The organism is Marinobacterium iners DSM 11526 (genome assembly GCF_900107855.1).
GTDB classification, from domain to species: Bacteria; Pseudomonadota; Gammaproteobacteria; order Pseudomonadales; family Balneatricaceae; genus Marinobacterium; species Marinobacterium iners.
On the sequence record NZ_FNRJ01000003.1, the window covers coordinates 1 to 113,689 of the forward strand.

A 113,689-nucleotide genomic window follows, 5' to 3' on the forward strand; every position below is an offset into this window, starting at 1 on the left:
TGACACCCTTCTGGATGGCGGATATCGTGCGCCTGATGCTGATTATCTTCATCCCGTCCATTGCGCTTATCCTGCCAGAGGTGCTGTACCGCTAAGGCGGTGCAGGACCTCTTCTGTTGAAGGTTGAGGTCCTGAATGGACGTCAGAACCGTTTCAGCCCCTGGGTCCAAGCAAGAACCACAGAATCAGGCCAAGCACAGGCAGCAGCAGAATCACGACAATCCAGACCACCTTTGCCATGGTGGTGGCAGGGCTCTGGATGGTTTTCACGATGGCCATGACGTTGAGTACTAGAACGATAAGGCCGAACAGGCCGCTCACTTCAACACTCATCATTGTTTCCCTCCTTGTCGGAACAGGTTCAGTATAACAGCTGATATCGACTCTGCATTTACAGCAGCGGGGGCATCAGCGGTGGTTCGTCATGTAGCAGTTGTGCAAGCCGCTCCAGTCCCTCCTGCAGCCGCTCACGGCTGGCAGGGGGCGTTACGCAGATGCGCACAGCCTGAGGTGCGGGCTGAGTGCCGACACAGAAAGGTTCTGCGGCAATCAGCGTAACACCTCTGCTATCGGCAAGTTTGACAAAATCGGCCGCACGCCAGGGTTCCGGCAGCTGGAGCCAACCATGAAAACCACAGGGGTGGGAGCTCAGGTTGTACTGCCCCAATACCTCATGCAGCAGTTTCTGGCGTGTCCGTACTTCATCCCAGTGCCAGTGCAGCAGCGGGTCGGCATGTCCCTTTGCCAGCCACTGACAGGTGACGGCTCCCATCAACCCCGGTGATGACCAGCATTGTGCACGCAATGCTACCCGTAGCTGGGGCATCAAATTGGAAGGAGCACGCAATGCACCGAATCGCAGACCTCCTGACAGCAACTTGGATGCACTGAAGATGTAAAGCGCTCGCTCAGGTGCCAGTTCAAACAACGGCGTTCCTCTCAGGTCAGGGGTAACAAATTGCACACCATCTTCCAGTAGCAGCATGTCATGGCGCCGTGCGACCTCGACGATGGCCTCACGTCGCTGCTGGCTCATGCTCAGGCCAGTGGGATTGTTGTACTCGGGCATCAGGTAGAGCAGGCGGATGCGCTGCTGCTGGCACAGCCGCTCCAGGGCGTCGGGCCGTATGCCCTCCCTATCCATGGGTACAGGGATGTGTTTCAGCCCAAGCTGACGTGCCGCCGCGATCATGCCTGGGTAGGTGAGGGCAGCAGAGGCCACCGCTTCACCCGGTTTTATCAATGCCTGTAAAGCCAGAAAGTCAGCATGTTGCCCGCCCTCGGTGAGGATGACCTCTTCAGGCAGCAGCATAAGCCCCTGAGCGTTGAGCCATTGGCAGAGTTGCTCACGCTGCAACGGACTGCCTTGTTCAGGCTGATAGGTAAGGGCGGATTCGATAGCTGTGGGCAGGCTGGCAATCTGTTGCAAAATGGCGGCCAGCTGTTGCTGCCGCAGCGGATTGGGAATCGGGATGCTCAGTGACAGGTCAATGCTGTCATGGCCGGCGCGCGAAAGATGGTGAAAGTCAGGCGGTTGTTCGGTCGTTCCCTTCACTCGCGTGCCACTGCCCACGCGTGCTTCAACCAAGCCACGGCGCTCGGCTTCACGATAGGCACGCGTGATGGTACCGATGGTGACCTCAAGAGCATCAGCCAGCAGGCGTTGCGGTGGAAGGCGGTCGCCGGGCTTGAGTTGGCCGCTGGCGATATCGGCCGCCAGCTGATCGACCAGTACCTGGTAACGTGCGCCGGTCCGGCCTGTCAGGTCGGGCAGCCAGTGGCAGCGGGCGCGGGCGCGCTCATGCAGGTCCATACGGGCTCCATTTGTCAGGGGTACAATTGATTGTATAGGTGACAAAGTAAACATTGCTCGCATAAATGCAAGGGTCTAACGTGCATTGTATGGATTCAATGAGAAAAATTGAATCAAAAATATTTAATTGTACCCATACAATAGAGGCGTTAGTGATGACTCAGGAAACCGTGGAACTGACCGGGCTGCTGGGGCCTGCCATACTGTTTGCGTTCAGCATGTCAGTGACACCAGGACCCAACAACATGATGCTGACGGCATCGGGAGCGAACTTTGGGTTTCGCCGCACGGTGCCGCACATAATGGGTATCACACTGGGGTGTATGGGGCTGATGGCAGCAGTGGCCATGGGGCTGGGAGCAATGTTTGAGCGTTGGCCGGCGATGCAGCTGGCGTTGAAGGTAGTAGGCAGCGTTTATCTGCTTTGGCTGGCCTGGCGTATCGCGACGGCTCCCGTACCTGAGGTGGACTGCGCTGCGGAGCGCAGGCCGCTGCGACTGTGGCAGGCAGCAGCCTTTCAGTTCGCCAATCCCAAAGTATGGATCATGTCGATCTCGGGGGTGGCTTCGTTCACGCTAGCAGGGGATGCCTTCGTGGCGTCAGCTCTGGTACTGATTGCGGTTATGGGGCTGGTGAGTATCCCGGCCATTTCCCTCTGGGCCGGGTTTGGTGTTGCACTTGGGCGGCTGTTTAGCACGCCTCGCCATTGGCAGCGGTTCAACGCAGTGATGGGGCTGTTGACCGCTGCCTGTGTGGTGATGATTCTGGTTTAGCGCTTGAAGCCGCTGACCAGCTCATGCATGTCAGCGGATACCGACTGCAGTTCACGAGTGGTGCCCGCGGCCTCTTCGGCCTTGAACAGACTTTCGCTTGAAAGTGCCGAAATGCTGGCAACCTGAGCGTTGACCCCTTCAGAGACCTGGGCCTGCTCTTCAACGGCAGCGGCCATCTGCATCGACATGTTGGCGATGGTGCTCATCATTCCGGAGATCTCGTTCAGCATCTGCTCGGCTTCCTGCACCTGCGCAAGGCCGGCATCGGCTTCGTCCTGCCCTTCATGCGCAGCCTTGATGGCATGATCGGCACGAGAGCCCAGCCCATCAACAATCTGATGAATATCGCGGGTAGAGGCCTGGGTTCGCATGGCCAACTGGCGGACCTCATCGGCGACCACGGCAAAGCCACGACCGTGCTCGCCGGCGCGAGCCGCTTCGATGGCGGCATTGAGTGCCAGCAGGTTGGTCTGGTCTGCGATCTCTTCGATGATGCGGGCGGCATCGGCAATCTTGCCGGTCTGTTCAACCAGATCCTGAACCGAGGAAGCGATATGGTTAACCGTCTGGCTCAGGTGGGCGATCGACTGACTCGTGGTGCTGGCTAGTTCACGCCCTTTCACTGCTGTGGTATTGGAACGCTCAGCCTGTGATGCGGTTTCCTGCACATGGCCGGAGACCTCGGCAATGGTGGAAGCCATCTGGTGCATGGCGGCGGCCACCTTTTCGGTCTCTTCCTGCTGGCGGCGCATGGCAGCACAGGATTCCTGCGACATCTCCAGCCCGCTGCGGGCCTTGTCGGCTACGCTGAGGGCTGCGTCATCAATGCGGGTGAGTACGGTGTCCAGGTGCGACTGTTCGCTCTTGATAGTCACTTCAAGATCACCGAGGCTGCCAGTGCTGTCGGTGTAGGTTGCTGTCGCGACCGGGTGTTTGAAGGCAGATGGCATCATGTTGAGCAATCGATTCAGACGACGCTGGCGCTGTATCTGTTGATTGGCCAGCAGAGCTGCGGCGACCACAGCAAAAAGCGCTCCACCCAGCAGAGGGGAAACCTGATTGCCCAGTACGCCGGCTAAAACCAGAGCCACAACAAAAATGACCCAGTCCCAGGGAATGCTGAATTTGCTGATCGACTTGCCGCGATTGATCAGGCCGTAGATCTTTTCAGCACGGGCAACATCCGCTTGCTCCGGGCAGACGCGTACCGACTCGAAGCCGATAACCTTTCCATGCTCGGTAATGGGCGTGACGTAGGCGTTCACCCAGTAATGATCGCCGTTCTTGCAGCGGTTCTTGACCAATCCCATCCAGGGCTTGCCTGCTTTGATGGTGTCCCAGAGGACCTTGAAGGCCGCTTCGGGCATATCGGGGTGGCGCACCATATTGTGTGGCTGGCCGATCAGCTCTTCACGTGAGTAGCCGCTGATATTCACGAACACATCGTTGCAGTGGGTAATGTTGCCATCGAGGTCGGTGGTGGAAATCAGTTTTTCATCGCTGCCGAAACGCTGTTCTTTTTGCGTGACAGGAAGATTGTTTCTCATGGCGGTGCAGCTCCCGGTGTTTTACAGGGTCGACCAATCACTCCGGATGGTATCTGTACCTGCCTGCCCGAGTTGCCAGTTGCAACTTTGGCGAATAGCCGGTCTGCCTCAGATCAATAGGTCGCTTACTTAAAAGTAGTCAACCTGTGACAAAAATCATGGGAATGGTTTGGTGCAGATAAAACAAAGGCATGGATCATAAACACCTGGGGGTAGGGTTTCAACTGATCAACTGCAATACTGTTGTAATTTGTTGACATTATTCTGAAATTTTCGAATTTTCAGAATAATCAGATGGCCGTCTCTGGCCAGCAGCGGGGTAACCAGTGTTGCGGCAGTTCAGGTGATTCTGCCTGTGCTGTCATGATGGCGGCTGTAATCATCGCGCGGGCACTGGAGTCACCTCCGGCCAGGGCATTTTGCTGCAGCATCTCAGGCACAGAACGGTAACGGCACAACAGGTGAGCAACACCGGGCAACCCGTGCTGCAAATCACAGGCGATACCAAATCGGCGCAGCGCCTGACGTGTGTCGTCGGCCGCTGAATCACGTCCCATTGCCACCAGGTGTTGCAGCGCAGGGGGCAGGCTGTGAAGCTCTCGCTCCAGTGCTTCCTCAGCGGGAATGCCGCCCAGGCAGTCCAGCAGAACACGTGCCAGATACTCGGTTGTCGCCAGTGTTGAGGGTGAGTTGTGTGTTATGGCAGCCAGGGCATGGGCCTGCTCCAGAAAGGCGTGCTTGTTACTGACAAAGGGCAGTAGGCACACGACCCGGCCAGTGACCGACAGCTCTGTGGATTCAGAGCCGGCGGGCTCAATTCCCTGACTGATATTCTGCAGCGTCATGGCACTGGCCTTGTCTATATAGCCGGTGTAATGCCGCATGAAGCGAGCCCAGCTATTGCGGTAGGCCACAGCGTTGAACTGGTTGTGCTGCTGCAAAAACTGATAAAGGTGCCAGGCCTGATCACCATAATGGGTCAGGTCTCCTGCCTGCTTGTTGCCGTGCCAGTGGCTCAGGGGTGCGTGTAGCTGATCTGGATCGATCGGCTCACGGTCTAGCAGGTCGTGGTCGTATATCCAATGCAGTGCCAACGAGTAGGCATCTGCAATGAAAACAGCCATCACCAACGGGCGGGTCAAGGAGGGTGTCAGCATGAGCGTTGCGATCCGAATCCGTTAACAACCGTTGTTAAGCGTAGCAGAAATTTCGGTTTGCCCGAGATAAAAAAAGCCGACCAATGGTCGGCAAGGCTCAGTGCTGATGGCTCCCTCTCGCTCAGTGCAGCTTGAGTCTGGGACGGATCACCCAGTTGATGCGATCAACCAGCGTGATCAGAAACGTTTTGATGTAACCGTGTATTGCCAGCTGGTGCAGCCGGTAGAGCGAGACATAGACCAGCCGCGCAAGGCGTCCTTCAACCATAAGGCTGCCCTTGGACAGGTTGCCCATCAGGCTGCCGACGGTGCTGAATCGGCTGAGCGATACCAGCGAGCCATAGTCCTTGTACTCATAGGCCGGCAGGGCCTCTTCACGCAGAATTTTGCGGAAGTGGCGATACAGAAAGCTGGCCATCTGGTGCGCTGCCTGGGCACGGGGCGGTACATTGCCGTTGCCGTCCGTACGTGCACAGGCAGCGCAGTCACCGAGGGCAAAAATGCGCTTGTCCTCGGTGGTACGAAGATCCGGCTGCACCACCAGCTGATTGAGGCGATTGCACTCCAGCCCGTCCAGCGACTGCATGAAGTCCGGTGCGCGGATACCGGCGGCCCAGACTTTCAGCTCCGCTTCGATCACTTCACCGGTATCGGTGACCAGCCCCTTCTCGTTTACAGAAGCAACCTTGGTGTTTTCGCGGACACTGACTCCCAGTTTTTCCAGTTCATGACGGGCTGCCGAAGAGATTCGGGGCGGCAAGGCCGGGAGTATGCTCGGGCCTGCTTCAACCAGAATCACTTCCAGCCGCTGCCGGTCCAGTTTTGACAGACCATAGGCGCTGAGTTCGCGTGCGGTATTGAACAGTTCGGCCGACAGCTCAACACCGGTGGCACCGGCGCCGACAATCGCGATGCGCAGGCGTGCATCCGGCGTGTTGCTGGTCTTGAGCCATGACTCAAGCAGTGTATGGCGAAACTGCTCGGCCTGTTCACGGCTGTCGAGAAAGGTACAGTGGTCGGCCACGCCCTCGACGCCAAAATCGTTGGTTACGCTGCCTACGGCCATCACCAGGTAGTCGTAATACAGCTCGCGGCCGGGCAGAATCATCTGGCCATCCTGCCCGCACACAGGGGCAAGGTGAATGCACCGCTGCTCTCGATCCAGTGACTGCATCTGGCCAATCTGAAATTTGAAACCGGCGCTGCGGCCCTGAGCGTTGTAGCTCAACTCATCGAGGCCGGCATCCAGTGACCCAGTTGCTACTTCATGCAGCAGAGGCTTCCAGATATGCGTTGGCTCACGGTCCACGAGCGTGACCTTGAGGCCTTTGCGGCTGTACTTGCGGGCCAGGCGGGTTGCAAGCTCAAGCCCGCCGGCGCCGCCGCCGACAATCACGACATGTTGATAAAGGGGAGATGACTGTTCCATGGCAACAATTATCCTGCAATTGTGGCAGCATTGATCTGCTGCCTTGGCGAGAATTATTGGCCACTATGGTACTTAATGCGAAAGTTGTAGGGACATGACAGTTTGTGCAATTTTGTGGTTTTTTTGTAGCCGTTTGTACACTACCTGTACCTGCCCAGGTGGGTATAATGGCGCGATTACATAATAATTATCAGACACCGGTTTGACCGGTGCGGCAACAGGTCACGCCCATGAGTGAAATTTCCCGCCTTCGCAAGTTTGTTTCGCCCGAGATTATTTTTGGCAGTGGTGCTCGCAAGACCGTTGCCAACTACGCGGTTACCTTTGGCGCACGCAAGGTACTGCTGGTGTCTGACCCCGGCGTTGAACAGGCGGGCTGGGTGGCTGAAATCGAATCTCTGTTGCTTGAACAGGGTATCGGCTGTGTTCGTTTCACCGAGGTATCCCCCAACCCACGGGTTGAGCAGGTGATGCGCGGTGCCGAAATCTATGCCGAGCAGGGCTGTAATGTGATTGTCGCTGTTGGCGGCGGCAGTCCGATGGACTGCGCCAAAGGGATTGGCATTGTCAGTGCCCATGGCCGCAGCATTCTTGAGTTTGAGGGGATCGACCGCATTCAGAGCCCGATTCCGCCGCTGATCTTCATCCCCACCACCGCTGGTACTTCAGCGGATGTGTCACAGTTCGCGATCATTTCCAATCAACAGGAATGCTTCAAATTCTCCATCGTCAGCAAATCCGTGGTGCCGGATGTGGCGCTGATTGACCCTGATACCACCCGCACCATGGATGCCTTCCTGACCGCCTGTACCGGCGTGGATGCACTGGTACATGCCATTGAAGCGTTTGTGTCCACTGGCAGCGGTGCACTGACTGACATGCATGCACTGGATGCCATCCGGCTGATCAACGGTCATCTGGCGCTATTGGTAGAACAGCCTGATGACGGCCACCTGCGTGAACAGGTAATGCTGGGATCAATGAAGGCAGGTCTGGCGTTCTCCAATGCGATACTGGGCGCCGTGCACGCGATGTCGCACAGCCTGGGCGGCTATCTGGACCTGCCTCATGGCCTCTGCAACGCCATGTTGCTGGAGCACGTAATCGACTTTAACTATGATGCCGCCACGGACCGCTTCCGTATTGTCGCAGAAACCATGGGGATCGATACGCGTGGTTTGAGCCAGTCTCAGGTCAAGCGTCGCTTGATGCAGCACGTGATCTCACTCAAGCGTGAAGTTGGCCTGTATCAAAAGCTGGCCGAGCAGGGAGTGCATCTGACCGATATTCCCTGGTTAAGCGAGAACGCACTGAAAGACCCCTGTATTCTGACCAACCCGCGCAAGTCCAACCGGCGTGATGTTGAGGCCGTGTATGAAGAAGCCCTCTGACGAGAGTGGTCTTACGTTTGAAGACCTGATTGGTCTTGGTGGCCATTCAGCGCGCAAGAGTTACTACCCCGAACTACTGAATAAGGTCGAAGAGCTGGAAGCGGAGCGCAACCGCTACAAGTGGCTGTTCGAGAATGCCCTGCATGGCATCTTTCAGGCCGAGCTTGATGGCAGTCTGACCCGTTCCAACCGTGCGCTGGCGCGTATCTGTGGCTACTCGGACCCGGTGCAGATGGAACATAAGGTCAATCTGGCAGATGATCTGCTGTTCGACCCGCAAGAGCTTGACCGCATCTGCCAACAGCTGACGCAGACCGGCCAGTTGTTTCTGTATGAAACCCGCCTGCGTCGAACTGATGGCAGCCCAGTAGAGGTTTCGATGAATATCCTGCTGCGACAGGAGTCGGATGGCGCCATTATTGAAGCTTTTGTGGCCGACATTACCGAACGCAAGCGCGTGCAGCAGCGGATGAGAACACTCAACGAAGAGCTGGAACAACGCGTCGGTGAGCGCACCCGTGAGCTGGTCAGTCTCAATGACCGGCTCTGGCATGAGGTCAGTATTCGCCAGCAGGCCGAGCACGAAATGCAGCTGGCGAAAGAGGCTGCAGAGGCGGCCAACCTCAGCAAGGATAAGTACCTGGCCGCTGCCAGCCACGACCTGCTGCAGCCGCTGAATGCCGCACGTTTACTGGTAGCGGCCTTGCAGGAGCGCAGCCTGCCGACGAGCGAATCGGAGCTGGTCGACCGGGTGCATCTGGCGCTTGATGGTGCCGAACATCTGCTGACCGATCTGCTGGACATCTCACGACTGGATCAGAATGCGGTACAGCCGGAGTTGCAGAGCTTTCCCGTCGAGCGACTGTTGCAGGGGCTGCAGGCCGAGTTTGAGCCCGTTGCGCAACAAGCCGGGTTAAGCTTCCGCGCACGCCCTTCACGCCACTGGATCAGCAGCGACCTGAGACTGCTGACCCGTATACTGCGCAACCTGCTCAGCAATGCCTTTCGTTACACTGATGAAGGTGGCGTGCTGCTGGGGTTCAGGCGACGGGGGGATCGACTGCTGATTCAGGTATGGGATACCGGTGGCGGGATACCGCAGGACCAGCAACAGGCGATCTTCGATGAATTCTGCCGTTTGAGTCAGCATCGCAGTCGCAAGGCCGGCGTCGGCCTGGGGCTGGCGATTGTGGATCGTATCGCGCGGATGCTGGCGCACCCTGTCAATCTCAACTCAAGACTGGGGGCAGGCTCGTGTTTCGAGCTGTCGGTGCCGCTGGTCTGTGGCAGCAGCGGAATGCTGGGCGTGACTGCCAGTGGGCCTGCAGCGATCCCCTCGGATGTGCTCAATGGTCGCCAGATTCTGGTACTGGATAATGACCATTCCATTCTCGCCAGCATGGAGGCGCTGTTGGGTGGATGGGGCTGTGATGTTGTACTGGCGCCCGACCTTGAAGCCGCAATGGAACGGTTGCAGACCTGCCATGTGGAGCTGATTCTGGCGGATTATCATCTTGAAGAAGGGACTACCGGGCTCGAGCTGCTGTCACTGATGCAGGCGCAGGGGATGCCCTGTGTGCCGGTTGTCATGCTGACGGCCGACCGCAGTGACCTGACCCGCAAGGCGTTTCGTGATGCTGGTGTGCGGGTGCTGAACAAACCGATCAAACCGGGCAAACTGCGGGCACTGATGAGTCACCTGCTAGACACCGACAGTTAAGGATCAGCCCTTACCCTTGGTGTTCGAGGCCATGCGTTCAGGATTGAAGCCCCGCAGTGCCAGAAGCGTGAATACGGCAGTCGTTGCCAGTGTTATCAGCAGGGCTGTCTGATTCAGTTCCAGATAGAGTGCAAACCGAACCAGCTCGACGGCGTGGGTAAAGGGATTGAAGCTGCAGACCCAGTACAGCCACTCACTGGACTCCCGCATCTTCCACAGCGGATACAGTGCCGATGACATGAAGAACATTGGGAAAATCACGAAATTCATCACCCCGGCAAAGTTTTCCAGCTGACGAATTCGCGAGGACAGAAACAGGCCGATGGCCCCCAGCAGAAAGGCGGTCAGCAGCAGCGCCGGCAGTACGGCGACCAGCCCCCAAAGCGGTGGCTCCACCCCCACCAGCCAGCCAAGTGCGATGAAGGCATAAACCTGTGCCAGCGACAGCAGAGCAATGGACACCAGTTTACAAAACAGGAGCCAGGCGCGTGGCAATGGGCTCATCAGCAGCACCTTCATGCTGCCCATCTCACGGTCATAGACCATCGACAGTGACCCCTGCATGCCGTTGAACAGCAGAATCATGCAACACAGCCCTGGCAGGATGTAAGTTTCGTAGGTGATATAGGTCTGGTAGGGGGGGATGATCGATACCCCGAGCGCTGCCCTGAAACCGGCAGCAAAGACCACCAGCCACAGCAGAGGGCGGATCAAGGCACTGAGAAAACGGGTACGTTGATGAACAAAGCGCAAAAATTCCCGCTTCAGCACGCCCTTAAAACAGATCAGGTAGGCTTTCAATGGCATGCCGTTGGCTCCTCAAGCCCGGTAATCCGCTCGAACGCCTTTGCCAGTGAGGGGCAATGATGTTCGGAGCAGATTGCAGAGGCAATGTTGTCGGCGAGTATCTGTCCCTTATGCAGGATCAGTACCGGATCGTCCTGCTCGATCTCTTCAATCAGATGAGTGGCCCAGAGTACGGTCAGGTTCTTGCCAGCGCACAGCTCGCGCACGTGGCGATTGATCGCCTGCCGAGAAGCGGTGTCGAGACCGACTGACGCTTCATCCAGCAGCAGTACCGAGGGCTCATGCAACAGGGCTCGGACGATCTCAACCCGGCGCCGATGACCGCCATTGAGGCTGCGAATACTGTCATGCAGGCGATCACCCAGTTGCAGTCGCTCCAGCAGCGGGGCTGCAGCGGTACGCACCTGGCGTGTCGACAGTCCGTGCAGGGCACCATGGTACTCCAGGTTCTGCAATACACTCAGGTCCTGATCCAGGGTACTGTGCTGAAACACAACCCCGATTCGCTGCATGAGAGCCCGAGGCTGTTGCCTCAGCGCCAGCCCATCGATGCGAATCTCACCCTGCTGCAGGGCAAACAATCGAGTCAGCAGGGCATAGAGCGTACTCTTGCCTGCGCCGTTGGGGCCAAGCAGGGCGTTGAAACATCCCGGCTCAAGCCTGAAGCTGATATTGTCCAGTGCCAGGCGGTGGCCGTAGCGAAAGCTGATATTCTGTGCCTCGATACTCATCGGCTCATCACTCCAGTGTGACCACACCCCAGGGGTAGCGTCCCACTTTGATTGACTTGATCACTTTCATCTTATCGATATCAATCACCGAGACATCACCACTGACACCATTGGTGGTCAGCAGGTATTTCTGATCAGGTGTGAACTCCATGTGCCAGACCCGGCGCCCGACCAGCAGATAGTCCAGCACCTCGTAGCTGGACGTATCCACGACCGCAACATGGTTGGCAGGGCCCAGAGCGACAAAGGCAAAACGGCCATCCGCTGACAGCTTGACGCCGACAGGCTGAATCTTGTCGGGATGGATACCCCGAATCTGGAAGTTCAGCTTCTTGATGATTTCACGGCTTGCCACATCAATGATCGAAACGGTTCCACCGATCTCGGCGGACGCCCACAGCATGTTGCCATCGCGGGTAAATTCAACATGGCGAGGGCGCTGATCCACCAGCGTATTGTCGACCAGTTCATGGGTTTCGGTATCAATCCAGTGCAACATGCTGGTGGTTTCACTGGTATTGACCGCCCAACGCCCATCAGGACTGACGGCCATGCCTTCGGGCTCGACCCCAACCTCAATCTGTGCCAGCACCTCATGCGACTCGGTGTTAACCACGGTTACCAGCGCATCGTCTTCATTGGCGATATACAGGCGACGATCATCCGGGTGCAAGGAGAACTGCTCCGGGTCTTCGCCCGAAGGCAAGTTGGCGATAATTTTGCGACTGGCCAGATCCATCACCTGCACGGTATCGGAGTCGCTGGCGCAGATGTAAAGGCGGGACTTGTCCTTTGACAGAATAATACCTCGTGGACGTTGCCCCACCGATACCGTGTCGGTCACTTCCAGGGTTTCCAGGTCAATGAATGACAATGTGTCATCCTTTTCATTGGAAACAATCGCTGTTGCTGCATGCGCCAACGGGGTGGCCAGCATGGCTGAAACCAGTGCTGCCTTGATGAACGGAATACGCATGGCCGTTAAACTCCTTCGTTATTATTGAACCTGACACTCACTTTCGCTGGCGTCATAGCCAAGGGTGTCCAGGTCTGTGACCGGGTGCAGAAACCCTTCCTGCGGTGATTGTGAAACCAGCGCGCGTGGGTGGACCAGCGGAATGGGCTGGCGCAGCTGGCCGCTCCAGGGGCGGTAGGACAGCTTGCGCCCCTTGAATGCACCGAGCTGAAATTCGGGTGACAGAATAAAGGCCTTTAGTGTGGCGGGATCGGTACTGCTGGTCTGGGTAACCGCTTCGGCAAAGGTGCGTACGCCGGCCCAGCTGGCATAGTCATGGCTGTTCATCCAGCGACCGGCCTGTTTTTCAAAGCGGCTGTGCAACTGGGCGGCACCCCAGGCCTCAACCACCTTGTGCCAAGCGACCGGGCTCATGCCCTGAGTGCCTGCCACCGGCCTCGGGTACCAGGTGTTGTAGGGGACATATTCACCGAAATCCCCGCGTTCATCGGCGACCAGAACAACGTCATATTCACGGGTCTGAGTGAAAGGCGGAAGTTCCTTCTGGGCGGTCCGGCGCAGATCAGTGTCGTAGTCCCAGCTCTTGCGCTCAATGACTTTTGCACCGAAGCGATCGGCGCTGCGCTGCAATGAGTCGGCATAGGCCTTGTCTTCAGGCTGGTTGCCTTCCAGTAGCAGCCATCGACTCCAGCGCCTTGATGCCAGCCACTGTCCCAGTGCGTCGGTCAGCATGGCGCGTGATGGAAGGGTGTGCAGCATGCCGGGTATGCAGGCGTTGCTGCGCAGCTCATTGTCTGAGCTGCCGGCATTGATCAGGACAGCATCATCGGGCAACTGTGTTGCAATCTGGCGCAGCTGATCCGCATTAAGGTTGAGTACAAACAGCCTCAGGCCCTGATCGTACAGCGTCTGGGCATGGGCTATCAGGCTGGCTGAGTCCGGACTGCTGAGAGTATGCAGACTGTACTTATGTTTCAGGAAGCGGCCAGTTGAGTTGCTGTCGCTGATGCCCAGTTCGGCTCCACGCAGGCCGGCATCAGCAGGCTCTGGCAGAATATTCGACAGCACCGGGCCATGGTCGGCCTCAAAGCCCAGGTAGGCGATCTGAATCTCCAATGCGCTCGCACCGGCTGTCTGGCTGAAGGGCAGCAGGGCCATGCAGGCGGTTAACGTCAGACGGTTCAGTGATTTCATGATGTACGCTCAGGTCTTTATCATTGTTATGGACCCAGCTTAGGGGGCAGGCGAGACAGGTGAAATATTCAGAAAGTACGAAACATTCAGTACCGAAGTAGTATGTTGCGCCTGAGTGTGGGGCCTAACATGGTGTGAACCATTACGCCAAACACAGGAAACACCCATGTCCAGACTGAAAACCTGCCTCGTTGGCTCGCTGCTGTCGTTGTCCGCTATGACAACCCATGCCGCCGGTGATCTCACAACTCGCCCTGAAGCCTTGCCCGATCTGGTACTGGGGAGTGAGGTGACCGACTATGCCATGTCCCAGACACGCTATGAGCTGGAAACGGGTCAGGCCTATCGCCTGAAAGTGGTGTCCAGCGGACTCAAGGAATACGCCATGCAGGCACCTGAATTTTTCACTTCGATCTTTTTGCGTAAGGTGGAAGCGGGTGATATCGAGATCAAGGCCACAACACTGACTGAACTTGAGTTCGAACAGGCAGGCGAAGCCGAAATCTACTTCGTACCGATCAAGCCTGGTGATTACCGCTTCTTCATGAAAGGGCTTGAAGGCAAGGGCATGGAAGGAGTCTTCAGCGTTCGCTGAAGTTGAATGCCATGCGAGCCGTCGTCAGACTGAACTTGCTGGTGGCAGCGGCTTTTTTACTGGCCCTGCTGCTGAGTCTCTATGCCCTGATGCATCAGGCACGCTCTGATATTCGCCGCGAGCTTTCGTCCGGCATGCGGATGGCAGAGCAACTGTTGATGCAGGCAGTTCGCTATCCGGAGCATCTGGATTCTTTGCTGCAGGTGGAGCTGAGGCACCTGAGTTTGCAGGTACTGCCTGCCGGTGTGTCACCGACCCCCGAAAGCTGGGGGGGAGGTGACACACCGGACTGGTTTGCAGCACTGGTCTGGCCTGCGCATCAACCACTGTTTGAGCGACGCATTCCACTCAATGAGCAGGAGGTGCTGGTTCTGATCGCAGACCCTGCCGATGAGTTGGAAGAGGTCTGGGAATCGGCGTTGCAGATTTTCTGGCTGTTTGTCGGTGCGGCGCTGCTGTCGTCTGCCGCGATCAGCTGGGGCGTGAGCCGTGGCATGCGCCCGGTTGCTCAGATACTGCAGGCTCTGGATCGTATTCAGCACGGGCAATTCAATGCCCGCCTTGGCAACTACTCTGTGCCGGAGGTGCGACGTCTTGCCGATCACTTCAACCGTATGGCCGAGGTGTTGGAGCGTGAGCAATCGGATAACCGACGTCTGACCCGTGAGTTGATGGCGCTGCAGGAAAAGGAACGCAGCTACCTCGCTCGTGAGCTGCATGACGATCTGGGCCAATACCTGACTGGCATCCATGCCCAGGCCTACCTGCTGAGTAAAGCGTCGGACCGGGCTGATATCGTAGCGAAAACGGCACCCTTGATCGTGCGCGATTGCGAGCAGATTCAGCAGGGTTTTCGGCGCCTGATTCGCAGCCTGCATCCGGTGATACTGGAGCCGTTGGGGCTGGAGGAGTCTCTGCGCAGCCTGGCGGAGCAGTGGCAGCGCAGCAGTGGAATTGAGTGCCAGTTGCTGCTCAGAACCCTGCCGGAATTGCCGGATGAGGAGTCAGCGACTCATCTTTACCGTTTACTGCAGGAAGCGTTGAATAATGTGGCGCGGCATGCTCAGGCAACACGAGTCTGTATCAGTTTGATCCGTTGTGGTGATCATCTGAGCTTACGCGTGCAGGACAATGGTCAGGGGCTGCCTGCCGAGCTGCGTCCTGGTGTGGGTCTGCGTTCAATGCAAGAGCGAGCTCGTTACATGAATGCCAGTCTGGAATTAACCTCGGCGGTGGGGCAGGGCCTGCTGCTCAAACTTGATCTTCCGTTGCCTGGGGGTGCACAGTGATGAAAATTCTGCTGACCGATGATCATGCGGTTGTACGTCAGGGCTATGCCAGTTTGCTGGAAGCTATGCTGGAACGGTGCGAGATCATCGAGGCTGGCTGTGGCCACGATGGTTTTGCGCTTTGGCTGCAACAGCGGCCCGACCTGGTGATATTGGATATCAACCTGCCCGATATCAGTGGGATCGAAACGGCCAAACGTATTCTGGAGCGGGATGCATCGGCAAAAGTACTGTTCTTCAGCATGTATGATGAGCTACCGATGGTTAAGCAGGCCCTGGATGCTGGCGCGCTGGGGTATATCACCAAGAGCAGTTCGCCCGAAATTCTGCTGGACGCGGTTAAGCGTGTGGTGCAAGGGCAGCCCTATGTGGAGCATGAGCTGGCAACGCGACTGGCGATGCAGGGCAAGGGCGGCGGCGATCCTCGGCTGGCCAACATGACACAACGTGAGTTTGAGATTTTTGTCATGCTGGCGCGAGGCCTTACCCCGAAACACATTGCGGACCAGCTCTGTATCAGTGCCAAAACGGTGTCCAATCACAGTGCGCTTTTGAAGAGCAAACTGGAGGTCGGATCGACTGCGGAGCTGGTGCATCTGGCTATCCGCTGTGGCTTGATCAAGCCGGGCTGCTCTGAGCTGCCTTGAGCTTTACACTTGCCCTGGCAGGCTGCTCTCTGAAGTGATAATGGCCGCTGCACCTGATGAAGGTTGCAGCGGCCTTTCAGTTATGTGGCTGGTTACTCAATGGGGTGTTTAGGCGTCATCCAGTCGTGGGGGCAGCCGGTGCAGCCTTCCATCCAGGTGTTCTGAAAGGTTGCAAAGCGGAGTTTTGCTCCACGCAGGTCAGCGTTTTCAAGGTTGGCGTTATTGAGCTTGGCTTCCTGCAGGTCAGCATCACGCAGATTGCTGCCTGTAAAACGGGTTTTGGTCATCCATGCCATTTCAAGATTGGCGGCATAGAGGGTAGCCTGTTCGAATCGGGCATTGCTAAGACGGGCAAATGACAGATCCGCCCCATCCAACCGTGCCTGTTTGAATTGAGCCCCCTGTGCAAACAGGGCCCAGCCACTAATGGCCACCATATTGGCTTCATTCAGTTTGGCACCGCGCAGGTTGGCCTTCTCCAGATTGGCCCGTGTGAGCAGCGCGTGGCTAAGATCGGCGCCTTCAAGATTCGCACCACGCAGATCTGCATGGCGCAAATCGGCATAACGCAGATTGGCTTTGCTCAGGTTGATACCATCAAGCTGCATGCCGGCAAGGTTGTGTCCCTGCAGGTTGGCGCCCGGGCATTCGGCTTTTTGCGCGGGTTCACACGCGAGGGCTGTCAGTGGCAATGACAGGGCCAACGTGGGAATAATCAATTTAAGCATGGAAGATCTCCTGCCATGAAAAATGGGGCCGCTTGGGCCCCATGGGTTTACTTGTTAGCCCACTTCGGCAGCTTGAAGGCCCAGAAGGACCCGCCCTGTGGTACGGGCTTGGTCAGGTCGGCCATATCGCCGCCCCAGAGTGGCACGGCTCCACCGTAGCCGGAGGCGACACCAATGTACTGCTCACCGTCCATCTCCCAAGTGATGGGGCTGGAGATGATTCCGGAACCGGTCTGGAACTTCCACAGCTCCTTGCCGTTTTTGGCATCAAAAGCTTTCAAGTAGCCATCGCCGGTACCGGTAAAGACCAGTCCGCCCTTGGTGGTGAGAACGCCTGCCCACAATGGCAGCTTCTCTTTGTGCTCCCAGGCGGTTTCACCGGTGACCGGGTCCATGGCGCGCAGGATGCCGACATGGTCGTCATACATTTTGCGAATGCGGAAGCCCTGGCCAAGATAGGCCGCGCCTTTCTGGTAGGTTACCTCTTCAGTCCAGTAATCCTCTTTCCAGTGGTTGGCCGGAATATAGAACAGGCCGGTATCCTGGCTGTAGGCCATAGGGTTCCAGTTTTTGCCACCGAGGAATGGAGGAGATACCTCGATGGATTCGCCTTTTTTCTCACCGGGTTTGGGCGGTGGCGGACGCTGCCCTTCAACTTCTGCCGGACGCCCGGTGTCAGGATCGATATGGGTGGCCCAAGTGATGTTGTCAACGAACGGGAAGGCGTGCATGAACTTGCCGTTCTCACGGTTGACTACATAGAAGAAGCCGTTACGGTCGGCATGAGCCGTGGCCTTGACGGTCTTGCCATCGTCATCATATTCAAACAGCACCAGTTCGTTGTTGCCGGAGAAGTCCCAGGCATCATTAGGGGTATGCTGATAGAACCATTTCACCTCGCCGGTGCTGGGATCGACGCCAACCTGTCCCGATGTGTAGAGGTTGTCATAGTCCAGCGGATTGCCGCCAGGTGAAGTGCGCTCCCAGGTGTTCCAGGGGGCGGGGTTGCCGGCACCGATGATGATGGTGTTGGTTTCGACATCAAAGCTGGCGCTCTGCCAGGGGGCGCCGCCGCCATGGCTCCAGGCTTCGACCTTACCGGTCTCGGTGTTGGGATCATCTGGCCAGGTGGGGGCACGAGGGTCACCGGTCGGCGTACTTTCCTTGCCATTCAGGCGACCCATGTGACCTTCAACGAATGGACGCATCCAGATCTCTTCACCGGTGTCCGGGTCACGCGCGAACAGTTTGCCGACCACACCAAACTCGTCACCCGATGAGCCATGAATCAGCAGTACCTTGCCGGTTTTCTGATCCTTTACCAGTGTGGGAGCACCGGTCATGGTATATCCGGCACTGTGATCACCAAATTTCTGCTTCCAGACAACCTTACCGGTGTTCTTGTCCAGCGCCACGATGGCAGCATCCAGAGTGCCGAAGAATACCTTGTCACCAAAGATGGCAGCACCGCGGTTTACCACATCGCAGCAGGGGCGAATATCGTCCGGCAGACGTGCACTGTAGGACCAGATCTGTTTACCGGTGCGGGCGTCGATGGCGAAGATGCGTGAGTAGGAACCGGTCACATAGATAACACCGTCATGCACCAGCGCCTGTGACTCTTGCCCACGCTGCTTCTCATCCCCGAATGAAAATGACCAGGCCGGGGTCAGCATCTCGATGTTGTCAACATTGATAGCGCTCATCGGGCTGTAACGCTGAGCCTTGGGCCCGATGCCATAGCCAAGTACATCATGCGGGGTGCTCTGGTCGTTGAGTATGTCGTCCCAGCTAACATTGGAAGAGGCAGCCTGTACCCCGGCACTGCCAAGGCTGATGGCGATGCCCAGTACAGCGGTCTGGACAGATCCCGCCAGCAGGGCGCGGCGTGGCGCTTTTATATTTGTTTTCATTAGTTCAATACCCTGTTGAGTGGTGTTCAGCCAGCCTCGTTCGAGAGTGGCCATTGCCAGAGCATTGTGTTCAGCAAGAGGGGGTTCAGGCGACGGAAGCCGACCCTGAAAAGCTGGGAATGGAGGTGGATGTGAGCGGGAGATTCCACATGGTTGCCGGGAAGAAATCCCTTACAATCAAATGGTTATGCTTTAGTTTTACTACCTTGGTGTGACTGAATCAACCCCTGGTACTGGTTATCTGTGAAATTTACTACCAAAGGCCAATGTTTTGGGTGCCAAGGTTGAATTCTGGCGCTGTGACGGCTGGTTCATCATGAGCTCATCAAGGTCGGGGCCTGTTCCCCGGCTGCGTTCTGTCAGATAAAACAAGAAACGGGTGAACAACCATGTCCAAGCATAACAAACTCACCGGCCTGTTGGCTGCCACTTTGATGGCTTCTGCACTTTCCGGCCAGGTACTGGCGCACGGCGATGTCACGCCTCAGGCAGTGGATACCGAAGGGCTGTCCAGTCTGGGTGAAGACTGGGCAGATACCAACCCCTATCGTGCGCCTTCTGATGACCACGACCTGGCGGTGAAGATTGGTGCTTCAGCCTATAACCAGAATTGTGCTCGCTGTCATGGACTGGACGGTATTTCAGGCGGTATCGCACCGGATCTGCGTTACCTGAGCCCGGATTTTGAAGGTGATGACTGGTTCAAGTACCGCGTGATAAACGGGGCGGTACGTGATGGCGCCGTCTACATGCCCAAAATGGCGGATACGTTGAGTCAGGAGGCGCTCTGGGCGATCAGAACCTGGCTGGAGACCAAGTATGTTGAGGAATAAGCTGCTGACACTGCTTATATCCCTGATGGCAGGCCTGCTCGGAAACGAGCAGGCTTTTGCGCGTTTGTATGATGACGTGATCGACTCGGGATATATTCGTATCGGTGTCTACAAGGACTTTCCACCGTATTCATGGGAGGAACAGGGCAAGCCTACCGGGCTGGATGTGGATATCGCTCGCCACATTGCGGATAAGCTGGAGCTTGATCTGCAGCTGCACTGGATCACGCCCGACGAAGGTCTCGAAGATGACCTGCGCAACAATGTCTGGCGGGGGCACTATCTGGACAAGGATGAAGACAATCCTCTTGCGCGGAAAAACGTGGCAGACGTGATGCTGCGAGTGCCCTATGACAAAGCCTATGCCTACAAACGGGATTCACTGGGGTATTTGATCAACGAATTTGTGGTCATGATGGCGCCCTATCATGAAGAACGCTGGCAGGTCGCCTATGACTCGCAGCGATTGGACTCAGTCAAAACTGTTGCGGTGTTTCAGTATGAGCCTGTAGGGGTCGAGGTTGATACCGTGCCTGCTTTTTATTTTACATCCGCTCTGAATGGCCGGTTGCGTGACAAGACTCGCCATTACGTGAACCCGCGTGCTGCGTTCGAGGCCATGGAGCAGGGTGAGGTTGCAGCCGTGATGGCAATGCGATCAGAGATCGACTGGTTGCTGGAGCAGGGCGGCAATCCACGCTTCAGGCTGGCGGAAAACAGCTTCCCGACCATGGGCAGGCAGATGTGGGATGTAGGTATTGCGGTGCGTGAGACTGATCGTCAACTGGGGTATGCCGTTGAGGCGGTACTTGACGACATGATCAGGGGCGGTCAGATGAAGCAGATCTTCGAGCGTTATGGGGTGCGTTTCAGTGCGCCGTCTTTCTATCAGGTGGAACAGGCAGCCCAGACTCAAGCGCAATAACCCAGTCAGGATTCACACAATAAAAACAAGAGGAATGACACATGCAGATGTTTCGCTCAGGCCTTGTTGGTCTGCTGGCTCTGTTGTTTACGGGGGTGTTGCAGGCGGGTACTCCCGATGATCCCCTCAATTCAGTGATGTGGGACTACACGCGGAAAATTTTTCTGGGGGATGCAGACTACCGCTTTGAGCCTCGTATCAAAGTTGAAGTCCCGGCATTTGCCGAAGATCCTGCCCAGGTGCCGATCAGTATCGATGCCAGTGCCTTTGCCGGTGAGATCGAGCGCATTGTGGTCTGGGCTGACCTGAACCCGATCCAGCATATCTTCGACTACTACCCGATTAAGAACGCCAACGGTCGCGTTTCACTGCGCATTAAGGTGCAGCAGAGTACCGCAGTGCGAGCGGCCGTGCTGACCAAAAGCGGCAGCTGGCATATTGGCTATGCCCAGCTCGAAGCGGCCGGTGGTGGTTGCACCACGCCCAGTATGGGTAATGCGGATCCTTACTGGCAGAGTCACCTCGGCGAAGTTCAGGCGCGCCGCTTCAGCAACGCAGAAGGCGAGGGATCTCGGCTTAAATTGCGTGTGATCCACCCGATGGACACTGGGTTGGTGGATGCGATTCCGGAGTTTTATCTGCAGCAGCTTGAATTGCGTAATGGGGCCGGCGAGGTTCAGATCCGTATGGAGTTGTCTCAGCCGGTATCTGAGAACCCGGTGATCAGCTTTGATCTTGATGAAGATACGACCGGTTATACCCTCTGGCTGAGGGATAACGGTGGTAATGAATTCACACGGCCACTTTAGGAGGTTCAGATGAAACGGATAACCGCTTTATTGTGCCTGCTGGTCTCTCTGTCGGCCAACGCAGCGTCGTTCGATTATGGGCTTAAGCCGGTGGAAGTGGCCGAGAACACCTGGTTCATTGAGGGGCGTACCGAAGACTTCAGCGTTGAAAATGGTGGTAACATCGTCAATACCGCCTTCATAGCAACTGGCGATGGGGTACTGGTACTGGATACAGGTGTCTCACGCCGTTATGGCGAAGCGCTGCTTGAAGCGATTCAGTCGGTCACGGATGAGCCTATTCGCATGGTGATCAATACCCATCAGCATCCCGATCACTTTCTGGGTAATCAGGCATTCCAGGATGTTCCCATTGTGTCTCTGGCGGAGACCCAGCAGCAGATTCGAAACCACGGCGACAGTTTTGCGGAAAACATGTACCGGCTGGTAGGGGACTGGATGCGCGGCACGGAAGTGGTGGTGCCGACCGAGACACTTGAACCCGGTGTGCAGCAGATGGGCAGCCATCGACTGGAGTGGATCCGAATGAGTGGGCACAGTGGTGCTGATCTGGTGCTGTTTGACCACAGCACCGGAGTGCTGTTTCCCTTTGACATGGTGTTCTATCAGCGCGCCCTGACAACTCCACATACCCCAGGACTGCAGCAGTGGCGAGATGAAATTGCACAACTGCGGCAGTATCCATTCAAGCTGATGCTGCCAGGGCATGGGCCAATGGTGAGCGATCAACGTGCGCTTGATCAGATGGACACCTATCTGGTCTGGCTGGACAAAACGTTGCGTGATGCCGCAGAGCAGGGCTTGAGCATGACTGAAGTGATGCAGCTGCCGATCCCTTCCGAGTTTGACAGCATCGCCCTGCGTGAAGTCGAGTTCCAGCGCAGCGTTGTTCATCTCTTTCCTGCCTATGAAGAGGCGGCTTTTGGCCGTTGACGGCTGCGGCAAAGGCCAGTCAATGCAGGCTCTCCAGCCGGGTATTACTACCAAGTGAGGAGAAAACTGCTTCGCCCGTTCAATTGTTCCAAACGGGGTCAAATTCAAGAATGCCTGTACGGGTCGGGAAATTTTCCCGGCTCTCTCCCGAACAACAAAAATCCTCAAAGGGGACAGCGATGAAGAAATTTGGCTGCCGTAATGGCTTCGCTCTATCCACGCTGGTTGCAGCCATGTCGGTTGCAACACTGGCGCAGGCAGGTGTGACCGACAAGGATATTCTCGCCGATCATATGACAACGGACGCGATTGTGACCAACGGCCTTGGGCTGCAGGGTCAGCGCTACAGTCCGCTTGATGCACTCAACACGGAAAACGTTCAGGAACTGCGTCCGGTCTGGTCGCTGTCTTTCGGTGGTGAGAAGCAGCGTGGGCAGGAATCCCAGCCGATGGTCAAAGATGGCGTGATGTACGTCACGGCTTCCTATTCACGCGTGTTTGCTGTTGATGCCCGTACCGGTGACGAGCTGTGGGAATACAACGCCCGACTGCCTGATGGCATCATGCCTTGCTGTGACGTGATCAACCGTGGTGTAGGTCTGTATGATGACCTGGTAATTTTCGGCACCCTGGATGCCAAGCTGGTAGCCCTGAACAAGGATACCGGCAAGGTGGTCTGGATCAAGAAAGTGGCCGACTACAAGGAAGGCTACTCGATTACGGCTGCACCGCTGATCGTGAACGGTAAGATCATTACCGGTGTATCCGGTGGCGAATTCGGCGTAGTGGGCAAGGTTGAAGCCTATGATGCCAAAACCGGTGATATCCTCTGGACCCGTCCGACCGTGGAAGGCCACATGGGATATGTTTGGAAGGATGGCAAGAAGGTTGAGAATGGCATCTCCGGTGGCAAGCCGGGCCAGACTTGGCCGGGTGATCTCTGGAAAACGGGCGGTGCTGCTACCTGGCTGGGCGGTACCTACGATCCGGATACCAACCTGCTGTTCTTCGGTACCGGTAACCCCGCTCCCTGGAACTCGCATCTGCGTCCGGGTGATAACCTGTTCTCCTCATCGCGTCTGGCAATTAATCCGGATGACGGCAAAATTGTATGGCACTTCCAGACCACGCCTCACGACGGTTGGGACTTCGATGGCGTGAACGAGGTTATCTCGTTCGATTACACCCAGGGTGGAAAAACGGTGAAGGCGGCGGCCACTGCCGACCGTAACGGCTTCTTCTATGTCCTGAACCGTGAAAACGGAGACTTCATTCGTGGTTTCCCGTTTGTTGACAAGATCACCTGGGCCGAAGGTCTGGATGAGAAAGGCCGTCCGGTCTACAAGGACGGTGGTCGTCCGGGTAATCCGCTCGATGCCAAAGAGGGCAAGCAGGGTGAGTCCGTTGTGTCTGCGCCTTCTTTCCTGGGCGGCAAGAACTGGATGCCGATGGCGTACAGCCAGGATACCGGGCTGTTCTACGTACCCTCGAATGAGTGGGAGATGGATATCTGGAACGAACCGATCTCCTACAAGAAAGGAGCTGCCTATCTGGGTGCCGGTTTCACCATCAGGCCGATGAATGAAGAGTATATTGGTGTGCTGCGTGCGATCGATCCGGTTAACGGCGAGGAAGTATGGCGCTACAAGAACTACGCGCCGCTTTGGGGTGGGGTGCTGACCACCAAGGGCAACCTGGTGTTCACTGGTAACCCTGAAGGCTACCTGATGGCATTCGATGCCAAAACCGGCGAGATGCTGTACAAGTTCAACACCGGTTCAGGCATTGTCGGTTCGCCGATTACCTGGGAGATGGATGGTGAGCAGTACGTCTCCGTTGTGTCCGGCTGGGGTGGTGCGGTACCGCTCTGGGGTGGTGAAGTGGCCAAGCGTGTCAAACACCTGAACCAGGGTGGCTCTGTCTGGACCTTCAAACTGCCGAAAAAAAGCTGATCGACTGATACCCGCTGTTTGAAAAAGCCCTGCCGGCTCTGTCGGCAGGGCTTTTTTGTTGAACTTTCAGCTGAGCGATTAATCTATTGATATCAATTGGATATAAAGCATATCTTATGTTACACCTGCTTCTGCTACCTTCAGGCAGAGTCGTAATACTCCGGCATTGATACGGTTCAGTCTGCCTCGGTAGTGCGCCTGAAAGCGTGCACAAAACCTTCTGTTGTTGCATATATCAAGGTCTCCCCTTGGGCGAACATCACCCCATCGTAATCACGATGTCATGACCGATGTTTCTATTTGGGGGAAACCATGAACAATAAAAAATTCACCACCAGACTTCTGCCTGCAATGATTGCACTGGGTATGGCTGCCCAGGCTCAGGCCGAGATCAAGCTGTATGATCAGGAAGGTACAACGTTCTCGACCGATGGCCTGATCAACGCTTTCTACGTACACAGTGACAATGATGGCCGCGAGCAGTCTCGTGTCAAAATGGGCTTCCTGCCCAACTGGATCGGTTTCAATTTCGGCAAGGAAACAGGTGACCTGAAGCTTGGTGCGCGTTCATCGTTCTGGGTCAGCATCAATGATTCCGATGTGGTGCGTGCCAATAATCAGGGGCGGGGTGAGTCTCTGGGTACCGATACCGGCATCGATGTACGTCAGTTCTACGGCACAGTCGATGGTGACTGGGGCCAAGTATTGATCGGTAAAGACTTTGGTCTGTTCAACCGTACCAACATCATGTCAGACGAGTTGCTGCTCGGTTATGGCCAGACTTCTGATGCATTGGGTCTGATTGATGGTGGCAACGTTTCCTTCGGCAACATCGGCAGTGGCTATACCTATCCGTTCCCGAAAGCACAGATCACGTACCGTTCGCCCACCCGCAATGGCCTCCAGCTGGCGGTTGGTATCTTTGATCCAAGCAAATCGTCGGCTGACTCGTCAGAAGATGCACCGCGTTTTGAAGGTGAACTGACCTACACAGTAAACACCGACTCCTTGGACTTCAAAGCGTGGCTGGGTGGCTTGTATCAGAGCTCTGATGACCCAGTAGCCGATACAAGTGTGGATTCGACAGGTGTTTCCTACGGCGCCAACGTCAAATTTGGTGATCTGTCACTGACGGCATCCGGCTTCCAGAGCGAAGGTATCCACCCGGCAGCAATCGACAACTTTGTAGCGGATGAAAGTGTTGAGCTTGATGGGTATCTGGTGCAGGGTTCCTACAGCTTTGGCCCGAACCGTGTAGCCCTTTCATATGGTGAAAACGAAGGTGACAATGGCGCCGACTTCACCTACGAAAATACAGCAGTTGCCTGGTTCTATACTGTGAACAGCAACCTGAAACTGATTGCCGAGTACGACCAGACTGAAATCAGTGGTTCCACTCTGGGTACCGAAAAGAACGATACCATGGCCTTTGGTGCCGTCCTGACCTGGTAAACCTGCAGTACCACTCCTGGCGCGTAGCCGGCTCCCCTTCGCCGTCTGCGCGTTTTTTTGTCCGCCATTTGAAGTAGTACTTTGGGAGTAGATGATCAGTTGGTATCAGACTCCCGCAGCATGGGCCTGTTCAGCCCAAAACCGCTACTTTCATGCTGCTTTTACTGATGTTTGAAGTACTCAAGTAGCATTACCCGCCCCTGTAGTGCTGGCTACAATGTGGGTATACCCATATCTGCGCGAGTGTACCCCTATGAACGCGCCTGTACTGCACAGTCCCGTCCGTTCTGCCATGTCATCGGCACGCGATCCTGAAACGGCATCTCGGGAGTTGGCCACGGCACTTGATCATCCTGAACTTGGTTTCGTTCTTTTTTTCTGCTCGGCAGAGTATGACCTGAATGCACTTGCGCACAGTCTCAATGATGCCTTTGGCGAGGTTCAGCTGGCAGGCTGTACCACTGCAGGTGAGTTGACACCGCGTGGCTACGATCAGGGAACAATCACCGCCATCGGCTTTGATCGTCATCTTTTTGCCGTTGAAGTCGGGCTGATAGAAGAGCTGGAAAAGTTCAGTCTGACCGATGCCCAGTCTGAGGTGGAACGGCTGATCGGGCGCTGTCGTGAGCGTCAGGTTGCGCCGATCAAGGGACATACCTTTGCCCTGACGCTGCTGGATGGGCTATCCAGTCAGGAGGAACTGGTGTTGCTGACATTGGATTCAGCACTGGGCAGCATCCCCAATTTTGGTGGCTCGGCGGGTGATGATATTCATCTGACCGGTACCCATGTATTTGCCGGTGGCGAGTTCCGGACCCGTGCAGCGGTGGTTGTGATGATCAATACGCCGTTGGACTTTGAGGTCTTCAGTACGCACCACATGCATAGTCTGGAACAGAAGCTGATCGTAACCCGTGCAGATGCCGCCAGTCGTACCGTATACGAGCTGAATGCCGAGCCGGCTGCGCTGGAATATGCCCGCCTGCTGGGACTGAACCCCGAACAACTCGATTTCAAGACTTTTGCACTCAATCCTCTGGCTGTGCGCATCGGGCAGGAGTATTACGTGCGCTCCATTCAAAAGGTCAATCCTGACCTGAGTCTGACCTTCTATTGCGCCGTCGAGAACGGCATCGTTTTGACCGCCATGCAGCCTGGCGAAATGCTGCAGGACCTTTCTCTCCGCCTTGAACAGATTGAAAGCACTTTGGGTGAACCGTTGATTACTATCGGCTGTGACTGCTTTCTGCGCCGGCTGGAAGCGGAGTATACCGGGCAGGCACAGAAGACATCCGAACTGCTGACCCGGCATCAGGTAATCGGCTTTAACACCTATGGTGAGCAGTTTGATGGTATGCATATCAATCAGACCTTTACCGGGGTCGTGATCGGCAGGGCGCAGCATGGCTACTGATATCGAAAAGGCACAGCTGGAAGCGCGTATCGCAGAGCTTGAGCAAGACAATGCCAAGCTGCGTCGCATGAAACAGGCGTTGATCGAACGGGTCGAGTCCAGCAGCACAGTACGTACGGCGCCGTATGCCGCGTTTGAGCATTCGGTAGTGCTGGCCGAGCAGGTGCGTGAGCGCACCGAAGCATTGAATGCGGCATTGGCAGAACTCAAACACAGTAACATGGCGCTGAAGCAGGCCAATCAGGAGGCAGCCACGGCGCACCAGCGACTGATTGACGCCATCGAAAGCATCTCGGACGCCTTTGTACTGTTTGATGCCGAACGGCGTATCGTGCTGTTCAACAGCCGCTTTCGTGACTATTGGCAGGGCACGCAAACTCGTATTGAGCGGGGCATCACCATCCATGATGTGCGCCGTCTTGCGCTGGAGTGTGGCGTAATTGCCGAAGAGCATGTTGGTCAGGGGGATGAGGCGACCGTATATCATCTTTCTGATGGCCGCTGGGTGCAGATGAACGAGCGTCATACCAATGATGGCGGTCTTGTGATCCTGTACACCGATATTACCGACCTGAAGGCGAGTGAGACCGCTCGGCGTGAGCAGGCGCTGGCACAAAAAAGCCGGTTGCTGCAGCGTACCGTTGATAATCTGTCCCAGGGGGTAGCGCTGGTTAACCCGGAGGGCGAGCTGGAAGTCTGGAATGACCGATTTGCCGAACTGACCGGACTCAGCCCGGTCAGCAGCGTCCCGTTTGAGTCTTTGATGGGTGCCAGTGAAGTGCAGCTGCTGACACCCGACACGCTCAGTGTACACGGTCGGCCACTGTTGGAAACCGAGCAGCACCTTGCGGATGGTCGAGTACTGGAAATTCGTACCCACCCAATGCCATCCGGTGGCTTTGTAAATACCTACACGGATATAACCGAACGCCATCGTTATGCTGAAACCCTGCGCGAAAACGAGAACTGGCTGCGTCTGATTACCGACCATGTGCCGGCGCTGATCGCCTATGTGGGCGGTGAAGGACATTTCCAGTTCACCAACCAGGTTTATGATGATTGGTATGGCTGGCCTCGGGGAAGTCTGATCGGGCAGAGCATTCGTCAGGTACACGGTGAGCAGCAGTATGCTCGGCTGGAGCCGTATATCCGCCAGACCATGAGCGGGCAGAATGCCACCTTCGAAATTGATGAACAGAATGCGGCAGGTGAAAACCGGCACATGCTCAAATCCTATGTAGCCAATATTGATGCTGCGGGCAACACGGTTGGTTTCTTTGTGCTGATCCGTGATATCACTGAACGCAAACGAACCGCGCTTGCGCTGCAGCAAGCCTATCAGAACCTTGAGCAGCGCGTACGCGAACGTACCTCAGAGCTGACTGGGGTTAACCTGCAGCTGCGACAGGAGATCGAGGAGCGTATGTCGATCGAGGCGCGGTTGCTGGAGGCCAAGCAGGACGCCGAACAGGCTAACCTGTCCAAAACCAAGTTTCTTGCGGCGGTCAGTCACGATCTGCTGCAGCCGCTCAATGCAGCACGCCTGTTTACCGGTGCCTTGCTGGAACAACCCATGCCGGAGCGCATTCGCAGCCTGATCAGCTCTGTCAGCAACTCCCTGCAGGATGTGGAAACCCTGTTGGGTACGCTGGTTGATATTTCCCGCCTGGACGCGGGTGTCATCAAACCTGATGTATCCGCATTCAGGCTCAATGAGTTACTGGATACATTGGCAGCGGAATACCACCAGATGGCCGCTGCCGAAGGGCTGTCATTCCGTTTTGCGGGCAGTGACCGGGTCGTACTCAGTGACGCAACACTGTTGGCCCGTATTCTGCGCAACTTTTTGACCAACGCACTGCGCTATACCGATAAGGGCGGGAAAATCCTGTTGGGTTGCCGTCGCAGAGGAGAGCGGGTGTTGATTGAGGTCTGGGATACCGGTTCTGGCATTCCCGAGGACAAGCTGACGGAAATATTCCAGGAATTTCGTCGTATCCGTAACGGCAATCAGCATCAGGACAAAGGGCTGGGGCTGGGCCTTGCCATTGTCGACAAGATCGGCCGTATGCTGGATCACCCGATCAGGGTGAGATCAGTCGAGGGCAGGGGCTCGGTGTTTTCGGTAGAAGTGCCGGCAGGTCGGTTGTTGCCACAATCCTTCCAGGCGCCGTTTTCGGACCCGAGCATTCATGCCCGGCTGGAGGGAGCGCGCATCTGGATGATCGACAACGATCCCGCCATCTGTGCCGGCATGGCCACGCTGCTGACAGGTTGGGGCTGTGAAGTGGTGACGGCGCTGGGGCTGGACGATCTGCAGCAGCAGGTATCCATTGGCAGCGCCGGGCTGGACATTCTGATTGCTGATTACCATCTGGATGACGGCGCGACCGGTGATGAGCTGGTACGTGAGGTGCTGAGTCTGCGGGCGGACCAGCCGCCGGTATTGATGATCACGGCCAACTACAGCAACGAGCTGAAACAGGAAGTGAAGGCTCAGGGGTATCTGCTGATGAACAAGCCGGTCAAGCCGCTGAAGCTTAAGGCTACACTGGCCCACTTGCTGCAACGCCGGCAACAGCCGGCGTAAGCAGAGAGTAGATGCTTCAGCGCCGCAGATACTGGGCGAAATCGATATCGCTGGCCGAGAGGATCGCCTGAACTCGGTTATGTACACCGAGTTTGCGCAGAATGGCCGAAACGTGGGCCTTGACGGTCGTTTCGGCAATATGGAGGTTGTAGGCGATCTGCTTATTGGACTCCCCCTTGGCCATCCGTTCCAGCACAAGCAGCTGACGACGAGTCAAAGAAGAGAGGAGTTCCGGTGCAATCTGGGGGTTGTCGTTGCCGCGTCGGTTGCGGCGTCCTTCCTGTCCGCTTTGGCGGATAATGTCAGATGGCAGGTAGACGTTTCCGTCCAGGATCTGCTGCAGGGCTTCGGTCATCTGGTTGCGCGGTGATGATTTTGAGATGAAGCCAACGGCACCGCAGGTGATCGCCTGCAGCACGATCTGTTTGTCATCCTCGGCTGAAACAATCACCACGGGTACGGTGGGTGCCTCGTTGCGCAGTGAAATGAGCCCGTTGAGACCATTCATTCCGGGCATGTTGAGATCCAGCAACACCAGGTCCAGATCATCGTGTTCCTGCGCCAGGGCAAGGGCGGTCTCAAGGTTTTCGGTTTCCAGTGTTTCGGTATCAGGGAAACCTGATTCGATCACATTGGTGATCGCCTCTCGGAACAGTGGGTGGTCATCAGCGATAAGAATCTTGTACACGGGTATGTTCCCCTTTTATCTTTATTATTAAGAACTTCAGAGACCTTCCGTGTCAAACTTTTCAATAGTCGGCCGGTAATGGCACGGGGGTTCCGGTGACCAGATCGAGTTCGGCTTCGCGCCAGCCGTCAGTCCCTTCTGCATACCAGTACAGATTTTGGTAACCCCAGCCGTGGGCGCGTTTGACAGCATTCCATGACATCCAGCAGTCAGCCGTGCAGTACAGTATGACCGGTCTCAATGGATCGCCACCGGTTGCCTGCTCCAGTTGAGTGCTGAAGTACCGCTCCAGTCGTTCACCGGGTTCGCCCAGTCCTACGTTGGGCAGCCATATACTGCTGGGCAGGTGCAGTCGGGGTTTGGTAATCAGAAAAATACCGTCCTGCCATCCTACCGGCTGTACATCGACCAGTACCGGCTTTTTCGGTTGCTCCAGCAAACTGCGAACACCCGCGGTATCGACTCGAGTGCCACCCTCTACCGGTATCGCAGGCGGGCTGCGATAGTGGGCGATGCGATAGCCGTCCCAGGAAAAATAGAGCCGGTCGTCAGGGTCTATCTCGGCCGCGGCGGTCGCAGTGAGCCCGGCAAGCAGGGCCGTTATGACTGATAGTCTTGCAAGCAGATGCATGGTGTAACTCCGTTACGACTATTAGACTCCTGCTGCCGGGTACTATGAATTCGACCTTGGGGGCGCCAAACCGGTACTTAAGTAGTAAAAAACCGTTTGTATCACAAGGTTGATCTGACCCTGAACATTGTTACGGCCACATGGCGGCACTATCATACCTGCATCCAACTGACAGAGAAGCAAGATGTTTCAGGAAAGACGCATATCTCCCCGCGTGCACTGTAGCCTGCCGGCAGAAATTGAAACCTCGGCAGGGGAGATGATCGATGTGAATCTGGTAAACATCAGCCGCAGTGGTTTCCATGTTGAGGGTGGTGAGGTGCTGGCCGGGTTACAACCGCCACAGGGATTGGGGGCCACCGAGGTCTGGCTGCATTTCGGGCTTGGGCAGGGTCCGTTGCATTGCCACTGCCGTATTGTGTACAAGCGGCGCAATTCTCATGACAGCATCGGTTTGGGTCTGCACATTGTGTCGACAGACCCTGACTCACTCACGCTGATCGACCGTTTTGTGCTCGACCGTCTCAGTTGAATACTGTTCAGCATCCTGCACCCGTGCTGCCTGCTGCTGCAGGCGGTACAGTCTTGCATAACGCCCTTGCTCGGCCCGCATCAGTGCTCGGTGTGAACCGGACTCAACAATCTCGCCATTGACCAGCAGCAGGATGTTGTCTGCCTCACGAATAGTGGAAAGGCGATGGGCAATCACAATAAGACTTACCTTACCATGCAGTTCGTGCAATGCTCGCTGCACCACCTGTTCTGTTTCGCTGTCGACGCTCGCCGTGGCCTCATCCAACAGCAGAACGCGCGGAGAACCTGCCAGTGCACGGGCGATGACCAGCTGCTGGCGCTGACCAGTCGAGAGTCGAGTCCCACGTTCCCCCAGCAATGTATGCATTCCCTGTGGCAGCTGTTGGATCATCGGCAACAGATAGGCCTGAGCGGCTGCCTGTTCGATGGCAACATCGCCAAGACCGCGCCCCATGTCGATATTGTCACGAATGCTGCCTGCAACGATGAATGGTTCCTGCGGAATCAGACCGATGCCATCACGCAGGGCAGCATTGCTCAGAGACTGCAGGGGCTGGTCGTCGATTCGAATCGTACCTCTGTCGGGAGCGTAGTAGCGCAGCAGCAGGCTCAGCAGCGTGCTCTTGCCGCTGCCGGTGGGGCCTGCAATGCCCAGAAACTGGCCAGGCGGAAGGTCAAAACTGATTCCACGCAGAACCGGCTTCTCCGGTTGATAACCAAAACCCAGCTGCTGCACTTGAATGTGCCCCTTGCTGACAGAACCCGTGCCGGGTTGACTGAGAGCGTTGTCTTCCGGTTCGTCCAGCAACTCCTGCACACGGCGTCCGGCAATCATCGCCTGCTGGTAAAGGTTGAAACGCTGAGTAATCTCTGCCAGTGGTTCGGTGAAACGTCCCAGCAGGTTGATGAAAGCGTACAGCACACCGATCTCCAGGGTTTGCTCGGCAGGTTGCAAACCAAACCCCCAGATCACGGCGACGAGCACCAGTACGCTCATCAGGTCGATGGCCGGCCGTAACAGGGCCGCACTAATGCGAATGGTGCGCAGGCGTGACTGATAGTAAGGCTGGTTAAGCGTTTCAAACCGGTTGATAAACCGGCCCTGCTGCCCGGATGCCTGAATCACGCCCATGCCACTGATCGACTCGCTGACCAGTCCGTTGATCTCCGAGCGCAGCTGTCGCTGGCGTGATACGGCGGCACCGCTGGCGCGCTGGTAAAGCCAGATCAGTCCGACCACAGCGGGTATCATCAGCAGTGCAATCAGCATCAGGAACGTATCCAATACGGCCATTGCAATCAGGATGCCTACCAGAAGCACGGTGTTGGTCAGTACTACTGACAGGAACTGCACGTACAGATCCTTTATCGATTCGGTGTCATTGGTGATGCGGCTGACCACCTGACCTGTAATGGCATGGTCAAACCATCCAAGCGGCAGACGCAAGGCACGTCTGAAAGCCCGTTCGCGGATATCCTGCACCGCCACCAGTGCCATGTCGGTAAATTTCATGGTCTGATGGAAGCGCAGCCAGGCGGCCAGTATCTGTACCAGCAGGTATCCAACCAGCAGCAGTCCAACCGGCTGCCACTGCAGGTTGCCGGGCATCAGGTAATCATCTATGTAAACCTTGGCCAGCAGCGGGCCGGCCACATCAGCAGCAGTGGCCAGCACCAGTAAAATCAAAGCCTTGACCAGCAGCGGACGGTCACGGCGGATATAATCGAACAGCAGGCTGAAGGCGCGTCTAGCCTGGCTGCGCTCAGTGGCTGACATCGGTTTCTTCCTCCATCTGCTGGTAGGTCCACATGCGACTGTACCAGCCGTCAGTGGCAAGAAGCTGCTCATGAGTCCCGGTCTCGTCGGGGTGGCCGTGTTGCAATACCAGAATGCTGTCACAGTCTCGCAGCGCACTCAGGCGATGGCTGATCACAATCAGGCTGCGCCGCACACTGGCCTGTTGCAGGCGCTGCAGAATGCGTTTCTCGGTATCAAGGTCAACCGCTGAAAGGGAGTCATCCAGCACCAGCACAGGGGCCGGGGCCAGCAGCGCGCGCGCCAGAGCAACACGCTGGCGCTGGCCTCCGGACAGGGTAACGCCACGTTCGCCGACCGGTGTGTCATAGCCCTTTGGCAAACGTTCGATATCTTCATCGACGGATGCCAGCCATGCTGCGTGGCGTATCGCTTCAGGGTTTGCATCCGGCTGGCTCAAGGCAATGTTTTCCGCCACCGTCAGGCTGAACAGGAAAGGGTCCTGCGGCACCCATGCGAAGCAGCTGCGCAGGGCCTGCAACGGGTAATCCGCAACGGCATAGTCGCCCAGTCGCAGATGCTGTGGGCTATCGGCCTCACGGTAGCGCATCAGTAACTGGATTAAGGTGCTTTTGCCAGCACCGGTAGGGCCGGCGATGCCAAGGCGGCTGCCCGGCGGCAGATCAAAACTTACGTCCTGCAATGCAGGCGTTTCACTGCCGGGGTAGGTGAAGCTGAGTGCCTCGGCTGTCAGGGATGTTTCACTGACCGGCTGCTGCCCCTGGTCCTTGATGGAGTCGGGCGTTTGCAAGGTCGCGTCGACCCGTTTCCAGGCGGCACTGCCACGTTCGATGATATTGAGCAGCCAGCCGAACGCCCACATGGGCCAAATCAGCTGACCCAAGTAGAGGGTGAAACCGGTCAGTTCACCGATGCTGAGCTGCTCGGTGCTGATCAACCAGCTGCCACCGGCGAGAGTGAGAAGCAGAGAGGCGCTCATGCACAGAAAGATCAGTGGGTCGAACAGGGCCTCGCTGCGGGCTACATCATAGTTGGCCTTCGCGGCGCGATGGGTGATGGCGGCGTAATCATCGAACTCCTGCTGCTCGCGTCCAAGTGCTCGAATCATGCGAATGCCAGAGAGTGCTTCCTGGGTTCGGTCATTCAGTGCGGAGAACTGTTCCAGTGCTTCATTGAACTGGTGGTGGATACGGTTGGACAGGCGATGGAAACCAAATGCCATAACGGGGAAGGGCAATAATGCGATCAGGGTCAGGCGCCAGTCGATCACGGCTGCCATCATGATCATCACCAGCACAAAGGTCAGCAGGCCATCAAATCCTGACAGGATCCCTTCGCCTGCTGCCATCTCAATCGCATCTATATCGTTGGTGGCCCGTGCCATCAGGTCGCCGGTATTGTGTTCGGCATAAAAGGCGTCCCCCTGTCGGGTCAACCGTTGATAAAAACGGCTGCGCAGCAGGTTACCCAGCCGATAGGCGGTTCCGAACAGTATTTGACGCCAGGTGAAGCGCAGTACGTAGATCGCCAGGGCGCAGCCAAGCAGCAGCCAGAGGATGCGGCTGTGGCTCTGGTTGTCACCGGCCGTGAGATGGTCAACGCTTTGCCCTACCAGCCAGGGAATGCTGAGATTGAGCATGGCAACCAGTGACAGCAGTAACAGAGCTACCGAATAGGTGCGCCAGTGTTCGCGAAAGAACCAGCTCAATTGTTGAAACAGTTGCATGGCATCCTGTCGAATTTCAAAGTGATATGATGGACGGCGGTTTCATTCAGGAGAATACCGCATGAGTCTGATTCGGCGATGGCATCTGGTGTTACTTGCCCTGATCGTTGTTCTGTTGTGGATGGGACGTTCCCATTCACCGGTACCAGAGTCGTCTGAGCTGCCGCAGGTGTCGCTGGCACCTGTGTCTGCCGAGCCGCTACAACAGAATTTAACCCCGCCAGCCGAGCTTGAATTCGGGCAGTATTCGCTGCGTCTGTTGGCCGAGTTCGCGCTGGAAGCGCGGGTGCTGGCTCGAGAGCGCTATCGAATGGGGCGTGAGGCAGACCTTTCCCCCTGGGACTTCGCGCTGGGCTGGGGGCGTATGGCCGAGCCGGAAATTGCGCGTCAGTTTACCATACGTCAGTCGGGTCGATGGTATTACTGGCGCACCGAACAGTTGCCGATTCCCCAGCGTGAAGTTGAGATCAGCAGTGCCAATATGCACCTGATTCCGGCCAACGATCAAGTCAGAGAGGCACTGGATCGTGTCAATTCCGGCAGCACGGTAAGCCTGCGCGGGTTTCTGGTTGAGGCCCGCGGCGAAGACGGCTGGCGCTGGCGCAGCTCCATGTCGCGGGAAGATACCGGCGATGGCGCCTGCGAACTCATTCTGGTGACTGATGTGCTTTGATCTCCTGCCGTAGCGGCGCCTTGCGCTGCTCTGCGCGGATATTGATCAGGTTGCCGCTGAACATCAGCGCAGCGCCCGCCAGTACATACCAGTCGATCAGTTCCTGATAAAACAGATAACCTACCAGTGCGATCAGGGGCAGACGCATGAAGTCCATCGGTACAACAACAGTCGCGTCTGCCAGCTTGAATGCGCGTGCCATACAGTAGTGTGCACTCATGGCGGTGACGCCGACGACCAGTATCCAGGGCAAGGCTTCAAGGGTAGGGCTTTTCCAGTCAAGCAGTGATGGGACCATGCCAAAGGGAAGCTGCATCAGAGTCATGTAGAACAGGATGCACAGTGGGGTGTCGGTGCGAGTCAGTGACTTGGTCTGAATGTAAGAGAGAGCATAGCCGAACGCGCCGGCCAATACGGCCAGTGAGGCCGGGTGCAGCACGCCCATGCCGGGGCGCAGTATCAGCAGCAGGCCGGCAATACCCAGCGCCACCGCCAGCACTCTAGGCAGTGTAAGTCGCTCACCCAGCAGCAGCCAGGCCAGCAGGGCCGTCCAGACAGGAGTGGTGAACTCGATGGCGATTACCTCCGCCAGCGAGATCCAGGCCAGGCCATAAAACCAGCCATACTGACCACCGAAATGAGCGATGTTGCGCACCAGGTGCGCTCCGGGACGGGTGGTACGTAGCTGTTCGATGCCGGTTTTGGCCACCAGTGCACCGATCAGGACAACGCCGATTACGCTGCGGAAAAACAGAATTTGGTAGGTGGTATATTCAGCTGTCAACTCACGTCCGGAAACAGCCATGGCCATGAACGAGAACAGCGCGCCGGTCATCCAGAGCGCAGCCAGAAATGCCGGGTGACGATCCTTCAACATCACAGCTCCTGAAATGCAAAACAGCATTCTCTCAGCTGCAGCGGGTATCGTCTATCCGGAATCTGCAACTGGAGTGGATGTGTACCGCGATGAGGCTAGCTGTTGGTGCGGGTAATCAGGTTGGCCTGCATCGAGTCACTGCGCAGCAGGTCAGCAAGAGTGTACTCTTTGAGGGTATCGAAAAAAGCCTGCTGAGCACGGGCAAGGGCACCTTGGAGAGTGCATTGACCGGCAAGACGGCAGGGCTGGCTGTTGCAGTCCACCAGCGGGGATGTACCTTCGGAATGGGCTACCACTTCACCGATGTTAATCTGCTCGGGGGGGCGGGCAAGGCAAATGCCCCCTTTCTTGCCGCGGAAGGTACTCAAATAGCCCCGTTTACCAAGAGCGTGAACAACCTTGCGCAGGTGCTCGATCGAGATGTCATAGAATGTCGCGATTTCACTCAGGGTCGAGAGACGATCGGTATGGGTTGCGACATAGAACAGGACTCGGAGCGTATAATCGCTGAAACGGCTCAGTTGCATCGTGATACCCGACTTAATATAAGGATTTGATGATACAAGATAACGCTCGGGACCGAAACTTTTCGTTATATGAATCATCAACGTCTGAGGGGGCTTGCGTTCAGGTCGGTAAAACGTTAACAATAGCGGTCAACATACCTAATATTCAGAAGGCGCCTCATGGGGGCGCCTTCTCAGTTTTGAACGTTGTCATGCATCACCCGATCAGTACTCAGAAACCTGCGGCCTGTCTTGTTCAGGCCCCGCCAACCTGCCGCTGAAGCTGATAGACCTGTATCAGCACGGTACAGGTCGTCGGGTGCACTTCGCTTTTCCCACTGATCCCTTTTATTTATCGTTGTACCTCAAGCTAGGTACAACCTGTTGTCACAATGATGGAGTTGAAAATGGCTGAAATGCCCGGAATCAAGGTGTCCGAGAAGGACGTTGACCAACTGGAAGCCATGCTGGAGCGGAAAGAGCACCGGGACAATCCCGCACTGGATGGCTTGCGGACGGAGCTGGATCGTGCTGACGTTGTACCGCTTGAACAGCTGCCGGATGATGTGGTGCGGATGAACTCCACCGTGACCTTCAAGGTGGAAGAAAGTGACAAAACATTCCAGCGTACGCTGTGCTACCCGCATCAGATGGCTGGCCGTGAAGACGGGATCTCAATTGTGGCGCCGATCGGGTCAGCGCTGCTGGGGCTGGAAGTGGGGCAGACCATCGACTGGCGCCTGCCGGATGGCAAACACAGCCACGTGCGTATTATCGAAGTCAGCCATGCATGAGTGCTGATGTGCGCCCTCCTGCAGCAGGCAGGCGTACGACGCAACAAAAAGGCCGGTCATCATGACCGGCCTTTTGCGTAATGGGACAAGCCCGATTCAGCCCTTGTTGCGCAGGTCAGACACGCGCTGTGCCTTACCTTCGGAGCGGGCAATGGTACCCGGCTCACCAATGGTGATGCGAGTGCTGATGCCGATGTAGGACTTGATGTGGTGTGACAGCTCCTTGGTGACGGCATCCTTGTTGGCTGCAGTTGCTGCCGGAGTCAGTTCCACCTTCACTTCAACCATGTCCAGGTTGCCGTTCTTGGTGACAACGATCTCATAGTGAGGCGCCAGTGCTTCCACCTTGAGAATCTGCTCTTCGATCTGGGTCGGGAACACGTTCACCCCACGGATGATCAGCATGTCATCGGAACGACCGGTAATCTTGTCGATGCGACGCATGGAGCGAGCGGTGCCCGGCAGCAGGCGAGTCAGGTCGCGGGTGCGGTAACGTACAACCGGCATCGCTTCCTTGGTCAGTGATGTGAACACCAGTTCACCGTACTCGCCATCCGGCAGGACTTCGCCGGTGTTCGGATCGATGATCTCCGGATAGAAGTGGTCTTCCCAAATGGTAGGGCCGTCTTTGGTTTCGATACACTCCATCGCCACACCCGGTCCCATGACTTCGGACAGGCCGTAGATGTCGACCGCATCGATACCGGCACGCTCTTCGATGCTCTTGCGCATCTCACCGGTCCAGGGCTCGGCGCCGAAGATACCGGTACGCAGACGGATCTTACGAGGATCTACGCCCTGGCGCTCCATCTCATCCAGAATGTTCAGGAAGTAGGACGGAGTCACCATGATCAGATCCGGCTCGAAATCCTGAATCAGCTGAACCTGCTTCTCGGTCTGGCCGCCTGACATCGGGATGACGGTGCAGCCCAGGCGCTCGGCACCGTAATGTGCGCCCAGACCACCGGTAAACAGGCCGTAGCCATAGGCAACGTGAACCTTGTCACCGCGATGTCCGCCAGCAGCGCGGATGGAGCGTGCAACTACGTTGGCCCAGGTGTCGATATCGTTCTGGGAATAACCCACTACGGTCGGCTTGCCGGTCGTACCGGAAGAGGCGTGGATACGCACTACGTCTTCCATCGGAATGGCGAACATGCCGTATGGATAGTTGTCGCGCAGATCCTGCTTGGTGGTGAACGGGAAGTGCTTCAGGTCTTCCAGAGACTTAAGCTCGTGCGGGTGCACACCCTTTTCATCACACTTCTGTTTGAAGTGGGGTACGTTGTTATAGGCGTGCGCCAGGCTCCAGCGCATACGGCGCAGCTGCAGAGAACGCAGTTCGTCGATGCTGGCTGTTTCGATTTCTTCAAGGGAACCGCGCATCATTGGCTGTTGATAGTTCATGCTTATTATTATCCCGTTGCTTGTAGGTTAATAATTATTAGATTCCTGAAGCCGCAGCATCAGACTCGTTCAATAATTGTTGCAATACCCTGGCCGACACCGATGCACATCATGCACAGTGCATAACGGCCACCGGTACGGTGCAGTTCGTACATGGCAGTTGTGATCAAGCGCGCACCACTCATGCCCAGCGGGTGTCCCAGAGATATGGCACCACCATTCGGGTTTACATGGGTCGCATCATCCGGCAGGCCGAGATCGCGGGTGACGGCCAGTGCCTGAGCAGCAAACGCTTCGTTCAGCTCGATGACGTCCATATCTTCAATTTTGAGCCCGGCCTTGGCCAGAACCTTGCGTGCGGCCGGTGCCGGACCGAAGCCCATGATGCGTGGTTCAACACCAGCTGTCGCCATGGCGACAATGCGCGCTTTCGGTGTCAGGCCGTGGGCCTTGGCGGCTTCAGCGGAGGCGATCAGCAGGGCACAGGCACCATCATTGACGCCGGACGCGTTACCCGCCGTTACGGAACCGCCAGCTCTGAACGGTGCTTTTAGCCCCGCCAGGATTTCCATGGTGGTATCGGCACGGGGGTGCTCGTCAGTGTCAACGACCTTGGGGTCACCCTTACGCTGGGGAATGGTGACCGGCACGATCTCCTGGGACAGTTTGCCATTCTGTTGAGCAGTAGCGGTGCGCTGCTGGCTGCGGAAGGCAAAGGCGTCCTGATCCTCACGGCTTACATTGAAGTCGGCCGCAACGTTCTCGGCGGTTTCCGGCATGGAGTCCACGCCGTACTGAGATTTCATCAGCGGGTTGATGAAACGCCAGCCGATAGTGGTGTCATACAGACCATTCGGATTGCGGGTAAAAGCGGATTCGGCCTTACCCATCACAAAAGGTGCGCGGGACATGGATTCAACGCCGCCGGCGATCATCAGTTCACAGTCACCGGACTTGATGGAGCGGGCCGCAAGGCCAACTGCATCCATGCCGGAACCGCACAGACGGTTAACGGTCGTGCCTGGAACGCTCACCGGCAGGCCAGCCAGCAGAGAGGACATGCGTGCTACGTTGCGGTTGTCTTCACCGGCCTGGTTGGCACAACCGTAGATCACGTCATCCACCTGGCTCCAGTCAACATCTGGGTTACGCTGCATCAGCGCCTGCATCGGAATGGCGCCCAGGTCATCGGCGCGCACGCCGGCAAGAGCACCGGCATAACGACCGATCGGCGTGCGGATCGCATCACAGATAAAAGCGTCTTTCATTGGGTTTCTCCTCAGGCCGTGGTCTCGTCTTCCGGGATGACACTACCCTTGATCTGGTAGGACTTGCCGCGGAAGAAAGCCAGCTCTTCATTGTTCTGGTTATAGACAGTGATGTCATACACGCCGGTGCGTCCCTTGCGTTGACGCTCCTGTGCAACCGCGGTGAGACGATCACCGAGGAAGCCGGGAGCGACGTATTCAATGCTGCAGCCGCTGGCAACCGTTACTTTATTGTAGCTGTTGCAGGAGTGGGCAAAAGCCGTGTCTGACAAGGCAAAAATAAAGCCGCCGTGACACATGCCGTGACCGTTCAGCATATCCTTGCGTACGGTCATGCTCAGACGGGCATAACCGGGGCGAGTTTCGTCAATGCTGATCTCAAGTCCCTGAGCGGCATAGTCAGTGGTATGCATTGCTTCGCTGCAGGCAACGGCAAGTTGCTCCGGAGTCATGTTGTCAACGCTCATGCCTTACGCCCTCCTGCAACCTTTCGCAGCAGCAGGGGAGACGGACGATAGCGGTCTTCACCATAGCTGGCGCCAATGTTGCGCAGCACATTCAGAATGCGGCCCAGGCCTACTTCCGTTGCCCAGCTGATTGGCCCGCGCGGATAGTTGACACCACCCTGCATGGCGATATCGACCGCTTCCTCGTTGCATACCTGCTGATTGACGGCGTCGAAGCCTTCGTTGGCCAGCATGGCCAGGGTGCGCATCACGATCATGCCCGGGATATCATCGATCACGCTGACCGCCTTGCCGGCCGCCTGGAACAGGCCGGTGGCCTGGCGTACGGCGTCGGCATCGGCCTGATCAGCCGGAGCCAGCGCAATGCGGGTTGAGGCCGCGTAATCCAGTGCCAGATCAAACTGAATCAGGTTGCGGTAGCCGGTCTCGGCGGCGCGGACGGTGCTGAACTGGCCATTGGTCAGGACCAGTGTGGCATCACCGACGCGGATACGGCCATCGCCTTCGGTGCGAATCACTTCAATACCGGCGGCTTCAAACTGAGCGACCAGCGGCTCGGCAACACCCAGTTCACCCTCGATGGTAACGCTGGCCGGCTTTTCAGCAGCTTCGGCCGTCTGAGGCTGAGGCTTGACCGCGCCTTCCCTATAGTCGTAGAAGCCCTTGCCGCTCTTGCGGCCGAAGTGACCGGCATTGACCAGCTCAAGCTGAATCAGAGAGGGCAGGAAACGCTGGTCGTTGTAGTAGGCGGCGAACACAGAGGAGGTCACCGCATAGTTCACGTCATGGCCGATCAGGTCGGTCAGCTCGAACGGCCCCATACGGAAACCGCCGGCTTCACGAATGACCGCGTCGATGGTGGCGTTATCAGCACCGCCTTCCTGCGAGATACGGAAACCTTCTGCATAGAAGGGGCGCGCTACACGGTTAACGATAAAGCCCGGTGTAGACTTGGCATGAACCGGCTTCTTGCCCCAGCTGGCGGACAGGCTATAAATGGCATCGGCCACGTCCTGGCGTGTATCCAGACCGCTGATCACTTCCACCAGCTTCATGATCGGAGCCGGGTTGAAGAAATGCATGCCCACCAGGTTCTGCGGACGCTTCAGCGTGCTACCTATGGCGGTTACGGAAATGGAGGAGGTGTTGGTGGCCAGTACCGTGCTTTCGGAACAGATCTCTTCCAGCTGTCCGAATACGCTCTGCTTCACGTCAAGCCGCTCGACAATGGCTTCAATCACCAATGCGGCGGGCGCCATCTCTTCAAGCGAGGCGATGGGAGCGATGCGTGCAACCAGCGCTTCAACCGCTTCTGCCGTCATCTTGCCGCGCTCGACCAGCTTCTGCAGCCCCTTGGCAACGCCGTCACGACCGCGAGCGGCTGCGCCTTCAGCGGCATCAAACAGCAATACCGGGTGACCGGCCTGAGCCGCTACCTGAGCGATACCGGCACCCATGGTACCTGCACCAATTACACCAATAACGGAATTAGTATCAAACATGGATCACTTGCCTTTGAAGTCGGGCTGACGTTTTTCCATGAACGCTTTGACGCCTTCACGGTAGTCTTCGGTGCGACCGGCCAAAGTCTGCAGGTCACGTTCAAGATCCAGCTGCTCATCGAAGCTGTTGTCCCAGCTGGACTGAATGGCACGCTTGATCAGAGCCAGACCCTTGGTTGGCTGAGTCGCCAGACGCTTGGCCATGGAGAGTGCTTCATCCTTCAGCTGCTCGTCATCGATCACCTGCCAGATCATGCCCCAGCTCTGAGCCTGTTCGGCACTGATTTTGTCACCCAACATGGACAGGGCCATGGCGCGGGCGTGGCCGACCAGACGCGGCAGGGTCCAGGTGCCGCCGGAGTCCGGCACGAGACCAATCTTGCAAAATGCCTGAATGAAGGAGGCGGAGCGCGCTGCCAGTACGATGTCGCAGGCAAAGGCGATGTTGGCACCCGCGCCGGCGGCAACGCCGTTTACGGCACAGATAACCGGCATTTCGAGGCCCTGCAGGGTCCGGATCAGTGGGTTGTAGTTTTTCTCGATGGACTCGCCCAGATTCGGCCTCTCGGCATTGGGATCCACGTTACGATCGCTCAGGTCCTGGCCGGCGCAGAAACCGCGACCATTACCAGTGATCAGCAGGCAGCGGACACTGCCATCTTTTTTCACCTGCTTCAGCGCATCGCGAACTTCGCCATGCATCTGAGTGTTGAAACTGTTCATCCGATCAGGACGGTTCAGGGTCAGTACTGCAACCCCTTCGGTAATTTCAAATTCGATGGTTTCGTATGCCATGGCGGTTATTTTCCTGTGAAGTTCGGTTTACGTTTTTCCATGAACGCAGCGATGCCTTCATTGCGGTCTTCAGTGGCGGCGAGCAGGGTGAACGCCTTGCGCTCAAGGCTCAGGCCGCTGTCCAAAGTGGTATCGTATGCCTTGAGCAAAACTTCCTTGGCCTGGCGTACGGCAATGGGCGGCTTGGTTGCGATCTTGCGCGCCAGTTCAGTTGCACGCTCCAGTGAACGCTCCGGAATGGTAACTTCGCTGATCAATCCGAAGTCCCGAGCCTGCTGGGCAGAAATGAATTCGCCGGACAGCACCAGCTGCATCGCCATCGATTTGCCGACGGTGCGAATCAGGCGCTGTGTACCCCCGGCGCCGGGAATAATACCAAGATTGATTTCCGGCTGGCCAAACTGGGCATTGTCACCGGCAATCACGATGTCGGCATGCATCACCAGTTCGCAGCCGCCGCCCAGTGCAAAACCGTTTACGGCGGCGATCAGGGGCTTGGGGAATTGGGCAATACGACGCCAGTGCAGAACGCGCGGATCGTTAAGTACGCCCACAGCGTCAAGTGCCGCCATTTCCTTGATGTCAGCCCCGGCGGCAAAGACCTTTTCGTTGCCAGTGATGACAACAGCGCGGACACTGTCATTGTCACTGCACTGCTGGAGTACGTCCGCCAGCTCGCTGAGCAGCTGGGTACGCAGCGCGTTGTAGGCTTCCGGACGGTTGAGGGTGATGGTCAGAACACCATCAACGACCTCAGAAACAAGGATGTCCTGATACTCGTGTTGCATAGAATTACCGTCATCTGTGTTTTGTTATTTTACGCATCCGGTAAAGCGGCTAAGCTTGTGGATGCGTCCGCCGTATTGGCAACAATCATGGGGCCTGCAGCTTGCACATATATAAGTTGTAGTAATCCGGCAAAGCGGCCCGACAGTTGGCGCAAGGTTAACCTAAAATTGAAAAGAGATACAATATTTAGCACCTATATTGTTCTTTTCGTATCACAATCTTTGTTGTATCGTGTTGGATCATAACGACTACTATAGTCACGATCGCGCGCAGATGCTGCTATCACCTGTAGTAATGCTTCTGATCTTTGCGTGCAGCAATGCTGTCAACGTATGCAGAATACATAACCAGAATAAGCCTGCGCCGTAACAGATCCGGCGTTCAGCACAATGGGAGACCCTGATGAGCGACAATCTTTTTGCCAAGCATAAAGCGACTTTGGATGGCGCACTGAAAGCGATTCATAGCCGCGATTACTTCAGCCCCTGGTCTGAAAATCCGAGCCCTCGCGCCTACGGTGAAACCGCTGCTGAAGACGGAGAGGCGGCGTTCAAGGCCCATCTGAACCAGCCGTTCGAGCTGGGTATGCCGGGTATCAGCGGTCGCACTGGTGCCGAAGTGTCCCCTTACGGCATCGAGATGAACATTCAGTACCCGACCGTGGATATGGACAAGCTGCTGCCGGCGATGGAAGAAGCGCGGAAAGCCTGGCGTGACGCCGGTGTTGAAGGGCGTACTGGTATCTGTCTTGAGATTCTGGATCGTCTGAACAAGCGCAGCTTCGAGATCGCCCATGCGGTGATGCATACATCCGGTCAAGGTTTCATGATGGCGTTCCAGGCCGGTGGCCCGCACGCCCAGGACCGCGGCCTTGAGGCCGTTGCCTATGGTTATGAAACCATGGCCAGCGTGCCGACTCAGGCGACCTGGACCAAGCCGCAGGGCAAACATGACCCGCTGGTAATGGAGAAGAAGTTCACTGTCTGTGGCCGTGGTGTTGCGCTGGTGATCGGTTGCTCCACTTTCCCGACCTGGAATACATACCCGGGCCTGTTTGCGTCTCTCGTGACCGGTAACCCGGTAGTGGTCAAGGCTCATCCGGCTGCTGTACTGCCGGCGGCGATCAGCGTTAAGGTTGCGCAGGAAGTGCTGAAAGAGCAGGGACTGCCACCGCATATCGTGTCTCTGTTTGTTGATGCCGATGCTGCCAAGCCGGAAACCATGACCCTGGCTCAGCGTCCGGAAGTGAAGCTGATCGACTTTACCGGCAACACCGCGTTTGGTGACTGGCTGGAACAGAACTGCCCGCAGGCGCAGGTATATACCGAGAAGGCCGGTGCCAACACTATCGTCATCGACTCTACCGATGACTTCAAAGGCATGGTGCGTAACCTGGCGTTCACTCTGAGCCTGTATTCCGGTCAGATGTGTACCACCACTCAGGACATTTTTGTGCCGAAAGACGGTATCGATACCGATCTTGGTCACAAAAGCTTTGATGAAGTGGCGGAAGCGCTTGCAACCGGCGTAACCAAGTTCCTGTCTGATCCTGACCGTGCCGCCATGGTGCTGGGCGCCATTCAGTCCGAAGCCACTGACAAACGTATTGATGACAGCAAGTCATTGGGTACAGTGGTGCGCGACTCCGAGCGTCTGACACATCCGCAATTCGAGAATGCGCGTGTACGCAGCCCGCTGATCATGACTATCGATGCCGCCAAGGAAGATGTCTGGGGGCAGGAGCTGTTTGGTCCGATCAGCTTTATCGTGCGCAGTGACAGCCGTGACCACAGCATTGAGTTGGCACGTGACATCGTGAAGAAGCACGGCGCCATCACCATGGGCTGCTACAGTAGTGATGATGCTCAGCTTGAGAAGATTGAAGAAGCGGCGCTGGATGCCTGTGTGGCACTGAGTGTCAACCTGACCGGCGGCGTATTCGTCAACCAGAGTGCGGCATTCAGTGACTTCCATGCGACTGGTGGCAACCCGGCTGCCAATGCTAGCCTGACAGACTACGCGTTTGTGTCCAACCGCTTCCGCTTCGTGCAGAGCCGTCGTCATCCGAAGTAAAAGGTATGATCATGGAATTTGAAACAGTTCTGGTGGAGGTGCGTGATGGTGTCGGTATCGTCACGCTGAACCGCCCAAAGGCGTTGAACGCGCTGAACCTGCAATTGACCTCTGAGCTGGGGCAAGCGATTGATGCTCTGGAAGCGGATGACAATGTCCGCTGCATCATGCTGACCGGTGGTGAGCAGGTGTTTGCGGCTGGTGCCGATATCAAGGAGATGAAAGAGCACAACTTCGCCTCCCTGTATGCGCTGAACTTTCCCTACGTGAAGCGTGACGGCTGGCGCGCCATTGATGAAGCGCGCAAGCCGGTGATCGCGGCCGTGGCAGGTTTTGCACTCGGCGGTGGCTGCGAGATGGCCATGGCCTGTGACTTCATCATTGCCGCTGAAACCGCCAAGTTTGGCCAGCCCGAGATCGGCATCGGCACCATGCCTGGTGCCGGTGGTACTCAGCGACTGACCAAGGCGGTGGGCAAAGCCAAGGCGATGGAGATGTGTCTCACCGGCCGCATGATGGATGCTGAAGAAGCCGAACGCAGTGGTCTGGTGTCGCGTATCGTTCCGGCGGAAGAGCTGCTCGAAACTGCATTTAAGACGGCGCGCAAGATTGCTTCCAACTCGGCTCCGGCCGTGGCTATGATCAAGCAGGCTGTCAATATGGCTGTGGATGCTCATTTGGCGGATGGACTCCGTCATGAGCGCCATGCCTTCCAGTCCACCTTTGCTTTTGAAGATTGCTCAGAAGGCATGAATGCCTTTGCTGAAAAGCGCAAGCCTGAATTCAAGCATCGTTGATCGGCTGATTTGATCCATCAAAAAACCGCTGTCGCTTGCGTCAGCGGTTTTTTCGTTGAAGAGAGGCTGTGGACGTGTCCTGAGGCATGGGTCAAAATAGGTTTTGTTACTGATATTGAAATGCGTTTAATTTAAATGGGTAAGCGAATGACTTTCAAAGGAAAGCGTGCCTGGGTAACCGGTGCGAGCTCGGGTATTGGTCAAGCGGTAGCGCGTGCTTTGGCGGTCGAGGGTGCTGAGGTGGTGCTCTCGGCCCGCCGCGCTGATCGCCTGCAGTCGCTGGCGCAGGAGCTGAGCCAACAGGGCGCCCTGGTACGTGTAGAACCGGTCGACGTATCCGACCGCGCTGCCATGGAGTCGCTTGGCCTGCGTCTGGCTGAAGGCGGCGGTATCGATATCCTGATCAACAACGCCGGCACCATGCCGATCAGTCCGATCATTAACGGTCGTGTTGATGAGTGGGAACGCATGATCGATGTGAACATCAAGGGCGTACTTTATGCGATCAATGCCGTGTATTCAGGGATGGCGGAACGCAAGCGGGGTCATATTGTCAATGTCAGTTCGATTGCTGCGCGTACGACCTACCCCAGTGCAGGTGTTTATGCCGGCACCAAGCATGCGGTCAGGGCTATTTCCGAGACTCTACGAAAGGAGTCGATCCGCTTTGGTGTGCGTGTAACCGATATACAGCCGGGCTCGGTTGATACCGAGCTGCCAGACAGTATTGGTCATGACAAGATTCGTGGCATCGTCAAAAGCAACATGTACGGTAACGACTCGGCCATGCTTAAGCCCGAGGATATCGCCAACGGTATCATGTATGCACTGTCGCAGCCCGAGCATGTGGATGTGGGTGAGCTGTTGATCTGGCCAACACGGCAGGAAAACTGAGGCATGGAGAGGCACACTGTAGTGTGATTTTTAAGGAGTTTGGCTTGTATAAGCTGCTGATTTTTGACTGGGACGGTACCATAATCGACTCGACCGGACGCATCGTCTCCAGTATTCGTGCTGCGGCACGAAATCTTGAGCTGCCACTGCCGACGGAAGAGGCGTCGCGCGATATCATCGGGCTGGGTTTGCCGGAGGCGCTCAGAATACTGTTTCCGGCCTCGGGTGATGAGGTTATTGAGCCTATGACCCGGCAATATGCCCACTATTATCTGGGTATAGGTCAACCTCAGTTCCCAAGGCTTTTCTGACAGAGCTTAGCTTTGAGCTCTCTTTAGCATACATTTCTTCAGGCGAGCACTCTAAAAGTCTCTACTCAATAAATCCCGATCATTTTCTGAGAGGGAAAGTTAAGCTGTCACCCGATTTGAAAAAGGACACCCCCTACACCCGTAGGATTGCTGCTTAAAGCTTCAACCATAGAATATCCTGCTTAAGATAAAACAGCATCCGTCACAAAAGATCGAAAAATTTTACTTTTAGATGCATTATATTTATGAGAAAAATACTGGAATCAAAGTTAACGATCGTTTCTGGCTGGGGCTCTGGGCTAGCCATAATCTTTTGCTTTTTTAACAACGATATTGAGCTATCTCCAGAAAAAGTAGAATACCTAGACATTGCAATGTCAGCGTCTACTTTGATTTTTATTATATGCATTACAAATGCAATTTTCACAGGAATGGTTCTGGCAGAAGGCGCAAAAAAAAAGGAAAACAAAAGACCATCAAAGCTAAATCCAGGGTTTGTCATCCCATGCTTTGGGCTTCTGCTATTAGGATTATTTTTTATAGGAATCGTCAGAGATAATTATGGCGATACTAAAACAGCTTTCATTATAGGGATAGAGTTGATTTCTATAGGCATATACACACTCTATTTTGGAATCATCAACCTGATAAGAAGGAAATAGAATGAGGGATCTTACCATTAACGAACTTGAACTCGTAGGTGGCGGCGATAGTGCTGGGCGGGCTGCCGCTGCGGGCGTTGCGGGCGCCGTTGGTGCTACTGCAGGAAAAGTGGCTGGCAGCACCGTGGGTGGTTATGTAGGTGGTGCAATTGGGATGCTGGCAGGGCCTGCCGGCGCAGCTATTGACGTCGTTGCAGGGCGTTACGTAGGACAATACCTGGGAGGCGCTGTTGGAGCAGGTTTGGGTGGGTACTATGGTTCCGAAGCCTATGACAGCATGAGTGGTACTAACTACAACGAAGCAGGAACAAACTACAATTAGCAACCCCCGGCTCTAGTGTCGGGCTTTCGAGCTGATATTGCCCGGCCGGCTGCAGTGGGCACACCGTTAAGGTAGTAAACTAACCGGGGTGTTCCATGACAAAACGAGCTGCTCCAATGAAAAAACCGTACGCACCACGCCTAAACGTATAAAGACGAAGCCCTCGCATTGGTCGGGTGGGCGTCGCAGCTGCTGCCAGAGAGCTTGGTACTCAGCGCCAGGGGTTCCGGGCCAGAGGCGCATGTAAGTCAAGGCAATAACGAGCTCGCGACATTCTTTGCCTGTAGTGTAGTACCGAACCTGCAGCTCATCATGCGTCAGAAGGTCTTCGAGTACATTGAACTGGGCTGCAACCGGCAGCGCCGGCACAGTGCAATTGGGTTCATAAGCCCAGAGGTGTTTGAAAACCAGAGAATCGCTTAAATAGGTGTCCACGGTTGCTGGGTAGGATCAACCGATATACAGTCCGGTTCGGTGGACGCCGTGTTGCCGAACAGTATTGGTCATGACAAGATTCGTGGCATCGTCAAAAGCAACATGTACGGTAACGACTCGGCCATGCTTAAGCCCGAGGATATCGCCAACGGTATCATGTATGCACTGTCGCAGCCCGAACATGTGGATGTGGGTGAATTGCTGATCTGGCCAACACGGCAGGAAAACTAAGGCATGGAAAGGCACACTGTAGTGTGATTTTTAAGGAGTCTGGCTTGTATAAGCTGCTGATTTTTGACTGGGACGGTACCATAATCGACTCGACCGGACGCATCGTCTCCAGTATTCGTGCTGCGGCACGAGATCTTGAGCTGCCACTGCCGACGGAAGAGGCATCGCGCGATATCATCGGGCTGGGTTTGCCTGAGGCGCTCAGAATACTGTTTCCGGCCTCGGGTGATGAGGTTATTGAGCCTATGACCCGGCAATATGCCCACTATTATCTGGGTGTGGATGAAACACCGACTGCGCTGTTTCCCGGAGTGCAGCATACGCTTGAAAGCCTTCACCGCAAGGGATATCGGCTAGCGGTTGCAACCGGCAAAAGCCGTCGCGGGCTTGAACACGTGCTTGCCGAAACAGGCTTGGGCTGGTTGTTTGAGTTGTCGCGCTGCGCGGATGAAACCACGTCCAAGCCAGATCCGCACATGCTGCACGAGATTCTTGAGCAGACGGGTGTGGAGCGGCACGAAGCATTGATGATCGGTGATACGGAATACGATCTTGAGATGGGCAGCCGTGCCGGAATCGATACGGTTGCGGTCAGCTATGGTGCTCATCATATTGACCGCCTCAAAGTGCTCAAGCCAGTCAGGGAAGTGCACCACTTCCCTGAATTGGAGCAGTGGCTTGATGGTGAGCGCAACAAACTTATCAGTTGAGGGATTAATGTGAGCGATAATCATTGGGGTGAACCGGAAGAAGTGGGCCGGTCACAGGATGCGGAATCATCAAAAACACCAACGGATGCAAGGGAAGTGGATCGCCCGAGTACACAGCGTGAGTGGCGCCTGATTGAAAAAGTCGTTAACAGTCTGAATGTAGAACATAGGCGTGCGCGCCGCTGGGGTATTTTCTTCAAGCTGCTTACATTTTCATATCTGTTTGCGCTGTTGTGGCTGTTCTGGTCAGGCAGTAACTTCAATGCGGAGGATGTGGTGCCTCAGGCACATACCGCCGTGGTTGAGGTGTCGGGGCCAATCATGGATGGAGAAGAAGCCAGTGCTGATGCCATCATTACCGCGCTGCGTAATGCTTTCAAAGCGGACCGCAGTCATGCCGTGGTGATGCGGATCAACAGCCCCGGTGGCAGTCCGGTGCAGTCCGGATATGTCTATGACGAGATCAAGCGCCTGCGTGAGCTGTATCCACAGAAAAAACTTTACGCGGTAATCACGGATATTGGTGCATCAGGCGCCTATTACATGGCCGCTGCGGCCGATGAGATATATGCCGACAAGGCAAGCCTGGTCGGTTCAATTGGTGTGATCTCATCCAGCTTCGGCTTTGTAGACCTGATTGAGAAGATCGGTGTTGAGCGTCGCACATTGACCGCCGGTGAGAACAAGGCGTTCCTCGATCCTTTCAGTCCTCTCAAAGATGAGGATCGTGAGTTTTGGCAAACAGTACTGGAAACCACACATCAGCAGTTTATCCGCGAGGTGAAGAATGGGCGTGGTGATCGGTTGAAGGGTGGTGATGAATTGTTTTCGGGGTTGATTTGGACGGGAGAGCAAGCGCTTGATCTGGGCTTGATTGACGGACTTGGCAGTACTTCCATGGTGGCACGTGAAGTCGTCGGGGTCGAGAAGTTGGTTGATTATACCGCTCGGCCTCAGCCGCTGGATCGTATTATCGAGCGGCTGGGTATTGGGGTCGCCAAGCAGTTGTCGCTGGAGCTCGGACTGAGTTCTGAGCAAGTGCTACGCTGAAATCTGGAAGAGGTTGATCCCTTCCTGCTCAAGCATTCGGACCAGCTCAATCAATGGCAGTCCAATCAGAGCATTGGGGTCATCCCCTTCGAGGCGCTCAAAGAGTACAATGCCGGCAGCTTCCGACTTGAAGCTGCCGGCACAGTTATAAGGCTGCTCATGCTGCAGATATCCCTCGATCAGTTGATCGCTGAGCGGGCGAAAATGCACATGATAGGGTATGACCGCCAGTTGATGCTGCCCGGTGGCGGTATTCAGCAGGCAAAGGCCGGTTAAAAAGGTCAATGTGCGACCTGATGCATCTTTTAGTTGCTGTCGGGCACGCTCGTGAGTGCCGGGCTTGCCGATGATCTGATCATCCAGTACTGCAACCTGATCGGAGCCGATGATCAGTGCGTCCTTGAAGGTGGGAGCCACCGCCTTGGCTTTTTCCAGTGCCAGGCGAGCGACCAGATCTGCAGGCGCTTCTGTTGGTATTGGGGTTTCATCAATATCGGGGTGCTTGGTGCGGTAGGGCAGGCCAAGCTTGTCGAGTACCTGGCGACGCCAGGGGGAGCTGGACGCTAGAACAAGGTTGGGCAACATGGGATATCCTTACACGGCTGCGAATTAAAACCTGTCGTGTCCATGTTAACCCTAAAATTAATCTCTGAAACCCCTATTTTCTTTGACAGGACGGGGTTCTGACCATAGAATTGCGCGCTTATGTCGTACGGTCCATTACCGAAGAAAGTTGACCCTCGCAAACTGGCAGAGCGGGAAGCCGAATTCAAAGGCACAGCCAATATAGCTGATATGCCTCGATTGGCTTCCTGTCTTGTGGATAGTGAAGGTACCGTTGAGGTCCAGATCCGGTTTGCCAAGGATGAACAGCGCTTGCGGGTTATCAGTGGCGAAGCGCATGGCAAGGTCCGTATGACTTGTCAGCGTTGTCTTGAGCCCGTCAGTGTCGAGATTGATGCATCGCTCAATCTTGCCGTGACACTGACAGACGAGCAGGCACAGAATCTGCCCCGTTGCTATGATCCTTTGATCATGGAGACGGACGAGATTGAACTGCTGCCAATCATCGAGGATGAGTTGATGCTGAGCCTGCCGCTCGTGCCTTTTCACGATGATTGCAGTATTCAGACCTCGTTCGGTGACGCAGAGACGGCCCGGACGCAGGAAGAAAAACCAAACCCTTTCAGTGTATTGGCCCAGCTTAAAGAAAAGGCCGATAAGAGTTAAACCAGGAGCTATATACCATGGCAGTACAGCAGAACAAAAAGTCTCGTTCAAAGCGCGATATGCGTCGCTCACACGATGCACTGAGCGGCCCGACTCTGGCTGTAGACGCAACTACCGGTGAAGTACACCGTCGTCACCACGTCAGCGCTGACGGCTTTTACCGTGGTCGTCAGGTCATCGCCCAGGGCGACGAGTAAGCTTGACGGCTGGATATTGCATCGCGGTTGATGCAATGGGCGGGGACTTCGGTCCCCGCGTTACCGTTCCTGCTGCCATTGATGCCTTGCGGCGTCACCCCTCCCTCCGGATTCTTCTGGTTGGCAGGCAGGAGCAGATAGACCCTCTTTTGTCACACTGCACTTCCATTGAATTAGATCGTCTTGCTGTCGTTCATGCCGATTCTGTTGTTGCCATGGATGAAAAGCCCGCACTTGCGCTGCGTCGTCGCAAGGACTCTTCCATGTACCTTGCTCTACAGGCCGTTGCTGATGGTCGTGCCCATGCCTGTGTCAGTGCCGGAAATACGGGTGCACTGATGGTGCTGGGGCGCGGTATTTTGCAGACCTTGCCAGGGATTGATCGACCGGCCATCACTTCGGCTGTTCCGACCGTGAATGGTCACTGCTATATGTTGGATCTTGGTGCCAATGTGGATTGTACCGCCAGCCACCTGCTGCAGTTTGCCATCATGGGATCTGTTATGGTCAGGGCGGTGGAAAATATCGACCGTCCACGTGTTGGGTTGCTCAATATTGGTGCTGAAGAGATCAAGGGTAATGAGCAGGTGAGGCTGGCCTCGCGCCTGCTGGCAGAGCAAAAGCAACTCAACTACGTTGGCTTTGTTGAAGGTGATGGGGTTTTTTCAGGTCGAGCGGATTTGGTGGTGTGTGACGGTTTTGTTGGCAATATTGCGCTCAAGAGCAGCGAGGGGCTGGCAAGATTGATCAGTCGCAAGCTGCGGCGCAGTTTTGGTCTTAATCTCTATCGTCGTCTGTTGGCATTGTTGGCTCGGCCTGTGTTGCAGGAGTTGCAGGCTCAGCTGGATCCCGGTCGCCGTAATGGTGCAAGCCTGCTTGGGCTGCAGGGGATTGTGGTCAAGAGTCACGGTGGTGCCAATCGCAGCTGTTTTGGCTACGCGCTTGATCAGGCGGTCTCAGAGGCACAAATGAATGTGCCGGAGCGTATCAGTGAGCAGCTTGAGCTCGATCTGCAAAGCCGTGACGGTAGTGTCAAAACGTTCTAATTACGCCCGAATGTTGTACACTTACCCCCTTTGAGCGTCCTTCTGCAGCAGCGTTGAAGGGCGAAGTCACTCGTGTGCAGAAATGGGGAAGCCATGTCTCAATCGCTTGCTTTCGTTTTTCCCGGTCAGGGGTCTCAGCAGCTGGGTATGTTGTCTGAGCTGGCTGCGGATCATCCGGTTATTCAGGAAACCTTCGCAGAGGCCTCGCAGGCGCTGGGTTTTGATCTGTGGGATATGACCCAGAATGGCCCGGAGGAAGCGCTTAACAGTACCGAGAACACGCAACCTGCACTGTTAACCGCAGGTGTTGCTCTATGGCGCCTGTGGCAGCAGCGTGGTGGTGCTAATCCGACTGTCATGGCAGGTCATAGTCTGGGTGAGTACACAGCGCTGGTATGTGCCGGAGCCATGAGTCTTGCGGATGGTGTTCGCCTGGTCAAGCTGCGCGGGGAATATATGCAGCAGGCCGTGCCGGCTGGTACCGGTGCCATGGCTGCTATTCTGGGGCTTGATGACGACGCCATAGCGACAGCCTGTGAATCGGCTGCAAAGGGTGCCGTGGTATCTCCCGTGAACTACAATTGCCCGGGGCAGGTTGTCATTGCCGGCGAAAAAGCGGCTGTTGAGCGAGCTATTGAAGCATGCAAGGCTGCCGGGGCCAAACGGGCCATTCCGTTGCCTGTCAGCGTACCTTCTCACTGTGCGCTCATGCGCCCTGCGGCAGATCAGATGGCACAAGCGATGAGTGCGATTGAGTTGCAGATGCCACATATTCCTGTGGTGCAGAATGTCAGTGCTGACGTGCCTGGTGATCTTGATAGCCTTAAAAATAACCTGTTGCAGCAGCTCTACAGTCCGGTGCTGTGGACAGCCTCGGTGCAGAAAATGGCCGCCGATGGCGTTGAAACACTCATAGAGTGCGGCCCCGGCAAGGTTTTGACGGGCTTGAACAAGAAGATTGATCGTGCTCTTGTGGGGATGTCGATCAGTGATCCGGCAGGCCTGGAAAAGGCGCTGGGCTGAGTATTCAGATGATTGGGAAGGCAGAATGAGTATTGAAGGAAAAGTGGCGCTGGTGACGGGCGCAACCCGGGGTATTGGCAAGGCGATAGCAATCAACTTGGCGTCACAGGGCGCGGTGGTGATTGGTACCGCAACCAGTGAGAAGGGGGCGGATGCAATCAGTGCCTATCTGACTGAGGTGGGCAACAAGGGTTGTGGCATGGTGCTGGATGTAGCGGACGCCGCATCAGTTGATGCTGTGCTGAAGCAGATTCAGGCCGACTTTGGCACCATCGAGATTCTGGTGAACAATGCTGGCATTACGCGCGACAATATTCTCATGCGAATGAAAGACGATGAGTGGGATTCGGTTCTGAATACCAATTTGACGTCTGTCTATCGTCTGGTTAAAGGTTGCCTGCGTGGCATGACCAAGGCACGCTGGGGACGCATTATCAGCGTCAGCTCAGTGGTTGCGTCCATGGGTAATGCCGGGCAGGCCAACTATGCGGCCGCCAAGTCGGGCATGGAGGGCTTTACGCGTGCGCTGGCCCGTGAGGTTGGTTCTCGCAATATTGCGGTCAATTGCGTCGCTCCGGGGTTCATTGACACCGATATGACGGCAGGCCTGGCTGATGAGCACAAACAGAACCTGCAGTCACAGATTCCGATGAGCCGCCTTGGGCAGCCTGAAGAAGTGGCCGCTGTTGTGGGCTTCCTTGCGGGTGATGGCGGAGCCTATGTCACCGGTGATACCATTCACGTGAATGGCGGAATGTACATGTCCTGATCAGGGACAAAGGCGGACATCACAAAAATTTGTTTTTTCCGCCGATTTGTTGATAATTGGCCGTCAGCTGACGGTAAATAAAATTCAGACCGTCACGCTTGTTGCCAGAGCGTAATGGGTTTTCTAAAATTCCATGTCGCATCCTGCGATGTGATGGTGTTGAGAAGAAAATAGGAAGAGATATGAGTAACATTGAAGAGCGCGTAAAGAAGATCATCGCTGAACAGCTGGGCGTTAAAGAAGAAGAAGTTGTTAACTCTGCTTCCTTCGTTGAAGATCTGGGTGCCGACTCCCTGGATACTGTTGAGCTGGTAATGGCGCTGGAAGAGGAATTCGAGACTGAAATTCCTGATGAAGAAGCTGAAAAGATCACGACTGTTCAGCTGGCGATCGATTACATCAACGCTCATCAGTAATCAATCCCGACCGAATTAGCCGAAAAGCCGCATCTATATGCGAATATAGTGCGGCTTTTCTTTTGTACAGGCCTTCTTTGGCTGGAGGAGTAGGATGTCTCGCAGAAAAGTTGTTGTGACCGGTATCGGTCTGCTGACACCCGTAGGCAGTGCCGTTAAGGACACCTGGAGCAATATCCTGGCCGGTAAAAGCGGTGTGGCACCCATCGATTTTTTTGACGCTTCCCAATTCGCAACTCGCTTTTCTGCATCGGTCAAGAATTTTGATCTTGAGCCTTACATGAGCCCCAAAGAGGGGCGCAAGATGGATCTGTTTATTCAGTACGGAATGGTCGCTGCAGCCCAGGCCATCGACGATTCCGGTATTGAAGCCAGTGAAGCCAATTCTCACCGTATTGGTTGTGCCATTGGCTCCGGCATCGGTGGCTTACCGATGATCGAGAAAACCCATGATATTCTTAACGGCAGCGGTCCCCGCCGGGTATCGCCGTTTTTTGTGCCGGGCAGTATCATCAATATGATTTCAGGCAATGTGGCGATCAAACATGGCTTCCGTGGGCCTAATATTGCGATCACTACTGCCTGTACCACAGGTACCCATAACATTGGTCATGCCATGCGCATGATCCAGTATGGTGATGCTGATGTGATGGTGGCCGGTGGTGCCGAAATGGCCACAACCCCGTTGGGGCTGGCCGGCTTCTCGGCTGCTCGTGCGCTGTCGACCCGTAATGAGGCTCCTCAGGCAGCCAGTCGTCCGTGGGATCGTGATCGTGACGGCTTTGTGCTTGGTGATGGTGCCGGTGTTCTGGTATTGGAAGAGTATGAACATGCCAAGGCGCGTGGCGCAAATATCTACTGTGAGCTGTCAGGCTTTGGCATGAGTGATGATGCGTTCCATATGACGGCTCCGCCGGAGGATGGGGCAGGTGCGGCTCTGGCGATGCAGAATGCGATCAATGATGCAGCCATCAGTCCGGATATGATTCACTATATCAACGCTCATGGCACCTCCACTCCGGCTGGTGATATCGCTGAGTCCAATGCCGCAAAACGTGTACTGGGCAGTGCGGCAGAACAGGTACGCATGAGCTCCACCAAATCGATGATCGGTCATCTGTTGGGCGCGGCGGGTGCTGTCGAGGCGGCGTTCTGTGTTCTGGCTCTGCGTGATCAGGTTGCACCGCCCACGATCAATCTTGACAATCCATCCGAAGGATGCGATCTGAACTACGTTCCGCATGAAGCTCAGAGCTGTCGTATTGGTGCAGCCATGTCGAACTCGTTCGGCTTTGGTGGCACCAACGGCACCTTGATCTTCAATCGGCTTTAAGAGGACGGGAGGCGTCTTGGCCTCCCAATATTCCATGCAGGCGCAGACGCTGGTCAATGGCCTTCCGGCCACACAGATTGATGTCACCGATCGTGCTCTCGCTTACGGTCACGGCCTTTTTGAAACGTTGCTGGTGCTCAATGGCAAGCCGGTTTTTTATCCGGCTCATCTACAGCGATTGATGAATGGCTGTATGCGGCTTGGTATACCTGCTGCCGGCCTTGAGCGGCAGCTTGAAACTGATCTTGAATGCTTGGCGCTTCCCGAGACTCCCGCCGTACTCAAACTTATCCTCTCCTGTGGTAGTGGCGGCAGAGGTTATTTGACGCCTGATCCCGCTTCTCCGCTTCGTATCCTGATGTTAACGCCAATGCCCACGTATCCGGACCAGCCTGAGCGGGGTGTTCAGGTACGCTGGTGCAGCACGCGCCTGGCCCGTCAGCCACTGCTGTCAGGTATCAAGCACCTGAACCGGCTTGAGCAGGTGTTGGCGCGTAATGAATGGAGCGATCCGGCGGTACGGGAAGGGCTTATGTGTGATACCGAGGGCTGGGTCGTCGAAGGTACCATGAGCAACCTGTGCTTTATCAAGCAGCACCGTTTCTGTACACCGTTGCTGGACCAGGCCGGAATCGAGGGTGTTGTGCGCAATCAACTGTTGCAGCTGGCGGCTGATCTGGGGCTTGAAACTGAACAGGGGTACTATACCCCTGCAGAGGTTGAGTCTGCCGAAGAGCTGTTCATATGTAACAGCCTGATCGGTATCTGGCCAATAACCCGGTTGGGAGAGCGCAGATATACGCCAGGCCCATTTACGGCAAAACTGCAGGCAGCCCTGCAACAACGGATGATCTCATGCTGAAGAAAATTGTACTGCTGCTGGTGTTGATTGTGACCGTTGGGGCCTTGGCTCTTGGTTACGGATACAAGCTGCAGCAGCAGAAGCTGAATCAGCCGCTTGCAGTGGAATCTGAACGCTCTCTGATGGTTGAAAGAGGCACCTGGTTTGGTGCTTTTGCCCGACAATTGGCTGAGGAGGGCTTGATTGATGACCCTCTGTGGCTGCGCATAGAGGCAAAGCTCAATCCATCGATTACTCAGATCAGGGCCGGTGAATATCGACTCGAGCCAGGTATGAGCTTGCGGCAGCTTCTGGAGCGGGTGTTGGCCGGTGATACGGTCGACTACAGTTTTACCTTTATTGAAGGAATGAATTTCCGTCAGCTGATGATGGCGCTGGCGAGCAGTGAAGTGCTTGAGCAGCGTGCAGCAGAGATGACTGAAGCGGAGCTGCTGGCTCATCTGGGCAGTGATGAAGAGGCGATTGAAGGTTTGTTTCTGGCCGAAACCTACCACTTTGAAAGGGGTATGACTGACCTTCAGTTGCTTGAGCGTGCCCATGCGGATCTGAATGCCTTTCTGCAGCAGGCTTGGGAGGGACGCACAAAAGGTCTGCCTTATGCGTCACCCTATGAGGCTCTGATCATGGCCTCTATCATCGAAAAGGAAACCGGTGTGCCGGACGAGCGTGGCAAAATTGCAGGTGTGTTTGTGCGCCGCCTTGAGCGAGGCATGCGGCTGCAAACTGACCCAACCGTGATCTATGGCATGGGGGAGCGCTATGAAGGTCGCATTACACGAGCTGATCTGCGACGTCCTACGCCTTGGAATACCTATGTGATCGATGGGCTGCCACCCACCCCCATTGCCTTGGCCGGTCGTGAAGCGATACGTGCGGCACTTAATCCTGAAGAGGGCTCTTCACTGTATTTTGTTGCCAAGGGTGACGGAACCCATCAGTTTTCGAACACTCTGCAGGAACACAATCGTGCCGTGCGAGAGTATCAATTGCAGCGGCGAGCGGATTACCGTTCATCACCCGGGAACTAAGCGCAGATGAGCACAGGCCGTTTTATCACTGTTGAAGGCATAGAAGGGGTGGGCAAAACCACCAACCTGGAATTCATCCATCAGCAGCTTTTGAGCCGAGGGCTGGATGTCGTGCGTACCCGAGAGCCGGGCGGAACACCGTTGGCGGAATCGATCCGTGAACTGCTGTTGGCTCCGCGCAATGAGCCGGTCGCTGAAATGGCTGAGCTGCTGTTGATGTTTGCAGCTCGTGCGCAACATATCGAACAATGTATCAGGCCTGCTCTGCAACGGGGTGCATGGGTGCTCTGTGATCGTTTTACCGATGCCACTTACGCTTATCAGGGGGGCGGGCGAGGTCTGGATCAGTCACGCATAGCCCAGCTCGAAACCCTTGTGCAGGGGGGGCTGAGACCTGATCTCACGATTCTGCTGGATCTACCCGCCCGTCAGGGTATGGCACGAGCACGTGCACGCAGCATGCCGGACCGTTTCGAGGCCGAAGCGGAAGTGTTCTTTGAGCGAGTACGTGACTCTTATCTGCAGAGAGCGGCTGCCGAGCCGCAACGCTTTGCTGTGATTGATGCAGCCCCGCCGCTGGAGCAGGTGCAACAGGCTGTCGGTCAGGCGCTTGCAAGGCTGGAGAGTATCGATGCCTGCTGAGCAACTCTATCCCTGGTGTGAGCTACAATGGCAGCGTCTGCTGCAGCAGCGAGCCTCAGACCGTCTACCGCATGCCTTGCTGCTGTCAGGTCCTGCAGGTGTTGGCAAGGAAGGCTTTGCAGAAACATTGGCAAGCCTGTTGCTTTGCCATCAGCCGAATAATGATGCTCCCTGCGGTCACTGTCACAGTTGTGAGCTGCATGCAGCCGGCCATCACCCCGATCTTGTGCGCGCTTCTCCGGAAGCGGAGGGTAAGCCGATCAAGGTGGATCAGGTACGTGAGCTGATCGAACATCTGCACAGTACCGCACAGCAGGGCGGATACCGGGTGGTGATAATGAGTCCGGCGGAGTCGCTTAATATCTCTTCGGCCAACGCCCTGCTGAAAATTCTTGAGGAACCGGGGCGCAATACACTGCTGTTACTGGTATGCCATCAACCCGGGCAGTTGATGCCGACCATTCGCAGTCGCTGTCAACGAATCGATTTCGCCACACCTTCGGCTGAGCAGAGCGAGCTCTGGTTGCAGCAGAAGCTTAAGCTGGAACAGGATCGGGCAGCCCAGCTGCTGCGGCTGTGTCATGGCGCTCCCCTTAAGGCTCAGGCGCTGTATGAAGGCGATCTGCTGGAGCAACGCAAGAAACTGATGTCAGGATTGGCTGATCTGTTGCGAGGACGTATGGCAGCCAGTGAGCTGGCGCAACAACTGCTTAAGGCGGATCTGCTACAATGCCTGGACTGGATCAATAGCCTGTTGAGCGATATTGTACGTATTCAGCTGGCTGATCTGCAGGAGCCTGCCGTTAATGCTGACATGAAGCGGATGTTACAGGCCATTGCCAAGCGAGCGTCCAGTGCGCAGGTATTTGCACTGGCAGACAGAATTCAGGAAGAGCGCGTCAGTCTTTTGCTGCGTCAGAACCCGAACCGGCAGCTATTGCTGGAAAGGCTGTTGCTGCAGTGGGCTGAGCTGTCACGTTAAACAGAGGAGCGTTGTATCCATGGCGGTAATACCAAGAATCAGTCACGGTATCCTGTCGCTGTCCATCGATAATAAGGACAGCCTTTATAAAGCGTATATGCCATTCGTCACCAATGGTGGTCTGTTCATTCCGACAACCCGAACCTATCAGTTGGGGGAAGAAGTGTTCATGTTGCTGATGTTGATGGATGAACCCGATAAGGTACCGGTTACCGGTAAGGTTATATGGGTCACGCCCAAGGCGGCCCAAGGTGGTCGAATACCGGGCATCGGCATTCAGCTGTCTGGTGATGATGCTGCTCTGGTACGCAAAATCGAGACTTATCTGGCCGGTGCAATGGAGTCGGGACGACGTACCAACACCCTTTGATCAAGAGTTAACATGTTTATAGATTCACATTGCCACCTCGATATGCTGGACCTGTCACGGCATGATAATTCCCTCGATAACATAATGGCGGCGGCCCGCGAGCGTCAGGTTGGGCAAATGCTCTGCGTGTGTGTCGACCTGAACAGGTTCGACAGCATGGTTTCTGTGGCGCAAAGTCAGCCCAATGTCTGGTTTTCTGCCGGCATTCATCCCTTGCATGTTGAAGAGAGTCCGTTTGATCGGGAGCGACTGGCAGAGTTGGCTCAGAATCCACGTATTGTGGCACTGGGCGAGACTGGTCTTGACTATCACTACACCAAAGAAACACTGGAACAGCAGCAGTCCAGCTTTGCCGGGCACCTGCAGCTGGCGGCCGAGATGGATCTGCCCGTGATTGTTCACACCCGCGATGCGCGTGAAGATACCATCCGCCTGATTCGTGAGCATGGTAGTTCGGAATCGGCCGGCGTGTTGCATTGCTTTACCGAGTCGCTGGAAATGGCGAAGTCGGCACTTGATCTCGGTTACATGATCTCGTTTTCTGGCATCGTCAGCTTCCGTAATGCAGCAGAGCTGCGCGATGTAGTGAAAGCGGTGCCCCTGGAGCGGATGCTGATCGAAACTGATTCCCCATACCTGGCGCCGGTACCTCACCGGGGCAAGCAGAATCAGCCGGCCTATGTGGCAGATGTTGCTGCATGTGTCGCCGAGCTTAAGGGTATTTCAGTTGAGCAGGTTGCCGAGCAGACTACGGCCAACTTCCATCAGTTGTTCAAGCGTACTCAGCCCTGAAATGCATTATTTTCAGCCTCCGGTCGATTATATCGAGCCTGTATTTCGTCCTCCGAGCGAAGCTGATTCGCTGATTTTCCAGGTCACCAATGGTTGCAGCTGGAATCGCTGTACCTTCTGTGACATGTATATTGACGACCATAAGCGCTTCAGGCCCAAGCCTGAATCAGACGTTCTGGCCGAGATCGAACGTTGTGGTCAGGTAATGCCCTGGGTGCAACGTGTATTTCTGGCAGATGGTGATGCCATGGCACTGTCGGTAAGACGCCTGAGCAGCATTCTGGAAGCGATCCGTACGCATCTGCCACAGGTACGAAGAGTGTCGGCGTATTGTTTGCCAGTCAACCTGAAGCGCAAGAGCGTGGAAGAGCTGCAACGGTTGCGTGAGCTCGGGCTGACACTCATCTATATGGGGGCTGAAAGTGGCTCTGACAACGTCCTGGCGGCCTTCGACAAAGGGGAAACCTTTGAGAGTACTGCTGAAGCTCTGCTCAAGGCGCAAAAGGCAGGCATAAAGCGCTCCGTAATGCTGATTAACGGGGCAGGAGGTCGGCGGTATTCCGATGAGCATGCCGAAGCTTCAGCTCGGCTGGTCAACTTGACGCAGCCAGAATATCTGGCAACTCTGGTGCTGTTCTTTCGTCGAGGTGCCGAACAGCGTGTGCGTGCCGGCTACGATGGTGATTTTGAGCCTTTGGATGCGGAAGGTCTATTTCGTGAAATGCATCTGTTGATCAGTGCGACCGAGCTGAAGCAGACGGTCTTTCGCAGTGATCATGTATCCAATGCACTGGTGTTGAAGGGCACGTTGGGGAGGGATAAAGCACGTTTGCTGTCAGAGATTGAAGCAGCTGTTGAGTGGGTGCAGCAACATCATATTCCAATGCGCCAGCAGGAGCGTTTCTAAGGGGACCTAAGCCCCCTTAGAGCTGGCTTAGTAGCCGCGTTGGGCCTTGAGCTCTTCTTCGCTCAGTGGGGTGATGCTCAACAGCATTTTGGTCAAGTCGAGCAGAATGATCAGGATGTTGTTGTAGTAGCAAACGCCTTGTACAAAACGCTTGGTGGAGTCATCGCCGGAAACATTCGGGGCGCGATCCACATCGTTGTGCGGCAGGTTGATGACTTCATCCACACTGTCGACTACAAGTCCGATCACTTCCTGTTCATTGAACTCAACCACGATGACGCGTGTGTCGTCATCATAAGGTACCAGTGGAAGTCCAAACATGCGGCGGGTATCGATGACGGTCACTACATTACCGCGCAGGTTGATGATTCCCAGTATCGCCTTGTCGGCTCCGGGTACCGGAGTAATCTCACTGAAGCGCAGGACTTCTTTAACCTGCATTACGTCGATGCCATAGAGTTCATCATCTACCCGAAAGGTTGCCCACTGATGGTAGACAATCTCTTCCTGCTGGGCACGGCGTGAGCGTTCGGAATCGGCCTGTTGTCCGGCCTGCAGTGTTTTCAGGTGTTCAGCCGCGGCGTTTAGACTCATGCTGTTCTGTCCTGTGTAATCCAAGGTTGCAACCATTCAAGGCTGGATTCTGTTTGGCCTGAAGGGTTGTATTCAAGACTTATATAGCCGGAGTATCCCATAGCCTCAATAGCCTTGAAAAGGTTAGAGAAGTTAATTTCACCGCTGCCGGGCTCATGACGGCCTGGAACGTCCGCGATCTGTATATGTCCGATGTGTGTACTCAGGCGATTCAGAGTGTTGATCAGGTTCCCTTCCATAATCTGCATGTGATACACATCATACTGCAAACGGGTACTCGGCAGATCAAGGCGTTTGATCAGGTCTACAACCTGAGTACTGTGGTGCAAGCGGAAACCCGGCAGATCTTCGGTGTTGATTGCTTCGATCAGCAGCTCAACATTGGCCTTATGGCACTGCTGAGCGGCCAGTCGCAGGTTTGATTCCAGTGTCTGCTGAACCTGTTCTTCGTTTTGCCCGCAAGGTGTAATGCCAGCCAGGAAGTTGAGCTTGGGCACACTCAGCCGCTTTGCCCACTGCAGCGCAAGCGCCAGGCCATCCGCAAATTCACTTTGGCGCCTTGGGTCACAGCACAGGCTGCGATCGCCATTGTCCCAGCCACCGGCCGGAATATTGATCAGTATCAGCTCTAGCTGCTGTTGACTCAAGGCATCGGCAACAGCTTCCAGTCCAAGAGCGTAAGGAAACTGGATTTCGACAGATGAAAAGCCGGCGGCACGGGCAGCCGCGAAGCGCTCCAGAAACGGAAGTTCGGTAAACAGCAGGCTGAGGTTGGCGGCAAAACGCAGCATGGTCAGAGACAGTTTTCCGGTTTGGGCAAACCTGCCAGCAATGCTGCGACTTTGGCTGGGCTGCCTGGAAACAGTTGCATCAGGTAGATACTGCGCCCCTTGTCCTTGCCGAGTTTTTGGCTGACAGCTTTGACCAAAGGACGCATGGCGGGGGATAGCTGGTACTGCCGATAAAAGTCACGCAACAGATACAAAATTTCCCAGTGGGCATCCGTCAGCTCAATTGTCAGTTCTTGAGCCAGATGTGATGCAACTTCAGGAGTCCATTGTGAGACATCATAAAGATAGCCTTCTTCGTCAAGCTCCACGGTGCTTCCGTTAATACTGAGTATTGTCATATCAAAACCAGTTTATGACACTATCATGAGTTACCGCCAGTTCAACAAATCCGGCATCGTCCACACAGCTGACTCCATCTGGGGTGATACCCCGTGCAAGCAGATCAGGCTCAAGTGCCAGAATGCGCGCGGGCAGTCGTGTCAGTTCGTTCCTGTAGTGTGGCAGCAGCCAGTAAACAGCTTCTTCAATCAGTAACAGTGAGTCGTTTTCGCTCAGGCTGGCAGCACAGGTCTGGAAGGCTGTGCGATCAGAAGGAGAGGTGTTCAGCGTGTGCAGAATCATAGCGTTATAACCCGAGAGTGTCGTGCCATCAAAGCCCGTATTTCGTCCTGATCCAGTACGGCAGGGGCAGGATCAAGCCGTGAGGCTTCCAGGCCATGTAGAGCAAGACTTTGGGTGCTTGTATAGACTTGATCTATATCGTACATCGGCAGTGCTCCCAGCATGGCGTTGGGGCTTTTCTGGCCAATGCGACCGCTTTGTTGATCTGGCAAAAGCTGCAGTACCGCATCGTCAAGCAACAGAAGTGTCACGGGTAGTTCAAACAGTGCGCAGCTGAGTGCAACATCAATGGCATCACGTGCGGCGGATGATGAATAGGGTGCGCGCCGGCAGATGATCAATACATCGGGCTTGCTCATCCTCGACCTCCGAACGTGATAACACGGTCTGACTGGATCAGAGCCTCACTTAATTGTCCCAGGCCTGACAACTCAAAGCCGGGTGCCAAATTGGCAGCGGGCTTTTCATATCGTTTGGCCTCGTTTTCATCGAGAACACCGCGGCGAACAGCGGCTGAGATGCATACGACCAAATCCAACTGATGTTCCTGCGCCAGTAACTGCCATGCCAGCGGCACGGACTGCTCATCTCTGGGCGGAGATGCCAGTGCGCTGGCGTTATGTACCCCATCGCGGTAGAAAAATACCCGGTAAAGTTCATGCCCGCTTGCCAGTAGTGCGCGTGCAAAACGCAGCGCGGTATCGGCCGATGCAGACTGGTAGGGGGCTGAGTGGATAACAAGGGTGAATTTCATTGTGGAGACCAGACATAAAAAAGCCCCGCAATCTTAACAGATATGCGGGGCCGGGTGGCAGTCGATGATCAGTCGTCGCTGAAAGCGCTGACCAGGCTGAGCAGATGTACAAACAGGTTGTAAATGCTCAGGTACAGGCCAACTGTAGCCATGATGTAGTTTGTATAACGGCCGTTAACAATGTTGCTGGTGTCATACAGGATGAACCCGGCCATCAGCAGCACGACAGCAGCCGAGAATGCCAGGCTAATACCGGAAATATCGACACCAAACAGTGGCAGTACGAACAGAGCCAGCATCGCTACAATAAGGATGATTGAGCCTGCTGCCAGGAACCCTCCCATGAAGCTGAAGTCCTTGCGAGAGCTGAGTACATAGGCGGACAGCCCCAGGAAGGTGATGGCAGTCATGCCCATGGCGGTCATCACGACCTGTCCACCGTTTGGCAATGCCAGATAGTGGTTAAGCAATGGCCCCAGGCCAAAGCCCAGCAGGCCAGTAAAGGCGAAAGTCAGCGGCAGTGCAGCGGCCGAGTTCTGCTTGCGGTTAATGACAAACAGCAGTACGAAGCTCAGGATCACACTGCCGAGATACACCATGAACGGAGGGTTGATTGCCATGGAGATACCCGCTGTCACGGCACTGAATATCAGTGTCATGGCCAGCAGCATATAGGTGTTACGGATGACCTTGTTGGTCTCCAGTACCGCCTGCTGAGAGCGGCCTTCGAATGTGCGAACGTTATCCATCATTAACCTCTTGTTGGTGTCCATCGGTACTGATAACGGATTCTAATTGGGTTTCACGCAGGTTTCGACCGTTTAACTGCAAAAAGATTCCCGGTAGAATTTTGCGCTTTGTTTTTATCTGCCGTTGATGCCAAGGGTAGCCTGTGACCGACTCAACTGAGCTTGTTGTTCTTTATGAAGATGAATACCTTGTGGCTGTTCACAAGCCGGCCGGATTGCTGGTGCATCCCAGCTGGATAGCGCCGGCGAGAACACCGAACCTTGTTTCCATGTTGAAGCAGCGCTACCCCGGTGAAACCGTGCATACGGTGCACCGTCTGGATCGTGCCACATCGGGCGTTATTCTGTTCGCCCGCCGTAAGGACGTGGGGCAGCATCTGCAGCAGCAGTTCATCGAGCGCAGCGTTCGCAAGGTCTATCTGTGTGTCGTCAGAGGCTGGACGGAAGAGGCTGGAGTGATCGATTATGCGCTCAAGCCTATTCATGACAAATATGCGGATCCACTGGCCAATCCAGACAAGGAACCGAAAGAGGCAGTGTCGGAATATCGGCGACTGGCGACCGTATCCTTGCCGATTGCGGTGGGGCGCTACCTCGAGGCGCGCTACTCACTGGTTGAGGTTAAACCAAAAACCGGGCGCAAGCACCAGATTAGACGTCATATGAAACATATTCTGCACCCCATCGTCGGTGATACCAAGCACGGGGAAGGGCGCCACAATCGACTGTTTCGTGAGCACCTGGATTCTCATCGTTTGCTGCTGATGGCTGTCGCGATAGAGTTTGCGCATCCGGTGACAGGGCAAAAGGTTAAAATTGAATCTGGTGTTGGCGACGGTGTCGAGGGGTTGTTCAGGCGTCTTGGTTGGGTAGAGGGCTACCCGGTCAGCAGCAGTGTGACTCTGAGCTGACCGGTCAGGGGCTCAGGACAGCCAGTTGTCTGGATCGTTTTCGTCAGCGAACACCTGCGGCCACTCATTGCGGTGGTTGAGCATTTCACGGGCAATGGACTTAGCGCCTTCCAGGTCATGGCTTGCGGCCCAACCACACTGCAGTTCATTACAGGCAGGTACTTCCGTTGCATCCAGCACGTCCTGCAGGGTGCGCGCCAGCACTGCAAGAATTTCACTGTAATCATCGTGGTTCATGACCGAAAGATAAAAACCGGTCTGGCAACCCATGGGGCTGAAATCCAGCACGCAATCCAAGTGGTTGCGTATCAGCTCAGCAATCATGTGTTCCAGCGAATGCAGTGATGGCATCGGCATGTGTGCCTGGTTGGGCTGGCAGAATCGAATGTCATATTTATGCACTCGATCCTGTTTGCCTTCGGTAACGCCGACCAGACGAACATAAGGAGCAATGACTTTTGTGTGGTTGAAGTTGAAGCTCTCGACGTTCATTAAAAAACCTTTTTGAACAATTAATTAGGGATATCATCTCCAGTAATGCATAAGGTATGGATGCGATGCCGGGTATGATGTTGTTAGTGCTATGATAGCAGAGCTGTTGGTTGCTGGCAGGGGTGGTTGAGATTCAGATGGCTGTTGGGCGGCATCTAGGGTAAGCTAGTGCGCAGTGATTTTTCAATTATACCTGTTACACCTCATATCGCCGTCACGCTATTCCGGCTTGTCGGCTATCCCTGTTGTACTTCAAGAGACTAATGTTGCATGAGTTTTGCTTCTCTGGGGCTGTCAGCTCCGTTGCTGAAAGCGGTAGCTGATCAGGGCTACGACACCCCTTCCCCCATCCAGTTGCAGGCGATTCCTGCTGTGCTGGCAGGTCGTGATGTAATGGCGGCCGCCCAAACAGGTACGGGTAAAACAGCCGGATTTACGCTGCCGATGCTGGAGTGCCTGGTAGGCGGAAAGCCTGCGGGTGCCAATCAGGCACGGGCTCTGGTATTGACACCAACCCGTGAACTGGCTGCTCAGGTGGGCGAAAGCGTTGCTACCTATGGGCGTAATCTGAAGCTGCGCTCTGCTGTGGTGTTTGGTGGTGTGAAGATCAACCCGCAGATGCAAAAGCTGCGCGGCGGAGTGGATGTATTGGTCGCGACGCCAGGGCGTCTGCTGGATCTGTATCAGCAAAATGCCATCCGCTTCAATCATCTGGAAATTCTGGTGTTGGATGAAGCCGACCGTATGCTGGATATGGGCTTTATCAATGATATTCGCAAGGTCATGGCGCTGCTGCCGGCTCGACGTCAGAACCTGATGTTTTCGGCCACGTTTTCTGACCCGATTCGCAAGCTGGCCAAGGGTATTGTGAATGATCCGGTTGAGGTGTCGGTTAGTCCCGGCAACAGTACGGCGGATACAGTCAGGCAGTGGTTGAGTCCGGTTGATAAGAAGCGAAAACCGGATCTGTTGCTTGAATTGATTCGCCAGCATGGCTGGAAGCAGGTGCTGGTGTTTACAAAAACCAAGCATGGTGCCAACAAGCTGGCCAAGTTTCTGGATGATGCTGGTGTCAAGTCGGCCGCCATTCATGGCAACAAAAGCCAGGGTGCACGCACCAAGGCGCTGGCTGACTTCAAATCCGGCGCGGTAGAGGTGCTGGTCGCAACTGATATCGCGGCTCGCGGGCTGGATATCGACCAGCTGCCGCAGGTAGTTAACTTCGAGCTGCCAAATGTGGCCGAAGATTATGTGCATCGCATAGGTCGTACTGGTCGTGCCGGTGCAACAGGGCAGGCTGTTTCGCTGGTGTGTGCCGATGAGGCTGATCTTTTGTTCGGTATTGAGCGTTTGACGCGGCAGACGATCGAGCGTCAGGAGGTTGAAGGCTTTGAGCCTGTGCATCCATTGCCGCCTGCGGGTACTCGAGTGCCTGCGTCAAAGCGTGGCGGTGAGCAGAAGCGGGGCGCCCGCAAGCCCAAGGTAGAGCACAAGGATGGTCAGAAGCCGGCTGGCAGCGCGCATGCTCGTCGTCGTGCTCGCCGCCCCCGAGCGGTTGCCGCTGCGGGTTAACAATTGAGGGAGGGGGTGCCTCGGTTTGTCGGGGCGTCCTGTCTGCGCAAGCTGCTGAATATTTTGATACAAAAATCAGGCACAAAAAAAGCGACTCGTGGTCGCTTTTTTTAGATTCGGCAGTAAGAGCAAGCTTACAGCGGAACGATGTTCTCAGCCTGAGGACCTTTCTGGCCCTGAGTGACCTTGAACTCAACCTTCTGGCCTTCGTGCAGGGTTTTGAAGCCTGAACCCTGGATAGCGCTGAAGTGAGCAAAGACGTCCGGACCGGATTCCTGCTCGATGAAGCCAAAGCCTTTAGTTTCGTTGAACCACTTAACGGTGCCGGTAGTAGTAGACATGATGATCTATCCTAAATTTCAAAATATTTTTTTGCCAAGACTGTGTCGAGGCGGTTTGCTCTAAAAGTTGCTATCTACTTATGAATCTCAGGACGAGTACTAACTACAAGGCAGGACTTCGAAATGGTCGTACGTAAATATATGCGTTACTTTCAAGCTGAAAATCATTCTATACGGTTGCCTCGCCTTGTCAATCAAATATTACGGGTGTTGTTAAAATAAATCATAGCTTGTGTATGTGAATTAAGTACACAATACGTATTGTGTACTTAATTTTATTCTTTATGGCGAGTGTGTGATTCAGGGTTGAATAGGGCTGGAGTCATGCGTTTTGTGCGGTTCTAAATTGCGAATTGAACCTGTCGTGGTAGCATGAGTTTTTTCCGCCATATCGAACCCTGAAGCGCTATCTCAATGACAATGAAGCCCTCCTTTGCTGAAGCACTTGAAAATCTGACTCGTCCCCCGCGCATTGCTCTTATTGGTGCAATGGATCAAGAGATCGAATTACTCAAAAACTCCCTGCAGGGTGTCGGCACCCACATGGTGGCTGGTTATCCCATTTATACTGGAGCGCTTGATGGCGTTGAGGTGGTGTTACTCAAGTCCGGTATCGGTAAGGTCAATGCCGCGATAGGTACAACCTTGCTGTTGCAGCAGTTTGAGCCAGATTGTGTCATTAACACCGGATCGGCCTGCGGGTTTGATGCTGCGCTCAATGTAGGCGATGTCGTGATTTCGGATGAGGTTCGTCATCATGATGTGGATGTAACGGTATTTGGTTATGAGCCTGGTCAGGTGCCCGGGCTGCCCGCAGCGTTCACGGCCGACCCCTTGCTGGCGAGAATGGCAGAGGAGTGCATTGCACAGATGCCTCATGTCAATACGGTTCGAGGGCTTATTGCGACCGGTGATAGTTTTATGAACTGTCCGTCGCGTGTGGCGAGCACTAGGGTTCTGTTTCCGTCCATGAAGGCGGTCGAGATGGAAGCTGCTGCCATCGCCCAAACCTGTCATCAATTCGGTACGCCTTTTATCGTTATCCGTGCGCTTTCGGATATTGCAGGCAAGGAGTCGAATCTTTCATTTGAGCGGTTTCTTGATAAGGCGGCACAACATTCAGCCGAGATGGTAATTGCCATTGTGAAACGGATCGCCGCAAGGGCTACAAACAACGCAAAGTAATAATCATAAATAATTGTTATTTAAGGAAATTGACATGATCAATTCTTTCCATCCTCCGCTGCGAACTCTTATGGGACCAGGGCCTTCTGATGTTAGCCCGCGTGTGCTTGCGGCCATGGCTCGCCCAACTATTGGGCATCTTGATCCTGCCTTTATTGGCATGATGGATGAAATCAAGCAGCTGTTGCAGTTTGCCCTGCGCACCAACAACGAATTGACCATGCCTGTTTCAGCACCGGGCTCGGCGGGGATGGAAGCGTGCTTTGTTAACCTGGTTGAGCCGGGTGACAAGGTGATCGTCTGCCAAAACGGCGTGTTCGGCGGGCGCATGAAAGAAAACGTTGAACGCTTCGGTGGCATCGCTCTGATGGTTGAAGATGAATGGGGCACAGCGGTCAGCCTGGATAAGGTCAGGGCGCTGATGGAGCAGCATGACGACATCAAACTGCTGGCCTTCGTTCATGCAGAAACCTCAACCGGTGTTCGTTCCGATGCAGAGGCTTTGTGTCGCCTGGCGCGTGACTATGGCTGTTTGACCATTGTTGATGCAGTCACCTCTCTGGGTGGGATAGAGCTTGAGGTTGACCTCTGGGGGATAGATGCCATCTATTCAGGCACTCAAAAGTGCCTGTCGGCCCCGCCTGGAATTTCTCCCGTCAGTTTCAGTGAGCGCGCGCTCGAAAAGGTGCGGCAGCGAGAGAGTCGCGTCCCCAGCTGGTTCCTTGATAAGAAGTTGGTGATGGGATACTGGGGTGGAGGGCAGAAACGCGCCTACCATCACACGGCGCCAGTTAATGCGCTGTACGGTTTGCATGAGTCGTTGGTTATGCTGCAGGAAGAGGGTATCAAACAGGCTTGGGAGCGTCATCAGTACCATCATCAGGCCTTGCGGGCTGGGCTTGAGGCGATGGGGCTTCATTTTACTGTTGATGCGCCAGTGCGTTTGCCTCAGCTGAATTCGGTTGCAGTGCCGACTGGGGTTGATGAAGCCCGTGTGCGTTCACTTTTGCTGGAGCGTTATGGGCTTGAAATCGGTGCGGGCCTCGGGGTTCTGGCGGGTAAGGTATGGCGTATCGGTCTTATGGGCAGCTCATGCACGCGGCGTCACGTTATGGTATGCATAGATGCGCTCGAAAATACGCTGCTTGAACTGGGTGCTGATATTCATGCGGGTGTGGCTGCACAGGCTGCATCGGCTGCTTACGCCGAGTAAGGAGAATATATCATGGCTAAAATCGCTTTTATCGGCTTGGGTGTCATGGGTTTTCCGATGGCAGGTCATTTGGCGCGCGCCGGGCATGATGTGTGTGTCTATAACCGTACCCGCAGCAAGGCCGAGCACTGGTGTGCTACCTATTCCGGCCGTTCTGCCGCGACACCGGCTGCTGCTGCAGAGGGTGCCGAATTCGTCTTTACCTGCGTGGGTAATGATGACGACTTGCGTCAGGTGACTACCGGAGCGGAAGGTGTTTTGAAAACGCTTTCACCAGGTTCTGTGCTGATAGATCACACCACGGCTTCTGCTGAAGTGGCGCGGGAGTTGGATTTACAGGCTAAAGAGCAGGGTTGTGGCTTTCTTGACGCTCCTGTTTCGGGTGGTCAAGCCGGAGCCGAAAACGGTGTACTGAGTATCATGATTGGCGGGGTGGAGGCTGATTACGGCCGGGTTTCGCCTCTGCTTGATGCGTATGCCAAGTCTCACCGTTTGCTGGGTGAGGCCGGCAGTGGTCAGCTTGCCAAAATGGTCAATCAGATCTGTATTGCCGGGCTGGTTCAGGGTTTGGCTGAGGCTGTGCACTTCGTCAAGCGTGCGGGGCTTGAGGGGGAGGCTGTTTTTGATGTAATTCAGCACGGAGCCGCAGGGTCATGGCAGATGGCAAACCGTCATCAAAGCATGCTGGATGATCGTTATGACTTCGGGTTCGCTGTGGACTGGATGCGCAAGGATCTTCGAATTGCGCTTGAAGAAGCCCGGCGTAATGGTGCGCGTCTCCCGGTTACGGCGCTTGTTGACCAGTTTTATGCTGATTTGCAGGCCGAGGGTAATGGTCGACTGGATACATCAAGTCTGCTCAAAAGGCTTGAGAAAGGGGGCTGAACTGCAGATAATGCCGTTCTTTCGCCCAGCGGTGCGAACAGAATTATTACAATGATTGAGGAGTAGTTTCTATGTTGAATATCGATAAATACAGCATGATTTCATTCGCACCGAGTATTGCGATTGTAGCGGCGATGCTGGTAATGACGTTTCTTGGTGTGCGCTTTCTGAAGCGAGAAATCGCCAAGGATGCTGCCCGAGCACAGCAAAAGAAGTAAAAGATTTGGCGGCCTTGGTCGCCTGATTTTCCTGAGGTGAATCAGGCCTCTACCCGTCAAGGAGGGATCAGATGACAACCATCAATAGTCGGCGTCATGCAGCCTCGGTTGCGCAGCCGAGTGAGCGTGAGCGCCATCCTCTACTGTCTGACAACGACATCAACACCATTCTGGTGAATGGTGCGCAGATATCTCTCAGTAAGTTGAAGCGGGCACGTAGTTTTGATGCGCGTCTGTATTACTATGCTGAAATCGGTGTCTATCTTGAGGTGTCGCTCTCCCGGGGCGCGGGTATTCTGGATGCAACCCGTGAGCAGCTTGAAGCCATTCATCGCGAGGCCACCCACCTGCATATGGATGCCAACAAAAACCTGAATGAAGTTAGCTGAAGAGCAACAAGACCCGGCTGCCGATAGCGCTGTCGGGTTTGACAGCAAGGCATTCCTGCGCCGATTAACCCAGCGGCCCGGTGTGTATCAGATGTATGATGCCGGCGGAAAAATTCTTTACGTTGGTAAAGCTAAAAATCTCAAGAGCCGGGTCAGCAGCTATTTTCGCTCCAATGGGCTGAGTACAAAGACTCAGGCACTGGTTGCTCGTATCTGCCGTATTGAGGTCACCGTCACCGGCAGTGAGACGGAAGCTCTGTTGCTGGAGCAAAACCTGATCAAGCAGCAGCGTCCTCCCTACAATATTTTGCTGCGCGACGATAAATCCTATCCCTATATCTTTGTCAGTGACCGCGATACTTTCCCGGCCATCACTTTTCAGCGGGGGGCAGGGCGTAAAAATGGGCGCTATTTTGGCCCCTATCCCAGTTCCGGTGCAGTGAAAGAGAGTCTCAATCTGCTGCAGAAGGTGTTTCGGATTCGCCAGTGTGAAGACAGTTTCTTTCGAAATCGCTCTCGCCCCTGTCTGCAGTATCAGATCAGGCGCTGTACGGCACCCTGTGTCGGCCTGATCAGTGAGGATGCCTATCGTCAGGACCTCAATCACGCAATGCAGTTCCTGCAGGGGCGTAGCCAGGAATTGATGCAGACACTGGCGCAGGAAATGGAGGATGCCGCCGCCCGTCTTGAATTTGAGCGTGCCGCCAGTCTGCGTGACCAGATCAGTGCATTGCAGCAGGTACAGGAGCAGCAGTTTGTCAGTGGGCAAAGTGGTGATGCCGATGTGCTGGGGTGTGCAGTTCAGCCTGGTGGTGTCTGTGTTCATGCACTGTTTGTGCGAGGTGGGCGCGTCATCGGCAGCAAGGTTTATCATCCTCGGGTGTCGATTGAGGATACGCCAGCGGAAGTATTGTCTGCTTTTATCGCTCAGTTTTATTTAAGCGGTCCACGTGAGATTCCTGCAGCCGTGATTGTTTCCGTTGAGCTACCTGATCAGGAGTGTATTCAGCAGGCCTTGGAGCAGCGGCGCGGACGCAAGATGGTCATCATGTCGCGCGTGAGGGGGGATCGCGCCGGTTGGCAGCGTCTGGCCCAAACCAACGCGGAGCAGCAGCTGGGCAGTCATCTGGCCAGTAAGCAGAATATCTATAATCGCTATTTGGCACTGCAGGATGCACTGGGGCTGGACTCAATCCCGCAACGCCTTGAATGCTTTGATATCAGTCACAGTTCAGGCGAGGCAACAGTAGCCTCCTGTGTTGTCTTTGACCGAGAGGGGCCGAAGAAGTCGGACTATCGGCGTTTTAATATTGAAGATATAACAGGCGGGGATGACTATGCCGCCATGCATCAGGCCCTCAGTCGTCGGTATACACGAGTGCGCAAGGGGGAGGGGGTGTTGCCGGATCTGTTGATCATTGATGGTGGAAAAGGGCAGGTTGCACAGGCAGTGATGGTTATGGAAGAGCTGCAAATCAACGACGTACTGGTCGTAGGAGTGGCGAAGGGGCCGACTCGGAAAGCGGGCTTTGAAGTGTTGATTCGTGGTGATAGCGGGGAAGAGACTGTGCTTGCATCGGATTCGCCCGCTTTGCATCTATTGCAACATATTCGTGATGAATCGCACCGGTTTGCCATTACCGGGCATCGGGCGAGGCGCGGCAAAGCGCGCCGCAAATCAACCTTGGAAGGAATATCTGGAGTAGGCCCCAAGCGCAGACGCGAACTGCTGAAGCATTTTGGTGGTGTCAAAGAGGTCGAGCGGGCCAGTGTTGAAGAAATTGCAAAAGTCTCTACTATAAGCCGGACGTTGGCACAGGAAATTTATGCCGCACTCCACCCCGAAAGTTGAAGCAGGAAGTAACGGGACACTCATTTGTATACGATAAAACTACCCAACCTACTGACGCTGCTTCGCATCGTCCTGATTCCAGTTTTCATACTGGTTTATTACCTGCCATATGCGTGGTCACCTTGGGCTGCATCCGCCATTTTTGGCCTGGCCGCGATTACTGACTGGTTTGATGGCTATTTGGCTCGGAAGCTTGATCAGGCTTCCCCCTTTGGGGCTTTTCTTGATCCTGTGGCAGATAAATTGATGGTGGCTGCCGCACTTGTAGTGCTGGTTGAGGTATTCGCTTCTCCTTTGGTCACTATTCCTGCAATTGTCATTATAGGGCGAGAAATTGTTATTTCGGCTCTGCGTGAATGGATGGCTGAACTCGGCGAGCGTGCCAGTGTGGCAGTATCAAATATTGGAAAAATCAAGACAACACTGCAGATGGTCTCGATTCTCATCTTGATAGCAATGCCGCTGTATAGTCCGCTTTCCTGGTTGGGAATTGTTGCGCTGTATGGTGCTGCGGCGCTGACACTATGGTCAATGGTGCTCTACCTGCACGCGGCATGGCCTCATCTGAGTGATGATATCTGAAGTAAGTGGTTAATATTTAAGCAAATTTTTTTCAGTATTATGGTTGACACCCCGCGGGATCTCTCTATAATACGCACCACTGTTGAGGCGCGGGAATAGCTCAGTTGGTAGAGCACGACCTTGCCAAGGTCGGGGTCGCGAGTTCGAGTCTCGTTTCCCGCTCCAATCTCAACGGTATGGCTGGATGGCAGAGTGGTCATGCAGCGGACTGCAACTCCGTGTACGCCGGTTCGATTCCGACTCCAGCCTCCATTCCTCTCAGGTGATTTTTTGACACCTGAGAGGAATGGAACCATACAAAATAACTTCCCCTCTTCGTTGTTAGTGCTGTCAATATTCTGCACAGCTCTATATCTAATCAATTACTCTCTTTTTCGGCTTATCGATTCTGTCTGCTCCGCCTTGGTTTAAACGGGCAGGCGTATGCCTGCCCTCAGGCAATTATTTCCAGCGGCCAGGGGCGTAGCTGAATACAGGCAACGACCAGTGCCAGTATATTGCGGCTACACGCATCATGATGCCGGTGGCAAACGACAGTATTAGATTGAGATCATGATTTAATCCCATTTGCTCCAGCTGGAGATAAAGCAATGCAACCAGCAAAGAGATGCTTGCATAGAGTTCGTGTCGAAAAACTACAGGTACTCGCTGACACAGTACATCGCGCAGAATGCCCCCAAAAATACCCGTTATCATGCCTGCCATAACAACTATGGGTGTACTGTAGCCGAGCTCAAGGGCTACATTGCAGCCAATAATGGTGAATGCAATAAGGCCCATGGCGTCCAGCAGCAGGAAGATCTTGTGCAAATGATGCATGAAGCGGGCAATCAGCATGGTGATCAGTCCGGCTGAGACAGTCAGGTAGATGTACTCGGGGTGCTGTGTCCAGGAAACAGGAAAGTGTCCCAGTAGAATATCGCGAATGGTGCCACCGCCCAGGGCGGTGATGAAGGCGATAACACTTACGCCAAACATATCCATATTGCGACGGCCGGCAGCAAGTGCGCCAGACATGGCTTCTGCGGTAATGGCGAGAATGTAGATGTAGGTGAGCACGTGTAAACCTCCCGTTAGGGTGTTTATCCGCCTCTCCCTCTGTCCGGGTTACCTGAGAGTTTGCACGCTTTCGGCGTGTTGCCCCTTCGGTGGGTCAGTTCTGGCTGACCGCTCTCCAGTCGACGTAATATGTGTGTGGTCGCAGTACCTGAGCCTGAGCGATTATGGGAGTTTGCGCCTTCGGCGGGGTGTGAGCCCTCTCTCCTGCGAAGCGGCGATTATAGCTTGTGCAGGAAATAAGGCAACCGTCCAAATCAGCTGCGGCGTTTGATGTCGCGCAGCAAGCTGGACAAGTCCAGTCCGGTATTGGCTGCAAGGGCATCGAGATCATGAAAGGCGGGGGGGAGGGAGCGTTGTTTGAGTTTCTGTTGATGCTGATCTTCAATGCGCTGTACGAGCATTTTGCGAACCTGTTCCAGTTGTTCAGGCTCCAGGTTCATTAAATAGGCAGGCAGTTCGGTTTCACTCATACCAATATAGTTCCTGACAAGTCAGTATCACGTTAGGTGTACATCCAGTACAGATAATAAAGAAGGTGTTGTATCCAGGTGGTGTGCAGCAAATAAAACTACGGATATCGATTGTATATAGGCCATAGGTCACCTGCAAGCCTTATTCGGGAGTACAGGTTAGGATCTTGCATGGATATCTTGGTGGCAATATAACGGGCGTGATTATGTGCAAAAACTATCAAAAGTGAGTTTGTTTTTAGAATCCAAGTGTTGTTTAAAAGGTTTCTTTACAGACTGACTGGTGCCCCGAACCGGACTCGAACCGGTACAGCCAAAGGCCGAGGGATTTTAAATCCCTTGTGTCTACCAATTTCACCATCGGGGCTTTGCGCGCTGATTAAGGGCTTGGTCTTTTCAATCAAAGCGTTGAGCGCGCATTCTCCCGTTGCTTGAATAAAAAGTCAAACGAAATACGCGCTCTGCTTCCTGGCTTAGGAGGTCTTGTGCATGCAGCTGGCTGTATCCAGCATGCGATTAGAAAACCCCCACTCGTTGTCATACCAGGCGAACACCTTAACCATGCTGCCAAGCACCTGAGTTTGAAGGCTGTCATAGATGGTAGAGGCGCTGTGATGGTTGAAATCTATCGATACTAAAGGAGTGCTGTTGTACTCAATAATCCCTTTGCTGGCCTCGGCTGCACGTTTCATGATGGCGTTCACCTCTTCAACGGTAGTGTTGCGGTTGGCGGTAAAGGTCAGGTCAACCAGTGAAACGTTTGCAGTTGGAACGCGTACAGCAAGACCTGAAAGTCGGCCATCGAGTTCCGGCAGCACCAGTCCAACTGCCTTGGCGGCACCGGTCTTGGTTGGAATCATGGATAGAGCCGCCGCCCGTGCTCGATACAGGTCTGTGTGATACACATCAGTCAAGTGTTGATCGTTTGTGTACGAGTGGATGGTTGTCATGAGGCCTTGCTGGATGCCGATCGAATCGTTCAGTGCTTTTGCCATCGGGGCCAGGCAATTCGTTGTACAGGATGCGTTTGAGACAACTTGATGTTCTGAGGTAAGTATCGATTCGTTAACGCCGAAAACAATAGTTGCATCGGCTCCCTTGGCTGGGGCAGAAACCAGTACCTTGCCGGCGCCTTGCTGCAAATGAATACTGGCCTGTTCGCGGTCTGTAAATCGACCTGTGCACTCGAACACAATATCAACGCCCAGTTCGCGCCAGGGGAGGGCGTGAGGATCTGGCTCGCGCAGCATCCGAATAGAGTGCTCTCCTAGAATCAAGCGATCCTTTTCAGCGCGAACTGGCCACATAAAGCGGCCGTGCACTGAGTCGTACTCGGTCAAGTGAGCACTGATCGCACTGTCTCCAAGATCATTGATCGCCACTACCTCAAACTCCTGCTCGCGGCCACTTTCGTACAGGGCGCGCAGGATGTTGCGACCGATCCTGCCGTAGCCGTTGATTGCAATGCGTATAGCCATGGTTGCTGCTCCTTTTTTATAGGCTTTACAGCATCTTAGATGAGTTTGGCTGATCGGGGTATGTGTAGCTTGCGTTTCCTGTCAGTGAGGCGTTAAATTGGTCTAGCTCGATACATATCATTCAATACATATTGCGTACTATATGTCCAAAAAAAACGATACACATGCTCGGGTCATTGAGGTGGCTGATCAGCTTCTGGAAGAAGGAATCCGGCCTACGCAGCAAAATGTGCGTGAGAGGTTGGGTAGCGGTAGTCTGACGACGATCAATCGCGCCCTGAATGACTGGTGGCATACTCTTGCGCAGCGTATTTCTCGTCGAAATGAGCACCCTGAGCTTCCTGAACCGGTCCTGACTTTGGCCAATCAGGCCTGGGATCGTGCTCTGGCTTATGCCGAGCATCAGTTCGCTGAGCAAAAACAGGCGCTTGAGCAAAGGCAGCAGGAGTTGCTGCAGTCTGCACAGCAAAAAAACAGTGGTGGTGAGCGGGCTCTTTCTGATGCGCATAGTCAGAACGCAAGGCTGCTCGATCGCTGCGAGCAGCTGGCGCAGGAGAAACGTGAGCTTGAAAGGCGCGTCTTTGAGCTGGAAGAGCAGCAGTTGAAACTTACTGTGGAGCGCGATACTGCTCAGCGTGAGGTGCGCCAACTGCAACATATGGGCGCCGAAAATGGCGGGCATGCTGAGGCCATGGTTGAGCTGCGGGTACGCTCGCGAATGCAGGAAGAGGAGCTTCAGCGTTTGCGCCAGCTTGGCGATCGGCTAAGCCAGGAGAATGCCCGACTGAGGAATCGGCTGGATGAATGATTATAAAGCTTTTTAACTTGCTTCCCTAATGAATTGAAAATATGGAATTTTATTTATCCAGTGATATTGGTGTACAGGAAGTGACAGAGCGTCTGCGTGCCTGCTCGCCGGGCGACCAGGTGAGTTGCTCTGATGAGGCTCTGTTCGAAGTTGCCAAGGCTGTACTGGTGCGTGAGAAGCTTGCAGGGCTCACGATTCAGCTGCTGGATGCCGGTGATTATGTGTTGCGTACGGTCACCAGTCGTCGCAGGCACCAGGTTGAAAAGCTGGATCGATTCAGTGATCGACAGGAATCGGTGCTTAAAGCATTGGAACGTGTGCTGGCTCATTGTGATAAAGAAGGGATTCGACTGATCGGATTCAGTGATGAGTTGGTTGCAGTGCCGGCTCATCTTGATAATAGTGCTTGTCTCTCGGCTGAGGCCGTAGATGTTGACACCTCTGGTGTTTATCGGGGTGCTGACAGTATAGGGGAATATACTAAAGGGTAATTCCTGAGTGGTGAGTTGGCAGGGTGGTTCTGGTATTCTTTCTGCGCGTTTCGATCAACACACGGGGGCTGATATGAGCGATACTATCCGCATATTGCTGGTTGATGATCACTCGATCGTCCGTGCTGGATTCCAGCATATGTTGTTGAAAGAAAAAGACATAGAGATTTTGGCTGAGGCTGAGAACGGTAGACAGGCTGTTGAGCTGTATCGAGAGTTATCACCTGATGTCGTTGTAATGGATCTCGCCATGCCTGCTGACAGTACGACTGTAGAGGCGACCTCGACGACAGGTGGTCTTGATGCCATCAAGCATATTCTGGCTATTGATCCCTATGCGCGTATTCTGGTGTTAACAATCTGGGAGGCCAGTCCTTACCCCGCGCGGGTGGCTGATGCGGGGGTGAAAGGCTATGTGACCAAGCGCTGTGCCCAGGATGAGCTTGTGCATGCTGTGCGTGAAATCTATTGTGGGCGCAGCTATTTCTCCAGGTCGGTCAGTGATCAGATTGGGCAAGACTCACATGTTCCGCCAGAGCATTCGCCCATTGCGCAGCTGACCCGGCGTGAGCTGGAAATTTTTACACTTTTGGCTGAGGGGCGCAGCGTAAATGCCATCGCCGAAACTATATTTCTCAGCCCTAAAACAGTTCATGCGCACCGTGCCAATATTCTTCGCAAGCTGAGTCTCACCAATGGTTCCGAAATCATTCATCTCGCATTGAGGGCCGGAATCATACAGGCCTGATTGGGTCTATACTGACTGTAAGCTTTTTGCTGCAAGAGGTGGTGGTTATGAGTCCGCATACTGGTGTCTCAACAGACTTTGTTGCCGACATGATGCTGGAATCGCTACAGCTCTGGAATGAGATTGATGTGGGCTCGCTGGTACAGCTTGAGGCTGATCTGATCGACCACAATACGCTTGTCTTGACGAGAGGGCATCTCTATGAGGTGCTGGCCAAGACTGATCTTTCTCCATGTCATCCCATGTTTGTCGTGCAGTCTGAGCTTACTGAAGAGCTAATTCAGTTGCATCCCGGTTTGATCTGCAATTATCTGCAAAATCCTCACGAGATATATCATGCGTAAATAAGTGCTTACTGATGCGTAATGGCTGTTTTTTGGGGTTATTAAAGTTCGCATAATGTATATTATGTTAAATATAGTGTCTGGTTAGCCTCCATTGCTGTGAGTTTGTGTTATTTGTATTTTACCGTGAGATCAATCTCATCTTACGTACAAAAACTCAATTCCTGTCCTGCCAACACGGTTAACTGCCGATAAGATGAGATCCTGCTTTTTCAGGCGCATAACACGCCCTGGGATTTTTTGTGTGGTTAAGGATTAATCAACCCGTGCGGAGAGTGCCGAAGATTTCAGTTTCGTGGGTTGAGGTGTTGTACTGTGCAAGCTTGTGGCGATTTGTGATTGGTGGGATACCCGATCAGTGAAGTGTTTCATGTGGCCCTGGTAACTGCTCCAGTAGCTTCTGCATCTCTTCGGTTGGCCAAAGGCAGTCCAGCTCTCTCATGCCTTTGATGCTGCATGGGCGTTCACAGAGGCTTGCGGAAATCGAGTATGGTGCTAAGTCAGTGATCTCTGTGCCGCCCCACGTAAACGATTCCAGGTCCCAGATCATGTTGCGCAATGTTCCTTGAACTGAGCGGCTGCACTGTGTATCGAAGCTGAGTTCACTAAATGAGCTCACGGCACGTTCCATCAACTCTACAGGATAGCCCTGCTTTAACATGGTGTTAGCCAACATATCGCTGAACCAGTACGTCAGCTCCTTAATCTCTTTTTGCGTCATGCCGATCAATGCCAATGAGTACCGCGTCTGGTCGTGAGTAAACACCAGACACTGACGACGCTGAATCGTTGTGATATTGGCATGCCAGTCGCCTAGGGCCGATGGCTGCTCCTCAGCTGAATCAGCGATTTCAAAGCCAGCCTTCTTGAGCTTTTCTGCCAATTTATTTGTAACGTGGATTCTCAATATAATCTTCCAACCATTTGATTCAATTTATTTATAATATTTTTTAGCATATCAAAAACGACTCGAGGAAAGCCTTGGGATGCACCGATGGATCAGCAACTTACATTCGCGGACATTCAACTGCATGCAGCAGTGGTATAACCTCAGTGATCCAGCCATGGAAGACGCGTTCTATGAGATTGCGTCCATGCGTCTGTTTGCTCGGCTGTCACTGATAAGGCCATTCCCGATCACACCACTATCCTGAACTTCCGCCATCTTTTGAACGCCATGAGTGCTGAATTTTTGCCTCTGAGGTAGTAATAGCGACGTTTCAGAGCCTTGGGCCGGACTTATTCGTAGGCAGCTGAGGGTCAAACCTCTTCAAGAGCGTCTATCTGTGCTGCCAGAATGAAGTCATTTTCATGCAAACCGCCAACTTTGTGTGTCCATATCTCTACTTTGGCATAGCCCCAGCCGAAGCATATTTCAGGATGGTGACCCGCCTCCTCTGCCAGCTCTCCAACATGATTAGCAAAAGTCAGGGCGGTTTTGAAGTCAGGGAAAATGAACTTTCGGTGGATGTGACTCGCGTTGTCTGAAAGTGACCAGCCTTGTACTTGCTTAAGGTGATTTTCGACATCCTTGCGTGTAAGCGCTGATACCTCACCATGGCAAGGTATGCAGCGTTTTTCTGCCAGCAGCATGTCTGCCTCCCCATTAATTTCGTTGTGTCACTGGACTATAAGTGTAGACGCCAATCTGAGGTCATGCCGCAGTGGCCTGGGTCTACTCTACTCCGCTTGCACTTTTTGCTAGTTCAGGGATAATCTTTTTATATAAGACTAATCTAATTTAAATATCAATTTTCAAGGCATCTTCTATCCATGACAATCATAAACTTTACTCCGGTCCCTGCACTGATCGGCGGGGCCTTAATCGGCTTCTCGGCTGCTTTTCTGTTGCTTGCAAAAGGCCGGGTGGCCGGCATTTCCGGAATTGCCGGCGGTATTATCTATCCCGAGTCCCGTGATGATATTGGCTGGCGTGTCGTGTTCATTCTTGGGTTGATTCTGGGAGGCTTCCTCTATCAGTGGTCAGGGTTGGGTGCTGGTGTGCAGCATATAGCAGCGGTTGCTGACAAGCCTGTGCTGATTATTGCGGGCCTGCTTGTGGGAATTGGTACACAGATCGGTACGGGCTGCACCAGCGGTCATGGTATTTGTGGTCTTGCGCGCCGCAGTCCGCGTTCTTTGGTGGCTACTTTTTGTTTTATGGGTAGTGCGATTGTAACCGTGTATGTTGTGCGTCACCTTATGGGAGGTGCAGCATGAGTCAGTCCATGAAACAACTGCTGGCCGCACTTGCTGCCGGTGCGCTATTCGGCTTTGGTCTTGGCTTGTCACAAATGATTGATCCCGCCAAGGTGACAAACTTTCTTGATCTGTTGGGCAGCTGGGACCCGTCTCTGGCATTCGTGATGGCTGGCGGTTTGCTGGTTAATGCGTTGCTGACGCCACTGATTTTGAAACAAAAGCGCCCGCTTCTGGCTGAATTTTTCAGGCTTCCAACCAAGGCTGAGGTTGATAAGCGTCTCGTTATTGGCGGTGTTGTGTTTGGTGTGGGTTGGGGGCTTGCAGGGTACTGTCCCGGGCCGATGATTACATCATTGAGTTTTGCTGACAGCGACATTCTGACAGTCGTGATTGCGTTTGTGGTGGGTACATTCGCTGCTCGTTGGGTTCTTCACCGAATCTCTTAATATCCATTATGCCGTGCCGGTCTGGTTCTCGCGGAGCATCTCCATCAGTTCCAGTGCCGGCATAGGTTTACCATATAAATAGCCCTGTGCGTGCGGGCATCCAGCCTGCAGAAGCAGTTTCTTCTGCTCTTCGGTTTCAACTCCTTCTGCGATAAGCTCCAGGTCCAGTTTATTTGCCAGTGCTATGATGGCTTCGATAATGGCAAGATCGTTGGGATCCATTGCTGAGTTTCGGACAAACGATTGGTCGATTTTCAGCCGGCATACCGGCAGTCGTTTGAGGTAGGTCAGTGATGAGTATCCGGTGCCAAAATCATCGATCGACAACAGTATTCCCATTTCCTTAAGCTGTTTCAGGGTTGGCACGGTTCTGGCCGTGTCCTGCATAATAAAGCCCTCGGTTACCTCCAGTTCAAGCCATTGTGGTTTACAACCAGTCTGATGTAGCACGTTTTGAACGGATTCAACCAAGTCAGCTTCGTGAATCTGTGCCCCCGCCAGGTTTACGGAGACCCTTCCTGGGTTGAAGCCAGCACGATACCACTCGACTTGTTGCTGACAGGCTTGTCGCATGACCTCGTTGCCCAGATCAATAATCAGCCGGGTTTCCTCGGCAATCGGAATGAATGCGCCAGGCATCAGGAGCCCCTTTTCCGGGTGTTGCCAGCGTACCAGTGCTTCGGTGCCTGTTATGCGGCCATTGCGCATATCGACCTGAGGTTGGAAATATACCCGCAGCTCCCCTTTTTGCAGTGCTTGTTTCAGCCCTGCTTCAACTTCCATGCGTTGCAGTGCCTGATCACTGAGGCTGGTATGAAAGTGCTGATACTGTCCGCCACCCATTTTCTTGGCCAGGTACATGGCGAGATCACTGTTGCGTGTCAATGCTTGAGCGGTATTGCCATCCTGTGGACATCGCGTGACTCCGATGCTGGCCCTAACGTCCAGATGATGCCCATGTTTGATGACGGGATCTGACAGGGCGGCCACAACTCGTGGCAGAAGTTCGTCTTCATGTCGGGTATCGGCACTGGCAGCCAACATCAGGAAAAATTCGTCACCGCCGTGCCGGAAAAGACGATCCCCCTTTCCAAGCAAAGCCTTAAGACGGTTAGCCACGGTGATCAGTACCTTATCCCCGACAGGGTGTCCAAGGCTGTCATTGATCAGCTTGAAGCGGTCCAGATCAATATACGCCAAAGTGAAGTTTAGACAGTCGTGTACCGCTTGGCTGATGGCAAGTTCTAGCTGCTGATTGAAATTAAAACGGTTAGGCAATCCAGTCAGTGAATCGTGGTTGGCCTCATACTCAAACCGGTCGCGTTGTTCCTGCAACCCAAGTTGTGCCAATTCCAGTGCGCGCGTGCGTTCATCAAAGGCTTCCGCAAGTGCTTCAAGTTCATCATGGGTCCCAAGAGGCGCGCAGGTTGCGCGGCGGGTATCCTTTACTCTGCGATACAGTTCGATTGTGGGTGAGGCTATCCCCTGCCCAATCCATGCTGCCAGTATGGCGGCTATCAAGGTTAGAATAATGCCAATGCCGACGAAGCGAGTTACAGTCGTTGTGATGACTGACTCGAATTGGGATTCAGGAATGCCGGCTTCAAGGCTTAAATCAAGTTGCTGTAGTAGTGGTGTGTCCACTGTCGGTCGCTGTCGACTGCTGATGTAATTGATGGTTTCATCATGGCCCAGGGTCAACACTGAAGTGTCTTCTGTATAGAGCCTCAGGAATCCTTCGTTTTCCCTAAAGGCATGACGTGCGACCAGTTCACGCAGGTCGAAGGCTGCCAACAGTGCGCCCTGAGTTGTGTCGTAGAACTTGATTGGCGCAATGACTGTCATTTGTCGGTTGGCAGGGTCGTTATAGAGCGCAATTTCCCCCATCGAGAGAGCGGCTCTCAATTCTGTTGACTGGTTAAACTCAGGCAGCCAGTGTTCGTCCTGATATACCGGCTGTCCATCAAAATCCAGCAGGGCTGCCGAGCGCATGGACGTCCCTGAAGAGAAGTTTGCCAACAATGGTGGTAAATCGGTGGTGCGAGCCTGACTGTCAATTAGCCCATTCACCATGAAAGGGTTTTCCGCCAGTCTTGCGGTACCCTCAACCAGATAGGCGATACGGTTTTCCAGCTGGATCAACGACGAGTGAGCGCTTTCCCCTAGCCCTTTGTATGCCTGCTGATATAGCTCATTGCGTAAAATGTAGGCAACCGTGAAAGTGACGATGAGCATAACCAGCGCCACAAAGCCGCATATTGTCAGTGTCAGTTTGCGCTGAAGGCTGCGGTAATGCTTGGGTGGCTGGTCAGAGGTCAATAACTTCATAGTGTCCCTCTTTTGCTACCGGTTTGCCGATAGGCTGGCGCCAGGTGCAGCCTGAATTGCCCCGGCTGGTCAGGAGCTGTCGTTGAAAAATCCGATGCCACTCGTTCGCATGGTACTGCAGCGTTAAGTGCCTGCTTGATATTGTCGCTCAGTCCGGCCTCACACCGTGTTGCCGCGAACAGCAATATCCAGGCTGCGTCGTGTGACTGCAAAAGCGTTGAAACTGACGCTGGTTCGTTGCCGTAACGGTCAGTATATGCCGCTATGATATCGTCTGTTGTATTTCCATGATGCCAGCTCTGCAGGCTGAGTAGATTGGGGGCGTTCTCCGAAACTGTCCAGTCTATTGCTGAGATCAGAAGGGGTATATCAGACTGATCTTCGTACCATTCCAGGCTTTGTTCAAGCAGCTGGCTGTGTAGTACCAGAATAATAGCGTCTGTTGGTGTATTTTGTTGGATTTTAAGCTGTTGGACCAATGGCTTTGTTGGGTCAAGCTTGATCTTTGATTGGACCTCAAGGCCTGCTTTGATTGCCTCGGTTTCTATTGCGACAGCAAGATCTTCACTCAGAGCTGTCGCTTCTGTCAGCAGCTGTACTGTGCTGATATTTCGCTGATTTAGCTCCTGTCCCAACTGTTTGGCTATCTGGAATGATGATGGTGCAAGGTTGATCAGGCGACTGTTGGCTGAAAATAGCTCGGTGTGGTTCATCCATGGATTGAGTATGGGTGGCGATGCTTCTGTCGCCATATGTTGGGTCTGGAAAGAGAGTGGTCCTACTCCCGCAATAATCCCGATCATGGAGGGTTGGCGAGCAAAGTCATCCAGTGTTCGGTTTGAGCGTCCGGTGAGGTTGCGATTGTCACGGGTTATTACTCGAATATCCGAGATCAGAGTTGGATCTGCCCTGCGAAGCCGCTCGACGGCCAGCTCTGCACCGCGCTTGATTTCCAGGCCAAGCTTGGGCGACACGGTGCTCAGATCAGTGTCTACGCCGATAAGCCAGCGATTCTCCTGAGGGTGCTGCAATGTGGCGTATTCGTGAGTGTACGCAAGGATGTCGGCGCCGATGGTGGTTTCAAAGCGATCAGCAAGTGGTTGTACAGCGCGCTGAAACTGTATTCGTTCAGACCTGCTCAGTCGATGAATGTGGATGCCTGTGGCTGCAATTTCGGCCAAAAATTCGCTTTCCTGTCGTTCAGTCTCGGCGCGTTGCCAAGGTGTGATCGCGCGTGCCGTTTCAATCAGAAGGGTTTGCAGGTGTCCCGGTAGTTGGTTAAAGCGTTTTCCGCTGATGGCAAATATATAGGCCAGATACGCGTGCTCGCTCAGGGTTAGATCGGTTTGTGCTTCGTGTATGCCCATACTGTGAATCGCCACCAGAGGGTTTTCCTGACCATCCACTACGCCGTCAAGAAGTGCCTGGCGCGTTTCGTGAAAGTCGATCGGTACCGCTTCTGCGCCCATGAGGTTGAATTGATCACGCAGCAGACGGCTTTTCATGATTCTGATGTTGAGGCCCGTAAAATCTGAAGGTTTCTTCAACGGCCGGTTAGCAGTGAAATGTTTGAATCCATTACCCCAAAAAGTTACGCCAACCATATTGATTTTATTCATTTTTTCCAAAAGAAGCCGCCCGGGTTCGCCGTCCAGCATTGCATACATGTCTTCTCGCGCAGGCAGGAGGAAGGGCATGTCGGCGTATTGCATCTCAGGCAGTGCCACGCTGAGTTTGGCGGAGGGAATCAGTAGGAGGTCAAGCTCGCCGCGTCGGGCCATTTCCAGCATCTGGTGGTCATTTCCGAGGGCCTGATTGGGGAAGAGCTGGATTTCAATACGCCCTTCTGTCTGGCGTTCGATCTCTTCCTTGAAGCGCATGGCTGCCAGATGGAGTGCGCTGCGTTCGGGAATGTTGTAGCCAAAGCGCAATACTTGGCTGCCAAGGCTGTTTTCTGCTTGCCTCTGTTGAACGGTGGTGTCTTGGTCGAACGGCCATACGACCAGCAATATCAGGATGAGCAGCAGTATAGCTACAGCAAGCAGGCTAAGGAGGTGCTTCATGTTATGGGCCTTGGTGTTTGAACCTGCTCAATATACCGCAATATTAATGAGGGTATATGTCACAGATCAGCCATGGCTGCTGCATGTTATTATAGTACTGGTTACATATTAAGTATTAAAAATACATATTATTCAGCAATCTCTATTCGGTCGCGACCATTATGCTTTGCTGTATATACGGCCTTGTCAGCCCGGCCCAGTGGCGCATCCACTTCATGATCCGCTTTAGTGATGACGGTTACACCGATACTTGTAGTAACGTGCAATGAGTGAATGTCTGCAAAACTGATTGCGGCTATGGCCAGTCTCAGTCTCTCAGCTAAAATCTTGGCACCCTCCATGTCTGTGCCTGGCAGGAGGACGGCAAACTCCTCACCTCCGATGCGGCCAATAATATCGATCTGGCGCATTTGGGCAGCAGCCGTATCTGCGAAGGCTTTGAGTACGCGGTCACCAGTCGCGTGGCCAAACTGATCATTAACCTGCTTGAAGTGGTCCAGATCTATCATCATCAGGCCGCAGTGCGTATTAAATCTGACCGCCCTCGCCCTCTCCTGCTCCAGGCGTTCCATGAAATAGCGCCGATTGGCGAGTCCAGTCAGTGCATCACTTGTAGCCAGTCGATGTAGTTCTTGTTCACGCAGTTTCTGGCTTGTAATGTCCTGCACCATTCCGGTGGCCCGTAAAATTCCGGTTTCATCGTGCTCGAAATCAGCCATTTCACGTACCCAGCGGACTTCTCCGCCGGCAACAACACGGTGCTCAAGGTTGTAACGACCGCCTTGTATGGCATTGTGCCAAGTGCTGTCGACGAGTTCGCGGTCGTCCGGGTGGACTCGGCTGATAAACAGAGCATAGTCTGGTGTTTGCTCCGGTGTAACCGAAAAAATGCGGTAGGTTTCTTCTGACCAGGTAAGTGACTGATCAGCAAAGTGATATTCCCAGCTGCCTACTGCGCCTATTCGTTGTGCCCTTCTCAAGCTGCGTTCACTTTCTTTAAGAGCTTCTTCAGCGCGGTGCTGCGCTGTAATATCAAGTAATACCCCATTCAGCATCTGCACACCATCTACAGAGCGCGATGCGCGGCACCTGTCTTCGATCCAGCGCCACTGGCCGTTGTTGTGCTGCAGTCGATAACGCCTGCGAATGCCTTTTGTCGGCCATTGCGTCCAATCCAGCGTCTGGCGAACATACTCGCGATCGTGTGGATGAATATGCTCGACCCACCAGTGGTCGTCCCCAATAATATGTTCTGGATGATAGCCAAGTAGATGTGTGCAGTTGGGTGATATGTAGTCAAGTGAAGTGCCGGGAGTGCGAAGGCTGTAGGTAACGACAGGAGAATCGCTCAGCAGACTGGTGAGTTGCAGCTGTGCCTGCTCCGCCTCCGCGGCGGCTGCATTCACGCGCTGTTGCATCATTTCTCTCAGCCGGCGCAGCAAAAGCAAAAGCAGCAGCTGGGTCAGCATATAGGCCCCTGCTGTAATCAGAATCAGAAGTTGCTGAGCGCGCCGCTCTTCATGCCAGAGTTCGGTTATATCCTGCCAGCTGATGATAATACCAGGAGGTGGCAGGGCTGAGTTCTCTGTCTGACTGCTGTAATCCTGTAGTGGGAAGCGTGCCAGACTGTATACACGGTCTTCCCAGTTCAATATCTGAACACTGCCCTGCTGACTTAGCTCATCAAATGAAAGTTTTGAGCGCTGCATCCATTGGATGACGCGATCTGAGGTTGTGGCTTCTATGTAACAATCACAGGCTGATACAGGTTCTGGCCTGAACTCGTCCCAGACGGTTTGCTCAACATCCTTTCGATTTAGCAGCAGGGTCAGTTCGGCATCCAGCATGGGTGCCAGCCGGCTCAATACACTGTCAACCGAAGCGCCTGCCTCGAGTGCTCCGACATGCGCCAGCGTTCCATCCTGGCGGGTGTACCACACAGGCGTGACACCACGAATACCAGAATAAACGCGTCCAATTTCAAAGCCGGTCTGAGACTTGCCTGTGTGATTGGTGTTTACAATGATGGGGCGGATGGATGTAAGATCGTCGCCAAAGTGATCGGGGGCATGGACGCGCAGATAGGATTTTGCCGGTGGCAGGTGGAAGTGAAGCTGGCGCAGTGCATATTGCTCCTGCATCTGCCGCCACGCAGGTGCCACTCGATCAAACAGGGCCTGTCGGAGCCGAGCTGCTTCTTCACCGCCCTTGCCTCCTCCTTCTATCACGACCATGCGAGAGCCATGGTAGAAAAGCTCCTGCACCACCGGGTCGGCCGCCACCATGGAGGCCAGCAATATCATTTTGTTTTCCTGCTCGTGCAATGTCAGCTCAAAACTTTGTTGCAATGAGTCAGCCTTGCGATCCAGCTGTTGCTGAAACAGATTCTGGCGTTCATTCAAACTGTAGACTGTCATGCCAAAGAAGATCAGCAGCAATAAAAGGCTGGAGGTGATCAGAAGTGCGCGAAAAGAGATGGTTCGCATAACGGACGCAGGGGCCTTGAAGGGTATCTTTAAACAGACAGTTTACCAGATGGAGCGTCAGTTACGACCGTATCAGGACTTATTGAGTAATCAAAACAGAAAAGGCAGCCCAGTGGCTGCCCTTGTTAGCTAATTCAAGTTGCTCAGTTGTGCTGAACCAGGCCATGATTGTCCATGATGTCTTCAATTTCAGACAGGCTGGCCGGGTCGTCGATAGTGGACGGTACAGTGTATTCCTGACCATCCGCAATCTGGCGCAGCAGCTTGCGCAGGATCTTGCCGGAACGAGTTTTGGGCAGGCGTTGTACCACGATGGCGCGGTTGAAGCAGGCGATCGGGCCGATTTCCTTGCGTACCATTGCGACCAGTTCCTTTTCAAGAACAGCCTCGTCCACATCGATGCCATCCTTGAGCAAGACCAGACCAATGGGGGCCTGCCCTTTAAGTGCGTCATTGATACCGATGACGGCGCATTCGGCAACAGCGGGATGATCGGCAACGATCTCTTCCATTTCGCCGGTAGACAAGCGATGGCCTGCTACGTTAATGACGTCATCAGTGCGGCCCATGATGAACACGTAGCCGTCTTCATCCTTGTAGCCGCCATCACCAGATGTGTAATAGCCCGGGAAGTCAGACAGGTAGCCGGCTCGGAAGCGCTCATGGTTGCCCCAAATGGTCGGCAGGCAGCTCGGTGGCAGTGGCAACTTGATGGCAATAGAGCCCTGCTCGCCTGCCGGCATCTGATTACCCTCCGAGTCCAGAATCTGCACATTGAAGCCTGGCACTGGCAAGGTGGCAGAGCCCGGCTTGGGCTCTTTTTGCTCGATGCCCATCAAGTTACCGCAAATGGCCCAGCCGGTTTCGGTCTGCCACCAGTGATCGATGACTGGTTTGCCGGTTTTTTCAATGGTCCAGTGGTAGGTTGGTGGATCAAGGCGCTCACCTGCCATGAAGATGATATCAAGGCTGGACAGGTCGTACTTGCTGATCTCTTTGGCGTCCGGATCTTCTTTCTTGATGGCGCGGAACGCTGTCGGTGCGGCAAACAGAGCCTTGACCTTGTACTCCTCACAAAGGCGCCAGAATGCACCAGCATCCGGTGTGCGTACGGGCTTGCCTTCGTAAACAATAGTGGTTGCACCTGCCAGTAGTGGTGCGTAGACAATGTAGGAGTGCCCTACAACCCAGCCGACATCGGATGCGGCCAAAAATGTATCGCCGGCGTCGATGTTGTAAATCGCCTTCATGGAGTATTTCAGCGCGGTAGCGTGGCCACCGTTATCACGCACTACGCCCTTGGGCTTGCCAGTCGTGCCTGAGGTGTAAAGGATGTAGAGTGGGTCGGTGCCTTTTACCGGCACGCAATCGGCCGGCTCTGCAGATGCTATGGCCTCTTCCCAGTCCAAGTCGCGGCCGGCAATCAGGCTGGCTTTTGCCTGCGGACGCTGCAGTATGATGCACTTTTCAGGCTTGTGAGCAGATTGCTCGATTGCCTCGTCCAGCATTGGCTTGTATTCGATGATTTTCGAGACTTCAAGACCACAGGAAGCGGTTACTACCACCTTAGGCTCAGCATCATCTATGCGAACTGCAAGCTCGTGAGGTGCAAAGCCACCGAATACCACGGAATGAATCGCCCCCAGCCGTGCAACCGCATACATTGCGATCAGGGCTTCCGGCACCATTGGCATATAAATTACAACGCGATCGCCTTTCTCCACGCCCTGCGCCTTGAGCACCCCGGCGAACAGTGCCACCTGATCACGCATTTCGCGATAGGTCAGCTGGCGCTTGGTATTGCTGACCGGTGAATCATAGATGACAGCCAATTGGTCACCACGGCCATTTTCGACATGATGATCCAGTGCCATATAGGCAGTGTTCATTTCGCCATCCGCAAACCAGCGGTCAATGCCGTTTTCATCCTTGGAGAGGATGGTTTGGGGCTGTTTGAACCAGGGCAGGTCTGCCGCCTTTTCGGCCCAGAAGGCTTCCGGGTTTTCAACAGACTTGGTGTACTCTGCATGGTAAGACATCGCAGCGGCCTCTAACTCTCGGGTTGGTGAATAGCTCAGGAGGTTTATAGTTGTATTGTTGACAGTCCCTGAGGCAGGTGGCGACACTTTAGCGAAAGTTCTTCCCGAGTAAACTAAGACAAAAGGCGTAAACAGCTACTTCAATAAAGGCTGTGGGGCCGCAAAGCGAGCCATGCTGCAGGCTTCGGTAAAATTGAGGCTGATCACATATGAAACGAATAGTCTCAAAGTGTCGACATGGTGTCACCAAATAAGGGTAAATACCTATCAGTAATGAAAGACACTAAAAAAACCCGCACGGCGGGTGCCGGGCGGGTTCTTCAATCCAGTTTTGCGTTACATGTCGCTGGTCTGGACCGGGATGGCTGACTTCATGCCAGTCAGCTGGTTTCGAGCGCGCAGTTCATCATCGGTAATGCCAACGCCGTTATCCGACTTGGCATTCTCGAAGTAGCACAGAGTTGGCTGGTAGCCTTCCGCTTCCTGCTCGTCCAATTGGACGTAGGAACAGACAATCAGCAGATCGCCTTTCTGAGCCTTGTGCGCGGCCGCTCCGTTGACAGAAATGACGCCACTGCCATTTTCAGCCCTGATGGCATATGTGGTGAAGCGTTCGCCGTTGTTGATGTTGTAAATATGGATCATTTCATATTCACGAATGCCGGATTTTTCCAGCAGTTCACCATCGATGGCACATGAACCTTCATAATGAAGCTCTGCATGGGTAACAGTTACCCGGTGCAGTTTCGCTTTCAAGAATGTCTGCAGCATACTGAAAACCTGCGTCTTCTCTCTGTATGACCGGCTTGCCGGTACTCATTAACACCGCTCTCTGGTATCTGTGATACCGGACGTCCGTCCGCGGCTACCCCTTCACTCAATAGGCAAAGTGATCCCACAGGTTCCAGCTGGAAGTCTGAGGGTGCCATGGAGGGGATGGACGTCGAATTGGTCCTGAGAAACAGCGATCTGAAAAAGCGGGTGCATTCTAGCACGTTTGTTTCAAATTATAAGTGCACGTTCAGGAAAATTTATGCAACGCAGCAATCTCAAAATATTTTCAATACTGTATGACAAGCCCTCAGGCAAAGCGCCCTCTGTTTGGACTACAATGGCGCTCTCTCAAAGGTTATTGCAATGGATGTACACGTGAACAACAAAAATCTGCACACACAGCTCAGCCAGTCACTGAACCAGCGTATCCTGATGCTTGATGGCGGTATGGGCACCATGATCCAGGAGCGCAAGCTGTCTGAGGCGGATTACCGTGGCGATCGCTTTGCCGATTGGCACCTGGACGTTAAGGGCAATAACGACCTTCTGGTGCTGACTCAGCCGGATTTCATTCGCGACATTCATATCGCCTACCTTGAGGCAGGCGCGGACATTATCGAAACCAACACCTTCAACGCTACCCGCATCGCCATGGCGGACTACGAGATGGAGGTGCTGACCCGCGAAATCAACGTGGCTGCTGCCCGCCTGGCACGCGAGGCGGCTGACAGGATAACAGCCCAAACTCCTGATCGCCCTCGCTATGTAGCCGGGGTGCTGGGTCCGACTAACCGTACAGCGACCATTTCACCGGATGTAAACGATCCAGGTTATCGCAATGTGACCTTTGATGAGCTGGTAGAGGCCTACACCGAGTCCATCGACGGTTTGCTTGAAGGTGGTATTGACATCATTCTGATCGAAACCATCTTTGACACCCTAAACGCCAAAGCGGCGATCTATGCCATTGAACACTACTTTGAGCAGCATGATATTCGCCTGCCGGTGATGATCTCAGGCACCATCACCGATGCCTCCGGGCGTACGCTTTCCGGCCAGACCACCGAAGCCTTCTGGAACTCGGTACGTCACGCCCGCCCGATCAGTATTGGGCTCAACTGTGCTTTGGGGCCGAAAGAGCTGCGCCAGTACGTGGAAGAGCTGTCCCGAGTGGCCGATACCTTCGTATCCGTGCACCCCAATGCAGGCCTGCCCAATGCATTCGGCGAGTATGACGAAACGCCCGAACAGATGGCAGACGAAATCCGCGAGTGGGCACAATCCGGTTTTGTGAATATCGTTGGTGGCTGCTGCGGTACTACGCCGGAACATATCCGCGTTATTCGCGAAGCGCTGCTGGATCAGGCGCCACGGCAAATTCCTGAACTGGCTGTCGAGTGTCGCCTCTCCGGTCTGGAGCCGATGAATATTGGTGCAGATACCTTGTTCATCAATGTGGGTGAGCGCACCAATGTCACCGGCTCGGCCAAGTTCCGTCGCCTGATTAAGGAGGGTGACTACGAAACAGCACTTGAAGTGGCCCGCCAGCAGGTGGAAAACGGTGCCCAGATCATCGACATCAACATGGATGAAGGGATGCTGGATGCCGAAGCCGCGATGAACCGCTTCCTGAACCTGATCGCCTCTGAGCCTGACATCTCACGGGTGCCGATCATGCTCGACTCCTCCAAGTGGCATGTGATGGAGGAAGGGCTCAAGCGCATTCAGGGCAAGGGTGTGGTCAACTCGATCAGCCTCAAGGAAGGCGAAGAGAACTTCATCGCACAGGCGCGCAAGATTCGTCAGTACGGTGCCGCTGTAGTGGTCATGGCGTTTGATGAGTCCGGTCAGGCTGATACCTACAAGCGCAAAATCGAAATCTGTGAGCGTTCCTACCGTGTGCTGGTGGACAAGGTGGGGTTCCCGCCGGAAGATATCATCTTTGACCCCAATATCTTCGCCATTGCCACCGGGATCGAAGAACACGACAACTACGCCAACGATTTCATCAATGCGACTGGCTGGATCAAGCAGCACCTGCCCTACGCCAAGGTGTCCGGTGGTGTGTCCAACGTTTCCTTCTCGTTTCGCGGCAACGACAAGGTGCGTGAAGCGATTCACTGTGTCTTCCTGTACCACGCCATTAAAAACGGCATGGATATGGGTATCGTTAATGCCGGCCAGCTGGCGATCTATGATGACCTGCCGGAAGATCTGCGCGAGCATGTTGAAGACATCGTTCTGAACCGACGCGCAGACGGCACCGAGCGGATGCTTGAGCTGGCGGAGAAATACCGGGGCGGCGCCTCCGAATCTTCGGTCAAACAGGATCTTGAGTGGCGCAGCTGGGAGGTCAATAAACGGCTTGCCCACGCACTGGTCAAAGGTATTGCTGACTATGTCGAAGAGGATGTGGAAGAGTGTCGCCACCTCTATGAGCGCCCGCTGCAGGTAATTGAAGGTCCGCTGATGGATGGCATGGGCATCGTGGGCGACCTTTTCGGTGCCGGCAAAATGTTCCTGCCCCAGGTGGTCAAGTCCGCTCGCGTGATGAAAAAGGCTGTTGCCTACCTTATGCCTTTCATAGAAGAGGAAAAGGCTGACAATGCCAGCAGCTCCGCCGGCAAGGTGATCATGGCCACCGTGAAAGGTGACGTTCATGACATAGGCAAGAATATCGTTGGTGTCGTTCTGCAGTGCAATAACTTCGAAATCGTTGATTTGGGTGTAATGGTACCTTCGGAAAAGATTCTGCAGGCCGCCCGTGAACACAACGCCGATATTATTGGCCTCTCCGGTTTGATCACCCCGTCTCTGGACGAAATGGTACATGTGGCAAAAGAGATGCAGCGCCAGGGCTTTACCATTCCGTTGATGATTGGCGGTGCCACTACCTCCAAGGCGCATACGGCGGTGAAGATTGAACCCAACTACAAGAACAATCAGGTCGTGCATGTTACCAACGCTTCGCGCTCTGTTGGTGTTGCTTCATCGCTGCTGTCTGAGACAAAAAGAATCAATTTCATCAAAGAGATACAGGATGAATATCAGGCAGTACGCGAACGTCACGCAGCGCGCCAGAATGATCAGCGCCGAGTAACACTGGAAGCCGCCCGTGCCAACCGTCAGCCGATCGACTGGAGTGGTTACACCCCCGTCGCGCCAGCCAAACCAGGTATTCATGTGTTCGAGGACTATGACCTGGAGGAGTTGAGCCATTACATTGACTGGACGCCCTTCTTCCAATCATGGGAGCTGGCCGGGCGTTTCCCGCGCATTCTGGATGATGAAATTGTCGGTGAAGAAGCACGCAAGCTGTATGAAGATGCCAAACGGATGCTGCGCGATATCATCGACAACAAAAAGCTGCGCGCCCGTGGCGTTATCGGCCTGTTCCCGGCCAACAGCCGCAACGCGGATGACATCGAAATCTATACTGATGACACGCGGGACCAGATACGCATGCGCGTGCACCACCTTCGTCAGCAGACGCAAAAAGTCGAGGGGCGCTACAACCATTGTTTGGGTGACTATGTTGCTCCCCATGACTCGGGTGTTGACGACTACGTCGGCGCATTTGCGGTCACGGCCGGCATCGGTATCGATAAAATGATCGCCGAGTTTGAAGCTGACCATGATGACTATAACAGCATCATGGTCAAGGCCCTTGCTGACCGCTTGGCTGAAGCTTTTGCCGAGTGCATGCACAAGCGTGTTCGCACCGAGTTTTGGGGCTATGCCGCCGATGAAAACCTCGACAATGATGCACTGATTCGTGAGCAGTATCAGGGTATTCGCCCTGCTCCGGGCTACCCGGCCTGCCCTGACCATACTGAAAAGGCTCTGCTGTGGGAGCTGCTGGATGTGGAGCATAACGCAGGCATGACGTTGACCGACAGTTTTGCCATGCTGCCGACCGCAGCGGTCAGCGGCTGGTATTTCAGCCATCCTGATGCGCGATACTTCGGCGTTGCCAAAATTGGTGAAGACCAGGTCGAAAGCTATGCCAAGCGCAAGGGGATGAGCATGGATGAGGCCGAACGTTGGCTGGCACCCAATCTGGGCTATGAGCCGGAACAGAGCTGACCCCTCGTTTCGCACTAACCTGACAGGCTTTCCGGCCGGGCCTGTCAGGTTGTTGGTTTGCTACATTCAATCACGCCTTTTTATCATCTCAGGCCCATTCTTTAGCCCTAAGTCGATAGTGCCCGGGTATCAAAAAGCCCCTTCAGCCTTTATAATTTGTAGCCGATTTACAAGCGCCAGGCTCATTCATACAGCGCAGGGTGATTATCCATCGCCCGAACGAGCCCTTGGCAATCCAGCCATAAATCATTTCGGGGAAAAACATGCCTACAAAATCAAAAATCATCTATACCCTAACTGATGAAGCTCCGGCACTGGCGACCGCTTCGCTGCTGCCGATTATTCGCACCTTCGCTTCTTCTGCCGATATTGAAGTTGATCTGAGCGATATCTCCCTGGCTGCCCGTATTCTTGCTGCCTTCCCCGAGCGCCTCACCGAAGAGCAGCGCGTCGAAGATGGTCTCGCTTTCCTCGGCGATCTGGCCAAAGACCCTGATGCCAACATCATCAAACTGCCGAATATCAGTGCTTCCGTTCCCCAGCTGCGTGCCGCCATCACAGAGCTGCAGGAGCAGGGCTACGACGTGCCTGAGTACATTGAGAACGCGCAGACCGACGAAGAAAAAGAAGCCAAGTCCCGTTACGCCGGCATTCTCGGCAGCGCTGTAAACCCGGTTCTGCGTCAGGGCAACTCTGACCGTCGTGCGCCGGCTGCGGTCAAGGCTTTCGCCCGCAAGCACCCGCATTCAATGGGTAAATGGAGCAAGTCTTCACGCTCCCACGCGGATTACATGCGTGGCGGTGACTTCTTCTCCAGCGAACAGTCGGTCACCATGCCTGAGGCAACCGATGTGCGCATCGAGTTTGTTCCCAATGGCGGTCAGCCGGTCCTGAAAAAAGAGCTCAGCCTGGAAAAAGGCGAAGTTCTGGACAGCATGTTCATGAGTGCCAAGGCGCTGGACGCTTTCTTCGAAGACACACTTCAGGACTGTAAAGAAGCAGGTGTCATGTGGTCCCTGCACGTCAAGGCGACCATGATGAAGGTATCTCACCCGATCGTGTTCGGCCATGCGGTACGTGTGTTCTACCGTGAAGTATTCGACAAGTATGGTGAGCTGTTCGAGCAACTGGGTGTTAACCCGAACAACGGCATGAGCAGCGTCTACGAGAAGATCAAGTCTCTGCCCCAGTCCACTCAGGACGAAATCGAAGAAGCGATCCATGCCTGCTACGAACACCGCCCGGAAATGGCGATGGTTGATTCCGTTAAAGGTATCACCAACCTGCACATCCCGAGCGACGTAATCGTTGATGCGTCCATGCCGGCCATGATCCGCAACTCCGGCCAAATGTGGGGCCGCGATGGCAAGCAGAAAGACACCAAGGCTGTTATGCCTGAGTCTACTTATGCGCGCATCTACCAGGAAATGATCAACTTCTGTAAAACCAACGGCGCGTTCGATCCCACTACCATGGGCAGCGTACCGAACGTGGGATTGATGGCGATGAAAGCCGAAGAGTACGGCTCTCACGACAAGACTTTTGAGATCCAGGCTGATGGTACCATGCGCGTCGTGAAGGCTGACGGCACTGTCCTGATGCAGCACGAAGTGGAAAAAGGCGACATCTGGCGCGCCTGCCAGACCAAGGACGCGGCGATCCGTGACTGGGTCAAGCTGGCGGTCAACCGTTCACGTCAGTCCGATACTCCGGCCATCTTCTGGCTGGACCAGGAACGTGCGCACGATCTGGAGCTGACCAAAAAAGTCAAAGAGTACCTGAAAGAGCACGACACAGAAGGTCTCGACATCACCATTATGTCCTACAACGAAGCGATCCGTGTTTCCATGGAACGTCTGATTCGCGGTCTGGACACTATCTCTGTGACCGGTAACGTTCTGCGTGACTACCTGACCGACCTGTTCCCGATCATGGAACTGGGTACATCTGCGAAGATGCTGTCCATCGTGCCGATGCTGGCTGGCGGCGGCATGTACGAAACCGGTGCCGGCGGTTCTGCACCGAAACATGTTCAGCAGGTCATGCAGGAAAACCACCTGCGTTGGGATTCACTGGGTGAGTTCCTGGCACTGGGCGTTTCTCTGGAAGAGCTGGGCATCAAGAAAGGCAATGTCCGTGCGAAGGTACTGGCAACCGCACTCGATAAAGCAACCGAGCGTCTGCTGGAGAACGGTAAGTCGCCTTCACGCAAGGCCGGCGAGCTGGATAACCGTGGCAGCCATTTCTACCTGGCCCTGTACTGGGCACAGGAAGTGGCCGCTCAGGCTGAGGATGCTGATCTTGCAGCCGAATTCAAGCCGCTGGCTGATGCGCTGACTCAGAACGAGCAGACCATCGTGGACGAGCTGAATGCGGTACAGGGCAAGCCTGCCGAACTGGATGGTTACTACCACGCAAATCTCGATACCGTGTTCAAGGTGATGTGCCCAAGCACTACCTTCAACAAGATCCTGGATGACTTCAAGAAGTGATCATTGAGATCTAAAAAGAAAAAACCCGGGCAAGCCCGGGTTTTTTGTGTCTGTCCGTAAGTATCACGGCAGCCATGTTGATGCTGCCGCAAGCGGAATTCAGATTTCGATTCTCTCCCACTCTGCCGGCAGTGAATCTGCAGCTTTGTGACTGGTCACAACAGCCATACTCGCCTTTTCGGGCGAGAGCCAGGTCGATGCCACGCGCTTGAGGTCATCAAGCGTGACCGACAGAATCCGCTGGCGGAAGGCCTGACGCACCTCTGGCGTGCGGCCGAACAAGCTACTGTGGTAGGTCGATTTGGCTTCTCCGGCTGGGGAGCCGGGCTTATCCATGGAGCTGACTACACCCAGAATCGCCTCCTGTAGTCGCTGGGGATCCCCCTCAGAGGTGGCCAACCACTGCAGCGCCTGATCGAAGTCGTCCAGCGTTCCCTCTATGCGCGGATCGCGATAGGAAAAGAAGCGGAAGGTGGCATCGCCATTGTCCTGCCCGGCGCCTGCCCCATAGGCCCCACCCTTCTCTCGGATGGCACGGTGAAGGTAGCCGTTACGCAAATAGTCACCCAGCACGGTCAGTGCTGCTGCGTCCGGGTGGCCTGTTGGTACTGTCGGGTAGGCCTTGGCACAGAAACTGACCTGGGTACTGGTCAGCCATAGCTGCTGAACCGCCGAGCGGGTTTCGGGCAATGACAGAGCAACAAAATCACCTCGACTGTCAGCCTGACCTATCCAGAACTGCTCAAGCTGCTGACGCAGACTGTCACGATGCTCCTCTTCACCGACCAGCAGGAAGCGACGAGGCGCCGACCGAATACGCTCATGCAGCGCCGTCAGCTCAGCTGACAGAGCCGTCAGCATATTCTCCTCTGCCAGACTTTTGTCCAGATGTTTGACAAAGCGTACGCCGGCAAGGCCACGGGTCTGGTGTGACAGTCGGGCTACCGGGCTGAAACCGGCCCCTGCGGCCATCATCGCCAGGCTGTGGCCTGATCCGGTAATGCTCTGCTCACGGCGTGCACGCTGTTGCGCCACAATTTCACGGATGCGGGCAGTTTCATCAAAACGCGCATCAGCAAGCGTTTCGGCCATTAGAGCAGTCAATTTTTCACTATTAACGCTAAGGGCCTTGCCGGACATCACCAGATAGGCATTGACCTGTTGTTCGTCATCGACGCTGCCTCGCAGGCTTGTGTAAGCATGCAGTCCACCGGTCACTTGGCTCTGGTAGGCCTGGTTGGCGCGATAGTCGCGATCACCACAGCCGAGCTCTGTCAGGCAGTAGGTGTACAGTGGCATAAGGGACTGTTCACGCTCACTCAGTTCAGGCAGGTCAAGAATCACCTGCTGGTAAACCAGACCGTTGGTACCGGCACCAAACCAGGTCGTTTTAAGCGGATCGGTGGCCAGTTCAGTGGCAGTCGGCAGGTTAAGCTCAGCCGGGACGTCCTCAAGGGTGACACAGGGCAGAATGCTGTCATCATCAACCTGCTGTTGGCGTGCTTCAAGCGCCTGAGAACGATCAATAATATCTTGTTTATCGCTTTCGCTCAGGCCCGCCTTGATCTGTTCCAACCGTGCCGCTTCAGCTGCATCACGACGGGCAGCCAGTTCGGCATCCGGTCGCAGTGTCAGGCGCACACGGTGCGGATTGTCCAGCAGCCAGCGGCGTACCAGCCCAGGAATGAACGCTGGATCCTTGATCTGCTCGCGCAGCTTTTCCAGGGCGGGATCAATGTCCAGCACCCCAATCGGGTTGCCCTGGTGAATGGCCGCCGGCATGGTCGACAGAATTAGTTGCAGACCAAATGGGTAGCCGTCACCGGTAATTTCACGCTGACTCAGCTCCAGCTGATGAAGCTGGGCCTCAACCGTTTCCTGCGGTACGCCCTCTTCTGCAACCTTTTCAAGCGTATCGATCACCAGTTGCTCGAAGGCCGCCGCCTTTTCAGGCTCGCTGCCTTCAAGGCCACACATAAAGCTCATCTCGCGGTTGGAGTCTTCAAGTCCGCACAGCGGTGAAGGGGCGCTGCCCAGATCGGTCGATTCAAGTGCTGCCCGTAATGGTGAGCTGGAGTTGTCCAGCAACACCCGACTGAGCAGGTGGGCCTGCATCAGCTGATCAAGCTCAATCGAACGCGGCAGCAGCCAGCCTATGACATGATGGGTAGATGCTGTCAGGTCGTCCTGTTCGAGCGCATACGCTTCTTCAACTCTCAAAGGGGCGAAATAACGCTTCTCGTTGTCTACGCTCAATGTCTCATCACGGCGTTCAAAGCGGGACAGAGCTTGCTCTTCAAAGCGCTGCTGCAGCTCTTCAACCGGCAGGTTGCCAAAGGTCATGAAGACTGCGTTGCTGGGATGGTAATGACTGCGGTAGAACTCCAGCAGTTCTTCGTAACTGAGATCCGGAATACAGTCCGGCTCACCACCGCTGTTGTAATGATAGGTGGTGGTGGGAAACAGGTAGCGTGTCAGCGTTTGCCACAGCGTGGAAACCGGTGAGCTCATTGCCCCCTTCATCTCGTTGTATACCACCCCCTTGTACACCAGTGAGGAGTCAGGGTTGGCTGCTTCGCTGAACTCGACACGATGTCCTTCCTGAGCAAAATCCAGTGGATCAAGTCGTGAAAAGAAGGTGGCATCCAGATACACATCCAGCAGATTGAAGAAATCCTTCCGGTTCTGGCTGGCAAAGGGATAAGCCGTCCAGTCACTGCTGGTGAAAGCATTCATGAACGTATTAAGCGAGCGCCGGGTCATCATGAAGAAGGGGTCGCGAACCGGATAGCGCTCACTGCCACAGAGTGCGGTGTGCTCCAGAATGTGTGCCACACCGGTAGAGTCTTCCGGCATGGTTCTGAACGCAACCAGAAATACATTCTCATCATGCTCTGACGCAATGTGATAATGCAGCGCCCCAGTTGTAATGTGCTCATACTCCGCCACTTCAATATTGAGTGACTCAATCGCCTTGTGTTGTAGAAAGCGGAACCCGGGATGACAGATTTCAGTATGCATAGAGTGCCTTGTGTCGGAATTCATGTCGTATTTACCTCATTGTAACCATTCCGGATCATCATTGCAGTTCAACCTGACTGGCCTGTTTGTTGCGCTGCCGCATGACGCTTGTCGGAATGGCTGTAGTGCTGGAAAAGAACAGACGATTCATTCCCAATCCCAGTCTATACAGGCGATTTTGGCTGATCGAAAATATTATTGTGCAATGCACAAAACAGGCTTGACACTCTGCTTCAGGATCACTAAAGTGAACTCATTGTTGCAATGCACAAAAACGCAGCGAATGCTGCAAACGTCATTGAAGAGGTGACTTACTATGTACGAGAACATGAAAGACAAAATGAAGCCGGTCATGGATATGGCTGAAATCAACAAAAAGACCACCGAGAAGCTGATTGCTTTGCAGTCTGCCTACGTGTCTGAATTTGTTAATGCCAGCCTGAACCAGATGAAGACCCTGTCTGAGTCACGCGATCCCAAGGCTGCACTGGAGCTTCAGGTCAAGTATCTGAAAGAGATCGAAGCCAAACTGACAGACGTGGCCGAGAAAGAGATGGCTGCTCTGGTTGAAGCCAAGGAAGAACTTACCGGTCTGGTTGAGAAAAGCGTTGCCGAAATCGGTGACCTGAAGGACGTTCCCTTCATGGCTGAGCTGCAGAAGTTCATGAAGCCGATGGACATGGCTGCCAAAAGCAGCAAGTAAATCGGTGGTTGGGGTTGTGCGTTTGCACAATCCCCGACCTGCTGGCTGCGCTTGATTGACTCATCCGTGGCATGTATTCATGCACTGCTACTGTCTGCTAAAAGATACTGAATTTCGTCGATCTGGCAGCAGATTAACGCAAATCAAAAAGAATTCACTTTGTTGGCTGCAGGTTTGACAGAGTGAGAATTGAATGTCTATCATGCAGTTTTTGCACCGCAGCAAAAACGCTGAAGTCGGTTCTTTGCACTGTTATTAAAGGTAAGTGACTATGTACGACAACATGTTGAAAGAGATGCAGGACAAAATGAAGCCCGTTACCGAGCTGGCTGAAATCAACAAAAAAGCTGTTGAGAAAATTTTTGCTCTGCAGTCCGGCTACTTTGCCGATTGCGTTAATGCCAGCCTGGCTCAGGTTAAGGCACTGGCTGAAGTGAAAGAGCCGAAGCAGGCACTGGAGCTTCAGATGGGCTTCATCAAGCAGCAGGAAGCGAAGTGGACCGAAGTTGCCGAACAGGAGCTGGCCACGCTGAATGAAGTGCGTGAAGAAGTATCCAGCCTGTTCGAGCAGAGCCTGAGCTCACTGAGCGAAATGCCCTACTTCGACCTGGCCAAACTCGATTTGCCCAAGTTCGACATGAACCAGTTTGATATGACCAAGTTCGATATCAGCAACTTCATGCCGAAAACTGAAGCCGAAAAGCCGGCAGCCAAGCCTGCTGCTCGCAAGGCCGCTTCAGCAGCCAGCGCCTCTGCTGCATCCTGATACCGCCTCTTCGCTGTATATGAAATGACCGCCCAAGGGCGGTCATTTTTGTTTCTGTACCGAGCGCCTATCTGGCCAGATCGGGTAGCTCTCCTCTGAGCCCCATCGCAAACTCCATTACCCGGTTACGTGCCGGCGGCAAGTGCCCGGCCAGCCCCAAGCCCGCATTCCGAAGCAGTTTGAGCGGCCCGATATCATTGCTGAATATGCGATAGAATCCGTCCATGACTTGCATCATCAGCAGGTTGTGGCGGCGGCGCTGTTTCTCGAAACGCTCAAGCATACTGAGATCACTGATGGATTCGCCACATTGATGCGCTGCAAGCAGCGTTTGTGCCAGTGCAGCTGCATCCAGCAGACCAATATTGACGCCCTGCCCGGCCAACGGATGAATCATATGGGCAGCGTCCCCGACCAGCACAACCCCTTCATGGCAATATTGCTGAGCATGCTGACGTCGCAGCGGGAAACTGCTGCGCCCCTGTATCTCGGTGATATGGCCCAACTCGCTCGGAAATACAGCATGCAATTGCTGCAGGAATTGTTCTTCAGGCAAGGCCAGAAGGCGTTTGACCTCGTTTGGCGTGTTGTACCACACCAGTGAAGCGTTGTGTCCACTCAACGGTAAGAAGGCCAGCGGCCCGGTCGGGGTAAACTGCTGCCAGGTGATATCCTGCTGGCCATAGGCGGTCGTGACACCGGCGACCAAGGCATGCTGTTCGTAATCCCACTTGGTCACACCGATACCGGCTGCCTTGCGTACCTTTGAGTCTCCGCCATCCGCTGCCACAACCAAACGACCTACCAACTCGCGGCCATCCTCCAGTTGCACCAGTGTTGCACCGGGAACATAGTCAATCCGCGTTGTGGGAGCTGGCGAAATCAGATCGATATTGTCAAATGCTTTCAGGCGCTCCAGCAGCGCAATCTGGATCAGGCGGTTTTCAACGATATGACCAAGGTGGTCGTAGCCTATAGCGGTGGCATCAAACTCGGTGGCTGCGGCAGTTGAGCTTTTCTCCCACACTTTCATGCGTCGGTAGGGGCAGCTGCGCCGGTCCTTTATTCCACCCCAGGCGCCGATATTCTGAAGGAAGCGTTCGGAGGCAATACTCAAGGCGGACACGCGCAGATCGTGGGGCTGGGAAGGCTCGAAGCCGGCAGGTAGTTGACGCTCCAGCACGGCCACCGACAGGCCGGAATTACCCAGGGCGCAGGCCAGTGCCGATCCCACCATTCCGCCACCGACAATCAGAATATCGTATCGGGTTTTCATCAGGGTGCTCCTTCAAATCGCAATGCGCGTCAGTATACCGGAAGCCCCGAATGGTCGCTTGCGTCAGATCAAACCGTGTCTATTGTGAGCAAGGAAACAAAAAGCCCCGCAGTTGCGGGGCTTTAGGATAGCGCGAAGCAGATTTACAGTTCGGTAATGCCGCCCATGTAGGGCTGCAGTGCCTCCGGTACGCGAACAGAGCCACTTTCGGTCTGGTAGTTTTCCAGTACAGCGACCAGTGTTCGGCCAACAGCAAGGCCTGAACCGTTCAGCGTATGTACCAGCTCCGGTTTGCCGGTTTCCGGGTTGCGCCAACGTGCCATCATGCGACGCGCCTGGAAGTCACCCATGTTGGAACAGGAAGAGATCTCGCGGAACTTGCCCTGCCCCGGTAGCCAAACCTCGATATCGTAGGTCTTGGCGGCACTGAAACCGAGGTCGCCGCCACAGAGGGCGACAACCCGGTAGGGCAGACTCAGTTTCTGCAGAATGGCCTCAGCGTGCCCGGTGAGAGCCTCAAGGGCATCCCAGGATTTTGCCGGCTCGACCACATGTACCAGCTCAACCTTGTCAAACTGATGCTGGCGGATCATGCCACGAGTGTCACGACCAGAAGCGCCTGCCTCGGAACGGAAACAGGGTGTGTGGCAGGTGTACTGCAGTGGCAGCTGGGCCGCGTCGATGATCTCGTCACGCACCGTATTGGTAACCGGGACCTCAGCGGTGGGAATCAGGTAGTAGTTTCGATCACCCAGCGGTGTGCGGAACAGGTCTTCTTCAAACTTGGGTAGCTGGCCGGTTCCGAGCAGTGAGTCGGCATTGACCAGATACGGCACATAGATTTCGGTGTAGCCGTGCTCGGCAATATGGGTGTCGAGCATGAATTGGGTCAGGGCGCGGTGCAGGCGGGCAATCTTGCCTTTCATTACAGCAAAACGAGAGCCTGTTATTTTGGCGGCAGTTTCAAAGTCCAGCTCGTTGTTTTTTTCTCCCAGCGCAACATGGTCCTGAGGCTCAAAACTGAACTCTGCCGGAGTGCCCCAGCGGCGGACTTCGACGTTGTCCTCTTCATCGGCTCCGGCAGGCACTGATTCATGCGGAATGTTGGGAACACCCAGCAACAATGCATCAAGTGTAGCCTGCACCTGATTCAGGCGCTGTTTGGCATCGTCGAGTTGCTGGCCCAGGCTCTGCACTTCATCCAGCAGGGGCTGGATGTCTTCGCCGGAGGCTTTCGCCTTGCCGATGCTCTTGGAGCGAGTGTTGCGCTCATTCTGCAGCGCTTCGGTTTCGGTTTGGATGGCTTTGCGCTGATTGTCCAGCTCGATAAAGCGCTCAACCGGGAATTCAAACCCTTTCTTTTTCAGCAGCTCAGCGACTGCTTCAGGGTTGGCGCGTACAAATTTAGGATCCAGCATGAGAGCAAACTTACCTTGTGTTGTCAGTACAGAGTTGTCAGAACAGACGGGTCAACCACAATCCGGCACCCAGTGCGGCAATGCACAATAGAACGCTTAATGATATATAAATCAGGGCCGACATTATATGCCCCTCGCTGATCATCGCCACCGTTTCCAGAGAAAAGGTCGAGAAAGTGGTAAAGGCACCCAAAAATCCAACCATCACCAGAGGCCGAAGTTCTGGCGACAGGCGAGCCTTTTCAAGGATCAGTACAAAGCATACACCCATCAAGAAAGAGCCCAGTACGTTTACGCTCAGCGTACCGACCGGTATGGGATGCTCAGCGTTATTGAGCCAGCCACTGACCCAGTAACGCGCCACCGCACCCAGTGCTCCTCCCAGCGCTACAGCGAACAGATGTATCATCCTGAGCTCCTTGGATAACGTCGCCGTGGGCTGCGCTGGTCCTGTTCACGAAGGCGTTGCAGTTTTTCACGGATTTTGATTTCCAGCCCACGTGGTTCGGGCTCATACCAACGTTGATGAGCCAAGGCCTCCGGCAGATAGTTCTCCCCTGCCGCATATGCATCCGGCTCATCATGGGCATAGCGGTATTCATCACCGTACCCGAGCGACTTCATCAGACTGGTGGGCGCATTGCGCAGATGATCCGGCACTGGATGAGAGCCTTCGCCTCTTACCTGCATCAGACACTGGTTGAATGCCTTGTACACTGCGTTGCTTTTGGGTGCGCAGGCACAGTAGATCGCAGCCTGTGCTATCGCCCGTTCACCTTCGGCAGGACCCACGCGCTCAAACGCGTCCCAAGCTGATAACGCCACCTGCATGGCACGGGGATCGGCATTGCCGATATCTTCCGATGCAATTGCCACCAACCGGCGCGCGACATAGAGCGGATCAGCGCCGCCATCCAGCATACGGCAATACCAGTAAAGCGCCCCGTCCGGTGAAGAGCCACGCACCGACTTGTGAAAGGCAGAAATCATGTCGTAGAAGTGATCTCCGCCCTTGTCAAAGCGGCGCCCTCCCGCCTGTAGTACTTCATGCAGTACTGCTTCCGTTACGAGGTGGGTGCCGTCAGCTTGCGGCTGTGCCAGATCAGCAGCGATCTCAAGCAGATTGAGTGCGCTGCGAGCATCACCGTCAGCCGCTGTAATCAGTCGCTGCAGCAGGTCAGGTTCAACCTTCAACTGCAGCGAACCCAGCCCTTGCTGGACATCGCTCAAGGCATGATGGACAACCTGCATCAGCTCATCGGGCTGCAATGCCCGCAGCAGGTAAACGCGCGCCCGGGACAAAAGAGCATTATTCAGCTCGAAGGACGGGTTTTCGGTGGTTGCACCGATAAAGATCAAAGTGCCATCTTCCACATAGGGCAGAAAGGCATCCTGTTGTGATTTGTTGAAACGGTGTACCTCATCCACGAACAGGATGGTCTTGCGACCGCTCTGCGCCTTTACCTGACGTGCTTCTTCTACCGCCTGGCGAATCTCTTTCACGCCTGACAGTACGGCCGACAGGGTGATGAAATGGGCATCGACCTTGTGTGCGACCAGTTGTGCCAAGGTGGTTTTACCGACCCCCGGCGGCCCCCACAGAATCATGGAGTGGATCAGCCCTTGATCCAGTGCCTGGCGTAATGGTTTACCCGCTGCGAGCAGGTGACTCTGACCAGCATAGTGCTCCAGTGTGTGCGGTCGCATGCGGGCGGCCAGAGGCTGATAGCCGGTGGCCTGGTTGCTGAACAGGTCCTGCATCAGAAGCCCGGATCTTCAATCAGGTCAGCGCCTGGCGGCAGGCTGAACTCAAAAATGTCCTGCGGCAGTTCCGGGTTGTATTCCAGGTCATGCAAAACCAGCATGCTGCGTTGGCCCAGGCTGTCCTCCATGGACAGTTCTGTCAGGCGCTCCTGTTCAAACAATAGCCGTATACGGGCGAATGTGTTGCCTTCAGGGTTCAACGGCCGTAATTCAAACAGGGAGATGCCCTGTTCGTTTTCATCGATGCGACTGATACTGAACTGTTTTTGCAGTTCGCTGATCTGGCCATTCAGAATCAGCGCAGGGGCGCTGTTGCCATGTGAACCGGAGGGTCTGCGAGTCACCTGGTCCAGGTCTGGATCATGTATCCAGATCGACTCCCCATCACTGACGATCTCCTGCACGAATGGCTGTTCTGTTACCCAGCGGAAACGGTCCGGACGGGCCACGTAAAAATAGCCAACCGATTCCTCGGCTCGGTCACCGTCACTGCTGAGCGCAAACTGGCTGAACTCGGCTCGTGCCGATTCATACCCGGACAGGCGCTGTTGCAGATCGTCGGCCGGGCCTGCAAAGGCGGTGCCTATACCCAGCGCCAGTGTAGCCATCAGTTTTTTCAGCATCTCAGTTCCTCGGTGGTGGCGGTGCCAGCACTTCGCGCTGACCATTACTGCCCGCCTCGGAAACAACCCCCGCTGCTTCCATGGTTTCGATCATGCGTGCAGCGCGGTTGTAACCGATTTTGAGCTTGCGCTGTACGCTGGAGATGGACGCCTTGCGGGACTCGGTCACGAACGCTACCGCCTCGTCGTAAAGTGGGTCCTGTTCGTCATCAAACAGATCACCACCGCTGCCGCCATCTCCTGCTGACCCATCTGACAGATTCACGTCAATGTAGTTCGGCTCTCCCAACAGCTTCCACTGCTCAACCACTCGATGGACCTCGTCATCGCTGACGAAGGCGCCATGTACACGGTTCGGAATGCTGGTGCCGGCCGGCACGTAGAGCATGTCCCCATAACCCAGCAGACTCTCGGCCCCGCCCTGATCAAGGATGGTGCGCGAGTCGATCTTCGATGACACCTGGAAGGCGATACGGGTCGGAATATTGGCCTTGATCAGACCAGTGATCACATCCACGGAGGGGCGTTGCGTGGCAAGAATCAAATGTATGCCGGCCGCCCTCGCCTTTTGTGCAATACGGGCAATCAACTCTTCGACCTTTTTGCCCACCATCATCATCATGTCGGCAAATTCATCAATCACCACCACAATATAGGGCAGCGTTTCCAGCGTTGGGGCTGGCTCATCATCGGGCAGGCCGTATTCCTGCGGATTCCATAGCGGGTCCGGGATCGGCTTCCCTGCTTCCTGCGCTTGAATGACCTTGTCGTTGAAACCGGCAATATTGCGCACACCCATTTTGGCCATCAGGCGGTAGCGTCGCTCCATCTCGGCGACACACCAGCGCAAACCACCGGCGGCCTCTTTCATATCGGTAATGACGGGAGTCAGCAAATGTGGGACGCCCTCGTAGACCGACAACTCCAGCATTTTGGGGTCAACCAGAATCAGCCGCACTTCCTCCGGCGTTGCCTTCAGCAACAGACTCAGCAGCATGGCGTTGACGCCCACTGATTTGCCCGAACCTGTCGTACCGGCCACCAGCAGGTGTGGCATCTTGGCAAGGTTGGCTACCACCGGATTGCCTGCAATATCGTTGCCCAGTGCCAGCGTCAGGCGTGAGGAGGCTTCCAGATAAGGCCTGGCGTTCAAAACCTCGCTCAGGTGCACGGTTTGACGGACCTCGTTTGGAATTTCCACCCCAACAACGGATTTGCCCGGAATGACCTCAACCACTCGCACACTCATGACGGCCATGGATCGGGCAAGGTCACGCGACAGGTTACTGATTTTGCTGGCCTTCACTCCGGGGGCTGGCTGAAGCTCAAAGCGTGTGATGACCGGGCCCGGATTGACTTCAACCACTTCAACGACTACGCCAAAGTCTTTCAGCTTACTTTCCAGCAGGCGTGACATCTGCTCCAGCTCATCTTCGCTGTAGCCCTGCTGCTGCTGCAGCTCTGGCGGGTCAAGCAGATCAAGAGATGGCAGTCTGGGTAACTGTTTGCGTTTGACCGGGGTCGGCTCGCTGTCAGGCTCATCCGCCATCGGCTGGTGAGTTTCAGACAGCGGCACAATCTTGAGGCTGCGTTTTGCCGCTTCTGCAACCGCTCCAGCGGCTGCACTTGTTTTGGCCATGGCCGCTTTCGCAGCAGTCGTAGACTCTTCTGAAGACGGAATGACAGTATTTTCCGCAATGGATGGTTCCATGCGTGGTTCAATGCGTTCATGCATGGCTGGGGCTGGGCTGACCGGTCGTGAAACACGAGGTGCCACGTCAGGTGAATCAGCTGCTCTCGCAAACGCGTTATTTGCAATGGCGGGTTCGTCTGCAGTCGTAAGGGGCAGCCGTCCGCGCAACTGGTCAACCATCCGCAGAAGAGCGCCACCAAGCAGTTCGAGCAGCTCCTGCCACGAGAACTCCAGAAACAAGGTCAGGCCCAGCAGCATCAGAGTCCAGAACAGAATTGAGCTTCCGGTAACGCTGAACCAGCTGACAGCCCAGTCAGAAGTGGCCTCGCCCAGCAAGCCGCCCACCGTAAACGGGTAATGCAGGCTGTCGTTGGAAAGATGGATGGATGACAGTGTGCACAGGGCTAGCAGGAAGATAGCGGCCCCCAGGCTGCGCAGCATCAGGAATGGCAAGGTTTCCATAATACCCACGCGGACCTGGCGCAGATAGCGCCAGGCTGGCCACAACACCAGCAGCGGTAACAGATAGGCGCCTACGCCAAAAGCGGAAATCATGCCATCAGCCATCCAGGCGCCTGCAGTTCCGGTAAAATTCTTTACCTCTGGCTGGTAAGCCAGATGCGACCATCCTGGGTCGCGCGGGTCATATCCAATCAGTGCCAGCAATAAAAACAGACAGGCTCCAGCCAGCAGGATCAGCCCACCCTCGCGGGCAATACTGGCCAGCTGGGTTGTCAGAGAAGGCACTGTGGGGGGTCGCTTTTCACTCAATCCGGTTTTCCTTACACTCAACAGATCTCGATGCAGCGGCAAAAATACCATATATCGGCCACGGACACCGAATATTGCCATGCTCACCCGTGCTGTCATAGACAATCCGCCATCGCGGGTTTAGAGTCGGCTGCAATCAGTAACAGGAACCATTCAATCCGGATACCCAACACCCATGAGTGAAGTACAACACCATCGTCTGATTATCCTGGGCTCTGGCCCTGCCGGTTACACCGCTGCCGTCTATGCTGCACGCGCCAACCTGAACCCGGTCGTAATTACCGGCATGCAGGCTGGCGGGCAGCTGACCACCACCACCGAAGTCGACAATTGGCCCGGAGATGTGGATGGTGTGCAGGGCCCTGAGTTAATGCAGCGGATGCAGGCCCATGCCGAACGCTTCAATACTCAGGTGATTTTCGATCACATTAATGAAACACAGCTACAGAGCCGTCCTTTCCGCCTCAAGGGTGATATGGGCGAGTACAGCTGTGATGCCCTCATCATCGCAACAGGGGCATCGGCACAGTACCTGGGCCTGCCGTCCGAAGAGGCCTTTATGGGCAAAGGTGTCAGCGCTTGTGCCACCTGTGACGGCTTTTTCTATCGTGGCCAGAAAGTGGCCGTGATCGGTGGTGGCAACACCGCTGTTGAAGAAGCACTCTACCTGTCCAATATTGCAGCAGAAGTCACCCTGATTCACCGTCGTGACAGCCTGCGCTCCGAGAAAATCCTGCAGGACAAAATTCTGGAACGGGCTGAAAACGGCAACATCAATATCCTTTGGAACCACCAACTGGACGAAGTGCTGGGTGATCAGAGCGGGGTCACCGGTATTCGCGTCCGCAGTACAGCCGATGCCTCCACGCATGAGCTTGATCTGCAGGGCGTGTTTGTCGCCATTGGACACAAGCCCAATACAGAGCTGTTTGCAGGTCAGCTGGAGATGAATGACGGCTATCTGAAGATTCGCTCAGGCCTTGAAGGCAAGGCAACCCAAACCAGCATTGAAGGTGTGTTTGCGGCGGGTGATGTGTGTGACCACATCTACCGTCAG

At 54.7% G+C, this 113,689-nt stretch carries 110 protein-coding genes, 3 tRNA genes, 2 pseudogenes and 2 riboswitches (1 of these 117 cut by a window edge); of the genes and pseudogenes, 64 read left to right on the forward strand and 51 right to left on the reverse strand.

The genetic code is table 11. The annotated features are described in order from the left end of the window. Positions 1 to 153: 153 nt before the first annotated feature. Positions 154 to 336 (reverse strand): PLDc N-terminal domain-containing protein, encoded by a 183-nt coding sequence (locus tag BLV48_RS04630; protein ID WP_422730689.1) that lies wholly within the window; start codon positions 334 to 336, stop codon positions 154 to 156. A 55-nt stretch (positions 337 to 391) separates the two neighbouring features. Continuing rightward, the gene (locus BLV48_RS04635; RefSeq protein ID WP_175527585.1) at positions 392 to 1,813 is read right to left on the reverse strand and encodes an aminotransferase-like domain-containing protein; all 1,422 of its coding nucleotides are present in this window, start codon (positions 1,811 to 1,813) and stop codon (positions 392 to 394) included. 155 nt (positions 1,814 to 1,968) lie between these two features. On the opposite strand from BLV48_RS04635, the gene BLV48_RS04640 reads away from it, so the two are divergent. Next, complete coding sequence (locus BLV48_RS04640; RefSeq protein ID WP_091823857.1) at positions 1,969 to 2,586, forward strand: LysE family translocator; 618 nt, start codon at positions 1,969 to 1,971, stop codon at positions 2,584 to 2,586. Here the strand turns inward: BLV48_RS04640 and BLV48_RS04645 are convergent. From BLV48_RS04645 to BLV48_RS04655, 3 genes are all read right to left on the reverse strand, one after another. Further along, positions 2,583 to 4,133, reverse strand: coding sequence for a methyl-accepting chemotaxis protein (locus BLV48_RS04645; protein ID WP_091823860.1), 1,551 nt, complete (start codon positions 4,131 to 4,133; stop codon positions 2,583 to 2,585). The genes BLV48_RS04640 and BLV48_RS04645 overlap by 4 nt on opposite strands. A gap of 290 nt (positions 4,134 to 4,423) precedes the next feature. Then, a complete protein-coding gene (locus BLV48_RS04650; RefSeq protein ID WP_091823863.1) occupies positions 4,424 to 5,290 on the reverse strand; it encodes an ADP-ribosylglycohydrolase family protein in 867 nt (288 codons plus the stop codon). Between the two features lie 121 nt (positions 5,291 to 5,411). Continuing rightward, positions 5,412 to 6,719, reverse strand: coding sequence for an NAD(P)/FAD-dependent oxidoreductase (locus BLV48_RS04655; protein WP_091823866.1), 1,308 nt, complete (start codon positions 6,717 to 6,719; stop codon positions 5,412 to 5,414). 230 nt (positions 6,720 to 6,949) lie between these two features. Here BLV48_RS04655 and ercA point away from each other — a divergent pair, with 230 nt between their 5' ends. Together ercA and BLV48_RS04665 are read left to right on the forward strand one after the other, a co-directional pair. After that, positions 6,950 to 8,110 (forward strand): alcohol dehydrogenase-like regulatory protein ErcA, encoded by a 1,161-nt coding sequence (gene ercA / locus BLV48_RS04660; protein WP_091823869.1) that lies wholly within the window; start codon positions 6,950 to 6,952, stop codon positions 8,108 to 8,110. Next, on the forward strand, positions 8,094 to 9,830 hold the full coding sequence (locus BLV48_RS04665; RefSeq protein ID WP_091823872.1) for a PAS domain-containing hybrid sensor histidine kinase/response regulator: 1,737 nt from the start codon (positions 8,094 to 8,096) through the stop codon (positions 9,828 to 9,830). The genes ercA and BLV48_RS04665 overlap by 17 nt, the downstream gene beginning before the upstream one ends. 3 nt (positions 9,831 to 9,833) lie before the next feature. Here the strand turns inward: BLV48_RS04665 and BLV48_RS04670 are convergent, their stop codons facing one another. Genes BLV48_RS04670 through BLV48_RS04685 form a run of 4 tightly spaced genes read right to left on the reverse strand, consistent with a single transcriptional unit; the run spans position 9,834 to position 13,538 of the window. Next, positions 9,834 to 10,637, reverse strand: coding sequence for an ABC transporter permease (locus tag BLV48_RS04670; RefSeq protein WP_217632948.1), 804 nt, complete (start codon positions 10,635 to 10,637; stop codon positions 9,834 to 9,836). After that, positions 10,628 to 11,368, reverse strand: a complete 741-nt coding sequence (locus BLV48_RS04675) for an ABC transporter ATP-binding protein (protein WP_091823876.1) — start codon at positions 11,366 to 11,368, stop codon at positions 10,628 to 10,630. Before BLV48_RS04675 ends, BLV48_RS04670 begins: the two co-directional genes overlap by 10 nt. 7 nt (positions 11,369 to 11,375) lie before the next feature. Continuing rightward, positions 11,376 to 12,344 (reverse strand): YVTN family beta-propeller repeat protein, encoded by a 969-nt coding sequence (locus BLV48_RS04680; RefSeq protein ID WP_091823879.1) that lies wholly within the window; start codon positions 12,342 to 12,344, stop codon positions 11,376 to 11,378. Between the two features lie 21 nt (positions 12,345 to 12,365). Next, the gene (locus BLV48_RS04685) at positions 12,366 to 13,538 is read right to left on the reverse strand and encodes an ABC transporter substrate-binding protein (protein ID WP_091823881.1); all 1,173 of its coding nucleotides are present in this window, start codon (positions 13,536 to 13,538) and stop codon (positions 12,366 to 12,368) included. Between the two features lie 166 nt (positions 13,539 to 13,704). Between BLV48_RS04685 and BLV48_RS04690 the strand changes: the two genes are divergently transcribed. The 3 genes from BLV48_RS04690 to BLV48_RS04700 are packed head-to-tail and all read left to right on the forward strand — an operon-like array spanning position 13,705 to position 16,069. Further along, positions 13,705 to 14,133: a cupredoxin domain-containing protein gene (locus BLV48_RS04690; RefSeq protein WP_091823884.1), complete on the forward strand. Its 429-nt coding sequence runs from the start codon at positions 13,705 to 13,707 to the stop codon at positions 14,131 to 14,133. 11 nt (positions 14,134 to 14,144) lie between these two features. Then, positions 14,145 to 15,422 carry a sensor histidine kinase gene (locus BLV48_RS04695; protein ID WP_091823887.1) on the forward strand — a complete coding sequence of 426 codons (1,278 nt, stop codon included), beginning with the start codon at positions 14,145 to 14,147 and terminating at the stop codon, positions 15,420 to 15,422. Continuing rightward, positions 15,422 to 16,069, forward strand: a complete 648-nt coding sequence (locus BLV48_RS04700) for a response regulator (RefSeq protein WP_091823890.1) — start codon at positions 15,422 to 15,424, stop codon at positions 16,067 to 16,069. The genes BLV48_RS04695 and BLV48_RS04700 overlap by 1 nt, the downstream gene beginning before the upstream one ends. Positions 16,070 to 16,161: 92 nt before the next feature. On the opposite strand, the gene BLV48_RS04705 is transcribed toward BLV48_RS04700, so the two are convergent. Further along, the gene (locus tag BLV48_RS04705) at positions 16,162 to 16,797 is read right to left on the reverse strand and encodes a pentapeptide repeat-containing protein (RefSeq protein ID WP_091823892.1); all 636 of its coding nucleotides are present in this window, start codon (positions 16,795 to 16,797) and stop codon (positions 16,162 to 16,164) included. 47 nt (positions 16,798 to 16,844) lie between these two features. Continuing rightward, complete coding sequence (locus BLV48_RS04710; RefSeq protein ID WP_091824532.1) at positions 16,845 to 18,710, reverse strand: PQQ-dependent methanol/ethanol family dehydrogenase; 1,866 nt, start codon at positions 18,708 to 18,710, stop codon at positions 16,845 to 16,847. A gap of 389 nt (positions 18,711 to 19,099) precedes the next feature. On the opposite strand from BLV48_RS04710, the gene pedF reads away from it, so the two are divergent. The 8 genes from pedF (at position 19,100) to BLV48_RS04750 (ending at position 29,618) form a co-directional block, all read left to right on the forward strand. After that, positions 19,100 to 19,543, forward strand: a complete 444-nt coding sequence (pedF, locus tag BLV48_RS04715) for a cytochrome c-550 PedF (RefSeq protein WP_091823895.1) — start codon at positions 19,100 to 19,102, stop codon at positions 19,541 to 19,543. Further along, the gene (locus BLV48_RS04720; protein WP_091823898.1) at positions 19,530 to 20,468 is read left to right on the forward strand and encodes a substrate-binding periplasmic protein; all 939 of its coding nucleotides are present in this window, start codon (positions 19,530 to 19,532) and stop codon (positions 20,466 to 20,468) included. Before pedF ends, BLV48_RS04720 begins: the two co-directional genes overlap by 14 nt. A gap of 41 nt (positions 20,469 to 20,509) precedes the next feature. After that, positions 20,510 to 21,277, forward strand: coding sequence for a quinoprotein dehydrogenase-associated SoxYZ-like carrier (locus tag BLV48_RS04725; protein WP_091823902.1), 768 nt, complete (start codon positions 20,510 to 20,512; stop codon positions 21,275 to 21,277). Positions 21,278 to 21,286: 9 nt separating this feature from the next. Next, the gene (locus BLV48_RS04730; protein ID WP_091823905.1) at positions 21,287 to 22,210 is read left to right on the forward strand and encodes a quinoprotein relay system zinc metallohydrolase 1; all 924 of its coding nucleotides are present in this window, start codon (positions 21,287 to 21,289) and stop codon (positions 22,208 to 22,210) included. A gap of 179 nt (positions 22,211 to 22,389) precedes the next feature. After that, on the forward strand, positions 22,390 to 24,162 hold the full coding sequence (locus BLV48_RS04735) for a PQQ-dependent methanol/ethanol family dehydrogenase (protein ID WP_091823908.1): 1,773 nt from the start codon (positions 22,390 to 22,392) through the stop codon (positions 24,160 to 24,162). 312 nt (positions 24,163 to 24,474) lie between these two features. Continuing rightward, a complete protein-coding gene (locus BLV48_RS04740) occupies positions 24,475 to 25,614 on the forward strand; it encodes a porin (protein ID WP_091823910.1) in 1,140 nt (379 codons plus the stop codon). 253 nt (positions 25,615 to 25,867) lie between these two features. Then, positions 25,868 to 27,028, forward strand: a complete 1,161-nt coding sequence (gene nosP, locus BLV48_RS04745) for a nitric oxide-sensing protein NosP (RefSeq protein ID WP_091823913.1) — start codon at positions 25,868 to 25,870, stop codon at positions 27,026 to 27,028. After that, positions 27,018 to 29,618, forward strand: a complete 2,601-nt coding sequence (locus BLV48_RS04750) for a NahK/ErcS family hybrid sensor histidine kinase/response regulator (protein ID WP_091823916.1) — start codon at positions 27,018 to 27,020, stop codon at positions 29,616 to 29,618. Before nosP ends, BLV48_RS04750 begins: the two co-directional genes overlap by 11 nt. Positions 29,619 to 29,634: 16 nt before the next feature. Here BLV48_RS04750 and BLV48_RS04755 read toward each other — a convergent pair whose 3' ends face one another. Both BLV48_RS04755 and BLV48_RS04760 read right to left on the reverse strand, forming a co-directional pair. Next, positions 29,635 to 30,306 carry a response regulator gene (locus BLV48_RS04755; RefSeq protein ID WP_091823919.1) on the reverse strand — a complete coding sequence of 224 codons (672 nt, stop codon included), beginning with the start codon at positions 30,304 to 30,306 and terminating at the stop codon, positions 29,635 to 29,637. Positions 30,307 to 30,367: 61 nt separating this feature from the next. Continuing rightward, positions 30,368 to 30,937 carry a rhodanese-like domain-containing protein gene (locus BLV48_RS04760; protein WP_091823921.1) on the reverse strand — a complete coding sequence of 190 codons (570 nt, stop codon included), beginning with the start codon at positions 30,935 to 30,937 and terminating at the stop codon, positions 30,368 to 30,370. A 184-nt stretch (positions 30,938 to 31,121) separates the two neighbouring features. Between BLV48_RS04760 and BLV48_RS04765 the strand changes: the two genes are divergently transcribed. After that, complete coding sequence (locus BLV48_RS04765) at positions 31,122 to 31,469, forward strand: PilZ domain-containing protein (RefSeq protein ID WP_091823924.1); 348 nt, start codon at positions 31,122 to 31,124, stop codon at positions 31,467 to 31,469. Here the strand turns inward: BLV48_RS04765 and BLV48_RS04770 are convergent. Continuing rightward, the gene (locus tag BLV48_RS04770) at positions 31,425 to 33,248 is read right to left on the reverse strand and encodes an ABC transporter ATP-binding protein (RefSeq protein WP_091823927.1); all 1,824 of its coding nucleotides are present in this window, start codon (positions 33,246 to 33,248) and stop codon (positions 31,425 to 31,427) included. The two genes, BLV48_RS04765 and BLV48_RS04770, sit on opposite strands and share 45 nt — an antisense overlap. Further along, positions 33,235 to 34,974 (reverse strand): ABC transporter transmembrane domain-containing protein, encoded by a 1,740-nt coding sequence (locus BLV48_RS04775; protein ID WP_091823930.1) that lies wholly within the window; start codon positions 34,972 to 34,974, stop codon positions 33,235 to 33,237. The genes BLV48_RS04770 and BLV48_RS04775 overlap by 14 nt, the downstream gene beginning before the upstream one ends. 61 nt (positions 34,975 to 35,035) lie before the next feature. On the opposite strand from BLV48_RS04775, the gene BLV48_RS04780 reads away from it, so the two are divergent. Further along, entirely contained in the window at positions 35,036 to 35,647 is a 612-nt protein-coding gene (locus BLV48_RS04780; RefSeq protein WP_091823933.1) for a hypothetical protein, read from the forward strand. On the opposite strand, the gene BLV48_RS04785 is transcribed toward BLV48_RS04780, so the two are convergent. Next, positions 35,622 to 36,524, reverse strand: a complete 903-nt coding sequence (locus BLV48_RS04785) for a DMT family transporter (RefSeq protein ID WP_091823936.1) — start codon at positions 36,522 to 36,524, stop codon at positions 35,622 to 35,624. The genes BLV48_RS04780 and BLV48_RS04785 overlap by 26 nt on opposite strands. Before the next feature lie 95 nt (positions 36,525 to 36,619). Further along, positions 36,620 to 37,051, reverse strand: coding sequence for an RrF2 family transcriptional regulator (locus BLV48_RS04790; protein WP_091823940.1), 432 nt, complete (start codon positions 37,049 to 37,051; stop codon positions 36,620 to 36,622). Positions 37,052 to 37,437: 386 nt separating this feature from the next. Here BLV48_RS04790 and rnk point away from each other — a divergent pair, with 386 nt between their 5' ends. Beyond that, positions 37,438 to 37,824: a nucleoside diphosphate kinase regulator gene (rnk, locus tag BLV48_RS04795; protein WP_091823943.1), complete on the forward strand. Its 387-nt coding sequence runs from the start codon at positions 37,438 to 37,440 to the stop codon at positions 37,822 to 37,824. A 96-nt stretch (positions 37,825 to 37,920) separates the two neighbouring features. Here the strand turns inward: rnk and paaK are convergent, their stop codons facing one another. The 6 genes from paaK to paaF are packed head-to-tail and all read right to left on the reverse strand — an operon-like array spanning position 37,921 to position 44,051. Next, the gene (gene paaK, locus BLV48_RS04800) at positions 37,921 to 39,231 is read right to left on the reverse strand and encodes a phenylacetate--CoA ligase PaaK (protein ID WP_091823946.1); all 1,311 of its coding nucleotides are present in this window, start codon (positions 39,229 to 39,231) and stop codon (positions 37,921 to 37,923) included. Positions 39,232 to 39,290: 59 nt separating this feature from the next. Further along, positions 39,291 to 40,499: a 3-oxoadipyl-CoA thiolase gene (pcaF, locus tag BLV48_RS04805; RefSeq protein ID WP_091823949.1), complete on the reverse strand. Its 1,209-nt coding sequence runs from the start codon at positions 40,497 to 40,499 to the stop codon at positions 39,291 to 39,293. Between the two features lie 11 nt (positions 40,500 to 40,510). After that, positions 40,511 to 40,966 carry a hydroxyphenylacetyl-CoA thioesterase PaaI gene (gene paaI / locus BLV48_RS04810; protein WP_091823952.1) on the reverse strand — a complete coding sequence of 152 codons (456 nt, stop codon included), beginning with the start codon at positions 40,964 to 40,966 and terminating at the stop codon, positions 40,511 to 40,513. Next, a complete protein-coding gene (paaH, locus tag BLV48_RS04815) occupies positions 40,963 to 42,468 on the reverse strand; it encodes a 3-hydroxyacyl-CoA dehydrogenase PaaH (RefSeq protein WP_091823955.1) in 1,506 nt (501 codons plus the stop codon). Before paaH ends, paaI begins: the two co-directional genes overlap by 4 nt. Positions 42,469 to 42,471: 3 nt before the next feature. Continuing rightward, positions 42,472 to 43,263, reverse strand: a complete 792-nt coding sequence (paaG, locus tag BLV48_RS04820) for a 2-(1,2-epoxy-1,2-dihydrophenyl)acetyl-CoA isomerase PaaG (RefSeq protein ID WP_091823957.1) — start codon at positions 43,261 to 43,263, stop codon at positions 42,472 to 42,474. 5 nt (positions 43,264 to 43,268) lie between these two features. Beyond that, a complete protein-coding gene (gene paaF / locus BLV48_RS04825; RefSeq protein ID WP_091823960.1) occupies positions 43,269 to 44,051 on the reverse strand; it encodes a 2,3-dehydroadipyl-CoA hydratase PaaF in 783 nt (260 codons plus the stop codon). Between the two features lie 403 nt (positions 44,052 to 44,454). On the opposite strand from paaF, the gene paaN reads away from it, so the two are divergent. From paaN to BLV48_RS04870, 10 genes and pseudogenes are all read left to right on the forward strand, one after another. Beyond that, complete coding sequence (gene paaN / locus BLV48_RS04830; RefSeq protein ID WP_091823963.1) at positions 44,455 to 46,125, forward strand: phenylacetic acid degradation protein PaaN; 1,671 nt, start codon at positions 44,455 to 44,457, stop codon at positions 46,123 to 46,125. Positions 46,126 to 46,136: 11 nt separating this feature from the next. Then, the gene (locus BLV48_RS04835) at positions 46,137 to 46,922 is read left to right on the forward strand and encodes an enoyl-CoA hydratase-related protein (protein ID WP_091823966.1); all 786 of its coding nucleotides are present in this window, start codon (positions 46,137 to 46,139) and stop codon (positions 46,920 to 46,922) included. Positions 46,923 to 47,069: 147 nt separating this feature from the next. Continuing rightward, positions 47,070 to 47,816: an SDR family oxidoreductase gene (locus tag BLV48_RS04840; protein WP_091823968.1), complete on the forward strand. Its 747-nt coding sequence runs from the start codon at positions 47,070 to 47,072 to the stop codon at positions 47,814 to 47,816. Positions 47,817 to 47,860: 44 nt separating this feature from the next. Next, the gene (locus BLV48_RS04845) at positions 47,861 to 48,127 is read left to right on the forward strand and encodes an HAD hydrolase-like protein (protein ID WP_091823970.1); all 267 of its coding nucleotides are present in this window, start codon (positions 47,861 to 47,863) and stop codon (positions 48,125 to 48,127) included. Positions 48,128 to 48,372: 245 nt separating this feature from the next. Beyond that, on the forward strand, positions 48,373 to 48,789 hold the full coding sequence (locus BLV48_RS04850) for a hypothetical protein (RefSeq protein WP_091823973.1): 417 nt from the start codon (positions 48,373 to 48,375) through the stop codon (positions 48,787 to 48,789). A 1-nt stretch (position 48,790) separates the two neighbouring features. Further along, positions 48,791 to 49,111 carry a hypothetical protein gene (locus BLV48_RS04855; protein ID WP_091823976.1) on the forward strand — a complete coding sequence of 107 codons (321 nt, stop codon included), beginning with the start codon at positions 48,791 to 48,793 and terminating at the stop codon, positions 49,109 to 49,111. A 312-nt stretch (positions 49,112 to 49,423) separates the two neighbouring features. Beyond that, positions 49,424 to 49,534, forward strand: a pseudogene (locus BLV48_RS19545) (IS3 family transposase); the annotation flags it as partial. Positions 49,535 to 49,594: 60 nt separating this feature from the next. Then, the gene (locus BLV48_RS19115; RefSeq protein ID WP_217632949.1) at positions 49,595 to 49,777 is read left to right on the forward strand and encodes a hypothetical protein; all 183 of its coding nucleotides are present in this window, start codon (positions 49,595 to 49,597) and stop codon (positions 49,775 to 49,777) included. A gap of 44 nt (positions 49,778 to 49,821) precedes the next feature. Beyond that, positions 49,822 to 50,487, forward strand: a complete 666-nt coding sequence (locus BLV48_RS04865) for an HAD-IA family hydrolase (protein ID WP_091823979.1) — start codon at positions 49,822 to 49,824, stop codon at positions 50,485 to 50,487. Between the two features lie 9 nt (positions 50,488 to 50,496). Then, complete coding sequence (locus BLV48_RS04870) at positions 50,497 to 51,537, forward strand: S49 family peptidase (protein WP_422730690.1); 1,041 nt, start codon at positions 50,497 to 50,499, stop codon at positions 51,535 to 51,537. On the opposite strand, the gene BLV48_RS04875 is transcribed toward BLV48_RS04870, so the two are convergent. Beyond that, the gene (locus tag BLV48_RS04875) at positions 51,529 to 52,122 is read right to left on the reverse strand and encodes a Maf family protein (protein WP_091823981.1); all 594 of its coding nucleotides are present in this window, start codon (positions 52,120 to 52,122) and stop codon (positions 51,529 to 51,531) included. The genes BLV48_RS04870 and BLV48_RS04875 overlap by 9 nt on opposite strands. Positions 52,123 to 52,242: 120 nt before the next feature. Between BLV48_RS04875 and BLV48_RS04880 the strand changes: the two genes are divergently transcribed. The 14 genes from BLV48_RS04880 (at position 52,243) to BLV48_RS04945 (ending at position 63,134) form a co-directional block, all read left to right on the forward strand. Next, on the forward strand, positions 52,243 to 52,767 hold the full coding sequence (locus BLV48_RS04880) for a YceD family protein (RefSeq protein ID WP_091823984.1): 525 nt from the start codon (positions 52,243 to 52,245) through the stop codon (positions 52,765 to 52,767). A 17-nt stretch (positions 52,768 to 52,784) separates the two neighbouring features. Beyond that, complete coding sequence (gene rpmF, locus BLV48_RS04885) at positions 52,785 to 52,964, forward strand: 50S ribosomal protein L32 (RefSeq protein ID WP_091823987.1); 180 nt, start codon at positions 52,785 to 52,787, stop codon at positions 52,962 to 52,964. 2 nt (positions 52,965 to 52,966) lie between these two features. After that, entirely contained in the window at positions 52,967 to 54,010 is a 1,044-nt protein-coding gene (gene plsX, locus BLV48_RS04890; protein ID WP_091823989.1) for a phosphate acyltransferase PlsX, read from the forward strand. A gap of 93 nt (positions 54,011 to 54,103) precedes the next feature. Next, positions 54,104 to 55,033, forward strand: coding sequence for an ACP S-malonyltransferase (fabD, locus tag BLV48_RS04895; RefSeq protein WP_091823992.1), 930 nt, complete (start codon positions 54,104 to 54,106; stop codon positions 55,031 to 55,033). A gap of 25 nt (positions 55,034 to 55,058) precedes the next feature. Further along, a complete protein-coding gene (gene fabG, locus BLV48_RS04900; RefSeq protein ID WP_091823995.1) occupies positions 55,059 to 55,802 on the forward strand; it encodes a 3-oxoacyl-ACP reductase FabG in 744 nt (247 codons plus the stop codon). 182 nt (positions 55,803 to 55,984) lie between these two features. Next, the gene (gene acpP / locus BLV48_RS04905) at positions 55,985 to 56,218 is read left to right on the forward strand and encodes an acyl carrier protein (protein ID WP_010323864.1); all 234 of its coding nucleotides are present in this window, start codon (positions 55,985 to 55,987) and stop codon (positions 56,216 to 56,218) included. Between the two features lie 94 nt (positions 56,219 to 56,312). Next, complete coding sequence (fabF, locus tag BLV48_RS04910; RefSeq protein ID WP_091823998.1) at positions 56,313 to 57,551, forward strand: beta-ketoacyl-ACP synthase II; 1,239 nt, start codon at positions 56,313 to 56,315, stop codon at positions 57,549 to 57,551. Positions 57,552 to 57,567: 16 nt separating this feature from the next. Next, positions 57,568 to 58,413 (forward strand): aminodeoxychorismate lyase, encoded by an 846-nt coding sequence (gene pabC, locus BLV48_RS04915; RefSeq protein ID WP_139253884.1) that lies wholly within the window; start codon positions 57,568 to 57,570, stop codon positions 58,411 to 58,413. After that, the gene (gene mltG / locus BLV48_RS04920; protein ID WP_091824003.1) at positions 58,407 to 59,441 is read left to right on the forward strand and encodes an endolytic transglycosylase MltG; all 1,035 of its coding nucleotides are present in this window, start codon (positions 58,407 to 58,409) and stop codon (positions 59,439 to 59,441) included. Before pabC ends, mltG begins: the two co-directional genes overlap by 7 nt. 6 nt (positions 59,442 to 59,447) lie before the next feature. Continuing rightward, the gene (tmk, locus tag BLV48_RS04925) at positions 59,448 to 60,083 is read left to right on the forward strand and encodes a dTMP kinase (protein ID WP_091824006.1); all 636 of its coding nucleotides are present in this window, start codon (positions 59,448 to 59,450) and stop codon (positions 60,081 to 60,083) included. Next, positions 60,073 to 61,065: a DNA polymerase III subunit delta' gene (locus BLV48_RS04930; RefSeq protein ID WP_091824008.1), complete on the forward strand. Its 993-nt coding sequence runs from the start codon at positions 60,073 to 60,075 to the stop codon at positions 61,063 to 61,065. Before tmk ends, BLV48_RS04930 begins: the two co-directional genes overlap by 11 nt. Positions 61,066 to 61,084: 19 nt before the next feature. Beyond that, positions 61,085 to 61,435: a PilZ domain-containing protein gene (locus BLV48_RS04935; RefSeq protein ID WP_091824011.1), complete on the forward strand. Its 351-nt coding sequence runs from the start codon at positions 61,085 to 61,087 to the stop codon at positions 61,433 to 61,435. Between the two features lie 12 nt (positions 61,436 to 61,447). Beyond that, on the forward strand, positions 61,448 to 62,227 hold the full coding sequence (locus BLV48_RS04940) for a TatD family hydrolase (protein WP_091824014.1): 780 nt from the start codon (positions 61,448 to 61,450) through the stop codon (positions 62,225 to 62,227). Position 62,228: 1 nt separating this feature from the next. Beyond that, positions 62,229 to 63,134, forward strand: coding sequence for a radical SAM protein (locus BLV48_RS04945; protein ID WP_091824016.1), 906 nt, complete (start codon positions 62,229 to 62,231; stop codon positions 63,132 to 63,134). A 27-nt stretch (positions 63,135 to 63,161) separates the two neighbouring features. Here the strand turns inward: BLV48_RS04945 and BLV48_RS04950 are convergent, their stop codons facing one another. From BLV48_RS04950 to BLV48_RS04980, 7 genes are all read right to left on the reverse strand, one after another. Then, a complete protein-coding gene (locus tag BLV48_RS04950) occupies positions 63,162 to 63,728 on the reverse strand; it encodes a chemotaxis protein CheW (RefSeq protein WP_091824021.1) in 567 nt (188 codons plus the stop codon). After that, the gene (locus BLV48_RS04955) at positions 63,725 to 64,519 is read right to left on the reverse strand and encodes a hydroxypyruvate isomerase family protein (protein ID WP_091824024.1); all 795 of its coding nucleotides are present in this window, start codon (positions 64,517 to 64,519) and stop codon (positions 63,725 to 63,727) included. The genes BLV48_RS04950 and BLV48_RS04955 overlap by 4 nt, the downstream gene beginning before the upstream one ends. 2 nt (positions 64,520 to 64,521) lie before the next feature. After that, complete coding sequence (locus BLV48_RS04960; RefSeq protein ID WP_091824027.1) at positions 64,522 to 64,857, reverse strand: TusE/DsrC/DsvC family sulfur relay protein; 336 nt, start codon at positions 64,855 to 64,857, stop codon at positions 64,522 to 64,524. Between the two features lies 1 nt (position 64,858). Further along, positions 64,859 to 65,140 carry a sulfurtransferase complex subunit TusB gene (tusB, locus tag BLV48_RS04965; protein WP_091824030.1) on the reverse strand — a complete coding sequence of 94 codons (282 nt, stop codon included), beginning with the start codon at positions 65,138 to 65,140 and terminating at the stop codon, positions 64,859 to 64,861. Next, positions 65,137 to 65,499: a sulfurtransferase complex subunit TusC gene (gene tusC, locus BLV48_RS04970; protein WP_091824032.1), complete on the reverse strand. Its 363-nt coding sequence runs from the start codon at positions 65,497 to 65,499 to the stop codon at positions 65,137 to 65,139. The genes tusB and tusC overlap by 4 nt, the downstream gene beginning before the upstream one ends. Continuing rightward, entirely contained in the window at positions 65,496 to 65,894 is a 399-nt protein-coding gene (gene tusD, locus BLV48_RS04975; RefSeq protein ID WP_091824035.1) for a sulfurtransferase complex subunit TusD, read from the reverse strand. The genes tusC and tusD overlap by 4 nt, the downstream gene beginning before the upstream one ends. A 68-nt stretch (positions 65,895 to 65,962) precedes the next feature. Beyond that, complete coding sequence (locus tag BLV48_RS04980; RefSeq protein WP_091824038.1) at positions 65,963 to 66,643, reverse strand: Bax inhibitor-1/YccA family protein; 681 nt, start codon at positions 66,641 to 66,643, stop codon at positions 65,963 to 65,965. 143 nt (positions 66,644 to 66,786) lie between these two features. Here BLV48_RS04980 and BLV48_RS04985 point away from each other — a divergent pair, with 143 nt between their 5' ends. After that, positions 66,787 to 67,554 carry a pseudouridine synthase gene (locus BLV48_RS04985; RefSeq protein WP_091824041.1) on the forward strand — a complete coding sequence of 256 codons (768 nt, stop codon included), beginning with the start codon at positions 66,787 to 66,789 and terminating at the stop codon, positions 67,552 to 67,554. A 12-nt stretch (positions 67,555 to 67,566) separates the two neighbouring features. On the opposite strand, the gene BLV48_RS04990 is transcribed toward BLV48_RS04985, so the two are convergent. Further along, the gene (locus BLV48_RS04990) at positions 67,567 to 68,046 is read right to left on the reverse strand and encodes an S-ribosylhomocysteine lyase (protein ID WP_091824044.1); all 480 of its coding nucleotides are present in this window, start codon (positions 68,044 to 68,046) and stop codon (positions 67,567 to 67,569) included. Positions 68,047 to 68,316: 270 nt separating this feature from the next. On the opposite strand from BLV48_RS04990, the gene BLV48_RS04995 reads away from it, so the two are divergent. Further along, positions 68,317 to 69,618 (forward strand): DEAD/DEAH box helicase, encoded by a 1,302-nt coding sequence (locus BLV48_RS04995; RefSeq protein ID WP_091824047.1) that lies wholly within the window; start codon positions 68,317 to 68,319, stop codon positions 69,616 to 69,618. A 134-nt stretch (positions 69,619 to 69,752) separates the two neighbouring features. Here BLV48_RS04995 and BLV48_RS05000 read toward each other — a convergent pair whose 3' ends face one another. Further along, the gene (locus BLV48_RS05000) at positions 69,753 to 69,959 is read right to left on the reverse strand and encodes a cold-shock protein (protein WP_091824050.1); all 207 of its coding nucleotides are present in this window, start codon (positions 69,957 to 69,959) and stop codon (positions 69,753 to 69,755) included. Between the two features lie 414 nt (positions 69,960 to 70,373). Between BLV48_RS05000 and mtnN the strand changes: the two genes are divergently transcribed. From mtnN to BLV48_RS05040, 9 genes are all read left to right on the forward strand, one after another. Next, positions 70,374 to 71,144 carry a 5'-methylthioadenosine/S-adenosylhomocysteine nucleosidase gene (mtnN, locus tag BLV48_RS05005; RefSeq protein WP_091824053.1) on the forward strand — a complete coding sequence of 257 codons (771 nt, stop codon included), beginning with the start codon at positions 70,374 to 70,376 and terminating at the stop codon, positions 71,142 to 71,144. A 34-nt stretch (positions 71,145 to 71,178) separates the two neighbouring features. Then, on the forward strand, positions 71,179 to 72,357 hold the full coding sequence (locus tag BLV48_RS05010; RefSeq protein ID WP_091824056.1) for a pyridoxal-phosphate-dependent aminotransferase family protein: 1,179 nt from the start codon (positions 71,179 to 71,181) through the stop codon (positions 72,355 to 72,357). 12 nt (positions 72,358 to 72,369) lie between these two features. After that, a complete protein-coding gene (locus tag BLV48_RS05015) occupies positions 72,370 to 73,242 on the forward strand; it encodes an NAD(P)-dependent oxidoreductase (RefSeq protein WP_091824058.1) in 873 nt (290 codons plus the stop codon). A 71-nt stretch (positions 73,243 to 73,313) separates the two neighbouring features. Then, a complete protein-coding gene (locus tag BLV48_RS18945; RefSeq protein ID WP_175527586.1) occupies positions 73,314 to 73,460 on the forward strand; it encodes a hypothetical protein in 147 nt (48 codons plus the stop codon). A 71-nt stretch (positions 73,461 to 73,531) separates the two neighbouring features. After that, complete coding sequence (locus BLV48_RS05020) at positions 73,532 to 73,849, forward strand: excinuclease ABC subunit C (RefSeq protein ID WP_091824061.1); 318 nt, start codon at positions 73,532 to 73,534, stop codon at positions 73,847 to 73,849. Continuing rightward, positions 73,836 to 75,701, forward strand: coding sequence for an excinuclease ABC subunit UvrC (uvrC, locus tag BLV48_RS05025; RefSeq protein ID WP_091824063.1), 1,866 nt, complete (start codon positions 73,836 to 73,838; stop codon positions 75,699 to 75,701). Before BLV48_RS05020 ends, uvrC begins: the two co-directional genes overlap by 14 nt. 33 nt (positions 75,702 to 75,734) lie before the next feature. Beyond that, on the forward strand, positions 75,735 to 76,283 hold the full coding sequence (gene pgsA, locus BLV48_RS05030; protein WP_091824538.1) for a CDP-diacylglycerol--glycerol-3-phosphate 3-phosphatidyltransferase: 549 nt from the start codon (positions 75,735 to 75,737) through the stop codon (positions 76,281 to 76,283). 89 nt (positions 76,284 to 76,372) lie between these two features. Further along, positions 76,373 to 76,448 (forward strand) — tRNA-Gly (locus tag BLV48_RS05035). A gap of 13 nt (positions 76,449 to 76,461) precedes the next feature. Further along, positions 76,462 to 76,535 (forward strand) — tRNA-Cys (locus BLV48_RS05040). Between the two features lie 189 nt (positions 76,536 to 76,724). On the opposite strand, the gene BLV48_RS05045 is transcribed toward BLV48_RS05040, so the two are convergent. The 4 genes from BLV48_RS05045 to gap all read right to left on the reverse strand — a co-directional run bounded on the left by BLV48_RS05045 (position 76,725) and on the right by gap (position 79,290). Further along, positions 76,725 to 77,342, reverse strand: coding sequence for a trimeric intracellular cation channel family protein (locus BLV48_RS05045; RefSeq protein ID WP_091824066.1), 618 nt, complete (start codon positions 77,340 to 77,342; stop codon positions 76,725 to 76,727). Between the two features lie 29 nt (positions 77,343 to 77,371). After that, positions 77,372 to 77,471, reverse strand: a riboswitch (glycine riboswitch). 3 nt (positions 77,472 to 77,474) lie between these two features. After that, a riboswitch (glycine riboswitch) is annotated at positions 77,475 to 77,559 on the reverse strand. Between the two features lie 37 nt (positions 77,560 to 77,596). Beyond that, positions 77,597 to 77,812, reverse strand: a complete 216-nt coding sequence (locus BLV48_RS05050; RefSeq protein ID WP_091824069.1) for a hypothetical protein — start codon at positions 77,810 to 77,812, stop codon at positions 77,597 to 77,599. Positions 77,813 to 78,093: 281 nt separating this feature from the next. Further along, a tRNA-Leu gene (locus BLV48_RS05055) sits at positions 78,094 to 78,179 on the reverse strand. A 106-nt stretch (positions 78,180 to 78,285) separates the two neighbouring features. Continuing rightward, entirely contained in the window at positions 78,286 to 79,290 is a 1,005-nt protein-coding gene (gene gap / locus BLV48_RS05060; RefSeq protein ID WP_091824072.1) for a type I glyceraldehyde-3-phosphate dehydrogenase, read from the reverse strand. Between the two features lie 142 nt (positions 79,291 to 79,432). On the opposite strand from gap, the gene BLV48_RS05065 reads away from it, so the two are divergent. The 4 genes from BLV48_RS05065 to BLV48_RS05080 are packed head-to-tail and all read left to right on the forward strand — an operon-like array spanning position 79,433 to position 81,681. Next, positions 79,433 to 80,098, forward strand: coding sequence for a DNA-binding protein (locus BLV48_RS05065; protein WP_091824074.1), 666 nt, complete (start codon positions 79,433 to 79,435; stop codon positions 80,096 to 80,098). Between the two features lie 41 nt (positions 80,099 to 80,139). Next, positions 80,140 to 80,589 carry a response regulator gene (locus tag BLV48_RS05070; protein ID WP_254774968.1) on the forward strand — a complete coding sequence of 150 codons (450 nt, stop codon included), beginning with the start codon at positions 80,140 to 80,142 and terminating at the stop codon, positions 80,587 to 80,589. Between the two features lie 10 nt (positions 80,590 to 80,599). Further along, positions 80,600 to 81,337, forward strand: coding sequence for a response regulator transcription factor (locus tag BLV48_RS05075; protein WP_309546605.1), 738 nt, complete (start codon positions 80,600 to 80,602; stop codon positions 81,335 to 81,337). A gap of 47 nt (positions 81,338 to 81,384) precedes the next feature. Beyond that, complete coding sequence (locus BLV48_RS05080; RefSeq protein WP_091824080.1) at positions 81,385 to 81,681, forward strand: hypothetical protein; 297 nt, start codon at positions 81,385 to 81,387, stop codon at positions 81,679 to 81,681. A gap of 355 nt (positions 81,682 to 82,036) precedes the next feature. On the opposite strand, the gene BLV48_RS05085 is transcribed toward BLV48_RS05080, so the two are convergent. Beyond that, entirely contained in the window at positions 82,037 to 82,588 is a 552-nt protein-coding gene (locus BLV48_RS05085; protein ID WP_139253885.1) for a DUF6933 domain-containing protein, read from the reverse strand. 118 nt (positions 82,589 to 82,706) lie between these two features. Between BLV48_RS05085 and BLV48_RS18725 the strand changes: the two are divergent. Continuing rightward, positions 82,707 to 82,852 (forward strand): annotated as a pseudogene (locus tag BLV48_RS18725) (transposase); the annotation flags it as partial. A gap of 89 nt (positions 82,853 to 82,941) precedes the next feature. On the opposite strand, the gene BLV48_RS05090 reads toward BLV48_RS18725, so the two are convergent. Next, positions 82,942 to 83,274, reverse strand: coding sequence for a 4a-hydroxytetrahydrobiopterin dehydratase (locus tag BLV48_RS05090; RefSeq protein ID WP_091824085.1), 333 nt, complete (start codon positions 83,272 to 83,274; stop codon positions 82,942 to 82,944). A 180-nt stretch (positions 83,275 to 83,454) separates the two neighbouring features. Between BLV48_RS05090 and BLV48_RS05095 the strand changes: the two genes are divergently transcribed. Both BLV48_RS05095 and BLV48_RS05100 read left to right on the forward strand, forming a co-directional pair. After that, on the forward strand, positions 83,455 to 83,901 hold the full coding sequence (locus BLV48_RS05095; RefSeq protein ID WP_091824088.1) for a YeeE/YedE family protein: 447 nt from the start codon (positions 83,455 to 83,457) through the stop codon (positions 83,899 to 83,901). After that, positions 83,898 to 84,329: a DUF6691 family protein gene (locus BLV48_RS05100; protein WP_175527587.1), complete on the forward strand. Its 432-nt coding sequence runs from the start codon at positions 83,898 to 83,900 to the stop codon at positions 84,327 to 84,329. Before BLV48_RS05095 ends, BLV48_RS05100 begins: the two co-directional genes overlap by 4 nt. 6 nt (positions 84,330 to 84,335) lie before the next feature. Here BLV48_RS05100 and BLV48_RS05105 read toward each other — a convergent pair whose 3' ends face one another. From BLV48_RS05105 to panD, 5 genes are all read right to left on the reverse strand, one after another. After that, positions 84,336 to 86,657: a putative bifunctional diguanylate cyclase/phosphodiesterase gene (locus tag BLV48_RS05105; RefSeq protein WP_091824094.1), complete on the reverse strand. Its 2,322-nt coding sequence runs from the start codon at positions 86,655 to 86,657 to the stop codon at positions 84,336 to 84,338. After that, complete coding sequence (locus BLV48_RS05110; protein WP_091824097.1) at positions 86,654 to 88,720, reverse strand: DctP family TRAP transporter solute-binding subunit; 2,067 nt, start codon at positions 88,718 to 88,720, stop codon at positions 86,654 to 86,656. Before BLV48_RS05110 ends, BLV48_RS05105 begins: the two co-directional genes overlap by 4 nt. A 128-nt stretch (positions 88,721 to 88,848) precedes the next feature. Then, complete coding sequence (locus tag BLV48_RS05115) at positions 88,849 to 91,206, reverse strand: sensor domain-containing diguanylate cyclase (RefSeq protein WP_091824100.1); 2,358 nt, start codon at positions 91,204 to 91,206, stop codon at positions 88,849 to 88,851. Positions 91,207 to 91,349: 143 nt separating this feature from the next. Further along, positions 91,350 to 93,284 carry a propionyl-CoA synthetase gene (locus BLV48_RS05120; protein ID WP_302847872.1) on the reverse strand — a complete coding sequence of 645 codons (1,935 nt, stop codon included), beginning with the start codon at positions 93,282 to 93,284 and terminating at the stop codon, positions 91,350 to 91,352. A 297-nt stretch (positions 93,285 to 93,581) separates the two neighbouring features. Next, positions 93,582 to 94,016 (reverse strand): aspartate 1-decarboxylase, encoded by a 435-nt coding sequence (gene panD / locus BLV48_RS05125; protein WP_091824107.1) that lies wholly within the window; start codon positions 94,014 to 94,016, stop codon positions 93,582 to 93,584. A 366-nt stretch (positions 94,017 to 94,382) separates the two neighbouring features. Here panD and metH point away from each other — a divergent pair, with 366 nt between their 5' ends. Continuing rightward, positions 94,383 to 98,105 carry a methionine synthase gene (gene metH, locus BLV48_RS05130; protein ID WP_091824109.1) on the forward strand — a complete coding sequence of 1,241 codons (3,723 nt, stop codon included), beginning with the start codon at positions 94,383 to 94,385 and terminating at the stop codon, positions 98,103 to 98,105. A gap of 263 nt (positions 98,106 to 98,368) precedes the next feature. After that, positions 98,369 to 100,597 carry an NADP-dependent isocitrate dehydrogenase gene (locus tag BLV48_RS05135; protein ID WP_091824112.1) on the forward strand — a complete coding sequence of 743 codons (2,229 nt, stop codon included), beginning with the start codon at positions 98,369 to 98,371 and terminating at the stop codon, positions 100,595 to 100,597. A gap of 99 nt (positions 100,598 to 100,696) precedes the next feature. Here the strand turns inward: BLV48_RS05135 and BLV48_RS05140 are convergent, their stop codons facing one another. Continuing rightward, complete coding sequence (locus BLV48_RS05140; RefSeq protein WP_091824115.1) at positions 100,697 to 103,618, reverse strand: insulinase family protein; 2,922 nt, start codon at positions 103,616 to 103,618, stop codon at positions 100,697 to 100,699. Positions 103,619 to 103,934: 316 nt separating this feature from the next. On the opposite strand from BLV48_RS05140, the gene BLV48_RS05145 reads away from it, so the two are divergent. After that, positions 103,935 to 104,321 (forward strand): phasin family protein, encoded by a 387-nt coding sequence (locus tag BLV48_RS05145; RefSeq protein ID WP_091824119.1) that lies wholly within the window; start codon positions 103,935 to 103,937, stop codon positions 104,319 to 104,321. Between the two features lie 271 nt (positions 104,322 to 104,592). Next, positions 104,593 to 105,087 (forward strand): phasin family protein, encoded by a 495-nt coding sequence (locus tag BLV48_RS05150; protein WP_091824122.1) that lies wholly within the window; start codon positions 104,593 to 104,595, stop codon positions 105,085 to 105,087. Positions 105,088 to 105,154: 67 nt separating this feature from the next. Here the strand turns inward: BLV48_RS05150 and BLV48_RS05155 are convergent, their stop codons facing one another. The 6 genes from BLV48_RS05155 to BLV48_RS05180 all read right to left on the reverse strand — a co-directional run bounded on the left by BLV48_RS05155 (position 105,155) and on the right by BLV48_RS05180 (position 112,632). Continuing rightward, positions 105,155 to 106,363 carry a UbiH/UbiF/VisC/COQ6 family ubiquinone biosynthesis hydroxylase gene (locus BLV48_RS05155; RefSeq protein WP_091824124.1) on the reverse strand — a complete coding sequence of 403 codons (1,209 nt, stop codon included), beginning with the start codon at positions 106,361 to 106,363 and terminating at the stop codon, positions 105,155 to 105,157. 143 nt (positions 106,364 to 106,506) lie between these two features. Beyond that, positions 106,507 to 107,781 (reverse strand): serine--tRNA ligase, encoded by a 1,275-nt coding sequence (serS, locus tag BLV48_RS05160; protein ID WP_091824127.1) that lies wholly within the window; start codon positions 107,779 to 107,781, stop codon positions 106,507 to 106,509. Between the two features lie 37 nt (positions 107,782 to 107,818). Then, on the reverse strand, positions 107,819 to 108,190 hold the full coding sequence (crcB, locus tag BLV48_RS05165) for a fluoride efflux transporter CrcB (RefSeq protein WP_091824130.1): 372 nt from the start codon (positions 108,188 to 108,190) through the stop codon (positions 107,819 to 107,821). Further along, the gene (locus BLV48_RS05170; protein ID WP_091824133.1) at positions 108,187 to 109,542 is read right to left on the reverse strand and encodes a replication-associated recombination protein A; all 1,356 of its coding nucleotides are present in this window, start codon (positions 109,540 to 109,542) and stop codon (positions 108,187 to 108,189) included. The genes crcB and BLV48_RS05170 overlap by 4 nt, the downstream gene beginning before the upstream one ends. Next, on the reverse strand, positions 109,542 to 110,168 hold the full coding sequence (lolA, locus tag BLV48_RS05175; protein ID WP_242530169.1) for an outer membrane lipoprotein periplasmic chaperone LolA: 627 nt from the start codon (positions 110,166 to 110,168) through the stop codon (positions 109,542 to 109,544). Before lolA ends, BLV48_RS05170 begins: the two co-directional genes overlap by 1 nt. A 1-nt stretch (position 110,169) precedes the next feature. Next, positions 110,170 to 112,632, reverse strand: coding sequence for a DNA translocase FtsK (locus BLV48_RS05180; RefSeq protein WP_254774969.1), 2,463 nt, complete (start codon positions 112,630 to 112,632; stop codon positions 110,170 to 110,172). A 175-nt stretch (positions 112,633 to 112,807) separates the two neighbouring features. On the opposite strand from BLV48_RS05180, the gene trxB reads away from it, so the two are divergent. Further along, a protein-coding gene (gene trxB / locus BLV48_RS05185) for a thioredoxin-disulfide reductase (RefSeq protein ID WP_091824136.1) crosses the window boundary here: on the forward strand, positions 112,808 to 113,689 show its 5' portion. 75 nt of this gene lie beyond the right edge of the window; only the first 882 of its 957 coding nucleotides appear in the window; the start codon lies at positions 112,808 to 112,810; its stop codon lies beyond the right edge, outside the window.

Coding starts and splice junctions, on each gene's coding strand:
- BLV48_RS04630 (WP_422730689.1), bottom strand. CDS start 336: ATGATGAGTGTTGAAGTGAGCGGCCTGTTCGGCCTTATCGTTCTAGTA.
- BLV48_RS04635 (WP_175527585.1), bottom strand. CDS start 1,813: ATGGACCTGCATGAGCGCGCCCGCGCCCGCTGCCACTGGCTGCCCGAC.
- BLV48_RS04640 (WP_091823857.1), top strand. CDS start 1,969: ATGACTCAGGAAACCGTGGAACTGACCGGGCTGCTGGGGCCTGCCATA.
- BLV48_RS04645 (WP_091823860.1), bottom strand. CDS start 4,133: ATGAGAAACAATCTTCCTGTCACGCAAAAAGAACAGCGTTTCGGCAGC.
- BLV48_RS04650 (WP_091823863.1), bottom strand. CDS start 5,290: ATGCTGACACCCTCCTTGACCCGCCCGTTGGTGATGGCTGTTTTCATT.
- BLV48_RS04655 (WP_091823866.1), bottom strand. CDS start 6,719: ATGGAACAGTCATCTCCCCTTTATCAACATGTCGTGATTGTCGGCGGC.
- ercA (WP_091823869.1), top strand. CDS start 6,950: ATGAGTGAAATTTCCCGCCTTCGCAAGTTTGTTTCGCCCGAGATTATT.
- BLV48_RS04665 (WP_091823872.1), top strand. CDS start 8,094: ATGAAGAAGCCCTCTGACGAGAGTGGTCTTACGTTTGAAGACCTGATT.
- BLV48_RS04670 (WP_217632948.1), bottom strand. CDS start 10,637: ATGCCATTGAAAGCCTACCTGATCTGTTTTAAGGGCGTGCTGAAGCGG.
- BLV48_RS04675 (WP_091823876.1), bottom strand. CDS start 11,368: ATGAGTATCGAGGCACAGAATATCAGCTTTCGCTACGGCCACCGCCTG.
- BLV48_RS04680 (WP_091823879.1), bottom strand. CDS start 12,344: ATGCGTATTCCGTTCATCAAGGCAGCACTGGTTTCAGCCATGCTGGCC.
- BLV48_RS04685 (WP_091823881.1), bottom strand. CDS start 13,538: ATGAAATCACTGAACCGTCTGACGTTAACCGCCTGCATGGCCCTGCTG.
- BLV48_RS04690 (WP_091823884.1), top strand. CDS start 13,705: ATGTCCAGACTGAAAACCTGCCTCGTTGGCTCGCTGCTGTCGTTGTCC.
- BLV48_RS04695 (WP_091823887.1), top strand. CDS start 14,145: ATGCGAGCCGTCGTCAGACTGAACTTGCTGGTGGCAGCGGCTTTTTTA.
- BLV48_RS04700 (WP_091823890.1), top strand. CDS start 15,422: ATGAAAATTCTGCTGACCGATGATCATGCGGTTGTACGTCAGGGCTAT.
- BLV48_RS04705 (WP_091823892.1), bottom strand. CDS start 16,797: ATGCTTAAATTGATTATTCCCACGTTGGCCCTGTCATTGCCACTGACA.
- BLV48_RS04710 (WP_091824532.1), bottom strand. CDS start 18,710: ATGAAAACAAATATAAAAGCGCCACGCCGCGCCCTGCTGGCGGGATCT.
- pedF (WP_091823895.1), top strand. CDS start 19,100: ATGTCCAAGCATAACAAACTCACCGGCCTGTTGGCTGCCACTTTGATG.
- BLV48_RS04720 (WP_091823898.1), top strand. CDS start 19,530: ATGTTGAGGAATAAGCTGCTGACACTGCTTATATCCCTGATGGCAGGC.
- BLV48_RS04725 (WP_091823902.1), top strand. CDS start 20,510: ATGCAGATGTTTCGCTCAGGCCTTGTTGGTCTGCTGGCTCTGTTGTTT.
- BLV48_RS04730 (WP_091823905.1), top strand. CDS start 21,287: ATGAAACGGATAACCGCTTTATTGTGCCTGCTGGTCTCTCTGTCGGCC.
- BLV48_RS04735 (WP_091823908.1), top strand. CDS start 22,390: ATGAAGAAATTTGGCTGCCGTAATGGCTTCGCTCTATCCACGCTGGTT.
- BLV48_RS04740 (WP_091823910.1), top strand. CDS start 24,475: ATGAACAATAAAAAATTCACCACCAGACTTCTGCCTGCAATGATTGCA.
- nosP (WP_091823913.1), top strand. CDS start 25,868: ATGAACGCGCCTGTACTGCACAGTCCCGTCCGTTCTGCCATGTCATCG.
- BLV48_RS04750 (WP_091823916.1), top strand. CDS start 27,018: ATGGCTACTGATATCGAAAAGGCACAGCTGGAAGCGCGTATCGCAGAG.
- BLV48_RS04760 (WP_091823921.1), bottom strand. CDS start 30,937: ATGCATCTGCTTGCAAGACTATCAGTCATAACGGCCCTGCTTGCCGGG.
- BLV48_RS04765 (WP_091823924.1), top strand. CDS start 31,122: ATGTTTCAGGAAAGACGCATATCTCCCCGCGTGCACTGTAGCCTGCCG.
- BLV48_RS04770 (WP_091823927.1), bottom strand. CDS start 33,248: ATGTCAGCCACTGAGCGCAGCCAGGCTAGACGCGCCTTCAGCCTGCTG.
- BLV48_RS04775 (WP_091823930.1), bottom strand. CDS start 34,974: ATGCAACTGTTTCAACAATTGAGCTGGTTCTTTCGCGAACACTGGCGC.
- BLV48_RS04780 (WP_091823933.1), top strand. CDS start 35,036: ATGAGTCTGATTCGGCGATGGCATCTGGTGTTACTTGCCCTGATCGTT.
- BLV48_RS04785 (WP_091823936.1), bottom strand. CDS start 36,524: ATGTTGAAGGATCGTCACCCGGCATTTCTGGCTGCGCTCTGGATGACC.
- BLV48_RS04790 (WP_091823940.1), bottom strand. CDS start 37,051: ATGCAACTGAGCCGTTTCAGCGATTATACGCTCCGAGTCCTGTTCTAT.
- rnk (WP_091823943.1), top strand. CDS start 37,438: ATGGCTGAAATGCCCGGAATCAAGGTGTCCGAGAAGGACGTTGACCAA.
- paaK (WP_091823946.1), bottom strand. CDS start 39,231: ATGAACTATCAACAGCCAATGATGCGCGGTTCCCTTGAAGAAATCGAA.
- pcaF (WP_091823949.1), bottom strand. CDS start 40,499: ATGAAAGACGCTTTTATCTGTGATGCGATCCGCACGCCGATCGGTCGT.
- paaI (WP_091823952.1), bottom strand. CDS start 40,966: ATGAGCGTTGACAACATGACTCCGGAGCAACTTGCCGTTGCCTGCAGC.
- paaH (WP_091823955.1), bottom strand. CDS start 42,468: ATGTTTGATACTAATTCCGTTATTGGTGTAATTGGTGCAGGTACCATG.
- paaG (WP_091823957.1), bottom strand. CDS start 43,263: ATGGCATACGAAACCATCGAATTTGAAATTACCGAAGGGGTTGCAGTA.
- paaF (WP_091823960.1), bottom strand. CDS start 44,051: ATGCAACACGAGTATCAGGACATCCTTGTTTCTGAGGTCGTTGATGGT.
- paaN (WP_091823963.1), top strand. CDS start 44,455: ATGAGCGACAATCTTTTTGCCAAGCATAAAGCGACTTTGGATGGCGCA.
- BLV48_RS04835 (WP_091823966.1), top strand. CDS start 46,137: ATGGAATTTGAAACAGTTCTGGTGGAGGTGCGTGATGGTGTCGGTATC.
- BLV48_RS04840 (WP_091823968.1), top strand. CDS start 47,070: ATGACTTTCAAAGGAAAGCGTGCCTGGGTAACCGGTGCGAGCTCGGGT.
- BLV48_RS04850 (WP_091823973.1), top strand. CDS start 48,373: ATGAGAAAAATACTGGAATCAAAGTTAACGATCGTTTCTGGCTGGGGC.
- BLV48_RS04855 (WP_091823976.1), top strand. CDS start 48,791: ATGAGGGATCTTACCATTAACGAACTTGAACTCGTAGGTGGCGGCGAT.
- BLV48_RS04875 (WP_091823981.1), bottom strand. CDS start 52,122: ATGTTGCCCAACCTTGTTCTAGCGTCCAGCTCCCCCTGGCGTCGCCAG.
- BLV48_RS04880 (WP_091823984.1), top strand. CDS start 52,243: ATGTCGTACGGTCCATTACCGAAGAAAGTTGACCCTCGCAAACTGGCA.
- rpmF (WP_091823987.1), top strand. CDS start 52,785: ATGGCAGTACAGCAGAACAAAAAGTCTCGTTCAAAGCGCGATATGCGT.
- fabD (WP_091823992.1), top strand. CDS start 54,104: ATGTCTCAATCGCTTGCTTTCGTTTTTCCCGGTCAGGGGTCTCAGCAG.
- fabG (WP_091823995.1), top strand. CDS start 55,059: ATGAGTATTGAAGGAAAAGTGGCGCTGGTGACGGGCGCAACCCGGGGT.
- acpP (WP_010323864.1), top strand. CDS start 55,985: ATGAGTAACATTGAAGAGCGCGTAAAGAAGATCATCGCTGAACAGCTG.
- fabF (WP_091823998.1), top strand. CDS start 56,313: ATGTCTCGCAGAAAAGTTGTTGTGACCGGTATCGGTCTGCTGACACCC.
- mltG (WP_091824003.1), top strand. CDS start 58,407: ATGCTGAAGAAAATTGTACTGCTGCTGGTGTTGATTGTGACCGTTGGG.
- tmk (WP_091824006.1), top strand. CDS start 59,448: ATGAGCACAGGCCGTTTTATCACTGTTGAAGGCATAGAAGGGGTGGGC.
- BLV48_RS04930 (WP_091824008.1), top strand. CDS start 60,073: ATGCCTGCTGAGCAACTCTATCCCTGGTGTGAGCTACAATGGCAGCGT.
- BLV48_RS04935 (WP_091824011.1), top strand. CDS start 61,085: ATGGCGGTAATACCAAGAATCAGTCACGGTATCCTGTCGCTGTCCATC.
- BLV48_RS04940 (WP_091824014.1), top strand. CDS start 61,448: ATGTTTATAGATTCACATTGCCACCTCGATATGCTGGACCTGTCACGG.
- BLV48_RS04945 (WP_091824016.1), top strand. CDS start 62,229: ATGCATTATTTTCAGCCTCCGGTCGATTATATCGAGCCTGTATTTCGT.
- BLV48_RS04950 (WP_091824021.1), bottom strand. CDS start 63,728: ATGAGTCTAAACGCCGCGGCTGAACACCTGAAAACACTGCAGGCCGGA.
- BLV48_RS04955 (WP_091824024.1), bottom strand. CDS start 64,519: ATGCTGCGTTTTGCCGCCAACCTCAGCCTGCTGTTTACCGAACTTCCG.
- BLV48_RS04960 (WP_091824027.1), bottom strand. CDS start 64,857: ATGACAATACTCAGTATTAACGGAAGCACCGTGGAGCTTGACGAAGAA.
- tusB (WP_091824030.1), bottom strand. CDS start 65,140: ATGATTCTGCACACGCTGAACACCTCTCCTTCTGATCGCACAGCCTTC.
- tusC (WP_091824032.1), bottom strand. CDS start 65,499: ATGAGCAAGCCCGATGTATTGATCATCTGCCGGCGCGCACCCTATTCA.
- tusD (WP_091824035.1), bottom strand. CDS start 65,894: ATGAAATTCACCCTTGTTATCCACTCAGCCCCCTACCAGTCTGCATCG.
- BLV48_RS04980 (WP_091824038.1), bottom strand. CDS start 66,643: ATGGATAACGTTCGCACATTCGAAGGCCGCTCTCAGCAGGCGGTACTG.
- BLV48_RS04990 (WP_091824044.1), bottom strand. CDS start 68,046: ATGAACGTCGAGAGCTTCAACTTCAACCACACAAAAGTCATTGCTCCT.
- BLV48_RS04995 (WP_091824047.1), top strand. CDS start 68,317: ATGAGTTTTGCTTCTCTGGGGCTGTCAGCTCCGTTGCTGAAAGCGGTA.
- BLV48_RS05000 (WP_091824050.1), bottom strand. CDS start 69,959: ATGTCTACTACTACCGGCACCGTTAAGTGGTTCAACGAAACTAAAGGC.
- mtnN (WP_091824053.1), top strand. CDS start 70,374: ATGACAATGAAGCCCTCCTTTGCTGAAGCACTTGAAAATCTGACTCGT.
- BLV48_RS05010 (WP_091824056.1), top strand. CDS start 71,179: ATGATCAATTCTTTCCATCCTCCGCTGCGAACTCTTATGGGACCAGGG.
- BLV48_RS05015 (WP_091824058.1), top strand. CDS start 72,370: ATGGCTAAAATCGCTTTTATCGGCTTGGGTGTCATGGGTTTTCCGATG.
- BLV48_RS18945 (WP_175527586.1), top strand. CDS start 73,314: ATGTTGAATATCGATAAATACAGCATGATTTCATTCGCACCGAGTATT.
- BLV48_RS05020 (WP_091824061.1), top strand. CDS start 73,532: ATGACAACCATCAATAGTCGGCGTCATGCAGCCTCGGTTGCGCAGCCG.
- uvrC (WP_091824063.1), top strand. CDS start 73,836: ATGAAGTTAGCTGAAGAGCAACAAGACCCGGCTGCCGATAGCGCTGTC.
- BLV48_RS05050 (WP_091824069.1), bottom strand. CDS start 77,812: ATGAGTGAAACCGAACTGCCTGCCTATTTAATGAACCTGGAGCCTGAA.
- gap (WP_091824072.1), bottom strand. CDS start 79,290: ATGGCTATACGCATTGCAATCAACGGCTACGGCAGGATCGGTCGCAAC.
- BLV48_RS05065 (WP_091824074.1), top strand. CDS start 79,433: ATGTCCAAAAAAAACGATACACATGCTCGGGTCATTGAGGTGGCTGAT.
- BLV48_RS05070 (WP_254774968.1), top strand. CDS start 80,140: ATGGAATTTTATTTATCCAGTGATATTGGTGTACAGGAAGTGACAGAG.
- BLV48_RS05080 (WP_091824080.1), top strand. CDS start 81,385: ATGAGTCCGCATACTGGTGTCTCAACAGACTTTGTTGCCGACATGATG.
- BLV48_RS05090 (WP_091824085.1), bottom strand. CDS start 83,274: ATGCTGCTGGCAGAAAAACGCTGCATACCTTGCCATGGTGAGGTATCA.
- BLV48_RS05095 (WP_091824088.1), top strand. CDS start 83,455: ATGACAATCATAAACTTTACTCCGGTCCCTGCACTGATCGGCGGGGCC.
- BLV48_RS05100 (WP_175527587.1), top strand. CDS start 83,898: ATGAGTCAGTCCATGAAACAACTGCTGGCCGCACTTGCTGCCGGTGCG.
- BLV48_RS05105 (WP_091824094.1), bottom strand. CDS start 86,657: ATGAAGTTATTGACCTCTGACCAGCCACCCAAGCATTACCGCAGCCTT.
- BLV48_RS05110 (WP_091824097.1), bottom strand. CDS start 88,720: ATGAAGCACCTCCTTAGCCTGCTTGCTGTAGCTATACTGCTGCTCATC.
- BLV48_RS05115 (WP_091824100.1), bottom strand. CDS start 91,206: ATGCGAACCATCTCTTTTCGCGCACTTCTGATCACCTCCAGCCTTTTA.
- panD (WP_091824107.1), bottom strand. CDS start 94,016: ATGCTGCAGACATTCTTGAAAGCGAAACTGCACCGGGTAACTGTTACC.
- metH (WP_091824109.1), top strand. CDS start 94,383: ATGGATGTACACGTGAACAACAAAAATCTGCACACACAGCTCAGCCAG.
- BLV48_RS05135 (WP_091824112.1), top strand. CDS start 98,369: ATGCCTACAAAATCAAAAATCATCTATACCCTAACTGATGAAGCTCCG.
- BLV48_RS05140 (WP_091824115.1), bottom strand. CDS start 103,618: ATGCATACTGAAATCTGTCATCCCGGGTTCCGCTTTCTACAACACAAG.
- BLV48_RS05145 (WP_091824119.1), top strand. CDS start 103,935: ATGTACGAGAACATGAAAGACAAAATGAAGCCGGTCATGGATATGGCT.
- BLV48_RS05150 (WP_091824122.1), top strand. CDS start 104,593: ATGTACGACAACATGTTGAAAGAGATGCAGGACAAAATGAAGCCCGTT.
- BLV48_RS05155 (WP_091824124.1), bottom strand. CDS start 106,363: ATGAAAACCCGATACGATATTCTGATTGTCGGTGGCGGAATGGTGGGA.
- serS (WP_091824127.1), bottom strand. CDS start 107,781: ATGCTGGATCCTAAATTTGTACGCGCCAACCCTGAAGCAGTCGCTGAG.
- crcB (WP_091824130.1), bottom strand. CDS start 108,190: ATGATACATCTGTTCGCTGTAGCGCTGGGAGGAGCACTGGGTGCGGTG.
- BLV48_RS05170 (WP_091824133.1), bottom strand. CDS start 109,542: ATGCAGGACCTGTTCAGCAACCAGGCCACCGGCTATCAGCCTCTGGCC.
- lolA (WP_242530169.1), bottom strand. CDS start 110,168: ATGCTGAAAAAACTGATGGCTACACTGGCGCTGGGTATAGGCACCGCC.